Here is a 115,343-nt window from a genome sequence, read left to right as displayed (position 1 = left end):
AAAGTCACGATGTCTAAATCACAACAGATGCGGTAGGTCTTCTTATCAAGAGAATAGCGCTGCTTGAATTGCCAGTTGCCAATTGCGGGTTGGCCAAACGTCACGACACGTTTAATGCTCTTAGGGTATCTGTGATTCAGGTAATCAGCGAAAACGCAGCCAATCGCTCCACCGGAAGAGTGGCCGGTGATGGTAACTCGCTTGCCTTTTTCGATGAGTGGCGCGAGTGTTGTTTCTAAACGTTCGAAGACTGAAGCGCCGAGCGTATCGTCGTTTCTACTGGGTTGACTCTCTTGAAACAGAAGATGATAAAACCCCGCGTGGATACGGTAGTTGAGCCCAATGGATTTACAGCTTCTTGTCCATAACGCGAAGTTCAACAGCCAATCACTTAGGCTATGAGAGCCTTTAAGCACCACAATAACCTCGGTTTCCGCTTCACTCCACAGCACTCGGATCATGGTTTTACCAAATTGATTTTTGATGATTCGTTGTCCGTTTGGGTCAAAGCCATAGCGTGTCTGTTTGAACACTCTTGGGTAGGCGAGATTGCATAAAACGGCATACCTTTCATACTGGTATCTTTTAAGTGGTTTCAAACTTTATTCCAATCGTCCCTTTACTTCTTACCTTAGTGGGCAATTGTGAAATATCCATGAAAACTAAAACTAAGAGTTGAGCTTGAAAAGCTGTGTGCGCTTATTTTGTTCAAGAATAGTTCAAAGCGTCAGCGAACGAGACAGTAAAGTTTAGGTAACGGTTGACTCAATTTTTATAGGCGCTATAGTACGTCCCGTTCTCGCACAGAGAGTGTAAGAACACGGCAAGATTGTCATAGGAGATGGTTTTATACAAGCTCCCTAAGATAACAATAATGCTCAAAGGCGCCTTGGCAGAGTGGCTATGCAGCGGATTGCAAATCCGTGGACCTCGGTTCGACTCCGGGAGGCGCCTCCATTTCATTATCACATCAGATTGGTCAGCTATGCTGGCTTTTTTTATATCTAAATTTTGTGCTTCGAGCTGAACAAGTGTGAGATTAGGGTCAGCTTTTTTAATCAAAAGCACCTAAAATTACCTTGTTATCAACAAGCTTGCGAGAGTCCATGAGAAGTACCGACGATTACATCATCTTTTATCACTTAATTGAGCAAGGCTCTTTTAGTGGCGCTGCAAAACAGATGCAGTTGACTAAGTCGGTGGTGAGCAAGCGCATTGCTAAGTTAGAACAAGATCTCGGTGTGCAACTTCTCTATCGAACGACACGCAGTATTAAGCTTAGCGAAGCGGGCCAGTCGTTTTATGAACAAGCAAAACGCGTTTATCAAGCTGTTGCAACAGCAGAAGAATCGATCGTTGGCTTAGGTCAAAGCTTGTCTGGCAGTATCAAGATTACCGTACCGACCATCTCTGGTGAGCTCATTTTACCGGAGGTGATTGCTGAATTTAACGAACGTTACCCAGACATCAACATAGACATGGATCTCGACAATCGTTTTGTCGATATCGTTAACGATCGCTTCGACCTTGCTATTCGAACCGGTGTGCTGCCAGACTCAAGTCTGATTGCTCGTAAGCTGGTGGATGCGCACTGGGTCGTGTGTGCTTCTCCTAAGTATCTTGCCGTAAATGGCAAACCAGATTCCCCTCAAGAGTTGGTTAAACACAACTGTTTAGCGTACTCCTACCAAGAGACTGGGGCAAAAGAGTGGGCCTTTAAAGCGGGCGACGAACTTTACCAAGTCAAAGTTGATGGTAACCTGTGTACCAATAATTCATCGGCACTAAGAAATGTGGCTTTGTTAGGGCAAGGGATCATTTACGTACCTAGAGTCTTGATTCATGATGATTTAGAGCAGGGGCGTTTAATCCAACTTTTTCAAGGACAAACAGCCAAGTGCTTAGGCATTTATGCGGTTTACTCTTATACACGTCAGCAACCTGAAAAGGTGAAGCGTTTTATTGAACACCTGTACCATGGGTTTCAAAAGCGCAGCCATCAGTTTTAGGCTAAGTCTAAGCAAAGTTTCTAGTTCTTTTTCTGCTCGGTATCTCATGCTTGGCACCTCACTTCACATCTCGAATATTACTCGATATAAGCCACGCATTTGCAATAACTGGATGTGTGACGCAGCTGTTAATGTTTGGTTTTGATATTGTTTCCATAAAGAAACAATCTGTTTCTTGCTCAAATTTTGAAGTTTGTTTTAGTTAACTTAATGAAAATATTAGCTTTATTACAATTAAGCTTAATTTTGGATAGTGTTGGCGAGATCAGCAGCGTAGACGCTGTATAACAGGCTGCTTATAGTGGCTGGGCATAATAATTAGAGATATGGATATGAAACAAAAGCAGCTGATTGATCAATTCAAGGTAATCGTGGGTGATGACAATGTGTTAACCGACGATATCAAAACCAAGTATTACCGTTCGGGCTTTCGCTCTGGTGGTGGCTCTGCACTGGCCGTTGTCTTTCCAAATACCTTGGTAGAACAGTGGAAAGTTATTAAGCAATGTGTCGAAGCTAACTGCATCATCATTATGCAGGCTGCTAAAACCGGTTTAACAGAAGGTTCTGCACCTAGCGGTAACGATTATGATCGCGATGTTGTCGTTATCAATATCACTAAAATGAAACAGATCCACCTTCTTGATGGTGGCAAGCAAGCAGTTTGTCTACCGGGTGCGAGCTTACACTCCCTAGAAAAATCACTAAAAACGGTTAACCGCGCACCACACTCTGTTATCGGTTCTTCTTCTTTAGGTGCGACAGTGGTTGGCGGTATCGCGAACAACTCAGGTGGCGCTCTAGTGAAGCGTGGCCCTGCCTACACTGAGCTTGCGATATTCGCTCAAGTCGATAAAGACGGCAAACTTCATTTAGTTAACCATTTAGGCATTGATGGTCTTGGCGAGACGCCAGAAGAAATCTTGCAAAACATTCAAGACGGAAACTTCGACCCAAGTAAAGTGGTTCATGATGAGCGCATGGCTTCTGACAAAGAGTATGACGAGCGCGTAAGAGACGTGACCTCTGACATTCCTTCACGATTCAATGCGGATGATCGCCGACTGTTTGAAGCCAGCGGCTGTGCCGGTAAGCTTGGTGTTTTTGCAGTTCGTGTTGATAGCTACCCAGTACCTGACAAAGAGCAGGTCTTTTATCTTGGTACAAATGATCCGGCAAAACTCACTCAGCTACGCAAAGACTTTTTGACTCAGTTTGAGAACCTGCCTGAAATGGGCGAGTACATGCACCGTGATATTTTTAATATGGCGGAGAAGTACGGCAAAGATGTATTCCTATCCATCGACCATCTTGGTACGGACAACTTACCAAAGATGTTTGCTTTAAAAGCCAAGGTTGAAAATACCTTAGAACGAATCCCGTTTGTTAGTAAACATCTGCCAGATACGATTTTGTACTATGCAAGTAAATTGTTCCCGCAACATTTACCACAAAGGTTGCTAGATTATCGTGACAAATACGAGCACCACTTGATCTTAAAGATGAGTGATGGCGGTATTGATGAGGCTAAGAAATACCTTAAAGAGGTGTGGGCAGCAGAACCAGACCAAGATTACTTTGAGTGTACCGCAGAAGAAGGTAAGAAAGCGTACCTGAATCGTTTTGCAGCAGCAGGAGCGGCGATTCGTTACGAAACCATCCATCGAAATGAAGTAGAGGACATTGTCGCACTCGATATTGCGTTACGACGTAACGACGAGGAGTGGTTAGAAACACTGCCACAAGAGGTGACAGATAACCTTGTGATGCCTCTCTATTACGGTCACTTTATGTGTTTTGTCTTCCACCAAGATTACATCTTCAAAAAGGGAACAGACACAAAACGCATGAAGCGATTGATGTTAGAACACTTGAATAGCCGTGGCGCGAAATACCCAGCGGAGCACAACGTAGGGCACTTGTACGAAGCAGAAAACTCACTACAGAAGTTCTACCATCAGCTCGATCCAACCAATACCTTTAACCCAGGTATCGGTAAAATGGACAAGTATCGCCGTAATTGTAACTGCTGTGCCTAACGAGCTTTAACCGAAACATAATAAACAAAGCCACTTCAACGAGTGGCTTTGTTGTTTTATAGCGCCTGAGTTCGAGCATTTGGGCGTTTGAGAGTTTGAGTAAGGGTTTAAAGTGCTAATACTTCAAATACAAATGACTCAAAAGCTAAAGTTGATTGGAAGAGTAAGGCTTAAGCGTGTACCAGTTATGCTTGTCGGGGGTTTAATTAATGGTTGAGCGCGGTAAACAAGGTCGACAGCTTCGTTATCTAACGAAAGGGTACCCGAACTTTTAACCAACACGACGTCAATCACATTACCTTGGCGATCCATTGTAAATTTGATAACAGGCATGCCTTTCTTCTTCATGCGCTTCGCTTTTCTGGGGTAACGCTTTTCTCGCTCAAGATGCGCATGAAGTGCTTGCTGCCAATTAATTTTAGCCGCTTTTCCCGCTTCAGAAAGTTGTCCAACCCGAAGCGCACTCGCTTGCTGCTGGCTATTTTCAGCCATTAAATTAGGTTGAGATTTTGCTGTTTGCACGATTTGTTGTTGGTCTTTGAGATCATCACTGATCGGACGCGGTTTCTCAATCGGAACGGGTTTCACAATCGCCTTTTGGGGATCGGGGGTGACTTTAGGTTTCGTCTTTTTGACAACAGGAGGCTCTGGACGACTTTTAGGTGGTACAGGCGTTTTCGCAACCTGTTTTGGCTCCTCGGGTTTAGTTTTCGTCTCTTTTTCCGGCTTGGCCTCTTGGTTTATTGCTGATGAAAGCGCGTTTGCTTTCTCAACCTCAACGAACTTTGGCTGCTCTTTCACAGCTTTCGGTTTGACGATTGGTTGTATCTCTTCAACCGTTGCAGCTTGGATCATCTGATCTTGAGCTATCTCAGGTTGATTTTCGCCTATCTCCGTATCTTCTACTTGCATTTTTGCCATCGCAAGAGGAGCAACAATCGTAACCTTAATGGGGGCAGCTTGCGGAGGCGGAGCAAAATCGTACTCAGGTGTCCAAAGGTAATAAACAAGTGCAGATAAGTGAAGGGCAACACTCAATGCAAAACCGACGACAAACCAAGGTCGACGAGGCTTACGTGATCTGACCCTTAAGGTGGCAAAAATACTCATGCTTATTACCCCTGTGGCGTTTCTAAACCAACGAGCGCAATCTGGCTGTATCCGGCGCGTACAAGTGTGTTCATGACTTTCATGAGTTCGTCATAGGTAATGCTTTTGTCAGCTCTTAGATAAATTCTCTGATTCTGGTCCTCGATAAGTAGCGGAAGATCAAATGGTAGCTGTTCTAACGTTGAAGTCTTATCCTCACCTAATGTCAGCTCTAGCCCCTTACCAACGGTAAGGAACAAAGGTTCATCAGGTAAAGGTGTGGCTTCAGCAGAAGATGAAGGTAGATCGACGGGCACATTAACGGTAGCCAATGGTGCTGCTACCATCACAATGATGAGTAGAACTAGCATAACATCAACCAAAGGTGTCACGTTGATATCGTGGTTTTCCACCAGTTCATCGCTGTTTGAAGATGTTTGAAATCCCATATCACACCACCTGCTTTAATTGTGATGGCGTCTCTTCGTTAGTATCGCGGTCACAATCTCGGCTAACAAGTACCATGGTCGCAACAGACACGTCTGTTAGGAGTGCTTTGTAGTGTCCAATACGTCGAGAAAAATAGTTATACATCATCACCGCAGGAATAGCGGCAACCAAACCGATCGCTGTTGCGAGTAGTGCTTCAGCTATACCAGGGGCCACAACGACAAGCGTCGTACTTTTGGCTTTCGCGATGCCGATAAACGCATTCATAATTCCCCAAACTGTACCAAATAGGCCGACGAATGGGCTAACTGAACCTATGGTTGCCAAAATGCCCGTCAGTGACGTCATGTCTCGGGTTAACTCCGCTTGAACTCGCTCAAGTCTTAATTGAACGCGTTCTTTAATGCCGTTATGAGTCGCAGGGCCTTGACCGGACATATAGATTTCGTGCTGTGCAGCGGTCACTACGGAGACTTCTTGCCCTGTTTGTAGTGTAAGAGCGGATTCCGCATGCTGAAGAGTGTCTGCGGTCACTAAGGTTGCTAATAGTTGCTTAGTTCTTTTCGTAGCAAGAACGAGCTGTATCTGCTTAGTAATGAAGACTGCCCAGCTCAAAATGGAAGCGACTAATAAAGCGATCATAACCGACTTAACTACCCAATCTGTAGCATGGTACATTCCAATCGGCGAAAGATCGTGGGTGATCAATGGATTTGAAGGTGGGGCAATCTGTTGGTTTGAGACCACAGTATCGGAGATAGGTTGAATCGACGTATCACTCAAAGAATAATGGGAAAACGTCAGCATTAAAAACACTGACGCGATACGAAAAAAAAGCGTTGTCATTAGGTATCACTCACTAGGGATTGAATTAGGCTGGTGGAATAAATTTCCACGTTATCGCTACCTATACCGAATGAAATTAAAAAAACCGTAAAGAAATTTTAATTATTTTAAAAACGCCTAGTGAACTTGATAGTGATCTCATTTTGCTGGTAGGTGTAGAGCCAATCAACATTGCTTTTTATTCTTTTATGATTCCAAACCAATGAAGGGGTAACACCGAATAACTTGATATCTTTTAGCGAAGCAGAGATCGCGTAATTTTGCTCTTTATCTCTACGCGTTTCGCTCAGAATGCTATTGAAGCCTTGGTATTCACGATGTCTAAATGATCCAAAAAGTGTCAAATCAACCCAAGGAATCACATCTGAATTCAAGCCAATTTTACCGCCATAAAGCTCGTAAGCATGGACTTGTTCTTTGTTCTGTTTACCTGTCCAATCTATGCCACCGAATAACAATAGGTCATGATTAAATTGGTACCAATAAGTAAGATACGAAGCAAGCTGCCAGTCTGTTTGATAGCTGAGTACACTTGGGATGTAGTCTTGATAGTCGGCTTTGAACTCGAATTTAAGGGCACTGTTTTGGCTGGTTGTTCTAAGCCAGTCTAACTTGACTCCTGAGCTGAAATAAACAGAGCTATTCGCATAACGACTTAGTTCAAAAGAGGGGCCGATTGATACTTTGTTGAGGCGATCATGAAAACTGTATCCGAAGCCGATTCGAGAAGTATGTTCATTGTAATCACTATTGTTCCCGTAGTTGGTGCCATAAGTTAGGCCTTGTAAATGAATACCGTGGTGTCGAGACAAAGAGAAACGTTTATTGATACTCGCCTCAAAATCGATCCCATATGCTTTTTCTTTTTTAGGCGTGACACGGTCAAAGAGACACTGACCTGTGTTGGATGTCACTAGGCAGGTATAGGATTCAGAAGAGCTGTTTAAGTTATCATTAAAAGAACCGCCAATCGCCACAGACCCGTTCCAGCTGTCGCGAGCAACAAGCGCTTGGGTAAAGCTGTCGATGGTTCGAATCACACCAGCAGCTCTCGGATTTTGTGAGGGTATTTTTGATTTGATTTGATTGAACAGATTGAGCGCATCTCGGTTTTGGTTACTTTCAAACAAGACTCGTGCTAGCTCTAACTGCGCGGGCATAAAATTGGGTTGTAAGGCTAATGCGTCTTCGAATGCGAGTTGGGCGTGTTCCAGATCACCTTTAGCTCGAGAGATTGCGCCGTCAGCGTATTTCAGTAACAGCGGGTCAGGCTGTTCAAACTGTCGATAGATTTCCAGTAACTGGCTAGCTTGAACCCATTGACGATAACGAACAGCAAGATGAAGAGCTTTCGCGACTTGATTCACATCATTTGTGTCGATCTGGTATCCAGTTTGGGCTGGTTTTTGGGAGTTAGCTTCGCGCTGGTTCTCTTCTTCAAGTATTGCTTGTTCTTTGTTTTGAGCCGACAGGGCGTCTCGTTGTTCAATACGAAACTGCGTATCCGTGTCTTGAGACCAAGAAAGAGGTGAAGAAAAAACGCAAGACAATAGTAGGCAACGTATAAGTGGGGTGGTGTTGGAGTTCATGTGGTGCTCATTAAAAAGAAGCAGCCGAAGCTGCTTCTTAGCCATTGAAGGTGATTACTCTTTTGCACCGCCGAATGCAGTATCAAGATCAGAGTTGCCAGCAAAAGTCGCAATACCAGCAAGTGTTGCTGCATCTGCGCCAAAGAAGTGACCTTGAGAAATACCTTGAGTTGTCACACCTGCTTGGTTAGCTGTTGCCGTACCATTGAACGAAGCGCTTGCTGAATCAATCGTGCTATCCACATTGATAGATAGAGACGCATTAGCAATGTCGCCTGTTAGAGTTTGTTGAGCGAAATCAGCAGTAAACGTACCTGAAAGTTTGTTGCTACCGCTAAAGTGGTTAATACCAGTAATGTTGTACGTCGCGCTACCTGAAGTAGGCACAGTGGTACCAGTATTGTCGCCTACATAGTAAACAGTGCGGTTGTTATACGACTGATCTTGGTCCCCTTCATACCACTCGCCAAACCAAACGTCTTGGTTAGCCGCTTGCGCAAAGTTGTAGTGCGTTGAGCCAAAGTGTTTACTACCAGAAGTATGAACGCCATCGCGTGGTTTAGCGCTGAAAAAGCTGTTAGCTAGGCCATCGAAATCGACACGCTTGCCTGTTGAGCTGCCAATGCCGGCTTTACCTTTTGAGTGAAACAGTGGGACGTAAACTTCAGATTCACCAACCTGGCGTAGAGAGTCGTCGCTAATCGCGCCATCAAAACCTGCTTGTACAAGTGGGCTAAGGCCAATCATTGCAGCCGCAATCCATGAAAGTTGAACTGGTTTCATTTTGATTCCTTTTAAATTGAGTATGATAAGTAAAAAAGCAAACCCAACATCCGGTGCGCGCGACAGATGTCGTGCTTGCTTTCAACTATTACACCGTTATAGAAAGAGAAAACCGTAATAGAGAATCGAATTTTTTAATAAAATTTTATCGGCTCGTGAAATCGTAGTAACCGCCAACACGCTCTATATACGAGAAATCGTTGGGCCCATTTAAACTCCACGCAAAACCGAACAGAACTCGAGTGGTTTGGCCATGTGTTGGAGGAGCAAGCAAAGTCAGGGTTTCACGGGTTCCTGCTGGAATCACATAAACATCAGATTCGGCGATTTCACCGAAAGGGGTTCTTATGATGGGTTGTACGATGTCTTTTAGCTCGGATGCAGAAGTCACGGTAAGAGTGATGTCTTTTTCGACAGCTTCAAACGTATAGGACCCTAGCGTGTAGTACTCAGGTATTTGTCCAGTATCACTGGTTAGATCTATACTCTTATCTTCTTTGAATGGCAGAAGTAATGGGTCGGTTTCGTCTCTCAGAAAGACTTTTGCGTGTGGGCCATTTAACGAAGCCACATTCACGTACGTGGGTTTGTAGTCTAAATCGGTGAACTCGCCATCACTTACCTCGATATTGAAAGTATATTGTCCGCTCACATCGGCAACAAAGCTTGTGATTTCAGCATTAGGATCAGCGATAGTAGCGTTGCTCCCTTGTGGTTTCGACACAAAAAACCAATTAAAGGTGAGTGGATCGCCGTCTGGGTCAGTACTTTCACTGGCATCTAGAGGGATCGTCATACCTTCAATGGCTAACATGTGCTGGTTTGCATAAGCAATTGGAGGTCGGTTTTGATGGTTTTCAGTAAAGGTGACAGTCGTGGTTGCCTTGGTCGATAATAGGCCATCGGTGACGGTTAATTCCATCACATAGTCACCTGCCACATCAGCGGTTAAGTCGGGGTATTTGCCCTCATATTTACTGAGACTAGGCTGACTCCCGTCTGGCTGGTTGATAATTTTCCATTGACGATACAGTTCATCGCCGTCAGCATCCGTGGATGTGTCAAACAGCTTAACGGGTTGAGACAGGGAAGCGCTGTACGTTGGGGTAAGAGAGACCACCGGTGGCGAGTTGTCGTGGTCGGGTTTAGCTAGTATTTTTACTTGATTTGGGCGACTGTTGACTTGGCCATCGTTGACCACCAACGAGAGATAATACGTACCAATCTGATCCGCAACGAAAGTCGGTTTGATGGCCTCTAAACTAGAAAGTTGTGCTTCGCTTCCTGCGGGTTTTTCTGAGAATGACCACGAATAAGAGATGAGGTCGTTGTCATAATCAACACTGCGCGTGCCGTCTAAGTGTACGACTTGATTAACTTTAACTTGTTGATTGATGCCAGCGATAGCGATCGGAGTTTGATTATTCGGGTCGCTTGTCGGCGATGAATCAGAAGCGCTTCCATTACACGCCGTAATGAAAGCGAAAGAGAGAATTATTGGAAACTTGTAAGTATAGCCATGCATTGCAATACACCGTCGAGATTAGAATGTTAAGTCATCGTTTTTTGCCTTTCCTTGCTATACCGTTTAAGAAAGAGAAAACCGTAATCCAAAAATGAAAAAAAGCGCGAATGTTCGCGCTTTTTGTGCTTTTAGTTTGGAATCTCAAATCTTTAGCTTAGAAGACAGTGTTTTTAGTTGGGAAGCAGTGAACTTAGTTCGCATCAGTACTTAAGTCGTAAGCAACGCCCATGTAGTTTGTGAAATCACTATCAAGGATGAACGAATATACAACGTTGGTTCGCGCGCCCGTCGTCGGTTTTGCCCACATTGTCACGTAAGCCACATCCCCTGCATGTAGGACTTGATTTAGTTCTATCCCTGTCATTTTCGGTGCATAATCTTCACCTCTGAAGTCCATCTCAGTAATTTCACTGATTGTGTAGTCCTTACCAACCGCCTCTAAAGTATAAGTTCCCACTAGAACGTATTCAGGTGCATCACCTGTGATGGTTTTATCTAGGGTAATAGGCGTCGGTGTGTAAGGTAGGGCATGTACTGTTTTTTCATCTCCAAAGGTAAAGATAATTTCGCTGCTGCCTGTGGCACTTGCGCTTAAGCGAACCATATCGGCTTCACTGGTGAATTCACCGTCATTTACAGTCAGCGAGAAGAGGTAATCACCCACTAGGTCTGGTGTGAAATCAGGTTTCGCGACTGTAGAATCTGACAGCTCAGCTGTACTGTTTTCCGGTTTAGAAAGTAGTTTCCACGTGTATGTAATCGCATCTTCATTTCCGTCGTAGCTGCCGCTGCCATCTAAGGTTGCTGTTTCACTAATCTCTAAAGACTTTACGCCACCCGCATTAGCGACAGGAGCAACGTTTTCTGCTGAATATGACACAGTCACTTCTTGGCTAACGCTCTCGTAACCGTCGCTTACTGTTAATTTCAGTTTGTAGTCACCGGCTGTATTAGAAAGCAATACTGCTGTTGATGCTCTGCTGCCCGTGAGTTTCATTGTCGCACTATCCGGCGTTGATAAAAGCGCCCATTGATAAGTTAAAACATCGCCATCAAGGTCGACGGCGTTAGACGGAATTTCGATAGATTTGGTTAGAGCGACACTTGGTGGTGTCGCAATATCGATGATTGGCGCCACGTTTTGTGATGCGTCAGTGACTTCAATGGTTTGCTTTGTGGTACTTGAAGTGCCAGATACTGCACTTTCTAGTTCAAATGTGTAATCACCAACAACATCTGGAGTAAAATAAGGTGAAATGGCCTCGCTAGCGTTAAGTGCAGCGTCACTGCCATCAGGCTTGCTTGTGAGCTTCCATTCGAAAGTCATGTTTTCGTTGTAGGTATCTAAACCTTGGGTTGCATCTAAGCGCACACGCTTGCCTAATTTGGCATAAGATTTTTCTACAGTTGCGTTGTTTGAAGAGTCTGAACTGCTATCGCTGCTCCCACTACCGCATGCGATAAGCGCTGGCATAGCGGCAGCAAGTAAGGTCCATTTTAGTTTTGAAGTCATGTATTTTTTCCTAATCATGAGTGGCAAAGCTGTTTGAAATCAGCCATGCAAATGTCAATTTCATTGGGTATACCGAATCAAGATGAGAAACCCGTAAAGAAAAACGCCCCGAAAGGCGTTTTATTATGGTTTTGATTAATACGTTTGATTCCAAACGAGTCTAAAAGGCAATATCAGTGGTCTTTTTATTAAAATTTACCACTTAGTTTGAAGGTTAATGTCCGGCCTGGAGCGGGCATACCTGATACCGAACCTGTATCTAAGTAATAAACATCAGATAAATTGTTACCAATCAGTTCAGCACTCAGTTTCTTTGTGAAGGCATATTTGACGTAGGCATCATAAGTAATCACCTCAGTTCTTTTTATGATCTCATCTTCATGACTCGCTGAAACGTAGTTGGTACGTACGCCTGTTTCTAAGTCGGTATCAAAGAAACGAGTACCTAGTAAAATACTGCCTGTATATTCAGGTGCTGCATGGGCAGCAAGGAAGCTTCCTTCTGAAAATCCACCACGAACACAGGTTTCTTCGGATGGGGTATTGCCTAAAATTACATCCTTTATATAACCTTGAGCGGCTGAGTTTTTGTCACAAACCTCGTTTCGGAAGTTGTAAGCAATTGAGGCATCAGCAAAATAATCGTTGTTATCAAACTGCCCATTGATCTCAATACCGCTGGTTCGTTGGCTATCTAGGTTAGTGAAGTTATAACTGTCGCGGTCTCTATCTATCACATCGTCAATGGTTTGATCAAAATAGGTCAGCTTAAAGCTCGCATTATCGAAGTAGTGAATGTAGGCCGTCTCGTACAGTTTGGCACGCTCAGGTTGTAGTGGAGCACTTGCGACGGGGTTACTACTGAATCCACTGGTACTTTCAAATAAGCTTGGGAAACGTAAAGTCTCAGCATAACGTGTGTAAACTCGGCTGTTATCGCTGATTAACCATGTGACTGTGACAGAAGGCATCCAACCGCTACCGCTAGTTTTGTACTGGGTATTGTATTCTTCAGAAGTTTCAAGCGACTTGGCTTTACAACTGCCTTCGATGTAGTTTTCTTGTTGCATGGCAATACGACAAGCATTGTTCGCCAGATCGAGCTCGTTGTCGCTATTGGTTAACCAATTGGATGCGTGGTGCTCGATGAAAGTGGTTTGATTTTGCGCCGCTTCGGTTTGGGTTTGTAGCTTTTGTTGCAATATGGCATCGAAATTAGCGAGTTCAGCTTGTCGTTCGTCTAGCTGACTTTGGTATTCACTGGCTTGATCAGGGAACATAACGATCAAGTTTTGCAATCTATCTATCTCAGTATTGAGGTTTTGTTGAGTGAAAGTGACTCTTACCTCATGCTCTGCATTTGCTACATTTTGTGCGATCTCTTCCGGCGCATAGGTTTCTAGAGTTTGATACGTTAGTTGGTAGCCGTCTTTCTTGTACTCTTTAAGAGGACTAATGTCGCCAGAGTTTACTTGATGTTCGATGTAGTAATCTGTCGCATTGTAAGAGATGTAACGGACACCAGAATCTAACACGATGGATTCATGTGGGCGCCATTCAATCTTTACTGCGCCGTTGTATTCTTCTCTTTCACCGGCACGGACTGCACCACCATAGAAATCGACAAGGTTGGCTAGCCCTTCTTTAGGGTTCAATTCGTGCATCATGTAACTGCCGGACAATGTCATATCAATAGAGTCTGTCAGTAGCATCTTGTTATTGAAATCGAATCCGTACCTTTGCTCATCACGGTTAACGACGGATGTGTTTATGATGATGTCAGGCGTATCGCTTTTGTAGTTCACGAAGTTGGGGAAGCCATAACCAGTATTGCTGCGTGAATCTGTTTTTGTCAGCCATAAGTTGGTGCTTAGGTTTAGCAAATCATGTTCAGGGTTAGCTCTAAATTTCAGGGCGTAAGCTTGCATTTTTGCGTTCGCAAGCGGCCACTGAGCGAGTCCGTCGGAATTACGGTAGTCTGAACGACTCGCCAATATTTCACCATGAGTACTTTCCGTGTATCGGATACTGGCGTGCAGTTTGTAGTAATCACTGAAATTGATTGTGCCTTTTAACAGTGCTGATTCCATTTCAGCCGATGTGTTGGGTACTTCGTGGCCAGGGTAGTGGACCAGTGCCATGTGTTCAGGTCTTAAAAGTGGATTTCGCCCCGCGACTTGGTCACTGGAGTTATTATCAAATGGTTTCGAGTAGAAGTCAGCTTTGCTGGTACCTGAGTAGTAGTTGCCTCGATTTCGGTATGCGTATGCGGCTAACCAGTCAAATTTTGGTTCGATTCCAGCGAGTGCGAGGCGGTAGGCGACGTCTTCTCCATTGAAGGGATTATCTGTTTTGTTGTCTCTGGTTTGGAAACGAAGTTCTGGATCGTCGTACAGTGGAACACCACCTAGCTCGGCATAAGCAGGGACATCTTGCCAACGTTTTCCGGTATGCAGTCGCGCTTTGTTTGGCTCGATGGAGTTACTGCTGCTTTCGGCAACTAACTCAATACCAAATTGTTCGCCTTCTTCAACGATATCTTGCGGTTGCAAGGTGGTCACTTTTACGGCACCACCTGTTGAGGTATTGATCTCTGAGTTTAATTGAGCACCTTGATAGACGGTCATACTACCGATGAGGTTGGGGTCAATGTAGTTTCTGTTCGATGACCCACGATAGCCGTTATACACTGAAATACCTTGTTCAGTACCATCGATAACAACAGGTACACGACCAAAGCCTTGTACACCACGTACGTTAGGGTCGATACTGCCACCGCCATTTCGTGCTTCGCCACTGTGGGTGTTGGCGACACCGGTGAATAGATCCGCTGCGCTGGTCCCTTTGAAACGTTCGATTTCTTCTTTCCCAAGATAAGCAGTTGCGACGTCTTTGTCGTACACATCCATTTCGCCGTCTGTGTCTCTTTGATAGGCGTCATCAAAATGGGTGCGAACTTGTATAGCATCGAGTGTCATCGAGTCTGTAGTCGGTACGAGGTAGTAAACACCATCAGACTGTTTTTGTGCTTGCAGACCGGTATTAGTCAGCAGCATAGAAAGAGCTTGTTCGCTGTCGTATTGACCGACTAAACCTTGGCTGTAGAGCTCTGAAGAGAGTGACGAATCTAGATAAAACTCAATACCCGATTCAACGGCAAAGTGGTTGAGAGCACTGTCTAGGGTGCCTGCTGGAATATTATATTGATGGTCTTCTGCAGCGTGAGAAGTAAAAGGAAAACTCAATATAACGACACCGAGTTTTATCGTGGTAAGTTTGGAGAGTAGCGAGCGCTGCTTGGCATTTGGCACCGTAATTTCCTTATCGGGATTTCTAACTGACTGTCAGATACACCGAACAAGAATCAGAAATCCGTAATAAAATTTTATTTTGCTGTGATGGTGACCCAAAGAGGGGTTCGGTAGTGGATTCTTACTGGCAGTATCTGGCTGATATTGTGTAAGGTTTTATCAATATCTTTGGTCGAGAACACACCGGTAAGTTTGAGTGCTGCGGCACTGGCATCGACGTTGATGATGCCGCGTCGATAACGCCCTAATTCGTTAATGAAGGTTTTGAGCTGTGTCGCTTCCGCCATGATTTTATGTTCCAACCAAAGCATGTCTGAATCTTGGGTCTGGTTTGGCTGTGATACTGTGCGGCGATCGAAGTGGGCAGTTTGCCCTGCGAAAAGATGCGGTTTCCCCATCCCAAGCATAGGCTGAATTTCGACTTCACCTTCGTAAACAGAGACCTGAGTAGTGTCGGCATGCTCTCGGATACTGAATTGGGTTCCGATAGGCAGCACTAAACCCCGCGAAGTCGAGACTGTTAATGGGCTACGATGATGTGTATTGGTGATCATGACTTCGCCGCGTTCAATATGAATATCACGCTGATGATTATCAAAATCGACAAATAATTTGGAATCGGTGTTTAGCGCTAATTGTGTACCATCGAGCAGTGTCATTGAACGAATTTCGCCCGTTGCCGTTGAGTATTCGGTACCTGTTGGTGTTGGTCTGTAAATCGCCATGCCTGAACCTAGTGCGACGAACGAAAGTGCGCTTATGGACAAGAATTCGCGACGACTGACTCTCGGTGGCTTACGCGTTAAGACATGCTTGCTGATTTTTCCTTGAGGAATGGCACAAAACTTACTTTGTAGCAGTTCTAACTTTTGCCACGCCAAGGCATTATTTGGGTGGGCAAGCCTCCAACATTCGAACGAGTCGTGATCTTGTTGCGTGGCATCATCAGCCCAAAGACGTGCCATCCAAACCGATGCTTGTTCAATGGTTTCAGGTGGTAATTGTTGCATCTTAACCCTCGTTAAGCATGGCTACCATGCAACCTTGAAGGCCCTTAGCAACGTACTTTTCCACAGACGATACTGAAACTTCAAGTTCGAAGGCGATCTCTTTGTAGCTTTTGCCTTCGAGCTGTCTCATGAGTAGTGCTTGGCGAGCTTTGATTGGAAGTTTGTGGAGTAAGGTATCGATCTCAACAAGTGCTTCAACCACTATGGTGTGGTCTTCCGGAGAACTGGCGACGAGAGAAGGTTCTTGTTCAATGAGCTCTAAATAGGCACTTTCCACACGACGTTTTCGATAAAGATCAATCACCAACCCTTTAGCGATATGAGTCAGGTACTTTCTTGAATCTTTGTATTCAGGCAGCTTACCTCTGGTTAACAAGCGTAGATAAGTATCTTGAACCAGATCAGCCGTAGTGTCAGGGCATCCTAAGCGTCGTTTAATAAACACCGATAACCAGCTGTGATGCTCTTGGTACATTTGATCCACGCTGTGTGAGGTGTTGTTGCTCGCTACGGTCATTCCCTGATACTCCTAACTAATCTTAATGATAATTATTATCATTAGGGCAATGAATATATCAGAAATTTTCTAATGTGCTACATGTTTTTTATAAATTGGTTGAATTTGAGAGTTTATTCAAATCTATCTATTGAATGCATTTGTATGAGGTAATCGTTCTGCTTGTCTGTTTTCTATATGCTCTAAAGCAATTTCTATATGCTCTAAAGCAATTTCTATATATGAAATTATGTTAATAAAAGAATAAAAGTATGTTTTAGCCATACAAAGTCATACAAAGAGCTTACGTACCGTTACAAACGACACTTTTCACTAGTGATATATTTGCCATTTGAATAAATGCACTATTAGTCAATTCACGCTCTGGTAACATAATTATGAGAAATTTAACATTCAACCTTCGTATTCTGAGTTATCAACTTAAAAGTCTTTTTAAATCTAATAAAAAGCAATCGGATGTTCATTCCAAGTTGATTAAGTTGTATGCAAGAAAGGGTAGGTACGATAAAGCTATTTCTCATGCTGAGAGCATATACTATAAAGAATCTCATCATGATATTGGTTTTGTTTTAGCCAATCTATACGATTTGAATGGTAAATTAGATAAATCAGAAGAAATATTAAAATCAAATATTCCATTGGGTGATAACTTGATTGCAGGTATTAACTCTCTTAACGACAGTATTAACCATGATCAATTATTGCAATTTATCTTTAATTACTTGAATAACAAGAAGGTAAATGTATCTTTTATAAATGTTATAAACAAAGGTAAACGACTTAAGAATAAATCTAAGTCCGAGAAAAACCTTATCAATAATCAAGACATGTATGTAAAAGACAGGCCTTCTTGGTCACAAGGTTTGATTGCTCCTGAATATATTCAAAACTTGTATTGTGAAGGGAATGATTACATTTCAAAGGTTTATGAAACATCCGTTCCAGTTCTTAGATCAACGAAGGTAGTATTAAAAGAATTGGATAATGGTGTGTCTTCCGTAGAAAATGGGTGTAGAACGACTGTAAGTCAACCAGATGACGCAAAAAGTAGATTGTTAGTATTTGGCTCATCAACGACATATGGCATTGGTTGTAGTGACACTGACACAATCCCAAGTATCATACAAAGTATCTTGAATAATAAGAATGCCAATGTAAAAGTTGAAAATCATGGTGTGTTAGGAATGAACTTATTGCTAGCATTTAATAACTTGCTTCAAACTGAAATTAACCCGGGTGATACTGTCGTATTTTTTGACTTTGATGAGTTTAGAGACACATCTTGGGCGGGAATTAAAAATATAGATCTAAACAAAATCGACCGTAAAGATGATTTTTTCATTGATTTAACTAAGCATCAATGTCATTTCTCCCCACGTGGTAATAAAGTCATCAGTAATGTTATATGTAATGATTTTTTATTAGATAACATCGATAATAGTGTACCTGCCAACGAAGATGTGTACCTAGATGAGAAAGTAATTTCTGTACTCGATAACTTTAAATATTTCCTTTATAAGCAGACTGCAAAGACTTTCGAAAACTGCGAGATGAAAAGCTATTTATCTTTGCTGGAAAGCCATGTTCCTGATGCAGAGCTAAAAGTGGGTAGCGTAGCTGTAAACTGTAACCCTATTACTAAAGGTCACCTCCACTTGCTGGAACATGCTTCTCGTAGTGTTGATAAGTTATTTATTTTTGTCATTGAAGAAGACAAATCGTTCTTTAAGTTCGAAGATCGTCTTCATTTAGTCGCAGAGAGCACAAAGCACCTAGAGAATGTCACGGTGCTTCGAGGAGGTAAGTTTATCTGTACAGAGTTAACTTACCCAGATTACTTCGATAAAGACACCACAGAAGCTAAAGCAGACGCTTCAATGGAAGCATGGTTCTTCTGTGAGTACATAGCTAAAACGCTAAACATTACTAAGATTTTCTTGGGTGATGAGCCTAAGTGTATGATCACCAAACAGTACAATGAAAAAATGCAAGAGCTACTTCCAGAGTACGGTATTGAGGTTGATATTATCGATCGTATTGCAACGAATGGTGATGTTATCAGTGCTTCGAAAGTTCGTAAGCTATTAGAAATAGGGGATTTCGACGGCATTGCACAAATAGTTCCGGAACCAACGCTTCTATTTTTGCAAGATAACTATGGCAAATCTGCAGCTTAAGCCTGCCTAAGCTCAAAACTAAGAGTGTGGTTTGTCTAAATGACGCTCTTAGTTCTCTAAATGATGGTTGAACTTAATTGTTTGCTATACAACCAATTGCAAATCTGTGGACCTCGGTTTGACTCCGGGAGGCGCTTTCAAATTACATAAAATCAGCCAAGTGCTGGTTTTTTTGTATCTGAACAATTCTCTATACATTCTTCATTTGATGCCGTTATAGGCTCTTACAGAGTGGATATCGGAAACAAAAAAGCGAACCAAATGGCTCGCTTTTTTATTATCTAGACTATACGAAATTAGTCTTCGTAGTTCTCGATGCTTGGGCAAGAACAGATTAGGTTACGGTCGCCGTATACGTTGTCTACACGGTTCACAGTAGGCCAGTACTTCGCGTTCTTAGAAGCTTGAGATGGGAAGCAACCAAGTTCACGAGAGTATGGACGGTCCCATGTGTCGCTTGATAGATCCACTTGTGTATGCGGTGCATTAACTAGTGGGTTGTTATCTAGCGGCCATTCACCATTCTTAACTGCAGCCATTTCGTTGCGGATAGCGATCATTGCTTCACAGAAACGGTCTAGCTCTTCTAAGTCTTCTGACTCAGTTGGCTCAACCATTAGCGTGCCAGCAACTGGGAAAGACATAGTAGGCGCGTGGAAACCATAGTCCATTAGACGCTTAGCGATATCTTCTTCGCTGATGCCTGTCTCTTCTTTAAGTGGACGAATATCGATAATACATTCGTGCGCTACGCGGCCGTTAGTACCACGGTAAAGAACAGGGTAGTGAGGACGTAGTTTTTCCATCACGTAGTTCGCGTTCAAGATGGCAACTTTAGTCGCTTCAGTCAGACCTGGTTCACCCATCATTGCGATGTAAGCCCAAGAGATAGGTAGGATAGAAGCACTACCTAGATCCGCTGCTGATACCGCGTAGTCAGAACCTTGTACACCATTTTCGATGTGGCCTGGTAGGAAAGGTGCTAGGTGAGATTTAACACCGATTGGACCCATACCTGGACCGCCACCACCGTGTGGAATACAGAATGTTTTGTGTAGGTTCAAGTGAGATACGTCAGAGCCAATGAAGCCTGGAGACGTTAGACCAACTTGAGCGTTCATGTTCGCGCCGTCTAGGTAAACTTGACCGCCCGCAGCGTGTACTTGTTCACACACTTCCTTCACTTGCTCTTCGTATACACCGTGTGTAGAAGGGTAAGTGATCATGATGCTTGATAGGTTGTCTTTGTGTTTCTCGATTTTAGCTGCTAGGTCAGTCATGTCGATGTTGCCATCTTCATCACACTTAACAACCACTACCTTCATAGAAACCATAGATGCCGTTGCAGGGTTAGTACCGTGCGCAGAGCTAGGGATCAGACAAACGTTACGGTGACCTTCGCCACGGCTTGCATGGTAACGTTGAATCGCGATTAGACCTGCGTATTCACCAGATGCACCAGAGTTAGGCTGTAGAGAGAAATCGTCGTAACCAGTGATCTCACATAGCTTCTCTTTAAGATCTTTTGCTAGAGCTGTGTAACCAGCCGCTTGCTCTAAAGGAGCGAATGGGTGGATAGAGCCAAACTCAGGCCATGTTACAGGGATCATCTCTGCTGCAGCGTTCAGCTTCATCGTACAGCTGCCCAGTGGGATCATGCCGTGCGTTAGTGAGAAGTCTTTGTTCTCTAGCTGTTTTAGGTAACGCATCATTTGCGTTTCGCTGTGGTGCGTGTTGAATACTGGGTGCGTTAGGTACTCAGATTTACGACGACAGTTTTCTGGGATTGCAGCAAATTCATTAGCAGCAATGTCAGTAGACAGCGCGTTGATGTCTTCTTTCACGTCAAAGATAGCGAATAGTGCGCTGATATCATCGATCGTTGTTGTTTCATCTAGGCTGATACCAATCTTACCTGGAAGTAGACGAAGGTTGATGTCTGCCGCTTGAGCGCGTGCGTACAGTGCTTCAGTCTTCTCTTCGGAGTTAATTGTGATGGTATCGAAGAAGCTGTTGTTTGTTAGCTCGTAACCTGACTTAGTTAGACCCGCAGCTAGAATCGCTGTCATGTGGTGTGTACGACGAGCAATAGTACGTAGGCCTTCTGCACCGTGGTAAACCGCGTAGAAAGACGCCATGTTTGCAAGAAGTGCTTGAGCAGTACAGATGTTTGATGTCGCTTTCTCGCGGCGGATGTGTTGCTCACGAGTTTGCATTGCCATACGTAGTGCCTGGTTGCCGTTTGTATCGATAGAAACACCGATTACACGACCTGGCATAGTACGCTTGTGCTTGTCACGTGTTGCCATGAATGCAGCGTGTGGACCGCCGTAACCCATAGGAACACCGAAGCGTTGTGCGCTACCGATCACTACGTCTGCACCCATTTCGCCAGCTGGCTTAAGTAGAGCAGAAGCAAGTAGGTCTGTTGCAACAGTTACAAGCGTTTTGTTTGCTTGTGCTTTTGCGATGATGTCTGTTAGGTCGCGGACTTCACCAGTTGTACCTGGGTACTGCACAAGAGCACCGAATACGTCTTGTTCAGGAAGTGTTTCAAGTGCACCAACCATAACTTGGAAGCCAATGTACTCGGCACGAGTTTTTACAACTTCTAATGTTTGTGGGTGAACATCGTCAGCAACGAAGAACACTTTGCTCTTGCTCTTACCTGCACGCTTACACAGAGTCATGGCTTCGCCAGCTGCTGTCGCTTCATCAAGAAGTGATGCATTTGCGATTTCCATGCTGGTTAGGTCCATTACCATTTGTTGGTAATTAAGCAATGCTTCAAGACGACCTTGAGAAATTTCTGGTTGGTAAGGCGTGTAAGCCGTGTACCAGCCTGGGTTTTCCAAAACGTTACGTAGGATAACATTTGGAGTGAATGTGTTGTAGTAGCCTTGACCAATGAAAGTACGCTTAACTTGGTTTAGGTTAGCGATCTCTTTAAGCGAGCTCAGCATATCCATTTCGCTAAGTGGTGCAGCAAGCGTCATTGGCTTCTCTAGGCGAATTTGCGCAGGAACCGTTTCGTCGATCAGTGCATCAAGGCTAGATGAGTTGATCGCGTCCAGCATTTTTTGCTGGTCTGCTTTATTTGGACCGTTGTGGCGTGCAACGAACTCGTTTTGAGTACCCAAATCTTTAAGTAATTGGCTTTGAAGTAATTCAGTCATGATATCGTTCTACTTTCTCTATATAGGGACCGTGAGCAAGCCCCTAAAATTAAGCTGCTCCAAAGAGCAGCTTTATCGTATACGGGCTACCTAATTAATCTTCGTCGATTGAGTTTAGGTATTCTTCTGCATCTTTTAGGTTGTCTAGTTCAGACGCGTCAGCCATCTTCACTTTAACAATCCAACCACCTTCATAAGGTTCTTCGTTGATTAGCTCTGGGCTATCTTCTAGCTCTTCGTTGATTTCAACGATTTCACCAGTGATAGGAGCGTAGATGTCAGATGCTGCTTTTACAGACTCTACAAGAGAGAAGCTTTCACCTGCTTCCACTTCGTCTTCTGTTTCTGGTAGGTCAACGAATACAACGTCACCTAGCATCTCTTGAGCGTGCTCAGAAATACCGATAGTTACAGTACCGTCACCGTTGTCTTTAACCCACTCGTGGCTGTCTGCAAACTTAAGTGTATTGTCCATTGCTTGTTCTCCAAAAATTTATGAGGTGTTAATTTAAAAAATAAAAAGTGTTCGATTAACGGTAAAGCGGGAAGCGCTTGCACAGTTCTTTAACTTGCTTGCGAACGCGTTGCTCAACTTCAGCGTTACCTTCAGGGCTTTCAACAAGGCCGTCTAGTACATCGCCGATCCACTCACCGATGAGTTTGAATTCTTCAGCGCCAAAACCACGGCTGGTTCCAGCTGGTGTTCCTAAACGAATACCAGAAGTAATCATAGGCTTCTCTGTATCGAATGGGATACCGTTTTTGTTACATGTGATCCCTGCACGCTCTAATGCTTCTTCAGTTACGTTACCTTTCAAGCCCTTAGGACGAAGGTCAACCAGCATTAAGTGTGTGTCTGTCCCGCCTGTCACAATGTCACAACCGCGAGTTTGCAACACTTCAGCAAGAACTTTTGCGTTATTGATCACTGATTCGATATAAGTATTAAATTCTGGACCTAGAGCCTCACCAAATGCGACTGCTTTAGCAGCAATAACGTGCATTAGTGGACCACCTTGAAGACCTGGGAATACCGCAGAGTTAATTTTCTTGTTGATATCTTCGTGGTTAGTCAGAATCATACCGCCACGTGGGCCACGCAGTGTTTTATGCGTCGTTGTTGTTACGACGTGAGCGTGAGGAAGTGGGCTAGGGTGAGCACCTGTCGCGATAAGACCAGCAATGTGTGCCATATCTACCATTAACAGTGCGCCAACTTCGTCCGCGATTTCACGGAATTTAGCGAAGTCGATAGTACGAGGAATTGCACTACCACCAGCAATAATCATTTTTGGTTTGTGCTCAACAGCAAGCTCGCGTACTGCATCGTAATCGATTTCTAGCGTATCGCGGCTTACACCGTATTGAACCGCGTTGAACCATTTACCAGAAAGAGCAGGGCGTGCGCCGTGAGTTAAGTGGCCGCCTGCATCAAGAGACATGCCTAGGATAGTGTCACCTGGCTGTAGAAGAGCCAGTTTTACAGCGCCGTTAGCTTGTGCGCCAGAGTGAGGTTGAACGTTAGCGTATTCACAGTTAAACAGTTTCTTAGCGCGCTCAATCGCGATCGCTTCTACTGTATCTACGTGTTCACAACCACCGTAGTAACGACGACCAGGGTAACCTTCAGCGTATTTGTTGGTTAGGCAAGTGCCTTGTGCTTGCATAACTGCTTTAGAAACGATGTTCTCAGAAGCAATTAGCTCGATTTGTTCATTTTGACGTGCGTTTTCAGCTTGGATTCCAGCGAATACTGCGTCGTCAGTTGCCGATAGGTTAGTAGAGAAAAAACTGTCTAAGCTATGGTTTTGGTATGCGTTGTTCATTGTCGAGACCTTTCAATTAACTAATGGATATTGTTTTTATGTGTCCATTAGGTCTTGCGTTGGTTTCTGCATTGTAATCGTTTGCGTCAATATGGTGCTAAAGCCTTTGATATTGAGTGCAAGCGACCAAACGTAGGGTCAATGCAGTGCGAAATTGGTTCCCCTAAAAGTGGGGTAAAAACAGCTGCTTTAAATGTTAAATCTATCATTTATTGCAAGCTGAAGTAGCATCTCTTCATCTAACAAGTCGATAACATAACGCCGTTAAATCCAATTTTCAATAAAAATTTCCAATAGGAAACAGATTTTCTTGTTTTGCTACTGGGAGCACGCTTTATTTTCTTGCGTGGTCTTTAATCAACAAAGCGCTTCGTGCAACAATGAATTCCATAGACAGGATGCAGAAATAAAACGAGGGACCTATGTCAGAAGACATCTATGATGAGTACCCATCTTTGACACTGGCGAAAGAGACGCCAGACCAAAACATTGAGCCGCTAAGATTAGGGCAGCGCATTAAAGATATCCGTAGCAAATTGGGTATCACACTAGAAGAAGCGAGCCAAAGAACAGGCCTTGCGCGTTCTACGCTCAGTAAAATTGAAAACGAGCAGATATCTCCTACCTTCCAAGCAATGCAAAAGCTAGCGATGGGTTTGCAGATAGACATGCCGCAACTCTTTGAACCGCCTAGAAAAAAAGTTGCTACTGGTCGTCGTGATTTAACCAAAGCCGGGCAAGGTAAACCGCATCCAACTCCAACCTATGAACATGAGCTTCTGGCTACGGAATTATCTAACAAAAAGATGATGCCATTTAAGAGCCGAGTAAGAGCAAGAGCGTTTGAAGAGTATAACGATTGGGTACGCCATGATGGGGAAGAGTTCCTGATGGTGATCTCAGGCGACATCATGTTCTATTCAGAGTTCTATGAGCCTATCCCGATGAGTGAAGGAGACAGCATGTACTATGATGCAAATATGGGGCATATGCTGATCTCTACCAGTACAGAAGATGCTCTGATTCTGTGGGTGACTGCAAAATAAATGTAAAGTCTTTAAATTTCTTATAGTGAAAGCAAACGTTTGCTTCTGTGGTGAACGTCTTTAAATTAGCGTGATATAGATGGTAAAAGCATCAATATCACGCTTTTTTGTGTCTGCAATATTTGTTTTAAAATTGTTAAATGTCACATTTTGGACTGTTTTGATCTTGTTAAGGGTGTAAAACTGATTCAGGCTTGTTTACTATAGTGAACACGGTTTACTCATGTTGATTGATGTTTACTGAAGTGAATTCTTGGAAGGTGACCTAATTTGTCCATTTCGCTATCTTTTTAGGTTTTCTATATAGAGCACTCTTCTTATATAGAAAGACAACAGATAGAGGCCATACCGCCACCTCCTACTTTCTTACTGTTCTCATCTTTACTATTAGATAGAGAGCAACTCTACAAAGAGATATAAGCGGCAGCGTCGATGTTGGATACCTGCAACGCTTCATGGAGAATAAAATGACTCAAGAACAAGCAACTCAAGACCTGTTAAAAACACCTCTGCATGCACTGCACGTAGAAGTTGGTGCAAAGATGGTTCCTTTCGCTGGCTACGATATGCCAGTTCAATACCCACTAGGCGTTAAGAAAGAACACTTACACACACGTGATGCAGCAGGTCTGTTTGATGTTTCTCACATGGGCCAATTGCGTCTTCACGGTGAAAATGCAGCAGCGGCTCTAGAAACTCTAGTTCCAGTAGACATCATCGACCTACCTTCTGGTAAGCAACGTTATGCGTTCTTTACTAATGAGCAGGGCGGTATCATGGATGACTTGATGGTAGCCAACCTTGGCGACCACCTATTTGTTGTGGTAAATGCGGCTTGTAAAACACAGGACATCGACCACCTGACAGCACATCTTCCAAGCGATGTAGAGCTTGAAGTGATCGACGATCGTGCTCTACTGGCATTACAAGGCCCTAAGGCGGCAGAAGTTCTGGCTCGTTTCCAACCAAGCGTAGCTGAGATGCTGTTCATGGACGTGCAAAAAGTAGATATCGACGGTGTTGAGTGCATTGTAAGCCGCAGTGGTTACACGGGTGAAGATGGCTACGAAATCTCTGTACCAAACGACCACGCGGACGCACTAGCTCGTAAGTTAACTGCAGAAGCTGAAGTAGAGTGGATCGGTCTTGGCGCTCGTGACTCACTACGCCTAGAGTGTGGTCTATGTCTATACGGTCATGATTTAGATACAACAACGACACCGGTAGAAGCAAGCCTACTATGGGGTATCCAGAAAGTTCGTCGCACAGACGGTGAGCGTGCTGGTGGTTTCCCTGGTGCAGACATCATTCTAGATCAGATCGCAACCAAAGACGTTCAACGTAAGCGCGTTGGTCTTGTTGGTCAAACTAAAGCACCAGTTCGTGAAGGTGCAGAGCTGTTTGATGCCGAAGGCAACAAAATCGGTGTGGTAACAAGTGGTACCGCAGGCCCTAACGCAGGTAAGCCTGTTTCAATGGCCTATGTACGTACAGATCTTGCTGCAATTGGTACAGAAGTCTTTGCGGAAGTGCGCGGTAAGAAACTGGCAATGACAGTAGAGAAAATGCCGTTTGTACCTCAACGTTACTACCGTGGCTAATCGTTAATATTTTTTAACCGATTGTTTTTCGCATTCCCCTTATCAACTGCTATTCATATGGTGGATGGTAAGGGGTTTTGCTTTTTATATAACTTATTGATCATCTTGGGGACACATCACATTTGATCGATTGATTAGTTAATTTTTTATAATTTAAGCCGCTATACTGAAGATTAATCAATAAGAGTATCCTGAAGGTGTAGGAGAGCGGTAATGAAAAGCACACTATCGAAGAAGTGGAGATGGATAGGAGCACTTCCTTTGATTGGAAGTTTTGCAGTGTGCGCTGATACAGTCACAGCAACAAGTTCGAATGTAGATATCTCACCTTATATTGTTAATGGAACCAATGCTTCCACCTCAGATTTTCCCTCAATTGCTAGCCTGTTTATAGACAGTTTGGAATATGACGGCATTTACTTTACGGACCCGTATTGTGGGGCAACCATTTTAGACACTCAGCACATATTGACGGCTGCACACTGTATTTATGGTGATCAGCGAGCGCAATTGTTTACGGTTGTGGTCCCTCAGCTCCAAGATGTTAACCAGTACCCATATGGCTCAGCCGTGCGTCATCGTATCTCTGAGGTTTATTACCACAATGGTTTTGACAATAACCTGAGCCAGCTACTGCAGAATGATGTTGCTATTCTTAAATTAGCCGACCCTATGAATATTGATTCTATTAATGATGTCGTTAAGTTGCCCGAAAATGAGGACTACCGAAGTCAAGTAACAACGCCTGAGTTTGTCGCGATCGGACATGGAGATACTGTTTCTGGATTTGATAGCACCAAGCTTTTGCAACGTGTGGATTTGAACTTAATTACTAACCAAACATGCAGTGGCTTGTTTACGAATGGTGCGTCGTTAACTGATAATCAGGTTTGTTTTGATGGCGATTACAGCCCAATAACCCGACTAAACGGTGGTACTTGTCAAGGTGACTCTGGTGGACCAGTTTACTGGCGCGATGGTTCGGATTATGTACAAGTTGGCATAACGAGTTTCGGGCCGAGCCAATGTGGCTACACTGGTGGCGTAACCGCTGTGTTTACAGAGATCAATGATTTCAATGCATGGATTACGAGTGTCATCAATGGCAATGAAACCCCGAAAGCAACATCAACGGATTTAAAACGTACCGCTTACTTAAGTCAACACGGCAGTATTCAAACTGTCAGCAACTCTAGTGAGAGTAGTAGTGGTGGTGCGTTATCAACCTTATGGCTTGGAGTTCTTCTCGCACTGGGTTTGAGAAGAACTCGCTCTACTCGAGTCTTACAGGGTTCGCGTCGCTAACCCTGCCAACAACTCATCAATCTCTAAGATCGCTTTGTTTATGTGTAATACACCTAACTGAGCGATCTTTTTCTCTTCTGGTGTCAATGAATTAAAGCCTTTGTCCACTTCTGCTTTGGTTAAGCTGTGGCTGTGAAGTAATAACTCCTTATAAGTCAGTAGCCTAAATTGAACTGTGGTGATTTCTGCTACTGGGTTTCGTGTGTCTAGCAACTGTTCAATACAGGGAAATATAATTTTGAAGCGATTGGCAATGTCGTTTTTTGCATCGCTAGTATTTGCATTTTGCAATTTATTTGCTCTTCCCGAGAGTGGTTTAAGTTTGTTTATTAATTGCGCTAAATTTATAAACTAACACAAGTTATTTGAAATATAACGTTTTTTAGGCGGAGCATCATATGCTACTGGGCGTTTATGTAAATAGTTTATGCCCAATTTGGTCTGCTTTTTGCTGAAAATAGGACATAAGTGTCTTTTGAGGGCCGAGAGTATGTCAAATGAACCTATTGTGTTGGCAATTATTGAACGAAGAAAACGAGCCAACCTTTCACAAGAAAAACTCGCTTCGATGGCTGGGATGAGTTTGAAAACATATCAGCGGATTGAGAGAGGCGAAGCCGATATTAAAATGTCGCAATATCGCTCCCTGACGCGTTCACTCGCGATTTCAGATTTAGATGTGGTGATGGATACGTTAGAAGCTACTCAAACAACGGTTGACGATGTGGCTGCTGTTTCTCGGTTGTTAACTGGCGAGCAAAGAAAGCTGTTGATCAAGTTGATCTTATCGTTGACTAGAGGGGCGTAAACTTGAGAGCTAAGCCGGTACAAATGAGTTAAACGTTGGTTAACTCACTCGGCCACGCAGTTGTTTGGTGTTGCTGCGCTGTTTTTTCTTTTCTAAACGTCTCTTCTGAGAAGCTTTAGTGGGTTTGGTTGCACGTCTTGTCTTTGTTACCTTTGTTGCATCAAGGATCAAAGCTTTGAGCCTATTGAGTGCATCCTCTTTGTTCTGCTCCTGCGTTCTAAACTGTTGCGCTTTAATGATGATTACACCCTCAGAGGTAACACGGCTGTCCTTCAAAGCCAGTAGCCTCTCTTTGTAAAAATCAGGTAGGGTAGAGTGCTTGACATCAAAGCGAAGGTGGATTGCGCTAGACACCTTGTTCACATTTTGCCCGCCTGCACCTTGGGCGCGAATAGCGGTAAGTTGAATCTCCCAAGATTGTATAGAGACGTTATTCGATATTTGTAACATAACCATTGATAAACATAAAAAATGTTGGCTCATGATACTCGTAATTGGTTATGGTATCAGTAGTTTTATTTTAGAGTGACAAAGCGATGACGATTGATCTAACCAAGTATGACGGCTTAATTTTCGATATGGACGGTACTCTCATTGATACCATGCCAGCGCATATCCAAGCATGGCAGCAGACAGCCAATCACTTTGGTTTTGAATTTGAAGCATCTTGGCTACATAGCCTAGGTGGCATGCCGAGCTACAAAATAGCGGGTGAAGTAAACGCAAAATATGGTTTGAGCTTGGATCCGAAAGCAGTATCAGCGTTCAAGATGGATGCCTTTGCCAATATTGAAAATAAAGGTGATGTGATCTCTTGTACCCATGATTTACTGTTAGAGCATTATGGAGGAAAACGACTTGCGGTAGGTACGGGCAGTCAACGTAAAAGTGCAGAAACCTTACTTGCTAAAACCGATATTTTGCCAAAGTTAGATAGCTTGGTTACAGCGACTGACGTGGAGCGTCACAAACCAAACCCCGATACGTTTTTGGATGCGTGCAAAGGTATGGGGCTGTCACCAGATCAGTGCGTTGTGTTTGAAGATACAGATTTGGGAAAACAGGCGGCTCATGCAGCCAATATGGACTGCATCATGGTAGTTGAAGGTAAGCAGTTGATGTTTTGTCCAAGGCCGGATTAATACGGTTATGGTGGGATGAACTAAGCGGTATTCATAAACGAAAATGGCTCTTACTTCTACTCTCTAAAACGGAGAGTAAAAGTAAGAGCCATAATTATATCTAGTCATTTATGTGCTAAGCGATTTGCTCCATTTCACTATCCAGGAACAAGCAGATGTTGTTTCTTCCGTTTGCCTTTGCTTCATAGAGGGCTAAGTCTGCACATTTGTAGCTGAGTTTGGAGTCATGCGTTACGTTGGTTACGCCGCCACTGACTGTGACTTGATCATCAAGCTCGAGCGATATTGCAACTCTCAGGCGATTAAGCACACAGTAGGCTTCATTTGGTTTGGTATGGGGTAGGACAATGCCAAACTCTTCGCCACCAATGCGCGCAACAAAGTCGGTCTCACGACATTCTCTTTGTAACACGCCAGCCACGACCTGAATCACCTTGTCGCCATAGTCGTGTCCAAACTGATCATTGATGCGTTTGAAGTGGTCGATGTCGACAATTGCTAGACAAGACTGTTCAAACTCAGGGTAACGAGCGACACGGTTACACTCATCACGTAGCTCTTCATCAAATTTACGGCGATTCCAACAGCCAGCAAGTGCGTCTTTCTCACTTAAGTTACGCAGTTTGTTTTCAAGCTCTTTGCGCTTACTGATATCAACGAACGATGCAACATAGAATTGAATCACGTTGTTTGAATCTTTGATCGTCTGGATTCTTAGGATTTCTGTAATTAGGGAGCCATCTTTGCGACGGTTTATCACTTCGCCTTCCCACATGCCACGCTCATTGATGATCGCCCACATACGCATGTAGAACTCTTGGTTGTTTTTACCAGAAGCGAATATCGAAGGTTGTTTGCCTTTAACTTCTTCAAGCGTATAGCCACTCGCACGGGTGAACTCACGATTAACTTTAACAATACGATTATTACGATCCGTGATAACTAAGGCCGACATTCCGTTCATCGCCGCCTTAGCGAGTTGACTCTCGATGCTGTTCTTCTTGTGGTTAACGTTCCATGCAACGAAAACACCAGATACGATTGAGATGAGTATAGAGAGAGTCACTATCTGAATAATGATTGCTGTATATTCTTGCTGGTATTGTGCACTAAGTTGTTGGTTATCGACGTGCAATACCATATGAACAGGCCCTTCCAACTGTTCAATATTAGGGCTGATATCCGCGTAAAAATACCAATCTTTTCCATCAAAGTAACTGCCACTGCGCTGCTGTAGAATCTCATTCCATAGCTCTGGATGAGTAACTGCATAGGTATTATCGGCACGGGCATCGATGAGGTGACCAAATGCTTGGTCTGGTTCCGGCGACATCAATATATGGCCTGAACCATTAATTAGGATCGGCTGCGCCAGTGATGAGCCAAAGGTGTAATGAAGTCGGTCGTAAATCTCGACCATGTTCAGGTTAACAATGAAGTAGCCTACAATGCTGTCATCTACTGCGACGGGTGTCATGATTCGTAGGGCAGGAAGCAGGGGAGTCACTGGCTCACCGTTTTCATACTCTAGGTCAATACCAAAAGACGCAATCTCACCAACTTTAAGTTGCTGTAATGTGGTGAAATAGTCACGAGACGCCTTGTTTTGCAGCTGACTATCAGGGACAACGCGTGCCTCACCATCTTGATAATTGATACGTATTCTTTCATCACCCTTAAGATCTAGGTAACGAAGTTGCGAGTAGTACTTTTGACCATTGGCTAGCATCAGCCATAGATCTTGTAGAGCGTGGATGTTGTCGTTTGAAGGCGATTGTATGGCTCGTTTGAGTGTCGTTGATTCAGCAATGGTTGGAATGGTGTTAAAAACTTCACGTATGATCAAACCCAGCTCGTGAAAACTGTATTCGATTTGATTTTGGCTGGCCTGTTTTATGTTCGTGTCATATTGCGCTTTTATACGGTCAAATTCGGAGTTTATATATAGCGCGGGAACTATTCCTAGGGCTAGGACAGTACAGAGAAATTGGCCTGCGAGTTTTTTTATGCTTGCTTTCATTACAATCCCCAAAGAATCAGCGCAATACTATAGATTTAGTGGGGTTATTAATGTGATCTTTACCCAGAACTGATTAGGTAAATTTCCTAGTTGAGAGGTATGTGTGCAATTTGTTGCTTTTGCATGCAAATTGCAGCTTATCTTACATTCACCGTGACGATAACCTGCAATTTGCTGTTTTGAGCATCTATAAATGCTAACTTAAGCCTATGATTTCACCATTTTCATTAATGTCTAAAGACATAAACGCTGGCTTGTCAGGAAGCCCAGGCATGGTCATTACATTCCCACATAGTGCATAGACAAATCCTGCCCCTGCGCACAGCTTGAGCTCTCTCACAGGAACATCAAACCGAGTTGGTGCGCCTTTAATGTGTGCTTCCGTTGAAATCGACAATGGCGTTTTAGCGAGACATACCGAAAGGTGGTCAAAACCATGTTTTTTAAACTCTACCAGTTGCGATTTTGCTTTGTCAGACAAAGTTAAACTTGATGCGCCATAGCCAACTTCTGCAACAGCCATGAATTTCTCTTCGAGTGAATGTTCTGTCGTATAGAGAGGTTTGAACTGTGCCGGAGTTTTACAAGCGGCGACGACAGCCTTGGCTAAGTCAACTGCTCCTTCACCACCTTTACCGAAGGCTTCACTGACTGCCACCGAAACAGTTTCGTCGTATTCACTAATTAATGAGGCAAGTTGCTCAAGCTCTTGTGTTGAGTCTTGTGGGAATCGGTTAATGGCAACCACTACAGGAACGCCATATTTCTTAACGTTATTGATATGCCATTTAAGGTTTTCAAAGCCCGCGACAAGAGCATGTGTGTCGTCGTGGAAGATCGAGTCTGGGAGAGGAGTGCCCGGCCTCAAGTCGTATAGACCCGAATTAGCTTTTAGGCCTCTAAGCGTTGCTACAACCACTGCGCAGTCTGGTGACTGTTTGGCCGCAGTAGCTTTGATATTGCACGCCTTCTCAAAGCCCATATCAGAGCCAAAACCACCTTCAGTTACGACGTAATCTGCAAGTTTCAGTGCAATATTGTCTGCAATGATCGACGAGTTTCCGTGAGCAATGTTGGCAAAAGGGCCTGCGTGAATCAGGGTAGGTACGCCTTCTAACGTCTGCATCAATGTTGGCTCGATAGCGTCCTTCATGGTTACAGTCATTGCACCAGCGACTTGGAAGTCTTCAGCCGTCAGCGGCTCACCGTTTTGATTGTAAGCTAATACAATGCGTCCGATACGTTTACGTAGGTCTTGTAAGTCCTCTGCGAGCGCGAGAATTGCCATAAGCTCAGAAGCTGCAGAAATATCGAAGCCGTCTTCACGTTCAAAGCCATTAATGGTTTTACCTTCTTCGTTTTGACCGACGGTAATCATACGTAGTGCACGATCGTTATGATCGAGGACTCGTCGCCAAACAATGCGCTTAGGGTCAATATTGAGCGCTTTCAAACCAGAACGTTGCTCAAAGGCTTCCGCTCCTTCTCGCTGCTCATGATACAAACGAGCGTCGATCGCTGCCGATGCGAGGTTATGGGCCGCTGTAACAGAGTGAATATCTCCAGTTAGGTGTAGGTTCAATTGTTCCATTGGGGCTACCTGAGAGTAACCACCGCCGGCTGCGCCGCCTTTGACACCAAATACAGGCCCCATTGAAGGTTGACGGATACAAGCCATTGCTGACTGATTGATTGCTGCTAAGCCTTGGCTCAAACCGATTGTCGTCACAGTTTTCCCTTCACCGAGTGGTGTTGGTGTAATCGCAGTAACAAGGACCAGTTTACCTTTTGGTTTCTGTTCGAGACGCTTTAGGCTTTCTAGAGAGACTTTTGCTTTATGTAATCCGAGAGGTTGGAATTCGTCAGTGGTTAAGCCTGCACCGAGAGCAATATCACTGATGTTTTTAAGTGAAGCAGAGCGGCAAATTTCAATATCAGACAGCATATTAAATCCTTATGTTGAAACCGATAAGGTGGTACGAAAACGTTTGCGTGGCGATAATACTGTATAAATCGACCATGTAAAGGCTAACCACACGAATTATGTGCTGGAAGATAACAGATTTATCAGGTCATTGCGCGAGATCAAATCTCGCGATGCCAACTCATCACGGAAATTTACATAATTTTGTGTAATTGATTAGCTTGAAATAAAAAGGGTTGCATAATGCAACCCTTGTTAGAAAACGTCAGTTCTTACGACTAACGATCCCAGTATGCTTCTTCAAGGCTGTCTTCACGTTCAGGAAGAGCACGACCAAGACGAGGAGAGTGCTGAGTTAGAACTTCGTAGCTTACACGGTTTGCGTACTTACAGATCTGTGACAATGATGAGTAAGTCATGTAAGGCTGATCGTGTTTAGATGAGTTTGGCACATTCATGTGGTGGTGACTGTTTGCTGCCATATCATGAAGTAGTGCAGACAGTGCTGCGTCACCCGCGCCATTAGTGTTCTTAATCTCTAGTGGACCACCTAGGTAAGGCCCAATGTGAGAGTACACCTTAACAGGGTTATTACAGTCATCTTTACGCATTGCACGACTGAATTCGTACTTGTTAAATTCTGGGATGTTACCCGGAAGAAGCGGCAGTTCAGTTTCACGTTTTGCTGTTTCGTCCGTGTAACCAGCCATGTATAGGCCGACAGGACCTGCGGTACATAGAACTAAGTCTACCCACTCCAGTGCCTTATCAGCAGCAAGCAGAGGATCTTTCTCGCCAGTTAGCGCTTGGCCTTCCTCTTCATTCATAGCAACGATAGAGATATTCTCTTTAATGTAATCTTGCCACCATTCAGCGTTGCCTTCGATTACCCACTTAGTGCCTAGTGTTAGTACGACTGGCACATTGTTTTCTTTAGCAATCTCGATAGCGCGAGCGACTGCTTTTGGCATTGGATCTTCTGGTTTACCACGCATTAGGTATGAAGAAACAACCAGTGCAGAAGCCTTTTCAAATACATCTTCAGGAATGCTATCAGGACGCAGGTTATTCATTTCACCTTCGTTGATCGCGAATGTACGCTCTCCATCATCGGAAATAAGGGTGTAACAACGACCGATAGAGCCTTCTACAGTTTGTAGGTGGTTTAGGTTCATACGTGAAGAGGTACGGCATAGGTAACGGTACGCAAATGAGCCAACTTCGATATTACGCGACATAACACCTAAAAGTACTGATTTGCTGTCTGCTAACACTGAATAGTTGTGCAGAGTGTTACCAATGGTATCACCTGGATATTGGTGCGTGATTAGGCCGCTTTCTACGAGCTCTTCGTATAGGGCATCAGCTTTGCTCTCTTCTAGAACGAGAGAGTGACCTTTACTCAGATCGTATTTAGCCAGGAACTCATCTGAAACACGAGCTTCAATATCTACAATTGTTTGACCAACACCAACAATAATTGGGCGAAACAGTTTTGGTGTTTCCTTCATCTGGTTGATGAGTGGATCACGGGCGTGTGTAGGGAAGTAGTGCTTAGATTTGCGCTGTCCAGGAAATTTCATAAGAAAATTACAGTGAGAAAATTTTGCCGCATGATATCACAGATTTTTGTAATTTCTTTCATTTTTATTACATTCGGACTCACCTGCACATTGTATGTACAGGTGAGTGAACAAAACTAAACCAATGGCTTATTTTTGCTGCTCAGATAGTGTTGCTGGGTCAATATAAGCTTTAGTACCCCATAGTGGAACAGTCGAAAGGCTATGCTTGAAACTACCTTCGGTCTCTTTGGTTGTGTAAGAGAGGTACAGCAAGGTTTGGTTTTCTGCATCGTAGATGCGTCTTACCTTCATTGTCTTAAAGAAAATACTCTTTGATTGCTTGAAGACCACCTCGCCTGAGGCGCTCTTATCAATTTTTGCAATCATCTCGGGCGTAATGTCACCGGTTTGACGACAAGAGATTGAACTGTCACTTGGGTCTGCGAGAGAGAAGTCAGCCTCGATAGAAGCGATGTGGCAGGTGACGCCTGGGATCTTTTCATCGTCGAGATGGGAGATCTTAATATCTTTCAAAGTGAAGAAGCCAAGTGATACGTCACCCACTTCGTTATCTGAACAACCAGCCAACATGGTCATAATACCTAATGCGATTAGGGCTTTTTTCATAAGAAGTCCTTTTAATTTATAGAGTTCTAATTACTATAAGGAGTATTGAAAGCTTGAATACGAGTGTAGAGCTTTTCGCTCTATTCGAAAAGGCAGTATTGGGAGAACCTTAATTTATGAAGCATTTAAAGTACTTGTTGGTAGTTACGATGCTCTGTATGCTCTCTGCTTGTAGCTCGGCGCCTAAGGCGACCGTGTGCCTTCCAAATAATTGTGATATTTGGGGATACTAAAAGTAGGTAGTAAAAGAATGAATAATGAAATACCTGAAATTGCGCTAAAAAAGAATGCGTGGTTAGCAAGCCAAGTTGATGTGGCTTATCCTGCAAAAGAGAGTTTGCTTGGTCGAGATGTTTATCAAGCCAACCTAGTCAAGAAAAGCTATCAACTGCTTCCTTCAAATCAAGCTCCCTCCGATATCGAAGAAATTCATAAAGTCGATTTTCATAAGCTCACCGTCCTGTTTTCGCTTAATCAAGCCAGTGTCTATGAAAGTGAATTCGATAAAACTCATATCCTTGAGTTCTTGAGTCAAATTATCTTGTCTGATGAGCACCAACTTTATATTGGAACCTCTGGCCCTGATGTTGTAGCAAGTGCAATTGTTACTGTAGAGGGCGATGACGTACTAATTTCAGATATCGTTAACCAAGCGGGGCAGGACACAATCGGTTTTGCTCAACAACTGGTGTCTTTACTAGGTAGCTCTATCACTTCAAATACGAAACTTTGGGTGGAAAGCTGATAGAAAGAGTGGGGGCGGCGCTCCCACTTTAGCTAGCACACGTTAGAGCTCTACTACTTATCTAGCAAATTTCAACAATCCTCTGTCACAACCTAATAACCGATAAGCGTTCGTACTAATTCACTGATACACCATTAGCTTTGCTTCACATTAATGTCATGTCATGGTGTTTAAATTATCGACAAACTAACCCAATAAGACTGAGTTTTAACAAGCTTAGGGTGATAATCCCTGTAAGTAATTTATAAATAGGGTTATTAAGGTGATCTGTCGCATATTTCGCGAAGTTAATTAAGTAGTTTTGAACAAAATGCTACATCAGTCATGCCTGATAAAACTATATGCCTATAGGATGAAAGTCGAACTTTAGGTAAGTGGTGCAACGATGAGATTAGAGCAAACAAAATGTGTGATATTTGATTGTGATGGAACATTGATAGACAGCGAGAAACTGTGTTGCCAAGCGTTGGTTAACGTTTTCGAGCAGTTCAATGTCTCTTTATCACTTGAAGATTGTTACGCACATTTTCAGGGTGGCAAGCTGGCTGATATCTTAATGGATACACAGCAACGCCTAGGGCTCTCAATCTCTATCGACACATTAGAGCCTCTATATCGCACAGAGCTTGAAGCGCTTTTTCAGCGTTTCTTAAAGCCAATGAACGGTGCTATTGAGTTGATACAGTTTCTTAAAAGCCAAGGGGTTGAGTTCTGTATTGCTTCAAATGCGCCAAAAGAGCGAGTTGAATCCTCTTTGGCCATGACGGGGATGCTCGACGACTTCAAAGGTAAAATCTTTTCGGCATTCGATGCCAACAGTTGGAAACCAGAGCCTGATTTGATCATGTACACCGCAATGAACATGGGATTCTTACCTAATGAGTGTATCTACGTCGACGATACGATTAAAGGTATTGAAGCTGGAGTACGTGCTGGTATTCAATCTTTCCGTTTAAGGCCTAATCTACCTAGTACGTTAGTCAGAACACCAAAAGCTGACTCCGAGGAGTCAGGCGCTATTGATATCTATAGTCTTGAAGAGATATCTGCTTGGCTTAATGGCAAGCATTACTCAATTGATACACCATACTCTGGTGCTTTGGTGGGGTAGTATTGGGTTGGATCCGGACTATTTTTGTAAATTGTTTAGTATGGAACCCACAAGCAGCACAAGTAAATTTCTCTCCACAGTTTGAAAGCAGATATTCATCATGTTGGCAAAGTGGGCATGTGATGTCGTCGGTTGGTGCGTCTGTTTTATTCATTATGGTCACCTGCAGCAAGTCAAAAGCGATAACTTCGCTCTATTAGAGTACCTCCAAGCCCAATTTTTAAACAGGTTTCTTATTTAAGTTTTGTTCAATTGCGACTGAGCTCATGCTACTGATATTACATTAGATAACCATTATACAGTTTGCTATACTGGGATGCAGTACCATAAACTGGATTCTAATGTGAAACTTATCATTTTCTTTATTGCCCTTCTATTGACAGGATGTGGCCCTCAAAATTCTGACACGACTGAAAAACAAAGTCCGTCTATTCGCAGCGTGAAATTCACTACCGCTGTATTTCAATCTCATACTCAAACTCGTCAACTGAGCGGTATTGTACGCAGTGCTCAAACTTCACCATTGAGTTTCAAAGTCAATGGAACGGTTAGTCAGCTTTTAGTTTCGAAAGGGCAGCGTGTTGAAAAAGGACAAGTTCTGGCCCAGTTAGAGACAAGCGACCTGCTCTTGGCTGTGCGTAAAGCGCAAGCTGCGTTAGGTGCAGCTCGTGTAGCTAAACTGCAAGCGGAAGATAAGTACGAGCGATCTGCAAAACTTAACCTTAAAGGCTTTGTCTCTGAATCTGAGCTGATCGCTATTCGCGCAGACCTAGATGCCAAACAGCAGCAAGAGAACCTTGCACAGACCGATTTATCGAATGCGGAGCTTAACCTTAAACGAGCAAAGCTTTACGCCCCATTCTCTGGTCAAATTAGCCAAGTAAAGGTGGATGAGTTTACCAAGATCAGCGCTGGTCAGCAGATCATGGAGTTAGTGAATGACTTTGCTTATGAAGTGGATTTCTTGGTTCCAGAATCTTTGATCAAAGAAGTCACTTACGGCGATAAGGCGCTAGTTATGATTTCTGCGCTAAATAACGCACAGCTTGTTGGAACCGTCTCTGAAATTGGTGCTGTCGTTGAGCGTGGAAATGCTTATTCGGTAACGCTTCAACTCAATGATACTAATGCGGCATTGAGAAATGGTATGTCTGCGGATGTGGAGTTATCAATTGGTGGCGAGAGCCAAAACGTGGTGTTATTGCCTTTAGAAGCGTTTGACTTTAACGATCGTAGTCCAGATCTAAACGGCGACGATGCGGCTATCTACGTTGTTGATCCGGTAACAAACACTCTTGAAAAGCGATACGTCAAAACCAAACGTAATATCAATGCTCAGGTAGTTGTGCTCAATAACTTATCAGAGGGTGAAAAGATTGTTACAGCGGGGATCCCTTATCTATATGAAGGGCAGCAAGTGACCCTTTGGCAAGGCCTGTAGGGAGGGCGCAGTATGTACAAAATTACTGAACTCGCGCTTAAGCATAATCGGTTTACTCAAGTCTTTTTAGTGATGTTATTTGTGCTCGGTATCAGTACATTTAAAAATGCACCGAGTAAAGAAGACCCTGAAATTTTGATTCGTAGCGCTGTGGTAGTAGCGCAGTTTCCAGGTATGTCGCCAGACCGCATCGAGAAGTTCATAACAAAGCCCTTAGAGCGTGAGATTAAGCAGATTCCAGAAGTGAGCGAGATAAAGTCTTGGTCACGAACAGGTGTTGCTCAAATTACAGTGACGGTGCATGACAAATACTTCAACCTCCAACCGATATGGGACACGCTCCGAAATCGCATGGATAATATGAAGGGGAGTCTACCAGATGGCACAATTGGCCCAATGGTCAATGATGAGTTCGGACAGGTTTACTCTGCAACCATCGCGTTGTCTGGTAATGGCTTCGATCATCACGAGCTACGAAAAACAGCAGAAACGATCCAAGATAGATTAAGCAGTATCCAAACTGTTTCTCAAGTAGAACTTTATGGGGTCAATGAAGAGCGAATTTGGGTTAATGCCAAACACGGTGCGTTAACTAATGAAAAGTTCCAGTTCAGGCAGATCGTATCGGCACTACAAGCGCGTAATGTGGTACTTCCTGGAGGTGTGATCGAAACCGACACCATGCAGATTGAGATAGAGCCAACAGGTAATTTTAACTCTGTTGAAGAGATCTTAGAGCTGGATCTCAATGAACGAGAATCTGGAAATACCGTCTATTTGCGAGACTTAGCAGACGTTGAAGTCGGCTATGAAGACCCATTTAATACGCCAGTATATTTCAACGGGAAAAAAGCGGTTATCATCGCAGCAGCAATGGCTTCTGGTAGTCAAAGTGATGAATTTGGCACAAAAGTGAAAGAGTTTATCGCTCAGGTAGAGAGGGATTTACCTGTCGGTATGACGTTAGAGTTAGCGACTTTCCAACCAGATAAAGTTAACGCAGCAGTTAGCTCAGCAACCACGAACTTAATGCAAACTGTCGCTGTAGTATTGGCGGTGGTGATGGCGTTTTTAGGCCTAAGAATGGGGCTGATTATCGGCAGTATTGTCCCATTAACTATCCTACTTACGGTTATCGGTATGTCGATCTGGGGCGTTGAATTACAAAGAATGTCGATTGCCGCCATTATTATTTCTCTTGGTTTGCTGGTGGATAACGGCATTGTGATGGCTGAGTTCATCCAGAGTAAAATATCTCATGGTGTAGCGCGTGTAGACGCAGCCATTTCAGCTTCAAAAGCGATGGCGGTACCACTTCTAACTTCTTCATTAACGACGATTTTGGCGTTTATGCCGTTGCTACTAGCACAAGATGTGACTGGAGAGTACTTACGTTCACTGTCGCAAGTAATCACCATCGCATTATTGTCTTCATGGTTCTTGTGTTTGTTTGCAACTCCAGCTTTGTGTGTTTGGTTTATCAAGCCAAAGAATCAAGATTGTGAAAAAGGTGATAAAGAGCCAGAGCTATCCAAGCTTCAATTGGCTTATCGTCGATTTGTTAATGCTATTCTTAACTTTCGCCTGAGTACTCTGGCCGTGGTGATCGCGATATTTGCGGTCTCGATTTATAGCTTTCGTTACGTCACAGTCCAATTCATGCCGGGCTCTGAGCGGAATCAGTATCTGGTGTTTGTTGACTTACCTGCAGGTACCAAGGTGGAAGAGTCAGATAGAGTATCGAAACGTTTAGAAGAGTGGCTGCTTGATAAGAAGCAGAACCCAGATGTTGTGAATATGGTGCGTTATGTTGGCGATGGTGGACCACGTTTCTTCCTTGCCTTATCTCCGGTTGATCGGGCACCAAACCGCGTATTTATGGTGGTGAATACTACAGACTACACTGCAGCGCTGGATATGGTGCAGAAAACGAATCAATTCATCATGGAGCAGCTTCCTGAAGCGAGTGGACAGGCTAAGCGTATGTGGCTGGGTGGCAGCGAACTCGGATTGGTTGAGTATCAAGTCGTTGGTAAAGATATCGATGTGATACAGAGCGTTGCTAAGAAGATTGAACTAGCGCTGCGTCAAATACCAGGTGCAGTCGGTGTTGCTAACGATTGGGAGAACAATGTTCCAAAGCTAATCTTAGACATAGACCAAGCTCAAGCTATTCGCGCTGGCGTGAGCAGCCGAGATATTGCAACCAGTCTTGACAGTTATCTTCGTGGAAAAGAGGTGACCAGTTTTAGAAATGACGAAGATGTGATCCCAGTAATTGTTGGCGCGGCGGACACTGAAAAGACGCTCGAAAAGTTGTTCACGACGCAAATCGTGTCATCAACTAATGGCCAAGCTCTACCTTTGGTACAGTTTGCATCAATTGTCGCGATCAGCGAGCCAGCGGTGATTCGTCGCTTTGATCTAGAACGCACGGTCACTATCAGTGTTAAACATGAGAGCCTACAAGCCAGCGAACTCAATAAGCTGATGAAACCGACGCTCGACAGAATTGAGTTACCTCCGGGCTATAGAATCGCATTGGGGGGCGAGCTTAAAGGTGCGAGCAAAGCAAATGGCGCGTTGTTTGGTTATCTTCCTCAATGCTTCGCTGTGATGATTCTACTACTGCTACTGCAGTTTAATTCGATTCGTAGGCCATTGATCATCTTGCTCACGATCCCACTCTCTTTGATTGGAGCAATCTCTGGTCTGTTAATTACAGGGGCGTATTTCACGTTCCCAGCGATGCTCGGTATCTTCAGCTTGGCAGGTATTATCATCAATAATGGCATCGTACTTATCGACTGTATTGAACAGAACCGTAAATTGGGTGAGGGAGTACGAAGTGCAATCATATCAGCATGTATGACGCGTCTGAGACCAATTGTGATGACAACACTAACCACGATTCTTGGGCTAGTGCCTTTAGCACTGTCGGGAGGTGAATTTTGGTACTCAATGTCGATTGTGATGATCTTCGGTATGATCGTCGGGACGGTATTAACACTTGGAGTTGTACCAGTGCTTTATAGTTTATTCTTTAGAGAACCGGCAGAACAAGAAGAGAAGCTTGCTTCAGCTTAACGAGATGGCAAACAAAAAGAAGGACTCCGAGGAGTCCTTCTTTGGTTTTTTAGCTGCTAATCAAAGCCAAGCCTTAAGTGCGGTATTTCGCTAAAGTCTTAGATAGTGAAACAGAAGCACGAGTTAGATTCGAAACGCCATTAGAGGTGTTTTGAGCAACTTCTTTGATGACATCTGATTGGCTACGAATGTCATTCAGTTCAGCCGCAATGCTATTAGCTACGTTGCTTTGCTCATCGGCAGAAGAGGCGATTTGTGCGCTCATATCCATTAGGGCACGAGCCGAATCAGAGATTGAGTTTACATCGTCACCGATATTAGAAATCAACTGGCTACTTGTTTGTGCTTGGTCAACGGTTTGCTCAGTGATCTTCGCAATATTCTGGCTCTCTTGTTGTAGACGCTCAATCATCGCTTGGATTTCTACCGTTGCTGACTGAGTTCGGCTCGCAAGTGTACGAACTTCATCGGCAACAACTGCAAAACCACGGCCTTGTTCACCTGCACGTGCGGCTTCAATAGCTGCGTTCAGAGCGAGTAGGTTAGTTTGCTCTGAAATGGCATTGATGGTGGTGATCACCTCATTGATTTGGCTTGTGTTAACGTTAAGGCTCGTTACAGAAGATGAAGCCTGCTCAATCAATGATGACAGGGTAGTGATCTCTGCGATAGCTTGCTGAACTTTACCGTGGCTTTGGTTAATCGCTTGAGCATCATTTTCTGTTTGCTCGGTTGAACGTGCTGCGATGTTTGACACTTCGTTTGCGGAAGCAGTCATCTCATCCATTGCCGTTGCAACAGAATCAAGAGAAGCGTGTTGGCTGCTAATTTGAGTTTCACTGCGCTTTGCTTCTGCTTCGAACGAAGAAGAGGTTTCACTTAGCGTCGCTGCACTTTCATTGACGTTATTCACAAGCTCGCTCAAGGTGTCCATAGAACGGTCAAGTGCACAACCGATTGTACCGAATTCATCACGACCTGGGTGGAAACCAAGACGAGAGCTCAAGTCGCCATCACCAATCTTTTCTGTCGTTGAGTAAAGTACCCAAAGTGCGCCACCAATAAAGGTTGCCACCCAGTAGCAGAAAATGCCAAAAGGAACACACCATAAAAAACTGAGTAAGAAGGTATTCAGTGCGCTTTGCTTCTGATCGGCAACATCGGTTGCAGGTAGAGTAAGAGAGTAGTATTGGCCGTCTTTACCCTGTTGGGTAGCCGTTACAGAGCCGTTACTGTTGATTGATGTGTCTGTTGAAGTCGCTCTTGAAGAACGGGTTAACAGTGTTGACTCTGGGGAGTCAGAAACAGACAACATACCCTTGAGTTGTTGTTCAGCTGAAGTCTTTGCATTTTGTTCAATTTGACTGAGCTGATTGAGGTAGGTGTTCGTTGATAGACTGCCAAGGGCAACTAAGAAGATGAGGAAAATAACCCACATCTTGTCGTTGATCGACATTTTAATAAACAGTTTGTCTATCGTTCGAAACTGTACTTCTTTCATGATAACTCCACGATAATTCCTTTAACGAGGACTTTAAATAACCGCACGCAATAAATATGTGATCTGGGTCGACTGTTTATGAAATTAAATGATAATCAATTTCTATAATTGGGACCCAGATCAATCACTTTTGATAAATTAATCAATTTAGCCGAGTGAAGGCAACAAACCACCTGAAATCATAATTTGAATCGCGATGATGATCATACCCACTGTACCTGCAGTGATTAGTGCCAACTTGCCGCCTGCTACTTGGTAAGCCGTGGCGCTTGAGTCTTGAGATGATGGTTGTTGAGTGAAGCGCACTTTGTAGACCATTACTGTAGGTAAAAGGATTGCAAGCACTGCTAGGGCAATTGCTGCGTATCCTAGCGCCATAATGAAGCCTTGAGGGTAGAAAAGCGCAAAACCCAGTGGTGGAACAAAAGTTACTAACGCCGTTTTGATACGTTTACCTTGGCCCAGTTTGTCGTTTAGAGAGTCTCCCATAAACTCAAACAGACCTAAGCTTACGCCAATGAATGATGTTAAAAGTGCTAAGTCAGCAAAGACACCAACGATCATGCTTAAATTGGATTGCTGTACTGTTTGAGAAAGTGATACCAACAGCGCACCCAAGCTTGAATCATTCAGAAGTTGCTCTTGGCTAACAACACCTAGCGTTACACTCTGCCAAAACACGTAAATAATAAGAGGCAGTGCCGAACCCACAATCATGACCTTACGCAGTGAGCGTACGTCACCATCTAGGTAGCGAACGATAGAAGGGATGCTGCCGTGAAAGCCGAATGATGTGAACACAACAGGAATTGCTGCAACAATCAGACCTTGCTGTAGCGGCATGCTCAGTAAGTATTGAGAGGTTACGTTTGGCGCAAGAAAGCTAAGTACCAGCACCATCGCAACTAACTTTAAGCCAAATAGGACGCGATTAACCTTATCTACACTGTGAGTACCAATCGTTACCACCGTCGCAACGATGATAGTGAACAGCAGTGTAGTCAATTGACTACTGATCTCTAGCCCAGTTAACTGCATCACACGTTGGTTAAACTGAGCGCCACCGCCAGCAATGTACGCGGCACACAATGCATAGAATAGGAACATCACCGCAAAGCTTGCAATCCATTTCCCTTTATTACCAAGAATGTTATGCGCCAAGGTGTGAAGCGTCGCATCTGAGTCCGCAAACTGGTGTAGTTCAACCATAAGAAGAGCCGTGAATGCCATTAGTGCCCACAGGCCGAGCATTAAAACAAGTGAGGTTGAAAATCCGATACCAGCAGAAGCTAGAGGAAGGGCGAGCATGCCTGCACCAATAGTGGTGCCTGCGATGATCAAAGTACTACCGAAAACCTTTGATTTAGTCATTGTATATAATTCTTTACGTTATGTGGTTTTTACTTGGCTTATGTACTGAGTAAGTCGCCAATAGCCAGTAATAATAATGGATTAGCTGCATTTTGTGGGAGTTTTATAATGAATGCAAGGTTAAATGTAATTTTTTATATCCACTGTAAATAAATGTATACACTTGGGTTTTTCTAATCGACTTAAAGTACAAAGCAATCGTTTATCTATGATCTGATTCATAGTTTGGTGAAGAAAAGATTGAGTCGGTGGGACGTGACCAGTAATAGTGTGGGCGCGCGACCCAACTTCGGAGATATGGATCCTATAGCGCGAATGCCGATTTAGAACAGAAGTGTGCTGCTCAAAAAGAGCGCATTAAAAATTGTTGGGAAACACGGAGTGTCTTCATAAATCTGTCATATTTAACGCACAATATGGAGACACTTAGTTGTAAGGGCGAAAGCCTATGATAAGGAATAGAAGGGCACAATATGAGTGACCAATATTTTAATGACGAAAGTCTCGAGCTGTTAGATGCGATGGAAATTGGCATCGACCTTTCTGATTACGAACAGGCAGTTCAGCAATTAGCCGAAGAGATGTTTAGCTCGTCAAACTAACCTACGTCCTCATTAAAGTTAGCTAAGATTATGGAGTGCGTTTACTATGTCTCCAATCGGCTCTACTTTAATGAGGTTCAATGAACTTTCTTGCCCATCTTCATATCGCAAATCACTGTCGTAGTGACTTAGCAGGTAACCTGCTCGGTGACTTTGTGAAAGGGGATCCCTCAAAACACTATTCTCAACCCTTAGCTGATGGTATTCGACTGCATCGGTTTGTCGATAGCTACACCGATTCTCATGTGATCTCCAAGCAAGCGAAAACATTGTTCAGAAAAGAGACTCAACGCTTTGCTCCAATTGCGCTTGATGTCTTTTGGGATCACTGCTTAGCCACAAACTGGTCAACATACTCTAACTCTTCACTTAAACAATTCTGTAAGAATTCACATAGTAAGATAAGCCAAGACTCAGAGGCGCATTGGCCCGAGAATTTTCTTTTGGTCCATCAGAAAATGTCCCAACAACGCTGGTTAGAAAGCTACGAATCGATGGATTCAATTTCTATGGTATTAGAGAGAATGTCTTTACGAAGGCCAAGACTCGCAGTACTGAAGGAGTGCTTTGATGACCTCGCCGCTAACTATGATAAGTTGCAGTGTCACTTTTATGAGCTCTACCCAGACGTACTTGAGCGCTCTTGGCAGCATCGGCAACAGCAAATTGAAATGTTAGCAAAGAAAAATCAATGACAAAGGTAAACAGTTCCATTGGGGTTTGCTACAATCCGCGCCTATTTCCACTTTGAGCATCATTTTATGTCTGATACAAACCAAACTTTTGAACAATTGGGTCTTTCGGATCAGTTGCTGTCTACATTACAGACGCTAAATTTCACAACCCCGACAAGCGTGCAAGAGCAGGCGATCCCACTCGTGTTAGAAGGTAAAGATGTACTGGCTGGTGCTCAAACAGGTACGGGTAAAACCGCGGCGTTTGGTTTACCAATCATTCAACGTTTGTTGGCTAGTCAAGACAATGTGATTCCAAATCCTAAACTGGTGAGAGCTTTGGTATTAGTGCCGACGCGCGAACTCGCACAGCAAGTCTTCGACAACATTACCAGTTATGCTGAAGGCACTGGACTTAAAATTGTGGTTGCTTATGGCGGCACTAGTATGAAAGTTCAAACCGACAATCTAAAAGCGGGCGCGGATATTCTGATCGCAACGCCGGGACGTTTGATTGACCACATGTTCACTAAGAACATCATGTTAAGCCAAACCGAAGTTCTTGTGCTTGATGAAGCGGACCGTATGCTTGATATGGGCTTTATGCCAGACATCAAACGTATATTGAAACGCATGAATGATGTTCGTCAAACACTGTTCTTCTCTGCGACTTTTGACAACAAAATCAAATCTATTGCGCATCGTATGATGGAGTCTCCAAGTGAGATTCAAGTAACGCCAACCAATAGCACGGCTGAAACCGTAAAACAGATGGTTTACCCAGTAGATAAGAAGCGCAAAAGTGAACTATTGGCTTACTTGATCGGCTCTAAAAACTGGCAGCAGGTCCTAGTCTTCACTAAGACTAAGCAAGGTACTGATGCGTTAGTTAAAGAGTTGAAGTTAGACGGAATCAAAGCAGCTTCAATCAATGGTGATAAAAGCCAAGGTGCTCGCCAAAAGGCGCTGGATGACTTTAAGTCAGGTAAGGTCCGAGCTTTGATTGCAACCGATGTTGCGGCACGAGGTATTGACATCCAACAACTGGAACAAGTTGTAAACTACGATATGCCTTACAAGGCCGAAGATTATGTTCACCGCATAGGGCGTACAGGTCGAGCTGGCAATACAGGCCTGGCTATTTCTTTAATGAGTAGAGATGAAGAATACTTGCTTGAAGCGATTGAGCGTTTGCTTGATAAGCGCCTACCACAAGAGTGGCTACAGGGCTTTGAACCTAGCTTGATTGAAGAGGTTGAGCCAGAGCGTACAGGTCGTCGTGGTAAGAGCCGTTCATCTGAAAAACGCAAGATGAAAGCGAAGCTCAAGATTCACCAAAACCGCGGTAAAGCGCGCCGTTAAGGCTCGCGTCATGGCTTAGAAATACAAAAGGCGCTGTGGATACTATCCATAGCGCCTTTTCTGTATCTTTCGATTGAAGGTCGACTTACGTTGCTATGTATCTATAAAACGTGATTATCTATAAACCTAACTACTTGATTTATTGCTACTCGTGGTGCTCAGGGTTGCATTTCCACACACACGGTACGTCGTAAATCAGCTCTTCAAGCGTGTTCGGATTTAGAACCCATTCTTCGTCAACCTTGTAGGTGTTGATCATCTGTTTGTTAAACATCTGCCAATGGTTCATCAATGCTTCGTCAGGGGTAGCAACCATATCACCTTCATTCCATGTACTTTCCATAAATGGAGTTAGACACACGGCGGCGTTGGCATAGATGATCATCTGCCATTTAATTTCATAAATGTTGATAGGGTGCTCTGGGTAAGCAGCATTGTATTCATCTGCAAGCATGTTGATCTCTTGCTCGATGTCACCGACGTTATCAATGAAATAGTCAACAAGGTTGTCTTCTTGTCGTACTGAGTCTGAAATCAACTGCATCGGTCTTCGAGAGTGGATCATATTGGTGAACAGTCGCATAGAAAACAGATATAGGGTGACCTTTGGCGTTACGTCTTTTGGCAGCTCTTGCATGATCTTAGCGATGTAAGCTTGAAAATACGCATGCAAGCAATCGCTGATCGCGTGCCAAATCTTCTCTTTGCTCCCAAAGTGATGGCGGATCAAGCTGTGAGAAACGCCCGCCTTATCACTGATATTACGCAACGAAACGCGTTCGTAGCCTTGGTCGCAGAACAACTCCGCCGCAATGGTCATGATCTGAAAACGTGTTTCTTCAGCATCTTTGGCACTTCTACGGCCTTGCTTCTTTTCAGTCATTGTCATTTTTTCTGTCATTGTCATTTCGCAAATTAGGATGATGTTCTAATTCTACACTGTTTTTGTCGAAATAAAAAATACTGCACAGGTGGAAAGTAAAGCTTGTTAATTCCGTTAATTTAAATATACTGCACACCTGTGTAGTAAATCATAATAATTAAATGGAGCCGCTTAATGCAGTCCAAATCATCTTTCAGAGCCAAACCGGTAAAGACGCTAGGAGCTGTTGTAGCAGTCATCCTCCTAGCGAGCTCCTTGACCGGATGTAACAAAGTACAATCAGAAGAAAATGAACTGGTTATCAAGCCAGTGAAGTTATTGGAGATCCCGAAACAGACCAATATCGAGCTTGATAGCTACATCGCTAAAGTGGATGCAACCGACCGCGCAGCACTCTCTTTTCAAGTGGGTGGTCAGATCGACAACTTCGCAGTTCGCATGGGGCAAGATGTCAAAAAGGGCGAGACACTGGTTGTTTTAGACTCGACAGATTTCCAAATCGCACTCGATGCAGCGCAGGCAAAATACGATCTTGCAAATAGTCAGTACCAACAAGCTTCAGAACTTTATGCTAAGAAGTTGGTGAGTACCGATTACTACGACCAAGCAGTGAATAACTACACAGCTGCTGGTGTAGAACTTGAGCAAGCGAAAACCAACCTAGGTTATACAAAGCTAGTGGCGCCTTTTGATGGTGTTGTGTCTATGGTCTTTGGCAAGCAACATCAAGTTATCGGCGAGAAACAGCCAGTTCTCAATATTTTGAACCACGGTGCTATGGACGTTACTTTCTCGGTTCCTGTTGCCAAACTGGAAGATCGTAGCATTAACGATTTTGTTCAATCCAACATGTGGGTCGTGATGGACAGCCATCGCGGGATTCGCATTCCAACACGCTTCAAAGAGATTTCGACGCAACCGGACGAAGATACCAACAGCTACCAAGCGGTTGTATCAATTCAAAAGCCAGCTGAGTTGAATTTACTGTCTGGTATGACAGCTCAAGTTGAAGTTCAAAAATCCACCGATGAAAAAGGCATCGGTATTGTAGATTCAGCATGGGTAACCAAAGAAGAAACCCAAGGTGAACTCTGGCGTTACGACCCTGTATCCCAAATGATCTCAAAAGTGACCGTTGCGCTGAATGAAAATGGTCGCGTTGTCGGTGGCCTCATGGGCGGCGACTTAATTGTCGAAGCGGGCGTAGATGCATTGGTTGATGGACAGCAAGTAAAAGCGTGGACGCGTGAGGGCGGCATTTAATGAAATTCAATAAATTAGCGGTCGTTGTTGCTTCAACGCTGGCACTTGCTGCATGTAATAACGAAACCGTACACAGAGAGCAGCCAACACTAACGGTATCGACTTTTGAAGTGAAAGCACCTCTTAAAGAGCAATTCCGTAATTTCAACGGCCAAGTGATGGCTGCAGAATTGACACCATTGGCATTTCGCATTGCCGGTGAGATTGACCAAGTGCTCGTAGAAGCGGGCGACGTGGTTAAAAAAGGTCAGCTATTAGCGACAATTGATGGCGACACTTACCGTCAAGATGTAGTAGATGCACAGTCTCAATATGATCTTGCTAATAAGCAGCTAGAGCGTGGTAAAGAGATGTTTGCCAGCAAGATGCTTTCAAAGTCTGAATTTGATCAGCTAACGGCGAACTTTAAGCTTGCGTCTGCCAATTTGGCGTCGGCTAAACAAGCGCTGGGGTACACCGAGTTGCACGCACCGTTCACCGGTACTGTCTCTACCGTCGATAAAAAGCAATTTGAAAATACCACTCCGGGTGAAACACTGCTGAACCTCTATCAAAACGATAAGGTGTATGTGCGCATTCAAGTTTCAGACTCAATTTTGGCTGCGATTAGCCCAGACATGCGCTCTAGCAGTTATCGCCCGAATGCGACTTTTGGTGGCATTGAAGGCTCTTACCCTCTGACTTATTTAGAGCACACTAGTGAATTGCACCCGCAATCGAGAACTTACGAGTTTTGGATGTCGATGCCACAGCTTGAAACTCCAGTCATGCCAGGTACTAGCGTTACGGTGAACGTTGATATGGCTAAAGCGGGTTTGAGCGATGTGCAAGGTTATCAACTGCCTATGACCACCCTACAAGCAGGCTCGGAAGCCAATGAGTTTTATGTATGGAAACTCGAAGATGGCCAAGCCTATAAAAACCTAGTTGAGGTAGAAAAGATCAGTGGTCAAGGTGCGCTTATCGCACATGGTGTAGAGCAGGGTGACCAACTGATCAACTCTAACTTACGCAAGTTACGTGATGGAATGAAATTGTCAGGAAAAGCAGAATGAACATCGCAGAATATTCAATAAAAAACAAAGTTATTAGCTGGCTGTTTCTGGTTATTTTAGCTATCGGTGGTGTGAGCTCTTTTAGCAACCTTTCACGTTTAGAAGACCCAGCATTTACGATTAAAGATGCAATGATCATCTCTACCTATCCGGGCGCAAGCTCTATGGAAGTAGAGGAGGAGCTGACCTATCCGCTAGAGAAAGAGATTCGACAGCTTCCTTATATCGATAAGATTACGTCTACCTCTTCAGATGGCATGTCGCAGATCATGGTCAGCATGAAAATGGACTACGGTCCTGATGAACTGCCTCAGATCTGGGATGAAATGCGTCGTAAGATCAACGATCTACAGCCAACTCTTCCAAGTGGTGTACAGTCTGTTCAGATCATTGATGACTTCGGTGATGTATTTGGCGTAATGCTAATGCTGACTGGTGATGGCTACGACTACGTTGAGCTAAAACAGTATGCCGATTATCTGACCCGTGAGTTAGAGCTAGTTGATGGTGTTGGTAAAGTCAGCATTGCTGGTGATCAGCAGGAACAACTTTTTGTTGAGATGTCTTTGGAGCGTTTAGCTGCACTTAACTTGGACATGACGACAGTGACTTCTCTGCTTGCTCAACAGAACAGTGTGGTTTCTTCTGGTGAGGTGATGCTCAATGGCCAAAGCCTTGCAATTAAACCAAACGGAACGCTAAGCACAGTTGAAGAGTTAGAAAACTTGATCATCCACGGACGTGACACGGGTAACCTGATTCGTCTGAAAGATGTATCGACGGTAACACGAGGTATCGCGGAGAAACCGGGTAATGTGCTGACGTATAACGGCAAGCCTGCTATCAACATCGGTATTGCGTTCTCTTCTGGCGTAAACGTGGTTGAGATTGGTCAAGCGCTAGATGCAGAACTTGAACGTCTTGAGTCGATCAAACCAGCGGGCATTGAGCTGAACTATTTCTACAACCAAGCGCAAGAAGTTGATAAGTCCGTTTCAGATTTCATCATCAGTTTGGTAGAAGCGGTAGCTATTGTAATCGTTGTTCTACTGTTTGCGATGGGCTTACGTAGCGGCTTAATTATCGGCCTAGTACTTCTGCTGACGGTGTTTGGTACATTTATTTTGATGGACTACAACGAGGTAGAGCTGCACCGAATCTCATTGGGTGCTTTGATTATCGCGCTAGGTATGCTGGTGGATAATGCCATTGTTGTGGTTGAAGGTATCTTGGTTGGACTTAAGAAGGGTAAAAGTAAGCTACAAGCCGCGAAAGACATTGTGACTCAAACGCAATGGCCTCTGTTAGGCGCCACCATTATTGCAATTACAGCGTTTGCTCCTATCGGTCTATCGAAAGATGCAACCGGTGAATTCATGGGTTCGTTGTTCTGGGTATTGTGTTTCTCACTTTTCCTAAGCTGGATCACCGCTCTAACACTGACACCGTTCCTAGCCGATTTAATGCTCAAGGAAGAAGACAAAACAGGTACAGACGAAGACCCATACAAAGGTATCTTGTTTGTCGTATTTGGCGCGATGCTAAAGTTTGCACTGAGATTCCGTTGGTTGACCGTTGCGAGCATGGTCGGCCTATTGGCTGTATCGATCGTTGGCTTCGGCATGGTGAAGCAACAGTTCTTCCCTGCGTCGAATACACCAATGTTCTACGTTGATATGTGGATGCCAGAAGGGACTGATATCCGTGAAACCATTAAGCAAACAGAGAAAGTAGAGAGCTACATTCGCAAGCTGGACAATGTTGAGTTTGTGACTACAACGGCGGGTCAAGGTATGCAGCGTTTTGCCCTGACTTACCAACCAGAAAAGAGTTATGAAGCCTACGCTCAACTGCAAGTAAGAACGACTGATCGTGACACCATGTTCGCGACACTTGAAAAGCTTGATGAAAAGCTGGCGATTGAGTTTGAACAGCCAACGTTCCAGTTCAAGTTGATTGAGTTTGGTCCATCACCTGCATCTAAAATCGAGGCGCGTGTTATTGGCCCAGACCCAGATGTATTGCGCACTATTGCGACTGACGTAGAAAATATCCTGCTTGCAGATCCAGGTGCTCGCAACGTACGCCACGACTGGCGCGAGCGTACCAAAGAGTTGGTGCCTCTATTTAATGAATCTAAGGCGCGTCGCTTAGGCATCTCAAAGGCAGACTTGTCTCATACACTGCAAATGGCGTTTGGTGGATACAACATCGGATTGCTGCGTGATGGTACACACATGCTGCCTATCGTTGCACGTTTACCTGAAGAAGAGCGTTTTGATTTTGAGTCACTAAACAACGTGAAGATCTGGAGCCCGTCACTACAGACTTACATCCCAGTTGAACAAGTGATTGATGGTGTAGAACTGCAATGGTCGGAGCCTCTGATTCAACGTAAGAACCGTAAGCGTACGTTAACAGTGTTGGCTGACCATGACGTATTAGGCGATGAAACACCGGCAAGCTTATTTGCTCGAGTACAACCGAAAATTGAAGCACTGCCACTTCCTTCAGGTTACAGCATCGAGTGGGGCGGTGAATACGAATCCTCTAAGGATGCGCAAGAGTCGCTCTTTGGTTCACTGCCAATGGGTTACCTATTGATGTTCATTATCACTATGCTGCTGTTTAATTCGGTACGTAAACCTTTGGTTATCTGGTTTACAGTGCCACTGTCGATCATCGGTGTATCAATTGGTCTGTTGAGTACCAACATGCCATTTAGCTTCACAGCATTCTTGGGCTTACTCAGCTTGAGTGGCATGATCTTGAAGAACGGGATTGTTCTACTAGACCAAATCAACAGTGAATTAGAGACAGGAAAAGACCCATACCTAGCGGTAGTAGACAGTGCCATCAGCCGTGTACGTCCAGTATCTATGGCGGCATTGACCACTATTTTAGGCATGATTCCACTAGTCTTTGATGCATTCTTTGGCTCGATGGCGATCACCATCATGGCGGGCTTAGGCTTTGCCACGGTACTGACTTTGATTGTCGTACCTGTGATGTTTGCCATCTTATTCAGAATCAAACCGTCCACTGCGGGATATTAAGGATTGATATAAACGATTCGTTTTAGCCTAGCCCAGCCTGAAATAGGTTGGGCTTTTTTGATCTTGTTAGATTAGATAAGTGGGTAGTGAGATAAAGAAGGTATGGGGTTGAACTTAGATTGCGATTTGAACATCCAACTCAATTGGTGTCGGCATAGCTAAAAAGTAGCCCTGATACATATCAAATCCTACTGTTTGCATTAGCTCTAGCTGTTGTTGAGTCTCAATACCTTCGATTACGGTCTGCGCATTGATTGATTTGGCTAGCGCTAGAACATCATGAATAGGCTTTGCATTACCTTGTTCAAACTCCAGCATCAATGAACGGTCAACCTTAATAATATGCGGGGTAATGTGACGGACTCTTCCTTCATTTGAGGCTTGAGTGCCGTAGTCGTCAACGGCAACCTTGAAACCATTCTCTGCAAGAGAACCTGCTGCTTCTTTAAGCCTCTCCTCGCTGTCTGCGGTCAGTTCAACTAGCTCCATTACAATCTGTTCGGGCGACAGGTTAAGTTCAACTAAGCGTTTGGCCAGCAGACTATCACTGACATTGGAGTTAGCAAACAACTCACCAACATTGGGTAGCACATTAAGGAAAAGCTGAAGGTGACGAGACGTGGACTGCGCAAAGTTACGAACGTGAATGACGCGGCTCAAGCGCTCTACATTGATTTTGTCGTCAATGGATGTTTCATCAGAGTGTAAGTAGTGATCTGGTCTGATAGTTTGCTCGTCTTGATCAGTAATTCGAACTAATGCTTCAACACCGATTTGCTCCATTTTTGCGTTGAAAATGGGCTGATAAACACTTCTTAAAGTAAGGTTTTGGTAATTAGCAATAAACTGCATCCGATCATCAACAGAGATGCATTTAACGAATTCACTACGGTCAGATAAAATCATACTTAATTAAAGATAATCCATTAAAGGGATAAATAATTCCTTGTGTCACAATATTGACATGCGTGGATAAATTGTCAATTAATAAAAGAAGCATTAACGCGATCCATATATAAATAAAAACAATTTAACATTATAAATTGCGGAGAATTATATTTATTCGGTTGAATTATGAATTGCATCTGTGTGATTTGCTGAGTAAATACTAGTCAGTTAATGTGTTATGCATCGCAATGCTTGAGTTAGGTTTAATATATTTCGAGCGCATATCGTGATACCAATCAAAATACCATTTCCCTGTTGATTTCTGACTCAATATCAAACTTTTAGAAATAGATTGAAATAGCCCATACTAAAGTGTTAGTTATTCCGAGAAAATAAAATTGAAATAAATCAACGATATATTTACTAGAGATAAACGAACAAACTAATAGTTTTAATAGTGACTGGTGTATTTCTTTGCTTTATGAGCTTAGATGAGTATTAAATTCTGAAGTTACAACTAAACCCATTGCATAACCGCGTAGAGTTGAATGTACTTGCGTACTAATTGTTGATTGTTTGAGCGTTTTAGCGGATGCCCAAATTTGATGAAGCAAGGGGTTATACCAAAGTTGATGTTCAAATCTGAAGCGAACTGTGAATCACTTTCTTGCAAGGTTATGCCTTGTTGGCTGTACTCGGTAATTTCGTCCGGCAATTCACCCATCCACCAATGCAACAGTTCGCGACTGTGCTTGCTGCGACTTATCCAATGGTCAGAAACAATGATGAGTAGGTCATTGGGTTGGATTGCGTAACCGTATTCGCCGAGCCAATGATGAACATCGACCAGAAGTTTCTTACGACAAGTTTTACCAGCACTCACCATATGGTGACTGATGACCCATACCGTACCAATTTCAGACGATATACGAAAATGTCGTGCCGTTTCATTAAGTGGCAGCATATCGAGTGGGTGAATCATACTCTCGTGATCAAAACTAAGTAGTGTGTGCTGCATTCGTCGTGCAAATGCCTTACCAATATGGTGCTCACTGATTCCTTGATTGTGAACGGTAGGGTAGTGATGTTCGCACAACTTCAGGCAATCCTCTTGGAAGAGGTTGATGCTCTGTATCACGAGATCTAATAACAATGAATGTCCTTATACATGGCTACAATGTTGATAACTGAATAGTAAGGTAATGACTGTGTAATTTGCCAACAACAATGGCTCAGTTCTTGATCGCTTTATCAAAATTAAGCTGTGTGTCGATTTTTATGTTGTAAGCGTGCTAATGGCGTTTAACATTTATAAATAACAATATTTAGAAAGACTTACGAGGAAGTGATGACCATAGAGTTAGACAGAAAACAAAAGACTGAAATGACCGAAGTACTGCAACGCTACTTGCAAGATGAGCTCGATGTCGAGATAGGCCAATTTGACGCGGACTTTCTTGTTGATTTTATCAGCAAAAAATTTGGTGCTGTCTATTACAACAAGGGAATCGAGGACGCGCAAAAGGTGATGGAGCGTAAGATGCTCGACATTAGCGATGAACTTTACGAGATAGAGCAGGTCGTTGAGTTATAAGTAAAATCATCTTGTTCAAATTATTCGAACATGTTGTTTGAGTTTTAGTTATGTCATTTATGTAAAGCTAGGTAAATAATATGTTTCAACAACACAGAGTAATGTACGCTCTTCATACTATACCAACTGCAACCTTTTGGAATGAAACATGAGTAATAATGTAAAGAACTACAATCCAATAGCTAGACTGTTGCACTGGGTTTCAGCACTGACAATTTTTGGATTATTCGGTGTTGGCCTGTGGATGGTTGACCTCTCTTACTACAGCGAGTGGTATAAAACGGCGCCTGATTGGCATCGTTCAATCGGTATTATTTTGGCTGCTGTGACCCTATTCAGATTGATCTGGAAAACAGTGACAGCGTCACCAAGTGTTGAAGGTAAAAGTTATGAAGTGGTGGCGGCGAAGGCTGCACACGGCTTCATGTATCTAAATCTGTTGGCTCTATTTGTGTCTGGCTACTTGATCTCAACATCAGATGGTCGTGGCATAGATGTTTTCAACTGGTTCACTGTTCCAAGTATGGGAGAGTTATTTGCTAACCAATCCGACTTGGCAGGAACCGTACACTACTATGCAGCTTGGGTACTGATTGTATTGGCATCAGTTCACGCACTGGCTGCGATTAAACACCACATTATCGACAAAGACGATACGCTACGAAAAATGATAGGAGCATCAAAATGAAAAAATCAATTATCGCTACAGGACTAGCCTTTGCTATGGCAATGCCTTTCGCTGCGAACGCTGCTGATTACGTGATTGATACAAAAGGCGCACACGCGTCTGTTAACTTCAAAGTGAGCCACCTTGGTTACAGCTTTATTAAAGGACGTTTCAACACATTTTCTGGTGACTTCTCATTTGATGAAAGCAACGTAGAAGCGTCTAAAGTGAACGTTGTGGTTGATACTACAAGCCTTGACTCAAACCACGCTGAGCGTGACAAGCACATCCGTAGCGGTGACTTTATCGATGCAGGTAAATTCTCTGAAGCGACATTCAACAGCACAAAAGTGGTTGATAACGGTGATGGTAAACTGGCTGTAATGGGTGACCTAACTCTGCACGGTGTGACTAAACCAATCACGATCGATGCTGAGTTCATCGGCGCTGGTCAAGACCCATGGGGTGGCGAACGTGCAGGTTTCATCGGTACAACTCGTCTAGAGCTTGCTGACTTTGATATTAAAGTCATGGGCGCTTCTAGCTACGTTGACATGGAACTTCACGTAGAAGGTATTAAGAAGTAAGTCGAATAGACTAACCTCTGTCTCATACATACAGAAAGGCGCAAAGCAGATGCTTCGCGCCTTTTTCGTTATTAAGCCATGAGTCTTTTTGATTGGTGTTTTCTTGCGTATTGAATAGGGTTATCCAAACGGTATCACTTCAATCGAGACATTTTTTCTAGCCACACGCTGTTATCCCGTGTTTCGTCTATCCGAGGTTATGCCGTTTCTAGTTCTGTCTCTTTTACTACGTTTAGGCGGTCACCATAGATAGGGCGAAGCGCTTGCATCACTTCAGCGCGAGTTAGAACACCCACCATCGTGCCGTTTTCAAGAACTGGAAGCATGTGTGGTTGGCTCACTTTCATCGCTTTCGCACGCTCTTCTAAAGAAAGTGTGGTAAAGCGAGTTGCAATGCCCATGCTAGATGTTGGGTATAGCTGCTCTTTGTCGATGCAAAGGAATTCCGCAACGTCCACAAGCTTGTCATTGGCGTCAATCGCTACTACATCGCGGCTCATTAAATCGACAACCTTCTGACCAGCGGTTGGGATGTAGTCTTGGCACCAAAGGTCGACCATTACGTCATGAATTGAGAATACACCCACTAAGCGACCTTCTAAATCACATACTGGCGCGCTTACTTGCTGTGCGTCTAGCAGAGTGTCGATAGCAACAGCAGTTGGCATTTCAACAGATAGAGTCGTCGGGTTCGTGTTCATGATTGTTTTGATGATTGTGTTCGTGTTCATAGTAGTTTCCTTAACTGACGTAATTTGAGTTGCTTGTGTTATTGCTGTTATTTTTGCCGCTTTAAGCTGCGGTCTGCGGTAGATGCTCCAATTCGCTAAGCCTACGAGAACAGAGCCACCAACGATGTTGCCGAGTGTCACTGGTAGTAAGTTTGCAGTGACGAATTGCATGACATTGAGGTCGGCATACTGAGTAGATGTCATGCCTATTTGTGTCCAAAAGCTTTCTGGTGCGAAGTTTTGAATCACAATACCCAGTGGCACCATAAACATGTTTGCCACGCAGTGCTCAAAGCCTGTACTAACGAACATGGCAACGGGTAGTACTGTCATCATCGCTTTTGTCATTGCATTAGCAGAGCTAAAGGTTAGCCAAATCGCTAAACAAACCAGTAGGTTACACAGCACACCTAATGCAAATGCTTGAATCGGAATGTGGTGGAGTTTGTGTTGCGCGATATTGAGCGCATTCAGTCCCCATTGGCCGCCGTCGAGTTGATAAAGCCCTGCGGCACTTACAAGAGCGAGTAGGAACATCGCACCAATAAAGTTACCTACATACACTTTCCCCCAAATCGACAGCATCTTGCCAAAGGTGATCTGCTTGTTTGCCCAGGAGATGCTAGATAACACCGAGCTGGTAAACAGTTCACCGCCACAGATGACGATTAAGATAAGCCCCATACTGAAGGCAAGACCGCCAGCTAAGCGGCTCAAACCCCAACCGGCGTCGGCACTGCCAGTGGTAACTGTGATATAGAATAGAAAAGCGAGTCCGATGAATGCGCCAGCCATAATCGCAAGACTCATTGTCATGCTGCTGGTTTTATTCGCTTTACTGAGTGCAAATTTCTCCGCTTCAGCCATCATTTCTGTTGGCGAAAACAGTTGGTGATTATCAGAAGTGCTGGTCGCCATACCCCCTCCTTGAACAATCCGTCATAAGTGATTCCTAGTGTTAATACCTAAGTGAATGGTGAATATCGCAGCCACTAAACCGTTGCTGCCCATTCAGATTACGAGTGCTGGGGGTACAGGTAAAATTGATAATATTTAAAAACCACATCAGAAATATTGATATAGAAAAATGACAGGGTACAATGAAACCGATTGCTCAAAGGCTTTATAAAAAAAGAGCGTCGGAATACAGATAATTACAAGAAATTAAGGAAGAAATTTGCGTTATTCATTAAAGCAGCTTGCCGTCTTTGACGCCGTTGCAGATTCCGGGAGTGTAAGCCAAGCGGCGGATAAGCTTGCACTGACTCAGTCGGCTACCAGTATGTCACTCGCTCAACTTGAAAAGATGCTAGGCAGGCCCTTGTTTGAACGACAGGGGAAGCAAATGGCATTAACCCATTGGGGTATGTGGTTGAGACCAAAAGCAAAACGCCTTCTTCAAGATGCACAACAGATAGAAATGGGCTTCTATGAGCAGCATCTTCTTAGTGGTGAACTACGTCTTGGCGCTAGCCAAACCCCTGCGGAACACTTGGTTCCAGACCTCATCAGTATTATTGATAACGACTTTCCAGAGATGCGTATATCACTTGGCGTGCAAAGTACTCAGTCGGTTATTGAAGGCGTTCTTGATTATCAATATGACTTGGGTGTTATCGAAGGGCGCTGTGATGACAACCGAATTCACCAAGAAGTGTGGTGTACAGACCATCTCACCGTTGTTGCCTCGGCACATCACCCATTTGCCAAGCGTGAAAGAGTGAGTTTGGCTCAACTTGAGCAAGCGAAATGGGTACTTCGAGAACATGGATCAGGTACTCGCAAAGTTTTTGATAGCTCTATTCATCATTTAATTGCCGATTTAGACGTTTGGCGAGAGTACGAGCACGTACCTGTGTTGAGAAGTTTGGTGGCAAATGGACCTTACCTAACTTGTTTACCATATCTTGATGTTGAGCGCTTTATCGAATCGGGTCAGTTAGTTACTTTGAATGTGCCTGAATTAGAAATGGAGAGAACGCTCTCATTTATCTGGCGTGCAGATATGGCCGAAAACCCGTTAGCTGAGTGCATTAAGCGTGAAGGAAAACGCATGATGAAGAGTCGTCCTTCCGTTCTATAACCACTTTTCTGCTCTTTTCTTAATACCGGTATCTGTTGAATAAGCGATATCGGTCTCCATCTACTGATAAAGCGTAACTTTCATACATTATAATTGTGACCTAGATCGTCTGTTTTCTTTGTTAGTTACCATACTATGCTTACTTGATTTCTAGTGAGGCTGAACATTTTAGTGCTAAACGGGCGCTGTGAGTTCAGAAATAGTATGAGTACATTAGTCGCGATTTCGTTAACAACAGGTATTTTGTCAGGTCTTTGGGGCTGGATTGCTATCTCTTTTGGTTTGCTCTCATGGGCTGGCTTTTTAGGGTGCACCAGTTATTTCGCATCACCTACCGATGGTGTGAAAGGGCTGCTGAGCAGCTTACTCACTAACATGACAGGCGTATTCTGGGCAATGGTTATCATTCATGGCTCTACTTTTGCTGGTTTAGAGATCCTAGGCTACGTAATCACTGCTATTGTCGCTTTCTTCATGTGTATTCAAGCAAAACAGACCTGGTTAGCTTACATTCCAGGGACCTTTATCGGTTCTTGTGCAACGTTTGCCGCTGCCGGTGATTGGCAACTAGTTGTGCCTTCACTACTGCTAGGTGGTGTGTTTGGTTACTTGATGAAGACGAGTGGCGTATGGCTTCACGAAAAATCATCTCAATCTTCTCCAAAGGCAGAACAGCACGCCAACCGCGTTGAAGCGTAAGTTATTGAAAAAGTAATTGTAGGTTTCAATGGTGTTGTCGGATTGGATATGTCCCTGTGAAAGATAACCCCCAATTAATTTGTATAGACTTTTTATACAGGCACACCACTTGGTGTGCCTTTTTTCTTTTTGAGACGGAAGAAGAGTGAAATTGTAAGAGCTATGTGTTGCCGTTGGCCATGGTAATGACTCGTTTAAGTGTCCAGCGAAGCAGTAGAGGAATGCACTCAAGACCGCGATTTTCACAGTGTGAGACAATAGCAAGCGCCAGGTCAGGCTTTGCGTGCTTCTTCAACACTCGAGCCAGGACTTTCTTTGGCGGAATAGGGTGATCGTAAGGGATCTTCACCATATCTCTAAAGAAGCTTTCAAAGCCATTCATATAAAGGTAGTGTTCGATGTCCTTCTCTGGTAACTCTGTGAGTCGGTGCCGAGGTTGGTCATTATCAAGTTTCGCGAGTACAGTCGCAGCGTATTTCTTACCAGCCGCATCACCATCCGTCACGACATGCCAATCTATACCAAACTCTTTAGCTACCTTAATCAGCGCTTTTAACCCAGATTGGGCGAATTCAATAATCTGCACACCTTCTGCCGCTAAGTTATAGCCGCATTGATTCGCTAACTCATTGAACAACCAGACTTCCGTCTCCCCCTCCACTAGCAGCCAACAACGAGCGAACAAGGCTCCCGAACGATGAAAACGAATATGGAAACCAATACGGCGTAGTTCGTCTTTACTAAAGTGAGAGATGTTCAATTGATTGGCGATGGTTTTGTCTGATTGACGCACTAGACGGCGAATAGAGTGCAAAGGCACCGCTGCTAATAACTCGCCACTGTTAGTCGTCAGGATTTTCTGCATCGGCAGTTTTTGTAACAAGCTCCAGGCTCTCGCAAGGTGCGTTGGGTGCAAACGACCCTCAGGATCCTCTAAGATCAAAAGTGGCCGTGCACAGCGTCTTAAGTCATTTGGCCCTTTGGCATGAAGATAAGCATTAAGTAAGCCCATAAACAGCAAACGTGTCTGTTTATTGTTGGTCTCTTCAACGAGTTCATGAATGCTCTTGTCGTTGATTCCCGTTGAATACATAAGTCCATCGCGTTGTTTGCGAGGGTTTTTACGTGAAACGCTCTTAAAAGAGAAATAGTGCTCAATTAGGCTCTGCATCGAATCTAAACTGCTGCGCATTTCACCTTTATTGACATGGCCTGGTATCGCCATGAGTCGACGACATGTGTTATCAATACGCTTTTCAATCCGAGTCTGGTGGCCGTTACCATTTCCATTGCCATTAAACGGACGATCAAAATGACGAGCATCTCGAAGGCGAATAACAGGATGGAGAGTCATGAGTTCTTGAGCCAGCTTCTCTGAATGGTGCAGTTTAAGTGGATTTCCGTCTAAATCGAGAAACGCATAGTGAGTCGTGGTTTCATACTGCTCTAGCGTTGCGCTGATTCGATAATAGATTCGATAAGTACCATGTTCATCTTGAACCCATATTGGCTTGAGTTTGCGATAACGCCCAGCATTCAACTCTGATTTATCATTTGCTTTTAGGGATAGCACAATCTGCAGGTGTTGCGATTGCGGGTGCGAGACGGAATAGTCTACATGAAAGTCTGTCATTTCGAATTGATAAGGCACGCCATCGGCGGGGAGTACAACAGACAAAGCATCAAGCAGTGAAGATTTACCCCATGTATTTTCACCGATTAACGTTGTGAGCTCATCGAATGCCAGTGACATCCGTTTGATACCTCTGAATCCAGAAATCTCGATTCGTTCTAATTGCATAGGCTTACTCCTAACAAAAGATCTGCTAATGCTTTGAAAGCAAACAGATATCTATAATCATAATCGATCTTTTTGTGCTAGGTGTATTCTGTTGTCACAAAACAGAGTCTAAAGTTTAAACGAACCGAATGTGATTATTGATCTATCACGCGTATTTTTTTGCAGTGCTGTTTCATAAAATTCACGATTCTGTCATGATTCCCGACCTAGTATGAAGGGAAGAAGAGAGAGAACATATGACAAAAAAGAATAAGCCAGCGAAACTGGTATTGGCGCATATTAATGACACCCACTCATACTTTGAACCAACGTCATTACAACTATCACTAAAAGTGAATGAGCAAATCATAGAGCCTTATGTAAGCGCTGGTGGTTTTGCTCGCATCGCAACTCGATTCAAGCAGCTAAAAGAAGATGCCACTCGACAGGGCAAAGATACGCTGTTTCTCCACGCTGGGGACTGCTTCCAAGGGACGTTGTACTTTTCTTTGTTTAAGGGAAAAGCTAATGCGGACTTGTTGAATGCACTCAACATCGATGCAATGACACTAGGAAATCACGAACTCGATATGGGCAATGAACCTGTTGCCGAGTTTGCTAAACGCATTCAATTTCCTTTGTTGGCGGGTAACTGGAATTTATCGAATGAGGATATCAAGAAAACTCATACGTTAGCTGACAATAGCCAAGTCAAAGCATTCCTTCCTGATACGCGTAGCGCGAGCTACATCGTAAAAGAGTTTGATGGCGAGCCAGTCGCTATCTTCGGCCTTAGCATCGACCAAATGGGGTTGATTGCGAACCCAGATATCGACACACCGTTTGAGAACGCCATAGCTACGGCTAGAGCCACCATCGAGCAAATTCAGCAAGAAGGTATCAATAAGATCATTTTACTCAGTCACTTAGGTTATGAGGGTGATTTGGAAATGGCGAGTCAGGTAGATGGTATTGGACTTATTGTTGGAGGGCATAGCCACAGGTTACAGGGTGACTTTTCCGATATTGGATTGATTAAAGATGACGAGTATGGCGTAAAAATCAATGATACCTACGTCGTTCAAGCTGGCTTCCACTCTATGTCTTTAGGCCATTGTGAGATTGAATTTGATGAGTCTGGAAAAGTAGTGTGCTTCAATGGTCGAAATGAACTGCTTCTTGGCCGCCGTCTGTTTATCGATGCAAAACTCAGTGAAGTAGGTCAGGGGGGGGCTCACGACCTCGCTTGTGAGTACTTGAACAATCATCCTCATATCTCTGTATGTAAAAAAGACCAAGATATTCAGTTTATCTTAACCGACAAGTACCTTCCGCGAGTACGCCAGCTACAACAGCAAATTATCGCGACAGCAACGGATAAGCTACGTCATGTCCGGGTGCCTGATGCAAAAGGGCCAAGTGAGCTAGCGCCGCTTGTCGCTCAATCCTTCCACTATGCAATGAATCAACGTGGTTTGGATGTAGACTTTGCAATTCACAATGCTGGTGGTGTGCGTAATTCTTTAAACGCTGGTGATGTATCAGTCGCAGATATTGCCGGAAAGCTACTACCGTTTGCCGTACCGATAGGAACGTATCAAATAAATGGTGAAACCATTGCCGCTATGTTGGAAGGTGCAATTAATAATGCGCTTGATAATGGCGTCGTTGGCACAGGTTCAGGCAGTTTTCCTTATACCCATAATCTAAGATTTTGTTACCACGCAGAAGCACCGATAGGGCATCGAGTTCATCATCTAGAAATCTTTCGTGATGGTGATTGGCAACCCGTTGAGCGTCAACAGATGTATCGTGGCTCGTCATCTGCCTATACCATGAAAGGCAAAGAGGGTTACAACGCTGTGCTGAATATGCAAGGAGAAGGCACTGTGACTACGTTATCCATGGCTGACTGCTTTATTGAGTTTTTAAAAGCAAACCCAGAGGCGTTGAACCATAAACGCGAACAAAACTGTTTGGTTTGTTATAAACAGGCACAGTAATACTAAATTGGTATCTTTTTTGCTTTATGTTTGTCAGTTGCTCTATTTGGCAGGAGACGGAACATGTGGAAAAAAGACTGGTTGGATGCGGTAGCAGTAGTAGGTTGGGTGTCGGTATGGTCGGCGCTTGTTTACTTTGTACCTATTGCAGGGTTGTAACAACGAACGCCAAAGATTATTGAGATCTATGGCTGATACCTGCGATTAACAACAGTAATAGACAAAAGGGGCTTTTTGCCTCTTTTTGTTTTTTTAATGCAAATTTATATAGACGAAACACAAATTCGGGAATATTATCCACGCGTTTGGGGAGTAGTTAGCGCAAGTTTACGTATCGTCATCTCGTTAGACCAAGAGTCTATCCGGTACGTAAAGGTGAAATCCCATATTTCACTTCAACGAGACCAACGCAATCACAATCGAGTTCCATTTTGGATCTTGATCTGTTTTGTTTGCGGAAGGTCTTTAATCAGTTCTTCCGCCCGGAGGAATAATGAACTCAACTCAATCTCTATTATCAACTCAGCAAGACGTACTATCCACTTCACCTGATGTGATGACTTACGTAGGATTCTTCTTACTCACCTTGGTGTTAGTGTCTGTCGATATTTATCAGACCCGTGGTGGTAATGTGACCATCAAAAAGGCGACAGTGTGGAGTATTTTTTGGTTCTTGTTGGCGTTTCTGTTCGCGGGCTCTATCTACCTGTTTTGGGAGTTTTACGCGCCTCATAGCGACTACACTGCAGAGAAAGCGACCGTATCATTCATCACAGGCTATCTGTTAGAGAAGTCACTCAGCGTTGATAACCTGTTCGTTTTCGCAATGATCTTTGGTCAGTACCAGGTTCCGGAGCATTTGCGTCCTAGAGCGTTACTGTGGGGTGTGATTGGTGCACTTGTACTTCGTGCTGTCATGATCGCATTGGGCGCTCAGCTACTAGCACAATACCACTGGGTACTTTATGTCTTTGCAGCATTCCTTATCGCTACTGGTGTCAAACTGGCGCTGGACAAAGGTGAAGAGGAGAGCGTTAACACGCTACCTGAGAAGCTACTGCGTAAAGTGATGCCGGTGACAGAAGAGTTCCATGGCGCTTCATTGATTGTGAAACAAGGCGTTAAGTGGATGATCACTCCGATGATGCTAGTTATTGGTGCAATTGCAGTCATGGATGTAATGTTCGCACTAGACTCTATCCCTGCAATCTTCGCAGTGACACAAGAACCGTTTTTGGTTTTGGCGGCTAACGTATTTGCGTTATTAGGTCTTCGCTCGCTGTACTTTGTACTACAAGGCATGATGGATAAGTTCATCTACCTCAAACCAGCACTGGCGTTCATCATGGTGTTTATTGGTATCAAGATGCTGCTGGTGGAAAGCGAATATGCGATTCCGACTTACTGGTCATTGGGTGTTTTGATCACCACCATGACAATCGCGGTTATAGCATCTATCTATGGAAATAAGTCAGACATAGAACAGACAAATTAAAGTCAAAATAACTTATCTAAATAGTGGTTATTTTCTCGAGACCAAGCGAGCAAAGAATTTATTTATGTAAATTTTTTGTGACCTTGGCCTCTTTGTTTAGAGTCTAATTTGTACTAAATTCAACTTTTAAGCGTAATTTTGAATTTAAATTCACTTTGTGTGAGTGCGTATTCTATACGGTTGTTAATGGTTTGTTTTATTAGAAAAACTTATCCGAACTTCTAGTTTTTGTCATTTTTTAACCTGCAAATAATCGCCTATTATTCACACCAACAAGACGAAACACTTAAAAAATTTATAGAGAGGCAATCATGGCTCAAGCAATGCAAATGAATACTATCGCTGTTCCAAACTCTATGGATAAGAAGACCTACGCGGTTAACTTCAAAGGACTGATTGCACACATCATCGATATCCTGTTCGTTGATAACACTCCTCGCAGCTACTACGCAAGCGACCTGTCTGGTCACATGCAAAAAGATATCGGTATCTACCGTTAATCTTGCGAGATAAGAATTGATGGAAGCCAGCTCATGTAGCTGGCTTTTTTGTGTCTGAAAGGAAATTAATGGCGACTCGGTCTTATCTATAACTTGGTGCACTTAATGCACGTGAGATAAGAAAGATCAGGAAAGGAGTCGTTATGAGTCGTATCTGCAAAAGTCATTGGCTTGGTATACCGCTTGCGCTGTGTTCAACGCCTATTCTTGCTGAAAGTTGGGAGCATAAAGGCCAACCTGCTCAAATTATCGAGTTATTCACATCAGAAGGCTGCTCGAGTTGTCCTCCGGCTGATGAGTATCTGAGTAAGCTCGAAACCCACCCTGAACTCTGGCAAGAGGTAATCCCACTTGCATACCATGTCGACTATTGGAACTATCTAGGTTGGAGTGACAAATTCGCTAGCCAAGCTTTTAGTCAAAAACAGCGTTTGTATAAAGCTTATGGAGTTGTAAGCAGCGTTTATACACCCGGCTTCGTGGTCGATGGTAAAGAGTGGCGTGGTTACTTTAATTGGCTTGATCGCACATTGCCTTCGATGCAGCAAACCGATAAGCCCGCTTTGAGCCTAAACCGCTCGGATAATACCTTTAAAGTAAACTACGAAGGGGATGGCGACTATATTGCTCATATCGTCCTACTTGCGATGAACCAAGTAACTCAAGTGAAAGCGGGTGAGAATCGTGGCAGAGAGCTCGAACATGACTTCGTGGTGGTTTATAACGGCTTTCAACGTGGTGAGTCCAGTTGGGAGTTTGATATAGATTTTAGTCCACTTGTCGTTAAGCCGGATGCGGTAGCGGTATGGCTCACCAAGCCCAACACCTATCAACCGGAACAAACTGTCGCCGGATGGTTTAATCAATGATGAGTTGGTAGAGTTCAAAGCCCCGCTTAATAAGATTTACCTGATAGCTCGCTTTAGTTGAGCTTGGATTTAGGAAATTACTAGGAAATCAGTACGGAAAGAGGCTTAAATGCGCTAGTATAGCGCGCTCTATTTTATCATTGAGTCTCTTCCATTAATGACTGATACCACGACACCAACCAACTTTTCTGAACTTGGTTTAATCTCGCCACTTGTTTCTCGCTTAACTGAGCTTGAGTACCAACAACCAACACCTATTCAAGCACAAGTGATTCCGAGTGTATTACAAGGCCGTGACCTTATTGCGGGCGCAAATACGGGTTCAGGCAAAACTGCAGCTTTTGCATTGCCGCTATTACAACAGGTTTACCATGAAAGCCCGGTAAGCCGTGGTAAAGGAAACCATGTTTCAGGACTAATCTTGGTTCCAACCCGAGAATTGGCAAAGCAAGTATCAGACAGCGTAAAGTCATACGCTGTGCATTTTAATGGTGCGATTAAAACGGTTTGTGTATTTGGTGGTGTATCAGTAAATCGCCAGATGCAAGCCCTACGTGGTGGTGCTGATATTCTTGTTGCGACACCGGGTCGACTACTTGATTTGGTCTCTAGCAACGCAGTTAAATTGGATCGTGTAAAAACGCTGATCCTCGATGAAGCTGACCGAATGCTGAGTTTAGGTTTTACGGAAGAGCTAGACGCTATTCGTAAGTTGTTACCTACTAAAAAACAGACTTTGCTTTTCTCTGCTACGTTCCCAGAACAAGTACAAGCGCTGACTGAAGAACTACTTAACGAACCGCTTGAGGTTCAACTACAAAGCGCGAATGCAAGCACGCTTGTTCAGCGTGTATTTGAAGTCGAGAAGGGACGTAAGACCGCTTTACTTGCGCATTTGATCAAAGAGAACCAATGGCGACAAGCTCTAATTTTTGTCAACTCAAAAAATGGCTGTGAGCACCTAGCGGATAAACTGTACAAGCGCGGTATCATTGCGGAAGTATTCCATGGTGATAAAGGTCAGGGCTCCCGTACTCGTATTCTAGAAGACTTTAAGCTGGGTGAAATCGACGTACTTATCGCGACTGATATTGCGGCTCGTGGTCTGGACATTGAAAAGCTACCAGTTGTGATTAACTTCGATCTGCCGCGTAGCCCATCAGACTATATGCACCGTATCGGCCGAAGTGGTCGTGCAGGAGAGGTTGGTTTGGCGCTGTCTTTGATCGACCATGAAGACTACCACCACTTCAAGATCATTGAGAAGAAGAACAAGATTCGTCTTGAGCGAGAGCAAGTAGAAGGCTTTGAAGTGGATGAAGAAGCTGTTGCAGAACTGATCGCAGCACTTAAACCAGTCGCGCCACCAGTGGGAACGGGTAAGAAGAAAAAGAAGAAAAAAGCGGCACAAAACAAAGATGTGTGGCTGAAAAATAGCTAGGTTTTGATACTAAAAAGGCGCTCGATGAGCGCCTTTTTGAGTTTTTGGCAGAAGCGATTACTTCTTACGGCAGAACTCAGCGATCACGTACATAGACTGACCACCGTTTGTTTTACCAGAAACCAGTTTAGGGTCGTCACCAACGCTGATACCGCGGATAACTGTACCTTGCTTGATTACTTGGTTAGTCCCTTTAACTGGCAGGTCCTTGATTACTGTTACGTCGTCACCTTTTTTCAGTTCAACGCCGTTGCAATCAAGAGGCTTATCATCAGCAGACATGCCGATTTGAGCCCAAACAGATGTTTCTTCTTCCATGTACATCATGTCTAGTGCGTCTTGCGCCCAGCTTTCTGTGTTTAGACGCGTTAGTTGGCGCCATGCTGTTACTTGTACAGGTGGCTCTTGGCTCCACATGCTGTCTGTTAGACAACGCCAGTGGTTGATGTCTTTAGGATCGTCAATCTCACCAAGACACTTGTCACATACCATGATGCCGTGGTCTACCGTAACGTGGCTGTGTGGTGGTACTGCGTATGCAGTAAGAGAAGAATCAGAACCACATAGTTCACATTTAGATTGGCAGCGTTCTAGCATAGTTGCTTCAGAAGACATAATGGACTCACATTTATTAGGTGTTAATTTACGGGGCTATTATCCACTTTATTTAATAGAATGAAAGGCCTCGTACGGTATTCTGTCTTGATTAATTTTAGCTGAGATCAATCGAAGTGCTTTAATTCTATATGCAAACGATTTTCTGAAAGACGAAGTAGGAGAGTACCAAATAAAAATGCCAGCGGTTAGGCTGGCATTTTGGGGTTTTAATTAAGGATGATTAAGGGTTCTTACTCGCATCTAGTAGACTTGCATCCACGTTTAAGTTACTCAGCGCATTCCCGTTTGTAAGAGTGAATTGAACGATTTGAGAGGTCATCTCAGTATTTGCCGCAGAATCACTCGCGTTTTGCGGAGTTATCACGGTTGAATGCTCTGCTTTGGAGTTCTCATCAAAATACGAAGCAACTTGAGTGCCTGAGGCATCGAGAGCCGTATTAACTAAGCCCAGCTTTTTGAATAGCGGTTCTGTTCCGGCAGAAAATCCAGAAACCAAATTAGGGATAGTTTGATCTTCGTGTGCTTGTATACCCAAAATTGGTCCAGTTGTTGAGGACGCAATATTGATAGGATCAACGTTATCTAGCACGGTTTGAGCTGCATATGTGAATGATGTTAACGTTCCATCAATCTTTGCTTTGACTGCTTTCTGAGTATCTGTTGCACTGTCTAAGCTAAGTTCATCGTAATATGCTGTGAAACAATCGCCACCACCTGTATTTTCTGGAATACACTCTGTTACGTATTGCGTTTGATATTCTGTAACGCTAGACAATGAAACAGTATGTTTGATCTCTGGAGAAAAAGAACCAGAGTTCAATAAGAAAGGAGCGATACCTCCGCCTGGGTTGGCTAGTGTTGCACTTGTGTAGCTAAATAAAGAATCGATATTGGTATCTAATTGAGTGTTACCAATGGTGTATGAACTAATACCAGTGATTGCACCAATTGAATGACCAAATAGCGATACATTCGTCTTATCTAGATTGCTGAATGCAGCATCTGAAGCTGTGTTAAGAGCAAAACGAACACCCAAACCGTCAATTGCACTTTGACGAATGTTATCACGCGCAACCGGTAGATATTCTAGGTTCATATATACCGTTGGAGTCGTAGGTGTTGTTACAACGTCGGCGCTTAGAGCTCGTTGGCCATGAAGTGGTTGGTCAATTGCTATAATTGCATAGGGTTTATAAGGAGCTGTTCCCGTTAATGCACCGCCAATGTGCTGCATTGCAAAAGCATATGAGCTTTCTTTGATGTTCGTTATGCCGTGTTGGTATTGCAGTATCGGCAAGTTGCTATCAATAGCTAAACCTTCTGGTACAAACATCATGAAAGGTACAGATTTAACCGCGCGAATTTGTGGCACGGCACTGTACTTTGTCATTATACGAGCGCTATCGAGTTGCTGCCCATTCGCTAGCTCTAGTTTTTCGCCAATAAGTAGTTTTTGGTAGTTTGGATCGTACAACTGTGTCGCAGGATCGGTAATACCGAGAACCGCTAATTGAGTTGCTATCGCAACTTTATCCTCGTCGCTACCGGAGCTAAGAGTACTCAGTATAGTAAGTACACTTGGCATAGCGCTTCGCCATGGAGACTTCTTCCATGAATCATCTGTAAGAGAGTCGGATAGAAAGTACGGCAGCTCGACAGTGCCTCTATATACTTGGATCGAGGCATTTGCCGGACTAGCGTATAGGGTATTGTATGCAGTGGCTAACTGGGTTGCAGTTGCGTCACCAAATGCACTTTTGAAGACAGCGTCATTTTGAACTGCCGTAGCAAAGTCTTGCGCGGCTCCCGAAACATTAAACGTATAAAGGCTGTTTAAATCAGCTTCTGCAATGTTGTTAGGGTTAGCTAAATTTTTCCATACATCAGAAGGTGATACCGTCGGAGAAAGAGTTTGTGCAATAGCCGCCTTCGTGCCGTTCATTACGTTACCAGCGGAAGCTGTCGTAAACCAAGATGAATATATAATTTCATCGGTACTTGCCACGCTACCATGACCTGCAAACAAAGCTTCGACTTGATGGATAATCTTCTGAGGCAAATCTAGTGAACCGGCTTGATCAATATCAGTTGTTTTCAGAGAAGCATAGGATTTAGATGTACCGAGAGGTTCATCTTGGCTATCAACGATCGAGTCGGTCAGGGCATAAATATAATCTGAGTTTGGATCGAGCCCATTTAGTGGGAGAACCTGTATTGTTTTCAAGTCTGTTGAAACAACAAGGTAGTCAACTCCTGCAGTTAATGGTGTAAAGTTACTCATAACACCACTTGCAAGGTCGACATCAACCTTAGCTACTTTTACACCGCTGTTAAGATGGGGACTGAAAGGGGTTGTGCCCATCATCTGAACATCATTTTTAAGTGTACGCCCGCTAGGCAAGTTGGTGTTGATTGTGAATGGCATGATGGTACTCCAACCATCAGCTTCTCCCATCGCAACTACTGGATCATTTAGCAAACCCGTTGAGTTTGCATCCAACGGAATATTCAACGTATGGTCATTCGTATCGAACAGGAAAAATGAAGGCAGAGGGATATCTGCGTCGCTGCCAAGAAGTGTAAAACTGACTGTTGAGCTGCGCGCTAATGATTGTTCAATTGCGTCTGAGTAGATAGAACCAGAGCTTTCAGTATTGTCCCCACAGCCTGCCAGAAGTAGCGCAGAGCAAACGAGAGATAAAGTAAATTTGTTATTCATATAATTATTCCCGGGGATTAGTTGAATGCATAATTGAGTTGGATGGCAGAAAGGTAAGCTACACCTTCAGCGTCAAATGTCAGCTTGTCTCCGGCTGCGTCAGTTTCTGTGAACGAACCACTTTTACTTTGTACTAAAGCAAATGCTGCATCGACGGTCATATTCTCTGAAACAGAATAAGTTATACCTGCTGAGTACCAATAACGATCACTGTCAGGAATACTTAGTGTTGCTTCACCAGCTTGTTCGTCATAAGCAAGACCTGCTCTCAACGTCCAATCACTATTCAATGTGTATGTTGCACCAACAGACCATCTTTGATTATCGTCATAATGTTCAGTTTTAAGGAAACACACATTATTTGCACAATCAGGGCTTGTGGCTTTTAACTCTTCAAACTTGCTCCATTTAGTCATTTGCCACCCATAATGGACAGCCCAGCTATCATTCAGCTGGTGGAATGCGGATAGTTCGATGATGTCAGGTAGTTCAATTTCTAGGCGGCCTGTCGTTTTTCCTGGTTGGCCGTTAGACATGCGCAATCCTGTGTAATCTGTAAACTCGCCGTCGTCGAAATCTAGATTAACTGAAGAACGGTAGCCAAAGCCGAAACGGTTGTTTTCATTCAATTCGTAAAGAGCACCTACATTCCAGCCGACACCGAATGTTTCTCCTGTCATTGAAATAAGTTTGTCACTTGCAGAACCACCAACTGGCAGGCTCCCTTTGTGTCTGTTTAACTCAGCTTCTGCATAGACAAAATTAATACCTGCGCCCACGCTAAAGCTTTCATTTACCCTATAAGCGATGTTTGGGTTTAGGTTTACCGAAATTAGAGACGTGTCGCCAGCTAGATCACCGGCATAAATGTCGTCTGGGTAGTCAGTGGCAACGCCATATGTTGTGAACATGCCAATACCCCAAGCCCAGCTATCGTTGATAGGACTGATGTAGTATGCAGCGGGTACGATTTGTAAAGGAGCGACGTCAGATGACTCTTGATTGAAATCGGTATCGTTGATCTTGGTTTGAGTAACATTAACTTCCGGATCAACGATAGACACTGCGCCTGAAAATTGTGCTTTATCAAAAAGGGTCATGGCGGCAGGGTTACGTGCTAATACGCTGGCGTTATCTGCCACGGCACCTTCGCCTGAAAATGAACGTCCCAAACCTGATGCTGAGTGTTCTGCAACTTGGAATCCGGCAGCTAAAGAGTTACAAGCGACCAGCACTGACAGTGAAACGAGAGAGCGTTGTACTGTTTTCATTTAAACCCTCCTAGGGCATTTATTTCTTTCTTATTACGTGAAAACAAACATGAGCGACCATGCTAAATGTTAAGCATATGTTAAGGTTATGTTTTACGAAAAGTCAAAGGAAGAACAAATATTTTGTGAAGTTATATTTATTAGATGCGGGACTCTAACATTGATTATATAAATACTATCAATGCATTATCCAAGGTAAGAGGTGTGACCAGAGTGTTTTTGAGCATTAACTGAACGATAAGAAAGAAATTGTATATTTTTTAACATATCTGAATCTGTTTACCGGAATCGCTGAACTGGGCATAATACGCACCACTTGTTTAATCATTAATTTTGGATAACAAATTGCAGTTACTCGCAGTAGATTTCCTCGGGAAAACGCTTCGTCTAGAAGGCTCGATGGCCGGTTGGCAACAGTTGTTTTGGAATAACACCTTGGTCTCTCAACTTGATGCAACATCAGAAGCGGAAGATTCACGTACGCATCAATTTCAGCTTCAAGCCGGTGAGCAAGTTCTGACTTGCCAGTTGGATGTTAAAGTCCAATGGCAACCGTTTGATATGGAATATCGCGCTACGGTGAATGATGAGGTGGTTAGCCAAGGCGCTCGCAATACCAAAGACATTGAACAGCAAGTACCAGAAATTGCACCTAAGGCAGAAAAGCGTTTTAGTCTGATTGGTTTAGTTTCTCTAGGTATGAAAGCCCTAAAGAGCGCCAAGTTGATCAAAGTGGTTTTGGCTTCCGCAAGTTTAGCGGCGTACTCTTGGCTTTTCTCAATTCAATTTGCCTTGGCATTAATAGCGTGCCTTATGTTTCATGAATACGGCCATATTCGTGCGATGAAATACTTTGGTATGAAAACAAAAGGAATCTACCTGATCCCATTTTTAGGTGGTCTCGCGTTGTCTGATGAGAAGATCAACACGCGTTGGCAAGATGTGGTTATCTCCATTATGGGGCCGTTCTTTGGTCTGATTTTATCCCTGATTTTTACGGTGTTGTATTGGGTGACAGGAGAGATGTTCTTCGCGGGTCTCGCCGTGTTCAATGCTCTACTCAACTTATTCAACCTGCTACCAATCTTGCCTCTCGATGGCGGCCACGTGCTTAAAAGCATCAGCTTTTCGATGAACAGTATATTGGGCATTATTTTGTGTGCTGCTGCAGCCGTTGGTGGTGTGATACTGAGCTATCAACTTAACTTAACCTTGTTTGGGTTCTTGTTGATTATGGGGAGTATAGAAATTTTGATTGAATGGCGAGGGCGTCATCACAGTCATTTACTACCGCTTGATCGCTATGGTCAGATCATTTCAGCGGTTTGGTATGTGGGGTTGGTAAGTGGGCTAATTGGTGTTATTTGGTATTTTGCATCAACAGGCGATCAACTACTGAGTTTACCGTTGCAAATTCTAGGTACCTAATCGCGTAAACTGCTTGCCTTAGTACTCCAATAGAAAAGCCCTAGGTTGCAAAACTTAGGGCTTTTGCGTTATTTCAAAGCTCGTTTTTAGACCTTACAGTTTGGTCTCTGCACATTAGATTGAGGTAAAGTGGTGATTGTCGCACGGAGATCTTGAATACGAGTGCTGTGCGAAGGGTGAGTAGAGAGTAACTCTGGAGGTTGGTTTCCGCCCGACGCCTTAGCCATGTTCTGCCATAAATTCACACTTTGGTTGGGATCGAAGCCAGCATCTGCCATGTATCTCAAACCCACAATGTCAGCTTCTGACTCTTGGGTTCGTCCGTAAGGAAGAATCACACCGTATTGAACTCCTAAACCGAGCGCTGCCATAGTCATCCCTTGATATTGAGCGTATTCGGAAGCACCAAGGGCGGCACTGGTTATCGACAACCCTGTGTTGGCAAGTTGTGTTTGAGAAAGACGTTCATTACTATGGTCGGCGATGACGTGTGCGATCTCATGGCCAATCACTGTTGCGAGTTGATCCTGATTAACAGCAACCTTTAATAGACCTGTGTATACGCCGATTTTTCCCCCTGGAAGAGCGAATGCGTTAACTTGGTCACTTTCGAAAACAACGACTTCCCACTCGTCAAAGCCTTGTTTAGGAATATGTTTGGTGATGCTGTTGGTCACGCACTGAACGTAAGCGTTTGTTTTGGCATCTTGACTGATTTTTTGCTGTTGCTTCATCTGCTCAAATGATTGAGCACCGAGTTGCGACATATCTTGGTCTGAGAACAGCAAGATCTGGTTTCGCCCTGTAGGAGAAGAGCTACATGCTGTGATACCAGCAAGAGTAAGAAGTGAAGCGAACTTCATCCATGACGTCATACATTATCCTCTGTGTATTGCCGTTTTTATGCATGTTAACATCAACTTGCGTGATAGCTAATAGCTGAGCGATAACAATCACGACTTACCCATAATTATAACAATGAATAGGAACATGATATGTCTATCTGGAAAAAGCCCATAGACCTCGACATCATCAACGCGACATCTAAGAATACCTTAATCGAGCACCTCAATATCGTATACACAGAGGTGAACGACAAATCTTTGGTTGCTACCATGCCCGTTTGTCATTTTACTCATCAGCCGCTTGGTATGCTTCACGGGGGCGCATCGGTTGTTTTAGCTGAAACTTTGGGTTCTTTGGCCGCGAATTTCTGTGTATCAGATGGGTATTTCTGTGTTGGATTAGATATCAATGCCAACCACGTGCGTTCAATGCGTGAAGGTCATGTAATTGGTAAGGCAGAGCCGATTCACTTAGGCGCTTCGACTCAGGTTTGGCAGATTAATATTACCGATGAGCGTGAGCGTTTGGTCTGCTCTAGTCGCTTAACCATTGCAGTGAAAAAACACAAACGTTAGTCACTTAAGTTAATTAGAGTATTTATGGTTATTACATTCAGTGGTGGAAAGATCATTGCCACACCTCATGAGCTAGTTGTTCGATTAGACGGAGAGCACCGCGTTACATTGCAAGCGCAAGTTGATGCGATTCAATTGATCGGAAAAGGGGCAAATGTCGTCTCTGCCAATGGATCGGAGTGTAAGTGGTCGATTAAGTTAGACGATGAACAGCAGTTAAGAGATATCGCAAATGAAATTGGCTGCGATATTCTTTAAGTATCTTCAATATTTCTTGATAACTCACTGATAAGACATTTAAGGGGCTCTCAATTGAGCTCCTTTTTAATACATAACGTTTAAGACAATACCTTGTAAATTCATTAGGTATTTGTTGATTTCAGTTACTAAAATAAGGAAACTGAAACCAATTCTAATTAGTTGATATTTCCTCTTTATGAGCAGCCCAAGATTACGAGTCCAGTTTGAAACCTTGTTTGAGTACTTTGACGGTAAAGACTCAGAAGTCCAATTAGATGACATTACCGACGTACTTTGTTGTACGCGTCGTAATGCGCGTATGGTTCTGAACAAGCTCGAAGAAGAGAACTGGATTGAGTGGCAACCTGCTGCGGGTAGGGGAAAACAGTCCAAGCTGATCTTCAAACAGAACAGAAACGATGTGAGTGAAACCCTTGCTCGTCGTTATCTTGAAGACGGGAAAATCGGACAAGCACTGAATGTGCTAGATAGAGATGCGGCCAAGCTCACCCAAGTGATACAGAACTATTTAGGTGTGCAATATCAAGAAGGCGAGCAGGTGATTCGTCTACCGTATTATCGCCCTCTGTCGATGCTTAACCCTGCGAAATCTATGCGTCGTTCAGAGCAACACATTGCGCGTCAGGTGTTCAGCGGTTTAACAAGGCTGGATGATAACGACCAGCTTCAACCGGACCTAGCTCATTCGTGGCAGAAGGTTCAAGACGACCATTGGCGTTTCTTCATCCGTCCGGGTGTTCGTTTTCATAATGGAGAGTTGCTTCAAACCAGCCATATCGTTGAGACACTCGATTCCTTAGAGAGCTTAAACATGTTCTCGCATATCAAGCGCGTGGAATCTCCCGCTAACTGTGTGGTTGATGTCTACCTGACTCGTCCAGATAAGTATTTTCCTCTAGCTCTGACCGAGTCGATTGCCAAAGTCACCTTGCCCGTAAGTTTGCGTGGCGATGATTATGATATTCGTCCGATTGGTACCGGACCTTATCGCGTTGAAAAGAACGATGATCAACAATTGATCCTTCATGCCTTTGATGGATATTTTGGGTTCCGACCACTGATAGATAGAGTGGAAGTCTGGGTAGTCGATGAAGCTTACTCTTCAATGGTCTATCCAAGCCTCTCAAAGCCTGTGATGGCTGATCGCGGTGATAGTGATGAGGTTGAGTTGGATCCAGGCTGCACGTATTTATTGCTTAACCGTCAGAAGGGCATTGCTAAAAATCCACTCTGGGCGGAGTTTCTTTCTAACGCGTTAAATGCTGCTGACCTGTTTACTCATATTCCCAAAGAGACAGTCATTGATCTTGGCGTCCTACACGCATATGGGCTCAAGCCGGGTTGGTACGATGTAAAACTCGCTCCTCCTGTTTGTCCGCAGTCTTCAACAAAGCCAGTAATTAAGATTGCCTTTCAGCGCCAACATCCGATGTTTCCAACATTGGCACACGCTATTGAAGCCGTGCTAAAACAATATGGTGTTGGAGTTGAGCTGTTTGGTTACGACATGGATCCGCCACACGCAGATGATGTCGATATTTGGATTAACCCGATGGGAATCGCCAACAATCGCGATGATGCACTGGTTGGTTGGCTAATGGATTATAGCTTTATTGAAGAGTCGAGCCCGTTGGATGAATTTGATCAGTGGTGCACCATGGTTGAACAGTGGCGTGCCGGTGAATATGAAACATTCCCAGCTCGTCAGCTTGGCAAGAAACTGGTTCATAGCAATCAATTGATCCCCATGTTTCACTGCTGGTTAGGTGTGAACAAAGATCAGTGCGGAACCTTACAAAATGCCAAGTGTAATGCGTTAGGTTGGTTCGATTTTAGTCAGGTTTGGAATAAGCCGGACCTTAGTTAAAGGCACATTATGTCTACTGTTTTTCTAACGCTCGTTACACTCATTGCTTTTGCAGCGAACTCCGTACTGTGTCGATGGGCGCTTGCGGACAATAGTATCGATCCTTTGAGCTTCTCCTTGATTCGTATTGTCTCCGGTGCAATCACCTTAATACTCATTTACTGGGCTGTGAATCGCTCAAAACAGCAACTTGCTGGTGGAGAACATAATCAGTCATCGAAATGGAAGGGCAATCCAATTTCAATTGGCGCTTTGCTCGTCTATATGTTTGGTTTTTCTTATGCGTATGTCGCGCTCGGAGCTGGTTTAGGCGCCTTAATCTTGTTTGTGATGGTTCAATTGACGATGGTGGTGGCGCACTTGATTCAAGCGAGAGGCATGTCGTTACTAGAGTGGGTTGGTTGTGCGATTGCAATTAGCGGTTTAGTTATACTGCTTTGGCCTGATAACCAACAACACGCTTTGGACTTTAAAGCGGCACTGCTTATGATGTTGGCAGGCATAGGTTGGGGGTGTTATACCTTGGCTGGGCGTAAAGTGAATGATCCGCTGCACGCTACCATGATCAACTTTAGCTATGCAGGGCTAGCATCTCTTGTGCTGCTTATCCTTGTTTCATTCAATGAAGTAATGTCTGACTCGATGTTTATGGATAGCTCTGGCGTCACTTATGCTCTATTGTCTGGTGTTTTTGCTTCTGCAATGGGCTACACGCTCTGGTATCAAATGGTGAAAAAACTCAATACATTGACGGCATCGGTGGCGCAGTTAAGCGTGCCCATCATTGCGACTCTCGGTGGTGTTGTATTTTTATCCGAACCTATCACACTGCAGTTTGTTGTTGCATCTGGCATTATCTTTGTCGGCATCGCGGCAGTCATCTTTGCTCCTAAAAACAGTTAATCCCAATCATTTATGGCTAAACCTAACAAGAAACAACCAAGCAAAACGGTTCAGATATTCTGTGCTAAGTGTAAGACGCAACTCTTCAAGTACCGAAAAGGTGGCAAAGGAGCGTTGGTAAAATGCTTTAAAGAGAGAATCGTTGAAGACTACACAACGACGCCATGCCATTGTCCTGGCTGTCAGATTGAATTCGCCAGAGATACGTTAGTGAGAGGAACGCCTGCGTTTAAGATGATAGGCGGAAAGGTCACTATGAAGTAAGAGATAGAAAGCACAAAGGAGCACTATGTAGTGCTCCTTTGTTTTAGTTTGAATTATCAAAGCCTGTTTGATGACGTCTATGCTTTTGGTTTACTTATTCGGCCTTGTAGCTTCATGATTATCAGCGCAACGATAGCGCCTGATGTGTCACACAGCATGTCTTTTTGAGCGTCCCAAATGTCACCTTGCGAGCCTAAAAATGCGATGCCTTCATCGCCACCAGCCAATTCCGCGTACCACCACTCAATGATTTCATAACCGGCTGCCACACTCATGATCGCAAATAGCGAGAACCAAACTGCAATAATCGGTGACGATAGCTTCTTGCGAATCAGGTATTCAGCTAGCGGGTAGGCGTATAGCCCTATAGAGAAGTGAGCAACACGGTCGAAGTTATTACGCTCAGATCCGATCAATGTATTAAACCAATCAAAAGGTACTTCTGCGAAGGTGTATTTGGCACCGATCGTATGAAGAGCTAACCAGATAAACATCAAAACATATGCAGTGTTTGAGAAGGTTAGCTTGCGTGAAAACCACCAGATACCCGCCAAAATGCCAATGGCTGGAATAATCTCTGCTATCCAGACTGCTCTTGATGAGGGCTCAATTGCAGAAAATAGAAAAACGGCTAGATAGGCTGCAGACAGTATTAAGAGGGAGCGATTACGGCTCAGAGCAGTGGGCAAAGGTTCAGTCGTGGTGGTCATAAGTGGTCCTCGTCAATAATTGAGTATGTTGTCATAATATTGAACACTGTACAATTGATTTTCACTTTACAAAATATGTTGAAAAAGTGGGTTAACGCCCAGTATCTAGACAAACGATTGCTAGAGTTTCACAAAAGTTTGATTTACGACAAAGCGCCCCCTAAAATCCCCGTTCACTACATACATAACTAGAAAGAAAGCCATGAAACTGGAAACTGTCGATTATCTTGCTGACGATGCAGCAGAGCAATTTGTTCGCTCACTACGTGAAACCGGCTTCGGTGTTCTAAAGAACCACCCGATCCCTAAAGAACTCGTAGAATCTATCTATGAAAATTGGTACCAATTCTTCATGACAGAAGAGAAGAACGATTTTCAGTTTAATGTTGATACACAAGACGGATACTTTCCACCTTCTGTCTCAGAAGTCGCTAAAGGACACAGCGTTAAAGACATTAAAGAGTATTTTCACGTTTACCCTTGGGGTCAAATCCCTGAGCAGTTAAAAGAGCAGATCTTAGATTACTATGCGCGCGCAAACGCATTTGCTCAAGAGCTATTGGGTTGGGTTGAAGCTCACGCTCCAAAAGAAGTACAAGAGAAGTTCTCTGTAGCACTATCTGAAATGATTAACGGTAGCGAGCAGACTCTGCTTCGTGTTCTACATTACCCACCAATGCAGGGGGATGAAGAGCCAGGCGCAATCCGCGCTGCTGCTCATGAAGACATCAACCTACTAACGGTTCTTCCTGCTGCGAACGAGCCTGGTTTACAAGTGAAAACTAAAGACGACCAATGGCTAGACGTGCCTTGTGATTTCGGTAACCTGATCATTAATATCGGTGACATGCTTCAAGAAGCATCAGGTGGTTACTTCCCATCGACAACGCACCGTGTAATTAACCCAACAGGTGAGCGCCAAGAGAAGTCTCGTATTTCATTGCCTCTTTTCCTACACCCTAAACCAGAAGTGGTGTTGTCTGAGAAGTACACAGCGAATGAATACCTAATGGAACGTCTACGCGAGCTAGGTGTTATCTAAGCAAGCCTGATTCCATAACAAGTTTAAAGCCAGCATTTCGCTGGCTTTTTTGTATTTCAATGACGGCTAACTTTTTGACTAGCAGTTCAATTTCAAAGAGTTATTGATTGAGTATTATTGGGCTCAATCGTTGAAACTTTTGGTTAAAGTCTCGACAAATCAGCAATGATGGCTTTCAATGTATATATGAACCAATCTGCATTATAAAACTGGCTCCATACTATGTTAGAACAACAAGACGTGAGTGCACCTTTTCAGACTCACATGGAAAATCCATTGCTTTGGCCGATCATGGAGGTACTGAAGAAGCAACCTCGGGGCTGGAAGGTTCATACGCTTGCGACGCATCTTAACGATCTCGGTTTAGTTCCTATCTTGGACCCGAAACCAGAAAAGGATCTGTTTAAGAAGAACTTCTTAATCATGAACGCTTTGTATCAATTACAAGAGACTTTGTTCCCTGAGAGCTGGTTACAGGTACAGGCGATGGATATTGAACTGATGCATGGCCGCTATTACGCCAATGGACATGCAATCGATCCAGAAGATCCTTTACGAGATTATTACGTGCATTGGGAAAATTACGAAGCCGATGAAGGTGAGGTGAAAAGACTATTGAATGAGTTTTGGACTCGCTATCGTAAGTTTGTCGGTGGAGAAGATATTGGAGACATGGACAGAGGCAAAGCGCTCTCGTTGTTTGAATTACCAATGGATGCGTCACCAGCTGAAATTCGCAAGCGATGGAGAAAACTCGCATTACGTTGGCACCCTGATAGAGAAGATGGGAATAGCGAGCAGTTTCGAGTCTTGTGTGAAGCGTGGAATGTCCTGAGACATTAATCGTCAATAGCTTATAGATAAAAAAATAGTGCGTTCAACGCACTATTTTTTATTGAGCTTAGTGATTAAAAATCACTGAATCGGTCTGCCAGTTAGCGAATTAATTAGATGGCTTGAACTGAGACTTACGCATACGGTTCAAAGCAGCCATGATATCGAGAGTTCTTGGCTTCGCTAGATCACCGTAGTTCGGCATGTTCGCGTGCCAGTCTTTATCCAGCATAGCGTTAAACTCTTTCGCTGGGTTGTTTGACCAACCTGGCAACTGTGCAAACTGGAACCATGCCCAACCAATCGCGTTAACTTCTGATGCAGACTCTAGTTGTTCAAGTGCTGATAAATCGGTGAACTCTTTACCAAAGCGCAGCGAATCTTTGCCTTTCGCGTTCACTCGGAATTTGCCATCAGACAGAATATTCATCAGGGATGCACGGTTTAGTGAGCGTGGTACGAACATTTCAAGTGCGGTTTCACACTCGTTGTGACGTTGGGTAGGGTGTTGCGCAATCACTTCTTTCGCTTTTTCAGTCACATTTACTGCTTGGTAGTCATGCATTTGGATAACCGTGTCTGCAACGTCCAGATAATCACCAGAACCACCCATAACAACAATGGTAGAAACGTTCATTTCATTACGCAGCTGACCAATACGATCAACAAGTGGCGTAATTGGCTCGTCACCTTTCGCAACTAACGCCTGCATACGCTCATCGCGGATCATAAAGTTGGTTGCAGAGGTATCTTCATCGATCAATAGCGTTTGTACGCCTGCTTCAATAGACTCTTGTAACCATGCTGCTTGAGATGTTGAACCAGAAGCATCTTGAGTCGTAAAGTCTGAAGTGTCTTTCTGCATCGGTAGGTGGTTGATGTAGTTCGATAGGTTCAAGCTATGAACACAACGACCATCTTCTGCACGAATCTTCATTGTATCTAGCGCGGTAACAATACCTTCACGACCATCGCCTGGAATGTGATTGTAGATAGAGCGCTCAACGGCATTAAGTAGTGTTGATTTACCGTGGAAGCCACCACCCACAATCAGAGTAATACCTTTAGGAATACCTAGGCCTTTTACTTCACCACGATTAGGTGTCTTTAGTGTCACAGACAGAGATTCAGGAGCCTCAAACGCGACAGCATCTTTCATTGGTAGGTCACAGTTACCTGCAATACGTGGCAAAACACTACCGTTGGAAACGAAAGCTGCTAGGTTATGTTCATCAAGCTGCGAGCGAAGTGCTTCTTGATCTTCGATGGTTTGGCAGTGTTCAATCAGCGCGTCAAAGTCTAGTTCACGTTCTAGTGTTGCACGGCGAATAAACTTAGGCAGATAGAACGTAATAATGTTGTTTGCTTTCTTCGCTAGAATACTGCGACCATCAGCTGGCAGGTTAATGCGGAAACGGATTTCGATACCGTGCTCAGTGAACAGTACCGCTGTGCTATCAAGGACCGTTTGACCAGTCAACGCGATCGAAATGCTTGATTCTTGCTTAGCAAATTCAGCAAAGCTACGCGCAATAAAGTCACGTGCGGCGATTTGATATACGTGTGATTTGTCTTTCAGCCACTCTAAACCCGTCAGCGACCAAGCGCGCGTAGCGCGAAAGCGAGAAGGGGACGCATACGGGTCACCTTGAATGTGATCGATGTGAAGTTCAAAGTCAGCAAAGTCGTATTGACCCTTGATTTGTTGATATGCACGGTAGTTTTGTTTTTCGAGCTTTTTGAGCTTTGCAGTCAACTGATCCATAACGAGAAATGCCTTAATTGGAGAAAGATACAAATAGAAAGGCGGCGATTATAAAAATCACCACCTATAGAGTAAAGGGAAAGTCGGAGTAAATTGCAAAGTATCGGTAATTTACGTCACTAATCTTCCCATGTGAGCGTGGATTGGTGAGTAAATGATCCAATTAGGCGTATCGACTGCTGTTTGGGTAGTTTTGGTCAGCTAAGTTATGCTCGAACTCTTGGCATGTCATTGGCCTACCGTAGAGATATCCCTGTCCGATATCGCAACCTTCTTGAATGATGAACTGCTCTTGTTCTTCGTTCTCTATACCTTCAATCGCTACTTGGAGGTCGAGCTTTTTGGCAATTTGAACAATAGAGCGAACGATTTCAGTATCGTCTTCTGAGTTATGCATTTGGTCGATAAAGCTTTTATCTACTTTGATAGCATCAAATGGGAACTTCTTGAGATATCCAAAGGATGCGTAGCCGGTACCAAAGTCATCAAGTGACAATGTCACACCTAGGTCATGCAATGATTCTAATGTATTCTTAGCAATAACCTCATCGGCAATTAAACCACTCTCAGTCACTTCTAGCTCAAGGAATCGAGCAGGTAGGTGATAGGTTTCAAGCAGGTGGACGATTTGCTCATAGAACTGAACGTTCTTTAATTGTACCGCCGAAACATTTATCGCCATCTTAAAGTCGTCAACATACTCAGACCACTCTTTGGCTTTTTCTATGGCCGAGCGAAGCACAAAGTTTCCGACTTCAAAGATCAACCCGTTTTGCTCTGCCATATGAATAAGGGTTTCATTGGAAATATCACCAAGAACAGGGTGACGCCAGCGAAGAAGTGCTTCAGCTCCAACCCACTTATGTGTCATTGGTGACACTTTCGGTTGGAAGAAGAGCATAAGGTCGTCATTGCGCACCGCTTGAAGCAGATAACCCTCAATCTTATTAAGGTGGATTTGATCGTCGTTGTACGCTTGCGAATAAAAGCAGTACTTTTGTCCTGAGTCTTTACAGGCCAACATGGCTGCAGAGGCCTTTTTGACGGCTGTTTCAGCGTTGTCTTCACTCTCGGTGATAGATAAGCCGATAAACGCGTGTAGATGAATTTTGTCTCTGCCTATGGAAAACTCGGAGTGCCCAACTTGAACCAGTTGTTCGCAAAGTGTGTCTAGATGCGAATGTAACCCTTCTGTCGTGTATGCGAGGGCTAAGTCCACCGAGGTGGGCCTTCCTGTCAGAACTTCGATACCTTCAATCGTCGATAGCTTGCGTCGATACTCGACTAACACATCATCGAAAGCTTGATAGCCATAACGAGCTTGAATTCGTCTACCGTTGGTAAACCCTATATGTACAACAGCAAAAGGTTGGTTGTTTAACTTGAGCTCATTGGACATACGCAGGTTTAATCGAGATTCGAATGCATTACGGTTAAGAAAGCCTGTGCCTAGGTCGTGATTCTTTTGGTAATTGATCTTCTGCTCTGCGGCTTTGCGTTTGTCGATCTCAAGGTTAAGTGAGTAGTTGAGGCTGGCCAGATCTTGGGTTCGCGTATGGACTCTAGATTTTAGCTCTTTATTCAACTTAGAGAGTTTGGCATTTTGATAGAGCGTCTGGAGCTGCGACTCGATGGATAGTTTAAAGCTCTCAAGTAGCTGGATGTAAGTTGGTGTGTAGTGGTTCTCTTTGCTATCGAGAATACAGATGGTACCGAACACCTCGCCATTGGGCCAAAGCAGAGGGATACCACAATACGAGATCATCCCCAGTTCGACATCAGGATTATTTTTCCATGCAGGATCTTTAGTCGCATCCGGAACAACCAAACGCCTGTTCGACTTCATTACCGTCTCGCAGTAAAGACCGTGCCCTAACTCTTCAGAGTCTCCAACTTTGTATGGATTGCCATTGGACTTACTGGTTGAAAAAACTTCAATTGAGGAGGGGTGTACTCGCATGATTAGCGCTGCGGGTACGTGCGTTATGTTCGCCAGTAAGTCTACGATGTTTTGCCATCCGACCTTCATGTCACTGGGAATATCTAAATCGAGCGTTTTGATCTTTTTCATAAGACTCCATGTCATTGTCACCAGACGAACCACTTCCTGTGGTCTCGTCTCCCTGTCGATGTTATATGCACCTAGAGATGTAATGAAACTGTTAATTTGAGTATAGGTAGGTTACATAAAAAAGCCTCAGCAATTTGCTAGAGGCTTTCAAAACTGAATCTAAGTCTCATACCTGAGAAACAAAGACATTATGGCTTGAGATTTACAAAATCTTCTGTTTTTAAAGGCTGAGTGTAATCAATTCCTGAGTACTCAAAACCGTTGAGTTGCATGAACTCTTGTTTGAAACCTGCGTAATCACCAATTTGGGCAAAGTTGGTTTCGTTCATTGCTTGAAGAAGCTCTGAAACATGAGATTGAGTTTCTGGCTCTAACTCCCAGTCATCCATTCGAATCAAACGCTCACCATCGAGTGGAACCTTATCTTGACCATAGAGCTTAGTGCTGAATAGGCGTTGCATTTGCTGGATACACGTCTCATGCGTGCCTTTCTCTTTCATTACCTGATAAAGCGCCAGTAGATAAGGACTTAAACCCGGGATGAAGACACTTGCTTTGGTGACTAGTGCTTTACAAACAGTCGCGTATGCGCCCCCGCTAAAGTTCGCCATTTCGAGGTTAAGCGCATGGCTCGCTTGATGAAGGTCGATCTTCGCACGACCTAAAGTGCCATCAAGGTAAATAGGGTGTGTTACTTCTGGGCCCACATAAGAGAAGGCGATGGTTTTACATCCTTCTGCAATGGATTCGGAGTTAATCAGTTCATCGACCCATTGGCTCCAATCTTCACCACCCATGACTTTGAGCGTGCTTTCAGCTTCTTCTTCCGTCGCAGCTTCCAGTGTGGTGGTGTTCCAGCTGTCATCTTCAAGAGAAATTGTGTTTCCTGTGACGCTTTGGCCGATTGGCTTAATAGCAGAGCGCCAGAACTCGTCAGTATTAGCTTTAGGGCGTACACCAGCAGCAAGGCTGTAGATGATTAAATCAACTTCGCCTTCGAAGTACGTTTCAATGGCTTCAACGACTTGTGAGCGAGTTTCTTTGGAGAATGCATCGCCAACGATGTTTATCGCTTTGCGACCTTCACGTTTGGCTTCCTGCTTAAAATAGATATTGTTGTACCAGCCGGCGCTGCCTAAGGATTTCTCATTAGGACCACGTTCAAAAGATACACCGATCGTGTCGGCCTGCGATCCGCCAAAGGTGAGAGCGATTCTGGCGGCAAGGCCGAAGCCTGAAGATGCCCCAATAATCAATACACGCTTAGGTCCATTTTTGATCTGCGGGGCACTTTTTACGAATTCAATTTGTTGTTTGACTGCTTGTTGGCAGCCAAGAGGGTGCGCATTTTTGGCAACGACACCCTTTATAACGGGTTTTATTATCATAAATAACCTTACACTTAACGCTGTTATGAACTCACGTTAACGTAAAGCTATGTAAAAAAGATTGAGCTAGACCATTAAAAGCTAAAGATACTGGTATAATTTCTCGGCAACAAAGTCCGCAATCCAAGGTTGTGCTTCAGGTTTAGGGTGCAGTCCGTCGTTCATCATCCATTCAGGCTTCAGAATGATATGCTCTAGGAAGAACGGTAGTAGAGGCACTTTTTGCTGATCAGATAACGAGGTAAATACGTACTCAAACTGTTCGTTGTAACGCTTGCCATAATTTGGCGGAATACGTATCTGCATCATGACAGGCTCTGCACCAGAAGCTCGAATCTGTTCGATGATCTTTACAAGGTTTTGTTCGATCACCTTAGGTGGAAAGCCGCGAAGACCGTCGTTGGCACCCAGTTCGATGAGCACTGTGTCTGGAGTGTGTTCAGTCAATAATTGCGGTAAACGAGACAAGCCATTACCTGTGGTATCACCAGAAATACTGCCATTAATAACAGTGACTTCTTTATCGTATTCAGATAGAGCGTCAGGGAGTAAGGTAGGCCAGCTCTGTTTGATGTCCATGTTGTAGCCAGCACTTAAACTGTCACCAAGTACTAAGATTGTTTGGTTCTGCGCAAGTGTTGCTGTGGAAAAAAGTATAAAAATCAAAAAGGAAATTAGTCGAGTCATGCATACATCCATAATAAAAGCTGAATCTGTTTCGAAGACAGTGTCTACTAATCAAGAACAATTGACAATCTTAGAGAAGGTTGACATCGATATTGTTGAAGGAGAAACCGTCGCTATTGTTGGTACGTCTGGCGCGGGTAAATCGACTTTAATGACACTGCTTGCGGGGCTCGATGTTCCTAGTTCTGGTGAAATCCACCTTCTTAACAAACCTCTTTCTCAACTTGACGATGAGCAACGCGCTCAAATTCGCAGTGAATCGGTTGGATTTGTTTTCCAAAGCTTTCTACTGATTCCGAGCTTGTCTGCTCTACAGAACGTTACTTTGCCATGCTTACTAAAAGGCGAAGAAGAAGATATTCAACGTGCGACTGAGCTTTTAGAGTCTGTTGGGCTTAAAGACCGTGTCGATCATCTGCCATCACAGCTTTCTGGTGGTGAGCAACAACGCGTGGCACTTGCTCGCGCCTTTATGATTAAACCTAAAATTTTGTTTGCTGATGAGCCAACAGGGAACCTAGACCAACAGACAGCGGCAAAGATTGTGGAGCTACTGTTTGAGCTTAACGCTTCTCACGGCACAACCTTAGTTCTGGTGACTCACGACCCTAAACTTGCACAACGCTGCCAGCGCACCCTAAAAATGCACCTTGGTCAAATTACGGAGGTGTAGGGTGAGTCATTCAAAAGGACTGAACAAACGACTTTTTAGTTGGAGCATTGAAGAGATACGTCATGGCCAATTGTGGCCTGTTTCTATTGCTCTGACTTTAATCATCGCGTGCGTCTTCGCTCTGTCTGCATTAGCCGAACGAATGGAACAGGTTATCGTAAAACAGGGGAAAGATGCACTGACCGCTGACAGTGTATTTATTTCTGCAAACCCACTTCCTGAACCACTTCTTGAGTTGGTCGCGGACAAAAACCTCGACAAGAGTGAACTCACTCGCTTCTCTACGATGGCTTTCAGTGATAATGGCATGCAGCTGGTCACGGTAAAAGCGGTCGAGAGTAACTACCCATTGCGCGGTGAGATGCTTCTGGAAAGCGCAGATGCGCAGCAAACCAACGTTAAGCCAGGTGAATTGTGGCTTGATGAACGAATTTTCTCTCAGCTAGAAGTTAATATCGGTGACAATGTCACAATTGGCGATGCCGACTTGACGATTACAGGGCGTATTACTCAAGAGCCGGGATTGAGCTTTAATCCTTTCCAACAAATGCCCGCTGTGCTTATTCATAATAGTGATATCGACGCAACGGGTGCGATTCAACCAGGCAGTCGTGTCAGTTTCCGTTTGTTCTTAAATGGTGAGGATAGTGATCTTCAAGCGATTCAAGACTCTGTCGAACTCACACCAAGTGACCGCTGGCGTAATCAAGACAGCGCGAGTCGCACCAATGAAATGTTCGACAAAACGACTCAATACCTATCTTTGACTGTTGCGATTGTTGTTATCATGGCGGCAACCACATTGGTTCTCACTTGTCAGCACTACGTAGCAAGCCGACAAAAGACAATTGCTATGCTTAAGAGCTTAGGGGCAAGTAAACAGTGGGTTATCCATTGGCTATCGATTCAAGTTTTGATGTTGATGGTTATTGGTGTTGTCTTTGGTATTGCGATTGGTATCGGACTCGAGTTTTTGCTGCGTATACCTTTGGGAGACTTGCTTCCAAATCCATTACCAAGCTACGGCTATCAACCAATATTGCTGTCTGTGCTAACCAGCGTACTCATTGGTGTTCCGGCTTTGGGTATTCCTCTACTAGGGCTAGTCAATACATCTGCTATTAGTGTTATTCAATCTAGTCACCAGGGTCAGAATAGCAATAAGCGTTATCTATTGTTGTTAGTACCAGTTGTACCAATGCTGCTAATGTATGGCAATAACCTATTAGTTTGGATTGTACTGGGCGGTATCGTCGCGCTGTTTGCGGTGCTTGCACTGGTAAGCATTCTAGTTTTGAGACTGATTGGTAAACTCCGTGTTTCGACTGCTATGCGCTTAGCGATAAGCCGCATCAATCGCACGCCTGTTGCAACGGGTATTCAGTTTGGCGCTCTCTCGTTATCTTTGATGCTGCTCTCTATCATCTGGCTAGTGCGCAGTGATTTGCTTTCTGATTGGCAACAGACGCTCCCTGAGAACGCTCCAAACGCGTTTGCGCTTAATATCGCAGATTATGAGAAAGAGGCTTATCTCGAAGCGATTGATGCAAACAACGTAGAGCGTACACAAGCTTTTCCGATAATCCGTGGTCGTCTAACGACGATTAATGGCGTTGAAGCGGGTGAGTACAGTGAAAACGCGGGAGACACTGATGCGCTAAGCCGCGAAATCAACTTTACTTGGGGCGAATCTCTCCCTGAATACAACGAAGTGGTTGCTGGGCAATGGACTTCGGAGAGTGGTGTTTCTGTTGAATCGGAGGTAGCTGATCAACTAGGTCTTAAAATTGGTGACGAGCTTTCATTTACGATTAACAGTCAACGTTTTGATGCCAAGGTAAATACTATCCGTGAAGTAGAGTGGCGTGAAATGAAGCCAAATTTCTACTTTATCTTTACACCGGACGTCCTGAGTTCAATCCCATCGACTTGGTTAGTAAGCTTTAGATTGCAAGAACAACACGATGAAATGTTGAGTCAGCTCTCTCGTAATCATCCAACAGTTAGCTTGATGGATATTCGTAAGATGGGAAGCAAGATCCAAGAGTTGCTCAAGCAGATCGTATGGTCGATCACTGTATTAGCGGGCCTTGGCGTTGTAGCAGGATTGCTTCTGATCTTCACGTTACTGCGTTTGAGCTTATCTCAGCGTCAACAAGAGATTCGCTTGTACCGAACGTTAGGTGCTAGCAAAAGTCGCATTCTTAACACGATTTGGTGTGAATACGGCATCATGGCACTTGTCGCTGGCAGTATTGCGGCACTGGGTGCTGAGTTAAGCGTGGCGAGTTTAATGACCTTTGGCTTTGAATTACCCGTGACGTTGCATCCTGTTCTATGGATTGTGTTACCAGTGATTACCTTTATTACATTAGCTGCGGTGGTCAATAGTCTGATTAAGCGACTTCTTGCGCCTATGAAGAAGGACTTTAACTAGCTCTACAGTTCTTTTGGTTCGAATTCTCGTTCTGTTCAAAGGGACTACGGCATTCGATACCTATAAATAATTGGTTTCGAAGTGATCTTTGGTATTGAAGCTAACGTTATGGGTAAGCCAAAACAAAAAAGAGTGCGTTCAAACGTTTTCGGTTGTGCGCACTTTTGTTGTTTTTGGAACGGTCATTAGTAAGGTTACCCACAGGGCAAAGTAAAGAGGGGATAAATTACCCGAGTAGAGGGCTGTTTATACCTGTTCATAGGCTGTAATAATAAATTCATCTTTGCAGTTATTTCTCTTTAGTCCCTGTAAACAAAGGGTTTGCGCAACAGAATTGCATCTTATCAACAGTTATCCACAAAATCGGTGGATAACTTTAGGGATAAGTTAATTAAGATGTCACATGAGTTATCTTCGAGCCTTTGTGCTGCCGTACTTAGGCCAGTTTTGGCGTGTTTTATCTTGCTCTTTTTTTCATTCACACATATTGAGTCAAGCAATAAATTTTGTTTTTTTAGTTTGACTTCTGATGATGACAAACTAAGACCTTGATAAAAATGTGATTTAATTCACCGTCAATCCTACGTAGAATACAAAGTAGTTAATTTTAGGCTTTAGAGTCCAATGAACCAGAACAAAATGGATAAAAAACAACCGTCTATAGCTATAGTAGGTGGTGGTATTGCAGGTGCAACCAGTGCAATTCATTTCAGCGAGCTTGGATATGAGGTTACCTTGTTGGAGAAAGGGCCAAGCTTGGTGAATGGGCCTCCGATTTGTCATCTGCACGCTGGTGGAAATTTATATCGTGATATTTCTCAAGATCAATGTCTTCAACTTCTCGCTCAATCTATCGATACTGTTCGTCTATTTCCCCACACGCTCAATATTCGCCCAACTGTTATTGCGGTACCTCATAGTGACGGTGGTCAGCCTGAAGAGTTGTTACCACGCTTGAAAGTCATTAAGTCTGCGTATCAAGCTTTAGTTGAAGAGGATGTCAGCAATCAAGTTCTCGGCAACCCTGACGAGTACTACAAGCTGTATAACAAAGAAGAGTTAGTCGTTTTATCAACTAAAAAACAACCGAAAAATCCAAGTACATTGGATGAGTGGTGTATTCCATTCGCAAAGCATACTGATCTAGATACGCTGAAGTACCCAGTAGCTATGGTTCAGGAATATGGATTGAGCGTGTTCCGCTTATCAGCAATGGCTCAGTTGTCTTTAGAAAAGCAGAACAATTGCAATATTCTCACCAACAGCAGATTAATATCGGTCACTCAGATAAAAGATGAGTGGGAGCTATGCTATTCAGATCAACAGGGGAATAAGCAAAAGTTTACTGCTCAGTATCTGATTAATGCGAGTGGATTTGAAACTGGTGTTGTCGATGATTATGTTGGCTCCAAACAAGAACGTCTTGTCGAATTTAAGGCTGCGTATGTAACGGATTGGGCTGACTGTCGTGAACACAATGAAGAGTGGCCTGAAGTGATATTCCACGGGCCACGAGGCACACCGCAAGGCATGGCGCAATTAACGCCTTATGCTGATGGTGTATTTCAGTTACACGGCATGACAGAAGGTATTACGCTATTTGAAGGTGGGCTGGTTTCTTCCTCTGCAGAATCTTCTCAACCTCAACTTCCCCAGAAGTTATTGAAGAAGATTGTATCGGGGTGGACGGAAGAACAGTTAGAGCAACGAACACAAGCCGCGATATCACATATGGCTCAATTTATCCCTAGCTTCAAATCGGCGAAGGTTGGTGGAAAGCCTCTGTTTGGAGCTCAACAGATCCCTGGTACCGACCCAAGTTTGCGCGCTTCTGATGTCTCTTTCTGCGGTGAGAAATACGCAAGACTAGAGGTTGTAAAAGCATCCTCAACTCTGGAAGCGGCTCAGAAGATCAATAGCCGTTGGTTTGAAGGCGAAGCGCAGCAAACAACCATTGAAGGCGCACATCCAGTGACAATGTCACTTAATATTGATGACGTTGAGGCAAAAGCGGTTACTCTTACTCAAGATCGAGGCTATCCTGCAGCCCTAGCGATTGTTACTGGTGAGAATCGATTAATTTAGGCTCGCTGACGTTTGTCGATAAGTCATAGAAATAGAAAGGGGGGACGCTTACTTGAGCGTCCCCCTTTGTTTTATAGTGAATTGAACTAACACAGGGCTTTATATAGTGTGGTGACTTAATATCCAAAGAACCTAGCCCATTGGCACCAAACATCTTGTAGCCCTGAGCGGTCACCTTCAACAAATGTGACCTGTTGTCCTGGCTTTGCTTGAGCCAGTCTTGGTAAATCGATGCGTGCAACGCAACCTAGTTTTGGATAACCACCAATTGTCTGCCTATCGTTGAGAAGAATAATAGGCTGCCCATCTTTTGGTATTTGAATCGCACCTAAAGCAATGCCTTCAGACAGCATAGTTATAGCCGGTGATTCAACAGGCTCACCATTTAATCGGTAACCCATACGATTGGAGTTTTGGCTGACCGTGAAAGAGGTGTTGTAGAACGTTGACTTTGCATTCTCTGAGAACAGGTTTGATTGGTACCCTTCAATAACTCGTAGTTTGAGGGGGAGGTTGTAATCTGGTGTGTAACGGAACGTCACACTGAGAGGTTTAAAATCCGCTGGGATAGGGTGTTTTTCAAAATGAATCTGTTGATTTTCTTGGCAAGCTTGCCCATCTTGAGTTGGTCCTCCAACTTTCTCGCGCATTACGGTCGAAGCACTGGTTAGGCTTATAGGTGCTTCAAAACCACCTCTTACAGCTAAGTAGGCTCTAAGCCCATTTGTCGGTAATCCAAACGAAAGCACTTGTCCTTTACGAGCTATAAAGGTCGACCAATTCGCTATTGGAACGCCGTCGAGCTTAGCCTGTAGATCTCCACCCGTGATGGCCAATAGACACTCTTGATTCACTTCAACTGCACATTGTCCTAAGGTAATTTCGAGTGCTGGGCAGTTAATTGGGTTTTGGAGCAAGTGGTTTGCCCAACTGTACGCGTAATCATCAACGGGTCCACCCTGTGTAAGCCCGAGATGTGAAAGACCATAACGTCCAAAGTCTTGAATTAGCGAGAGCGGCCCAGGTTTTAATATTGTTATGGAAGCTTTAGTCATTCAAGCATCCTCCAAGATCAAGAAAATCCTGTCTACTAATCGCTTCAAACTTCACTTGGTCGCCTACGTTAAAAAAGGATGCCTCATTCAAATGTTCTACGGAAACTTTGCTATTGAACAGTTGTAAAGGAGAGCGACCAATAAGATTCCAACCACCTGGGGATTGATCTGGGTAGACCGCCGTCTTACTATCGGCGATTCCAACACTGCCTTTCGGAACTGAGAGACGCGGCGTTTCGTGTCTTGGCATAGAAAGTTCTGGTGCGACGTCGGAAAGAAAAGCAAACCCGGGCATAAAGCCGACGGCACTGACTTGATAGATGGTATTGGTATGAAGTTCAACAAGTTGATCTAGTGATATCCCTTGTTGCTCAAAGCGAGCGAGATCGAGCGCGGTTTCTTTGCTGTAGTAGGTGGGTATGGTCAATATTGCTTTTGATTGGTCGCTCGAAAGACTAGATATATCAATATCTGAAATCAGCTGTTTGAGTCGACCAATAAACTCCAACTCTTGAACCCTGTATGGGAGATAGTCTACAAGAATGGTGCTATAGGCAGGTGTAACGTTCATTAAGTATGGCGTGAATGCTTGCCTTATACGCTGAGCGACAGCGGCGATAAAGATAGGAGTGTCTATCGCGGTTGGGTCAATGAGATTTTGTTGTGATTTTGTTAGTGATCGCGTTTCGCCATTAAGATCAAGCGTGATCATTATGCTGCACTCAGCAATGGGTTCGATCGCTACATTAAATGTTGGTTTCTTCATAAGCCTCCGTATTCACTGAAGAAGGGTAAAGAGATTTATTGGTGCTATCTAATTGCATTGATGTCTTGGCTGATTCGTTTAATCAAAGCGATGGATTGAGGGTTATCACCATGGACGCATATTGTGTCAGCTTCAATTTCAAGTCGCTCACCTTCTATAGTGGTTACTGAGCCGTAGTTTACTATCTGCATGACTTGGTTATAAATATCATCTTGGTGTGTGTAAACTGAACCAGACAAGGAGCGCGGGGCTAGCTGTCCATTATTGAGATAGGCACGATCCGCAAAGGCTTCTAGTAAAAGCGGAAGGTCGTAATTATCTGCAATATCGAGGAATTTCTGATTGTTGGCGGTAGAGAGAATCATAAGTGGGATTCCAAAACCTGAAACGGCCTCTGAAACCGCATTGAAGATTTGTGTATTCGCCATCATGTCGTTGTACAGAGCGCCGTGGGGCTTTACGTAATGCAGTTTACTTCCATGATGTTGGCAAAGGGCTTTTAACGCCCCGACTTGATAACAGACTAATTCAGTGATCTCTTTCATCGAGTGAGGAATAGAGCGACGGCCAAAACCTACCAAATCCTGATAACCGGGGTGGGCACCCACCTTAGTATTGTAATGGTTCGCAAGTTTAATGGTTTTTGACATGACGTGTGGATCTGAAGCGTGGAAGCCACACGCTACATTGGCCATATCTACCCATTCCATGACGGCTTGATCGTCACCCATTGTCCAACTGCCATAGCTTTCGCCCATGTCGCAGTTCAGTAGTACTTTTGTTGTCACAGACAGACTATCCTTAATTTTTGGTGCACTTAGACGTTCCACTAAATCGCTGATTTAAACAGTGATCATATTCAAATTTCTATTAACGTAACGTGTCTACATTAATTTAGAAATAATCTCTAATTCCTTAAATGCTCTTGATGGAAAGAGCAAATATTAGCAAGGGAGTTGCTTTCTATGCTCTAAACTTAACCATACAAGCATTGGCTTTAGTTTTACCTACATCTTATGGATAACTTGTTGTAACATAAGGCCAATATCACATACATATAAAAACAGGGCTTAAAATGAACGTTTTAGTAACCGGCGGTATGGGCTACATCGGCAGCCATACAAGTATTCAGATGATCAAAGCAGGGATGACGCCATTCATCTTTGATAATTTATATAATAGTAAGCCAAGCGTTCTTGAACGTATCGAAAAAGTTTCTGGTGTTAAACCAGTTTTTGTTGAAGGCGACATTCGCGATAAAGCTCTGTTAATCGACACACTTAAGCAGAATAACATTGAAGCCGTTATTCACTTTGCGGGCCTTAAAGCTGTTGGCGAATCAGTAGAGAAGCCACTTGAATACTATGACAACAATGTAAACGGAACGCTGGTGCTCGTAGATGCGATGCGCGAAGCGAATGTAAAAACACTAGTCTTCAGTTCTTCAGCGACAGTATACGGCGACCCTGCTAGTGTGCCTATTACCGAAGATTTCCCAACAAGTGCAACGAACCCTTATGGCCGCAGTAAGCTAATGGTTGAAGAGTGTTTAACAGATTTCCAAAAGGCCAACCCTGATTGGAGCATTACTTTATTGCGTTACTTTAACCCTGTGGGTTCACACCCAAGCGGTGAATTGGGTGAAGACCCTCAAGGGATTCCAAATAATCTAATGCCATTTGTTTCTCAAGTTGCTGTGGGCCGTCGTGAATTTCTATCTGTTTTTGGCAGTGATTACCCAACAAAAGACGGCACTGGCGTACGTGATTACATCCACGTGATGGACCTTTCTGATGGTCACATCGCTGCATTAGAAAAAGTGGGCAAAAAGGATGGTCTTCACATTTATAACTTAGGAACAGGTAACGGTTCTAGTGTTCTAGAAATGGTAAAAGCGTTTGAAGAGGCAAGTGGCAAGGAAGTTCCATATAAACTTGTTGAACGTCGCCCAGGTGACATTGCTGAGTGCTGGGCTGACCCTGCTAAAGCTGAGCAAGAACTGGAATGGAAAGCGACACGTACGCTATCTGAAATGACAGCAGACACGTGGCGTTGGCAGTCTAATAATCCTAACGGTTTTCCTGGTTAATTTAATAAAATCAGGTCGATTTATTTGCCAAAAAGGTGCCTTAGGGCGCCTTTTTTGATCTGAATCGGAATAAAAGTAAATTTGTGGTTAAAAAGTATCTTTACGCATTCATTGTGTTACTATACGCGCAAAATATATCTTTAATGTTAATTTTGTTTGGAGTTAATCATGGAATTAGGCCTAATCGTTACTTTCATCATCGCTGCAGCTGTTATGGTTAAGAAAGAAATGGCAGAAAAGTAATTTCACTTTCCCTTTTTATTACAATTTTAAGTGAAATATAGAAAAGCCAGCAGATATGCTGGCTTTTTTGTACTTTAAGCTTGGTAAAGCTTATTAGAATTCGTAGTTTGCAGAGATACCCCAGTTTCGACCTGGTTGAGATTTGAAGTCTTTGCTGAACTGTGAATCATGAGCGCTTCCAGATAGATCGCTGTATAACCAGTACTTCTTATCAAGAGCATTAAACAAACCGGCACGAAGAGTTAAGTCCGTGATTGGACGGTAGTATGCCGTTACGTCAACAAGAGTGTAGCCAGCTGCATCTCTGTTATCTTCGCTATGCCACTCGTCTTTTGCTGCAACCATTTTCACGTTTAACGCTGTACCGAAAGTTTCTCTTTCAAGTCCTAAACCAACTGTACCTGTTAGTGGTGCTACAGAATCAATTGATTTACCTGTCGTTTTATCTTCTCCGTCTGCATAAGCAACAGCTAGGCGAGTATAAGTTCCGAATGGTGCGTCGATTAAGCTATCTAAGTTGATGGTAGAAGATAGCTCAGCACCGTAGATTGTCACTTCGTCTAAGTTCTCTTTAGTGAGGACATCTTTACCACCTTGTTCACCGGTCTTAGTCTGGTTAATGAAGTCAGTGTAGTCAGTGTAGAAAGTAGATAGTTCAAAGCGAGCATGCTCGTTTTTACCACGAAGACCTAACTCGTAAGAAAGACTCTTCTCAGCTTTCAGATTCGGGTTAGCTTCGATAATTGCGCCTTGATCGTAGAAATAGTACAAGTCGTAAACTGTCGGAGCTTTGAAACCTTGACCAATCTGACCAAATACAGCCAAATTGTCATTGATGTGATAAACAGAGCCTAGTTTAGCTGTAAATGCATCATTTTCGTTCTTGTCATATTCAGTTGTAAAGCCTTCATCCGTTGATGGGTCTGCAACGAAAGAGTCATAACGTAAACCAGCAGTTAGAATTAAACGATCTTCCATAAGGAATGCTTGGTCTTGAACAAAGGCACCCCATTGAGTGATTTTCGCGTCTGGTATACCTGTGCTACCTGGAGTGACAGTACCTTGGTCGAATTTATAGTCGGTATTTTTCAGTTCGAAATCATTTTTTAGGTAACTAAAGCCGTAAGTCAATTCATGATCAGAACCGTTGATGTTAACTAACTTAGACAGTTGTGTATCAAACTGCATAGTTACGTCTGAAGCATCACGTTCGCGCATACGTCTACCATTAAAAGGCGTGGTATCGTAGTTTTTACTTAATGAGCTAGAATCTTGGTAGCTTACTGACCAGTCTAGAGAATCGGCAATCGAAGTATTGATCTCAACCTGCTGCTCTACAGTTGCGCGGAATCTTTTGTTGGTATCTTCGTTGAAGTTATCGGTGTATGTGAACCCTGGCATGATTGTATAGCCATTGTAGTTGAGTTCATCTTCATCATATTGGCGGTTGTAATTCTCAATAGTCACGCCGAGTCTATTGGACTCAGAAATATTATAGAATGCTTTGCCTAGGAAGTTACTTAGCTCAGTATCTGCTGGGTTAGCTGCACCGCGGTCTGGGCCTTCAATGTCAGATCCTGAAGAGTGTGTTTGCGTTTCGCTACCTTGCGCATATGTCGCCATTAGTAAGGTTTCTAGCTTACCTTTACGCATCGCCCAAGATAAAGTGTTTTTGAATTGTTCGTCAGCAGATGTGTAACTAGATTTAATTCCGAAGCGATGCTCATCACCGTCAGTACGCAACATGTCTTCAGGATTCTTCGTTCGAAGCATTACAGCACCGCCGATTGCATCAGAACCATAAAGGGTAGAAGCTGGGCCTTTATTTACTTCAATAACTTGTAACGTATCAATTTCGATAGCATTTGAATACTTTCTCTGCTCAGTCGCGCCTGGGTTGTATGGTGTAGGCTGTTGCACACCATCGACCATCATCTTAACTCGGTCGCCCTCAACACCACGGATGTTAAAGCCTGAAATACCGAATCGACCACTACCATTTGCATCTACGCCAGGTGTGTATTGAAGAGCTTGTTTTACGTCTGAAGACATCTGATTATCAATATCTTTTGATGAAACAGTTTCAATAGAGCTAGAAACGTCTTCTTTGTTTTGTTCGGTACGAGTTGCAGAAACAACGACTTCATCAAAAAGTGAGTATTCTTCAGCATGAAGAGCGGGGGATACAGCTAAAATAATGGAAGCTGACAATAGTGACTTTTTATACATTTATTTGAAACCTTAAATCCATAATAGGTTGCTTGGGCGTATGCCATCCTATTGGATCTAAATGAGAATTACTATTGTTATCATTGTTATTTGTGTCAATTAAAGTATTTACACAGTAAATGTGAAGATATAAAATTCCTTTTAAAACATGTAATTAGATGTGTTATTGAATTTATCAATAGTTCAGTTTGATTTTAAATTTTGTGATGTAAATCACTCAGTGTGAAGAGGTGTAATTTGCAGAGTCCAATCACTTTAGAGGCATTACACATTTTAGATGCAATCAGCCGTCGTGGTAGTTTTGCCGCTGCCGCTAACGAGCTTGATAGGGCACCTTCGTCTTTAAGCTATCAAATTCAAAAGCTTGAACAAGATTTAGATATCATGATCTTTGACCGTTCTGGCCACCGAGCTAACTTTACGGAAGCGGGGCAGCTGATTTTAGAGCAAGGTAGAATCATCTTAGGTGCGACAGAAAGGTTGGTTAATGAAGCTAGTATCTTAGCTAATGGTTGGGAGCTCGACCTGACTATTGCATTTGACGGTATTCTACCGGTATCGAACTTTTTCCCACTCATTGATGAACTGGGTAAGATCAGCAAGACCCGCGTGAAACTGCAAGAGGAGATTCTGGCAGGATGTTGGGAGTCTTTGATAGATGATCGAGCAGATTTGTTGATTTGCCCTAAGATGGAAGCGGTACCTAATGACATGAAAAGTGAAGTCATTGGTAAACTCGAGATGATGTGGGTAGCGTCGACCGATCACTACGTACACAAGCGTGCTGGTGAGTTCGACCAGCAGGCTAGAGAAAGTTACAGGGTAATAGCGATTGCTGATACCGCTCGTGACAAACCTGCCATCAGCGTAAATATCCTTGAGCGCCAACCTAGAATGACGGTAACCAACTTTGCTGCAAAGGTAGAAGCGGTTACCTCGGGCTTAGGGATAGGGACATTACCGACAGTTGTTGCTCAACCTCTGATTGAGAGTGGTGCAATTAAACAAATTGCCGGCACGGAGAAGCAAAGTATTGATATTGTCATCGCATGGCGCCGTAACAAGATGGGGGATGCCAAGTCTTGGTGCATTCAACATTTGAAAAAGACTTGGCCTATTAAGTGATCACGTTGAGAGTCACGTTATGCGACTCTCAATATCTACTATGGCTGAAGGGGTAACACCATATCAGCCGTCCCATCTTCAAAGCTGATGTCTAGTTTGAATCCCATCTTCTGCGCAAGCATCAGCATGCCGCGGTTAGTTGGCATCGTCATTCCAGAGATCTGCTTGGTCTGTTTCGACTGGCAATAATCGATAATCTTCTTCATCAACACTTTGCCTAAGCCGACACCTTTTAAGTCTGACCGTATCAGTATCGCAAACTCGGCGTCGGTGTTTTCTGGATTGATTAATGCTCGAGAAACGCCGATGATTGATGGTTGACCTTGTTCTTCTTTGAGAACGACAAAAGCAATCTCTCTATCAAAATCGATTTGAGTGAGGTTAGCCAGAGCTTCATGATTAAACTCTCCCACATCACTGAAGAAACGTTTATAGAGGTCTTCCTTTGATACTCTACTTATGAAGTCAGCGTGTATTGGCTCATCTTCCGGTAGGATTGGTCTGAGAAGAGCCGTCGAACCATCTTTTAACGTAATAGTTTCTTCAAGTTCTACAGGGTAAGGGCGAATCGCTAACCTTTCCTGCGCATCACCTTCATAACGCTCTAGCGTGATATCTGCATCAAGAATGGTAAATTTATCCCCATTTGCTAGTACTGGATGAATATCCAGCTCCTTTATTTCAGGGCAATCGACCACCATTTGTGATATTCGAACTAAGAGCTCAGATAACCCTTCAATATCGATAGGGTTAGGGAGTTTCTGCAAACGAATCTTTTCGCTCTTAATGGCGCGGATAATCAAATAGCGAGCAAGCGTCATGTTGAGTGGTGGAAAAGCTGCTGCCGCGTCTAACGATTCATCCCACTCAGAACCACCTTGCCCTAATAGAATGATTGGCCCAAATGTTTCATCAGTTGTTACTTTAATCCTAAGCTCTTGGCCACCCGCAAGCTTTGCCATACCTTGGATCAGTAATCCGTGGACGTTTGCGGTTGGGTAGGAGAGCTGAGTACGATCGAGAATAGCTTGTGCGGCATTAGCTACTTCACTGCTATTTCTAAGGTTCAGCATTACACCTTGGACATCTGATTTGTGCGGGATGTCTGGTGAGCGAAGTTTAACAGCGACTGGATAGCCAATTGTTTCTGCAATATGTACCGCTTCACTCGGGTCAGATGCGATCCACGTCGGCAATACATCCAAATTGAAGTGTTTAAAATATTGGCTATTTTGGTGGGTATCAAGAACTACTGTTTTTTTATCCAGTAGTTGCGTATTTATCCAATTTTTCGCATCAGCGAGATCATCAATGTGAACTTTTTCTGCAGTTGTTGGGGTTTCCATTAACTGTCTTTGGTTACGCCTGTATTCGACCAAGTGCATGAAAGCGACAATTGAGCTCTCGGGAGTGCGATAGGTTGGGATTCCTGCGTCGGTAAAGAGCTTTCTTGCAGGCTTGGCTGTGAGTTCACCAGACCAATTTGTCAATATATTGAAGTGCTTATGTCTTGGGTGTCGTTTGATAGCTTCAATGACCTTTTCAGCAGTCCGCGCTGAATGCGCAATAGCAGAAGGGCTATGCATTATCAAAATAGCATCAGCTTCATCACCATCGAGGAGTGTATTGATAGTGTCAATGTAACGCTGTTCACCAGCATCACCCACTATGTCAATTGGATTGCTGTGAGACCAACTGTCAGGCAATCTTTGATTGAGTTTTTGATACGTATTTTCTGACAGTTCGGCAAGTTTACCGCCTCGTTCAAACAGGGTATCAACGGCCATTATTGCAGGACCTCCACCGTTGGTAACGATGGCAAGGCGTTCACCTCTGAGTGGTACAGAGTGTGTTAATGTTTCTACTGCGGCGAACAACTCGTGCATGTTCTTTACACGCAACATACCGCTACGTCGAATCGCTGAATCATAAATGATATCGAGAGTATCGGTGCCACGAGTGTGAGCCATTGCTGCTGCACGACCACGTTCAGTTCTACCGCCTTTTAATACTAGGATTCTTCGGTTACGTGAAGCTGCTCGCGCGGCTGAAATAAAGCGGCGCGCATCTTTAATTGTATCTATATAGAGAAGGATGGCCTCTGTATGAGAATCTGTACTGAGATAATCAAGTAACTCGGAGAAATCGATTTCGCTGCCGTTACCAATAGAAATAAAGGCGGAAAAGCCGATTTCCTTGTCGTTTGCCCAATCTAAAATTGTGGTGCACACCGCTGCGGATTGTGAAACGAAAGCAATCTTTCCAGGGAGAGCCGATACTGGGGAAAACGAAGCATTGAGGTTTATCCAAGGGAGTATAATCCCCAAGCTGTTAGGCCCTAACACTCGAATGTTATTCTCTTTAGCAATATTCAAACACTCGGACTCAATCGTTACGCCGTCGGGTGTGATTTGGTGCATATCAGACGAAAGAACGATCACCGAACGAATTCCTTTGTCTGCGATGTCTTTGAAAAGCTGAATATTGCGTGATGCGTGTGTACAGAGAATAGCTAAATCTGGTGTAATCGGGAGTTGTGACACATTTTTATAGGAAAGAACACCAGCGACCGAATCGTATTTGGGAGTGACTGGCATTACTGCACCTTTAAAGTCTCCATGGAGTAGGTTGTTCATTACTATGTAGCCGGCTCTAGACTCTCGTTTTGATGCTCCAATGACAGCAATTGAACGAGGTTTCAGTAACGAGTCGAGTGGGTTCATAATACTTCCTTCAGATAAACACACCATCATCCTAGCGTACTTTTCCTAACCAGGTTGATGGGAATTTCACCGAAATTAGATCATGTATGCGATATGCGATTAAGTTTGTGAAATAGGTCACCCGTAAATTGTGTATAATATTAAAGTTAACTTGATTCTATACCGAGCTATCGGCATGATTTATAGTAGTTATTTATTAAGGACGTTGAGCTTTCCATGAAAAAAATTGCAATTGCGACTCTGCCACTTCTGTTGGCTGCGTGTGTATCTGAGAACTACATTACGGATGTGACTTCAGAAAGTTATCAAGAAGAGTACAAAACTGCGCAAGTTGAAGCTCCGGTCGTATCAAAATCAGACCAAATGGGCTCAGGCGTTAGCGAAGAAAACGTAACTGTTAACGTTGTTAAAACTGAACCTGTTAAACAAGAAGTTACTCAGACAACAACTGTAAAACCAGTGGCTACAGTAAAAGGTCCTTCCAAGAAGCAGCAAATGAACCAACGTTTTGGTTACACCGTTCAAGTTGTTGCTGTAGGCAGCCAAAACAAAGTGGACTCTTTTGTAAATCAATTGCCAACAACGTCTCAACCAGTTTGGGAAAACTACAAAGTTGTTAATGGTACCAAATGGTTCACGGTACTTTACGGTGACTACGCGACTAAAGCTGAAGCTAAGCAAGCTATCGCAACGCTTCCAAAGACTTTCCAAAACTTGAAGCCATTTGTTAAAAGCATCGACGAGATCAAGAACTCAGCATATCCAACACTGAATAAGCTGAACTAATCATTTTAAGAGGGAGCCAATGGCTCCTTCTTTTTCTTTTATCGTTGTATTCGTGCAATAGTTAGACGCTTAAGCTTGATATCAACACTTTCACCTTCAAAATACTGAAACTCGCTCTCTATTTGTTTATCATTGAACGAAAGTAAACCGAGTTCTCAAGGACCGAATTAAACAATGAACACCACAAATATTCTTCTACTATGCGGCGGCGGCTCATCAGAGCATGAAGTATCGTTAGTATCAGCTGGCTATCTTTTCGAACAACTCAATAGCATTGAAGATTTCAATGTTGTACGTGTCGAAATCAAAAGTGAAGGGTGGTGTCTTGATTCGGGTGAGTTGGTCTACCTAGATATCAATAACCAAATGCTTTGTGGCGATAAAGATCAAATGAAGATCGATTTTATTGCACCTTGTATTCACGGCTTCCCTGGTGAAACTGGTGATATCCAATCTCTGTTTGAGATGGCGAAGATACCGTATTTAGGCTGTGGTTCAGAAGCAAGCAATAATAGCTTCAATAAAATCACGTCTAAGTTATGGTATGACGCTTTAGGTATTCCTAACACGCCATATCTTTTCCTTTCAGATAATAACGAACAAAGCCACACAGCTGCGAAAGAAGCGTTCGAAAAGTGGGGCAAAGTGTTTGTTAAAGCGGCAAGACAAGGCTCTTCGGTGGGTTGTTACCAAGTGACCGAAAGCGAGCAGCTTGAGGAAGCCGTAAACAAAGCATTTACCTTCTCAGATCAAGTATTAGTTGAGAAAGCAGTTGTACCTCGTGAACTAGAAGTTGCAGCTTATGAGATCGATGGTGAGCTACACATCAGTAAACCAGGTGAAGTCATTGCTCCTAACGGTGCGTTTTACACATATGAAGAGAAATATGGTGCCGATAGTCACTCAACGACGGAAGTTGAAGCGACGAACTTAACTGAAGAGCAGTTGAAGCAGATTGATAACGATGCTCGAAAAGTATTCACTCAGATGAAGCTTCGTCACTTGTCTCGAATCGATTTCTTCCTAACAGAAGATAATGAGATATACCTAAATGAGGTGAATACCTTCCCTGGAATGACTCCTATTTCAATGTTCCCGAAAATGGTTGAGCATAATGGTCACACATTTAGTTCATTCCTTGAAAACTGTGTGCGCACGAGCCTGAAATAGAGCACTAACTCTCCGTGTCGGTATCATTGCTGCCACGGAATAATTTCTTTAAAGACAATTTTCCCTTCTTCGGATTTAGCCAACTGACCTAAGTATTGCGCCGGCATAACGGGGCTCATCCAGCGTCCAAAATCTTGAATATCTCTGATCGTCATTCCTTGTTTCGCCAATTCTTGTGTTGCACCCACGCGGATAGAGTTACCAGAAAAGCTCAAACTTCCGGTTAGTCCAAGCAGATCACTTGCGCGCCTTACGATTCTATAGATCGAAGAATCATCTAACGGTTGGTTGTGAATATGACCGTGTCGATCTATGGAGCGAAACAAAGGTTGCTCATCGAAAGGCTCACTCATTTCAATCCAACGCTGTAGGTGGCCAGAAGCTACTTCTGAGAGTTGATATGTTGAGTCTGCCACATGGACGCAATGACCATTATCTCTGGCTGAGATATGGCTGGCTTTTAAGTTCTTGAGCTCTGAGCGTTTTAAAGCACATTCAAACATCACGTTATAAATCGAAACATCGCGGATATCTTTAAGAGGTGCATTGGGTTTGGCTAAGTAGTTGTTGAGCTGGTTTAAATGATGATAAGTCATCGCATTAGTTTGTTTCGCATCGCCTGATTTCGATATCTGCAATTGAACTAAGGTAAATCTTACCTGTTTGTGTTTTATTGGGTTAGGGAACCCTAAAATTGTGTGCAGAAGGGATAGCGTTGCAGTGTAACGTTTTAATGAAGAAAACTTACGCTCGTGAGCTTCCGTTTCGAGGAATCGACGAATCGCTGTGACGGAAGCAGGCAAGGTATTAATATGATGTTTAAGGCAAAATGCTAAATAGCGGTTCCAGTCCGATAGAATTCCTAGCATAGAATTTAGAGAATATTGATTGTCGGTCAACTCATCTATAACATCTAGCGAAGCCTCGTTATTGAGTTTCTTAACAAAGAAATTAACTTGTGAAGGGTCGGTCAAAACCGGAACTTTTTTTCTCAAATTACCGTACCTGGTCAGGTGTTTTTGTCATATTATGCTTGATATCATTAATAGTACACTTATGATTAGTGTAGTGAAAACAGAAAGATGATTCATAGATATGGCTAATTCGATTTATCGAGGAGTTCATCTGCAATCAACAGATGCGACGAATACTATTTGGCGTGCAAAATTAAAAAACCACGCAATTCAAGGTAACTTGACCGCTTTGAAGAAGAGCATCGATTGGTGGATTGACACTGCATCTATCATTGATCCAAAAGAGTTCACTTCATTAAACAAACCTCGAGCAGGTTCAGGTGGCCAAGCGGAAAACTTTAATGGCTATCAAATCAAGAACGATACAGGCGAACCTAATGCTTGGTACTGTATGTTTAACGGTCGCCTTATTAAGGGATCGAAAACGGCAATACAGCGCCATATCGAAGCTTACTTGGTAGCAAAGCAAAAAGCACAGCAACAACAAAAGAAGTAAAAGACTATGAGCTTAGTGTATTCCACAGAAACGGGTCGTATTAAACCTGAGGAAGAAAAAGTCGAGCGCCCCAAGGGTGACGGTATTGTTCGAATTCAACGTGAAACTAAAGGTCGTAAAGGCAAAGGCGTTTCTGTTGTAACAGGTTTAGACTTAGATGACGCGCCACTTAAATTAATGGCTGCGGAACTTAAAAAAGTTTGCGGTTGTGGCGGCTCTGTAAAAGACGGCAACATTGAAATTCAGGGTGACGCTCGAGACAAGATCAAAGCACATCTTGAAAAGAAAGGTCTCAAAGTTAAATTGGCCGGTGGTTAAGCTGGCTAATATTAAAGTTAAGAATCGAAGATTATTATCATTAGATATTAGCTATTTTATGGTAAATAAGCGTTTTGGTTAAATAACTTCAATATCAAGTACCGAGAGTGCGCATACGATTAGGCAGGGTATCTTAATGGAGCTCTGCCTTATTAATTGCAAATCCAATTTAACATAAGATAGATAATACGCACTGATTTTGTAAGAGCAGTATAGTAATGTCCGGTTTGAGCAACTTTAAAATGTCCTCCTAAGCTTAAAGTGTTGCTTGGCTTTGAGGACCTAAACTGATGTTAATCGCTATGGGTGATCACGAGATAAATCGATTTAAAGTTCTAACGGATATACAAGAAAAACGCTTATGACAAGTCGACGCTGCAGACATTTTAAATCTCTCGACTCGACATGTCAGACGGCTGTTGAACCAGTTAGCAACTTATGGTCTAAAAGCTTGGCACATGCAACCCGCGGTCGCCCAAGCAACCGACGCTATGATGATAACTTTCGAGCTGAAGTATTAAAGATTGTACGTGAACAATACTTCGATTTTTCACCTACGTTTGCGCTAGAAAAACTCTCTGATCATCACAATCTGATTGTTTCCAAAGAAACTCTCCGACAATGGATGATTGCTGGCGGACTATGGACTCCATACTCTAGACGTAAGCCCAGAATTTATCAGCCTCGCTATCGCCGTGATTGTCTCGGTGAGCTCATCCAAATCGACGGTTCACACCATGATTGGTTTGAAGGCCGCAGCGACAAATGTTGCCTTTTAGTCTTTATCGAAGAACCTGATTACCAATCCCTGTTCACATGAGTCAATTGTGAACCCACAATATACGCCAATGGTGATTCTAGCTGTCTGATTATCCGATCGTGACATAGAGAAGCACTTTAAAATAGAGTTCTGACTTACAAAAATAACCGCTATTAAGTTACGTTGTGACTAAATGCGCCCAAACCAAATAGTTGTTGTTTATCTATGTCAAATGTGTGTCAGAGTTACGTGTGTACAGTATCAGTGATCTCCCTAGCCTTTTAGTATCGTTCGCTTCTCGAAATCGTATCAATATCAATTACTTGATAGAAGAATTCCTACAGATTTGATTAATGAACGAAAGAACATTTAGACAGCTTAATGTGTTCCTAGCTGTAACATGTCTCGCAATCAATGCATTTTCTCTATTCTCATTCCACATAGGTATGGATAAAAACTTTACCATTACGCCTGAACGTTTCGAGCCCAAAGTGAATACCGATCAAGACCATGGTGGTGGTACGCGCGGTCATGTTACCCAAGAAAATGGTTCAATAACGTTACACTGCAACTTTAAAAGAGATTATCGTTCGCCTTTCTGTGAGGTTGAGTTTGTTATATCAGCAGACGGACAAGGCGTAGATCTTTCCAAATATGACTCTGTAACAATCAATATGGATTATAAAGGTCAAGAGAATCCCCGCTTTAGGTTTTACACGAGAAATCATAATGATGCATACAGTGCTACTGGAGACCCTATATCCAATAAGTTTAACCGATTCGACTTTTCGCTTAATGACAAAGAAAATATTGATTTAAAGTATTTCAACGTACCTTTATGGTGGGTTGACTTCTACAACCATCCAATTACCAAAAGTGGTGTTGATATCACCAATACAGTATCGGTAGAACTTGGATTAGGTTCGAGTACTTTAGAGGGCCTACATCAGTTAACTATATACAACATAGTTTTTCATGGAAAAGTCATTTCACACTTAACGCTCATCAGAGTTTTGATCGGCATATGGGTAGCATTCGCAATCTATTACGTAGCGGGTTCGATGTATCTAATACATCGTTGTCGCAAGATTTCTGATGCCAAAGCAATCCAGCTCAAGCGCGAGATCGCCGAGCTTCGAGTTAAAGCAACAACCGACTCACTCACAGGAGCAAGAAATCGTACTCAAGCCTTGGACAGCTTTTACCACTTCGAAAGGCTTATACAACAAGGCAAGGCTATCCACGTCGCGCTATTCGATTTAGACCATTTCAAATTGGTCATGGCCATGACATTGGTGACAATGTTGACGAGAGTTCTCCGACCTATCGGAACAAGTCTTCAATGAGAACTATTTAATGTATCGCTGGGGTGGTGAAGAGTTCTTACTGGTATGCTTAGAGCAAGATGCGTCACAGTGTAACGACAAGATATCTGAGTTTATGGAAGCCATGGCTCGTAATCTTTGGCCAAAATCATTAGAGATCACTGCGTCTATTGGCTTAACTCAATTGGAGCGAAAGGAATCGATACGTACCGCGATCAAGCGTGCTGATACAGCTCTCTACCAAGCAAAGAACCAAGGTCGCAATAGAGTTGTCTACCTTTAACCGTTCAGTCCATCAAAGCGTTATATAACCTAAATCTCACAACTATTACTTTCTAAGTTCACGTAACACTAATCTATCACTTGATTCAAAGTCAGAATAATTGCCACACCGAAAATCCGTTTAATATCAATAAAAACAGCCACTTAACAAATAACCGCCTTCAAAGAAAAACCGAAACCAACCGGCGTCATATAAATTGACACCCAAGCTTGAAGCGGGAATGCGCATGGGTAACCTTATGTAATACGCACCGTAATTTTATTACACATCTGATCGCGTTAAGTTTTCTGTAGAATTTGATACTAAGCTAAGATGCTGACTTTATTATTGTTTCTGTTATGGAGAGGAAGTTTTGTCGTTTACTTTGAGGCTGAGAGAGCGTAGATATTGAAAAGAATGATTTAGTTATAGTGCGCTAATAAGTAAAAAAGAAGGGCTTAATGCCCTACTCTTTAGTTTCTGATTCATCACGAATTTGTTGAGCCACGATCTTGATGGCTTCTGCTGTACTAACACCTTGAGTCATTAGTTCTTGAATTCTTTCTACAGCGGCTTGCTGTTCTGCGTGTGTCAGTGTTGGCAAATCGTTTAGCATGTTCAGCTCCTTTTACTTAGGAGCTGAACTATATAGAGACAATTAGTAACTGGCAAGGAAATTGATCGAAGCACCCATAGCGTTTTCATTAGTGTAGTTTGCACTGATATCTAACTGGAATAGGTTCAAAGGAGAGATCCCTACACCTGCCGTTATTGTGCCTTCTGAATCAGAGTAAGCAAGGTTCTTATAGTACCCTCCTCTCAATTTCAATTGGCGTAAGATATCTACCTCAGTACCTACTCGAATCATCTGCTCGTTGTCATCAAAGCTCGTGAATTTTTCGGCCTCGTTGATGTCGTAGTCGACACTTAGCGTGAAGTAATCAGCAACAATACCAGCACCTACTGTATATACAGGGCCAAGTTTGTACGAATGGTTTGACGTAATGTCTCTTGTCGTACCGTCGGTTGCTCTAAGTTGCTGGGTTATTGATTTAGTTTCTATATCACGGTCGATAATATTTGTCGCTGAGAAACCTACTCGAAATGGTCCGTAAAACCATAAAGCACCTGCGTCGATATTAAATGTTGTTTCAGCGGTTTCATTTTCACGAACATCGCCAAGATCATAACTAGACGCAGTTGCAATATAGTTATAAGTATAGATTCGTTGTAGCTTAGGAGACACACCAAACGAAAAATGCTGGCCTAGAAATGTTTGATACTTTGCTAATGAAATACCAGCTTCTGCTATACCGATAGATACGGCTTTAACCGCGGTTAATTCTGCATTAGTTACCGCACTAGCATTAGCTGTATAGGTATCAGGGGTTACAAAAGACTCTGTATACGCTTTAGCAAATGCATTAGCGGCAATGTATTGATTTGGTAATGCAAATGCGACGACACCCCCGATATCGAATTTTAGCTTATCACCTGTTAACGCATCGATATCGGCATTCGTTACTGACCCGTCACTAATTCTATCTGCTAAATTATCGACGTCATCAACCAGGTTATTTGGGTCGTTGTAATTAACACCAAAACTTGGCGTGATCATACCTAAGTCATCGTTACGACGATAAATAGCAACTAAAGCGGGGTTATAAAATGGGGCTGTTAAGAAGTTAGCTGATACAACACCAACGCCACCCATAGCGTCTCCGCGCGCTTCGATGGCATAGTTTGCTGCAGTAGCAGGAAGGCTAGCTAAGGCTATTGACGTTGCGAGTAGTTTTGTCGTTTTGTTCATGCTGATAGTTCTTTGTTAAGTCCTTTACATTGTTATCGGCATGATTGTAATTTACTTTAACTCCTCCTCGCTAGAAATATCATACGTTTTACTTATCGTTTGTGTCTGTTCGATGGTTATATCACCTTGCCAACGCGCGTGTGCCATTGAAACGGCCAGAACGTAGCGATCACTTGGAATATCTTCACCCTTTAGTTGCATTGGATAATCTGACTCATAGCTCTTACCCCAAACACGCTCATAGCGTTCATTGACGTAATCATAAAGCCCAACTTCCAAGCGCGGCAACGGACAATACGGATTTAAAAGCTCTTTCTTATCAATACGCCACGAGTCTTTAGATGCCCAACGTACTTGCTGTTTGAGCTTTACTTCACCAAAAATAACCCAAGTACTCCAAGTTGCTCCATCTTCAACTTTTACGCTTAGACGATAAAGGCCGGATTGAACGGGTGACGACAAGTTATAGCGCTTGTTGTACAAATACGCGTCACTATTCTCAACCTTTTTAGCACTCTTAGTCATCTGGCTATCGGATGACAGAGTTTTATCAACCCACTTGTCTAGCGATATGTTTTGAATGTTTTCAGTAGACTCTAAGTCGATGACTAAGCGAAACGTATCTCTGCCAGGGCTTTGAATCATGTGTCGCTTTATTACGACTGAACTTATCCAATCAGGCAAAGTATTCTTGGTTAACGTCTTACCACAATCTTTGTTCAGCGCCTGATTGAATAGTTCATTAAGGTGCTGTTCTCGCACCTTAGAAGTATTGCTTTGCCACACTTCCACCAATGAATCGAACATCAACGTCAAATCATCATTTAAAATATGCTTATGGACCTGTGTTAATGCATTACTACCAGTAAACCACTCGGTTGCCGAGCTAGAGAAACTGGTCATTGCCATCAGTAGTAGTGGAAGTGCTTTTCGTTTCATTATTACGCTTTCATTTTGTAGCCAACGCCACGTAGTGTTTCAATTTCTAAACCAGGCAGTTTTTGACGTAGCTGAAGTACGTGCGTATCAACAGTTCGAGTCGTTGGGAAGTGGTTGTAACCCCACACATGATCAAGTAGTTCATCACGCGTGAAAACACGCCCCAGATTGCTCGCTAAAAACAGAAGCAAATCAAACTCAGTACGAGTTAATGTTACTTCTTGATCTTTAAAGAAGACTTCACGTGTTGCTTTATCGATGACTAAGTCTTGAGCAACAACTTTAGAGCTATCCTGCTCTTCTGCATCCGGTAAACGAAGTTGCGCGCGAATACGTGCAAATAGTTCAGCCTCTGCAAATGGTTTTGTTAGGTAGTCATTCGCACCAGAATCTAAACCTGCAACTTTGTCTTTTACTGTAACAAGTGCCGTTAACAGAATAACTGGGATATCTTTCTTCTTTTTCCAACCAGGTAGAGAATCCACTGAATCGCCATCTGGAAGTTGACGGTCGAGGATTACAAGATCAGCCTGTTCCCAGTACCCTTCAACTTCAGAGATGAGTTCTGCATGCAAACATTCATATCCAGCTTGCTCTAGGCTAACTAGAAGACCATCAGCTAAGTTTTTATCATCTTCAACGAGAAGCAATGTCTGTTTCACAAGGTATCTCCAAAATAAATGTTGTCGGGGGCCCGATGAGAGTCATGTGTCCACCCATTTTCCCAACCATAGATTCAACTATCGTTAGGCCTAAACCAAGACCGCTCTTACTTACAAACGGTTTGCGTAACTGCCCCCAGTCTTTGCGGGTCAAGTCTCCATTATCTATCACTTTGAATGTCAGCTTCTTGTCAGAAGTCGTGAGATCAAGCGTAACTGGTGGAACTCCGTACTTAACCGCATTTCTGATCAAGTTATCGATACAAGTTCCTAACCAATAAACGTTTACTTTCGCAGCGATGTCTTGGTTAATGACAAGTTTGATATCAGGACCAAACTCCTCTTCAATTTTAAATTCCAACCACTCTTGTACGCTTGGTACCCATTCTGTAGCGAGAGGTTGATTGTCAGACTGTAAGTAGTCTTTACTTGCTTCGGCAAGTTGCCTTAATCGGCGAGTGTCTTCGCAAAGGCGCCTGAATTCGTCATAAACCGTTTCAGGAAGGTGTTCAAACTCTCTCCTAAAACCTTCCACCGTCAATGACAGGCTGGCGATAGGCGTTCTAAGTTCGTGTGTTAGGATCTGCAGTACTAACATACGACTCTTCATCTCTTGTTTGCGTACGTTCCAACGATAGATAGACCAGCCAATCACCAACAAGATATTTGCAACCACTAGAACAATCATCGCGATTTGAAGTAGCTCTGAGTGATCTTCGATCTCCCAACAAATATTGCCTCGCTGAACGAAACAGCTATTGTCTTCATCTGACAGGCGATATGAAAGTCCGGCTAGCTGCGCATTCTCAGTCCAGATTGGTTCTTGATACAAATAGTATCGGTCACCGCGTTTAAGCCATAGTTCATCGAGCTCTACAAACATGCTCGCACCAGCTAGTAATGCAGTAATCGCTTCGCTGTTCATGTGTTTTAGGCGAGTCAGAAGCTCATCATGAGCTTCATTTGGTCGCTCTTGAATGTGCATAAAGCGCTTTAGCGATTCAAACTTTTCTGGGTACTGTTCTACGTAACGTGCTGCGTATGAACCGCCACCAGGGTGAATCAAACCACTACGACTGAACCAGCGATCCGATAACACTGTCCCTTTACACATGGCTCGTGTAAACACTAAAGGCTCGGTAATTAAAGGGCTAAGCGGTAGTTTTCCACTACACGTTTTCGATAATTGATATAGCCTTTGAATATCCTTCAGCGGGTACTTTGCCGTTTGCGGTAGCATAGCTGATGGCATGATTAAGCTAGTTGGGTAGTCGGCTTGCAGTACACGAATGTCGTAGGATTCGACCGCCGTTTCATGATCAAACAACTTAGTAAAATGATCGATACGCTCAGGCAACGAGTCAGCGAAAGCAGTTGCTGAAACGAAAAAGCTTAATGTAATAAATGATAATGTTTGTTTAATCGTCACAAGCCAAGCGCTAATTCATACAGATAAATCAAATATATACCATTCGCTATCAAAGATAAATTTTTACCTTAGCAATCCGATAACTGTCATCAATTATGCGGCAATAATTTATATGAATGTAAGAGCAGTAATCAAAAAAAGGGACTCAATCGAGTCCCTTGCCATTTAACGGTTTCTTATAAGTGCTCTAGAATGCTTAGACAGCTTTCTTTTGCATCACCAAACAACATTTGAGTGTTGTCTTTAAAGAACAGTGGGTTCTGTACACCCGCGTAACCGGTATTCATAGAACGCTTGAACACAACAACATTTTGCGCATTCCAAACCTCTAATACCGGCATGCCTGCGATTG

The 115,343-nt window shown here is 43.5% G+C and carries 95 protein-coding genes, 1 tRNA gene and 1 pseudogene (2 of these 97 only partly in view); 48 read left to right on the top strand and 49 right to left on the bottom strand.

Features of this window, described 5'->3' with window-relative positions; genetic code table 11:
• Positions 1–599, bottom strand: the 5' portion of a protein-coding gene (locus KI743_RS02660) for a lipase (protein ID WP_285464735.1). Its footprint begins 190 nt before the window's first position; the window shows 599 of its 789 coding nt (coding positions 1–599); the start codon lies at positions 597–599; its stop codon lies off the left edge, out of view.
• A gap of 284 nt (positions 600–883) precedes the next feature.
• On the opposite strand from KI743_RS02660, the gene KI743_RS02655 reads away from it, so the two are divergent.
• The 3 genes from KI743_RS02655 to dld all read left to right on the top strand — a co-directional run bounded on the left by KI743_RS02655 (position 884) and on the right by dld (position 4,048).
• Positions 884–957 (top strand) — tRNA-Cys (locus KI743_RS02655).
• 149 nt (positions 958–1,106) lie between these two features.
• Positions 1,107–2,009 carry a LysR family transcriptional regulator gene (locus KI743_RS02650; RefSeq protein ID WP_285464733.1) on the top strand — a complete coding sequence of 301 codons (903 nt, stop codon included), beginning with the start codon at positions 1,107–1,109 and terminating at the stop codon, positions 2,007–2,009.
• Positions 2,010–2,341: 332 nt separating this feature from the next.
• The gene (gene dld / locus KI743_RS02645) at positions 2,342–4,048 is read left to right on the top strand and encodes a D-lactate dehydrogenase (RefSeq protein WP_285464731.1); all 1,707 of its coding nucleotides are present in this window, start codon (positions 2,342–2,344) and stop codon (positions 4,046–4,048) included.
• 138 nt (positions 4,049–4,186) lie between these two features.
• Here the strand turns inward: dld and KI743_RS02640 are convergent, their stop codons facing one another.
• From KI743_RS02640 to KI743_RS02595, 10 genes are all read right to left on the bottom strand, one after another.
• Positions 4,187–5,158 carry an energy transducer TonB gene (locus KI743_RS02640; protein WP_285464729.1) on the bottom strand — a complete coding sequence of 324 codons (972 nt, stop codon included), beginning with the start codon at positions 5,156–5,158 and terminating at the stop codon, positions 4,187–4,189.
• A gap of 5 nt (positions 5,159–5,163) precedes the next feature.
• Positions 5,164–5,586, bottom strand: coding sequence for a biopolymer transporter ExbD (locus tag KI743_RS02635; protein ID WP_285464728.1), 423 nt, complete (start codon positions 5,584–5,586; stop codon positions 5,164–5,166).
• 1 nt (position 5,587) lies between these two features.
• On the bottom strand, positions 5,588–6,433 hold the full coding sequence (gene exbB / locus KI743_RS02630; protein ID WP_285464726.1) for a tonB-system energizer ExbB: 846 nt from the start codon (positions 6,431–6,433) through the stop codon (positions 5,588–5,590).
• A 107-nt stretch (positions 6,434–6,540) separates the two neighbouring features.
• Positions 6,541–8,022, bottom strand: a complete 1,482-nt coding sequence (locus KI743_RS02625; protein WP_285464724.1) for a surface lipoprotein assembly modifier — start codon at positions 8,020–8,022, stop codon at positions 6,541–6,543.
• Between the two features lie 54 nt (positions 8,023–8,076).
• Positions 8,077–8,805 carry a Slam-dependent surface lipoprotein gene (locus KI743_RS02620; protein WP_285464723.1) on the bottom strand — a complete coding sequence of 243 codons (729 nt, stop codon included), beginning with the start codon at positions 8,803–8,805 and terminating at the stop codon, positions 8,077–8,079.
• Between the two features lie 145 nt (positions 8,806–8,950).
• A complete protein-coding gene (locus tag KI743_RS02615) occupies positions 8,951–10,330 on the bottom strand; it encodes a PKD domain-containing protein (RefSeq protein ID WP_285464721.1) in 1,380 nt (459 codons plus the stop codon).
• A 190-nt stretch (positions 10,331–10,520) separates the two neighbouring features.
• Positions 10,521–11,843, bottom strand: a complete 1,323-nt coding sequence (locus KI743_RS02610; protein WP_285464720.1) for an REJ domain-containing protein — start codon at positions 11,841–11,843, stop codon at positions 10,521–10,523.
• A gap of 188 nt (positions 11,844–12,031) precedes the next feature.
• Entirely contained in the window at positions 12,032–15,154 is a 3,123-nt protein-coding gene (locus KI743_RS02605) for a TonB-dependent receptor domain-containing protein (protein WP_285464718.1), read from the bottom strand.
• Between the two features lie 74 nt (positions 15,155–15,228).
• Positions 15,229–16,164 (bottom strand): FecR domain-containing protein, encoded by a 936-nt coding sequence (locus tag KI743_RS02600; protein ID WP_285464716.1) that lies wholly within the window; start codon positions 16,162–16,164, stop codon positions 15,229–15,231.
• A 1-nt stretch (position 16,165) separates the two neighbouring features.
• Positions 16,166–16,681, bottom strand: coding sequence for a sigma-70 family RNA polymerase sigma factor (locus KI743_RS02595; RefSeq protein WP_285464714.1), 516 nt, complete (start codon positions 16,679–16,681; stop codon positions 16,166–16,168).
• Positions 16,682–17,058: 377 nt separating this feature from the next.
• Here KI743_RS02595 and KI743_RS02590 point away from each other — a divergent pair, with 377 nt between their 5' ends.
• Positions 17,059–18,858 (top strand): citrate lyase ligase, encoded by a 1,800-nt coding sequence (locus KI743_RS02590; RefSeq protein WP_285464712.1) that lies wholly within the window; start codon positions 17,059–17,061, stop codon positions 18,856–18,858.
• Positions 18,859–19,154: 296 nt separating this feature from the next.
• Here the strand turns inward: KI743_RS02590 and gcvP are convergent, their stop codons facing one another.
• The 3 genes from gcvP to KI743_RS02575 all read right to left on the bottom strand — a co-directional run bounded on the left by gcvP (position 19,155) and on the right by KI743_RS02575 (position 23,860).
• The gene (gcvP, locus tag KI743_RS02585; RefSeq protein WP_285464710.1) at positions 19,155–22,034 is read right to left on the bottom strand and encodes an aminomethyl-transferring glycine dehydrogenase; all 2,880 of its coding nucleotides are present in this window, start codon (positions 22,032–22,034) and stop codon (positions 19,155–19,157) included.
• A gap of 94 nt (positions 22,035–22,128) precedes the next feature.
• The gene (gcvH, locus tag KI743_RS02580) at positions 22,129–22,509 is read right to left on the bottom strand and encodes a glycine cleavage system protein GcvH (protein ID WP_032552610.1); all 381 of its coding nucleotides are present in this window, start codon (positions 22,507–22,509) and stop codon (positions 22,129–22,131) included.
• 55 nt (positions 22,510–22,564) lie between these two features.
• Positions 22,565–23,860 carry a serine hydroxymethyltransferase gene (locus KI743_RS02575; RefSeq protein ID WP_032552609.1) on the bottom strand — a complete coding sequence of 432 codons (1,296 nt, stop codon included), beginning with the start codon at positions 23,858–23,860 and terminating at the stop codon, positions 22,565–22,567.
• A gap of 422 nt (positions 23,861–24,282) precedes the next feature.
• Between KI743_RS02575 and KI743_RS02570 the strand changes: the two genes are divergently transcribed.
• The 3 genes from KI743_RS02570 to KI743_RS02560 all read left to right on the top strand — a co-directional run bounded on the left by KI743_RS02570 (position 24,283) and on the right by KI743_RS02560 (position 27,812).
• Positions 24,283–24,906: a helix-turn-helix domain-containing protein gene (locus tag KI743_RS02570; protein WP_032552608.1), complete on the top strand. Its 624-nt coding sequence runs from the start codon at positions 24,283–24,285 to the stop codon at positions 24,904–24,906.
• A gap of 467 nt (positions 24,907–25,373) precedes the next feature.
• Positions 25,374–26,507, top strand: a complete 1,134-nt coding sequence (gene gcvT, locus KI743_RS02565; RefSeq protein ID WP_150869640.1) for a glycine cleavage system aminomethyltransferase GcvT — start codon at positions 25,374–25,376, stop codon at positions 26,505–26,507.
• A gap of 213 nt (positions 26,508–26,720) precedes the next feature.
• A complete protein-coding gene (locus tag KI743_RS02560; RefSeq protein WP_285464708.1) occupies positions 26,721–27,812 on the top strand; it encodes a trypsin-like serine protease in 1,092 nt (363 codons plus the stop codon).
• Here KI743_RS02560 and KI743_RS02555 read toward each other — a convergent pair.
• The gene (locus KI743_RS02555; protein ID WP_285464706.1) at positions 27,792–28,103 is read right to left on the bottom strand and encodes a hypothetical protein; all 312 of its coding nucleotides are present in this window, start codon (positions 28,101–28,103) and stop codon (positions 27,792–27,794) included. The two genes, KI743_RS02560 and KI743_RS02555, sit on opposite strands and share 21 nt — an antisense overlap.
• Positions 28,104–28,302: 199 nt before the next feature.
• Here KI743_RS02555 and KI743_RS02550 point away from each other — a divergent pair, with 199 nt between their 5' ends.
• The gene (locus tag KI743_RS02550) at positions 28,303–28,620 is read left to right on the top strand and encodes a helix-turn-helix transcriptional regulator (RefSeq protein ID WP_032552943.1); all 318 of its coding nucleotides are present in this window, start codon (positions 28,303–28,305) and stop codon (positions 28,618–28,620) included.
• Positions 28,621–28,659: 39 nt separating this feature from the next.
• Here KI743_RS02550 and arfB read toward each other — a convergent pair whose 3' ends face one another.
• Positions 28,660–29,070 (bottom strand): alternative ribosome rescue aminoacyl-tRNA hydrolase ArfB, encoded by a 411-nt coding sequence (gene arfB / locus KI743_RS02545; protein ID WP_150869726.1) that lies wholly within the window; start codon positions 29,068–29,070, stop codon positions 28,660–28,662.
• 86 nt (positions 29,071–29,156) lie between these two features.
• On the opposite strand from arfB, the gene KI743_RS02540 reads away from it, so the two are divergent.
• Complete coding sequence (locus KI743_RS02540) at positions 29,157–29,762, top strand: beta-phosphoglucomutase family hydrolase (protein WP_285464704.1); 606 nt, start codon at positions 29,157–29,159, stop codon at positions 29,760–29,762.
• A 115-nt stretch (positions 29,763–29,877) separates the two neighbouring features.
• Here the strand turns inward: KI743_RS02540 and KI743_RS02535 are convergent, their stop codons facing one another.
• The 4 genes from KI743_RS02535 to KI743_RS02520 form a co-directional block, all read right to left on the bottom strand.
• Positions 29,878–31,782, bottom strand: a complete 1,905-nt coding sequence (locus KI743_RS02535) for a sensor domain-containing diguanylate cyclase (RefSeq protein ID WP_285464703.1) — start codon at positions 31,780–31,782, stop codon at positions 29,878–29,880.
• Between the two features lie 196 nt (positions 31,783–31,978).
• A complete protein-coding gene (locus KI743_RS02530; protein WP_285464702.1) occupies positions 31,979–33,727 on the bottom strand; it encodes a formate--tetrahydrofolate ligase in 1,749 nt (582 codons plus the stop codon).
• Between the two features lie 257 nt (positions 33,728–33,984).
• Positions 33,985–35,289: an inosine/guanosine kinase gene (locus KI743_RS02525; RefSeq protein WP_150869634.1), complete on the bottom strand. Its 1,305-nt coding sequence runs from the start codon at positions 35,287–35,289 to the stop codon at positions 33,985–33,987.
• Between the two features lie 129 nt (positions 35,290–35,418).
• Positions 35,419–35,898 (bottom strand): CreA family protein, encoded by a 480-nt coding sequence (locus tag KI743_RS02520; protein ID WP_032552600.1) that lies wholly within the window; start codon positions 35,896–35,898, stop codon positions 35,419–35,421.
• A gap of 250 nt (positions 35,899–36,148) precedes the next feature.
• Here KI743_RS02520 and KI743_RS02515 point away from each other — a divergent pair, with 250 nt between their 5' ends.
• Together KI743_RS02515 and KI743_RS02510 are read left to right on the top strand one after the other, a co-directional pair.
• A complete protein-coding gene (locus tag KI743_RS02515) occupies positions 36,149–36,643 on the top strand; it encodes a hypothetical protein (RefSeq protein ID WP_285464699.1) in 495 nt (164 codons plus the stop codon).
• Between the two features lie 385 nt (positions 36,644–37,028).
• Entirely contained in the window at positions 37,029–37,754 is a 726-nt protein-coding gene (locus KI743_RS02510) for an HAD-IA family hydrolase (RefSeq protein ID WP_285464697.1), read from the top strand.
• Here KI743_RS02510 and KI743_RS24610 read toward each other — a convergent pair.
• The gene (locus tag KI743_RS24610; RefSeq protein WP_152470627.1) at positions 37,699–37,908 is read right to left on the bottom strand and encodes a hypothetical protein; all 210 of its coding nucleotides are present in this window, start codon (positions 37,906–37,908) and stop codon (positions 37,699–37,701) included. The genes KI743_RS02510 and KI743_RS24610 overlap by 56 nt on opposite strands.
• Before the next feature lie 189 nt (positions 37,909–38,097).
• Here KI743_RS24610 and KI743_RS02505 point away from each other — a divergent pair, with 189 nt between their 5' ends.
• Positions 38,098–39,195, top strand: a complete 1,098-nt coding sequence (locus tag KI743_RS02505; RefSeq protein WP_285464695.1) for an efflux RND transporter periplasmic adaptor subunit — start codon at positions 38,098–38,100, stop codon at positions 39,193–39,195.
• A gap of 12 nt (positions 39,196–39,207) precedes the next feature.
• Positions 39,208–42,282 carry an efflux RND transporter permease subunit gene (locus tag KI743_RS02500; protein ID WP_285464693.1) on the top strand — a complete coding sequence of 1,025 codons (3,075 nt, stop codon included), beginning with the start codon at positions 39,208–39,210 and terminating at the stop codon, positions 42,280–42,282.
• A gap of 73 nt (positions 42,283–42,355) precedes the next feature.
• On the opposite strand, the gene KI743_RS02495 is transcribed toward KI743_RS02500, so the two are convergent.
• Positions 42,356–43,783, bottom strand: a complete 1,428-nt coding sequence (locus KI743_RS02495; RefSeq protein WP_285464691.1) for a methyl-accepting chemotaxis protein — start codon at positions 43,781–43,783, stop codon at positions 42,356–42,358.
• Between the two features lie 147 nt (positions 43,784–43,930).
• Positions 43,931–45,154 carry an aromatic amino acid transport family protein gene (locus tag KI743_RS02490; protein ID WP_150869627.1) on the bottom strand — a complete coding sequence of 408 codons (1,224 nt, stop codon included), beginning with the start codon at positions 45,152–45,154 and terminating at the stop codon, positions 43,931–43,933.
• A 473-nt stretch (positions 45,155–45,627) separates the two neighbouring features.
• On the opposite strand from KI743_RS02490, the gene KI743_RS02485 reads away from it, so the two are divergent.
• From KI743_RS02485 to KI743_RS02475, 3 genes are all read left to right on the top strand, one after another.
• Positions 45,628–45,756, top strand: coding sequence for a hypothetical protein (locus KI743_RS02485; RefSeq protein WP_255231879.1), 129 nt, complete (start codon positions 45,628–45,630; stop codon positions 45,754–45,756).
• A gap of 80 nt (positions 45,757–45,836) precedes the next feature.
• Positions 45,837–46,451 (top strand): ACP phosphodiesterase, encoded by a 615-nt coding sequence (locus KI743_RS02480; RefSeq protein ID WP_285464688.1) that lies wholly within the window; start codon positions 45,837–45,839, stop codon positions 46,449–46,451.
• A 66-nt stretch (positions 46,452–46,517) separates the two neighbouring features.
• Positions 46,518–47,792, top strand: a complete 1,275-nt coding sequence (locus tag KI743_RS02475; protein ID WP_285464686.1) for a DEAD/DEAH box helicase — start codon at positions 46,518–46,520, stop codon at positions 47,790–47,792.
• 145 nt (positions 47,793–47,937) lie between these two features.
• On the opposite strand, the gene KI743_RS02470 is transcribed toward KI743_RS02475, so the two are convergent.
• Entirely contained in the window at positions 47,938–48,681 is a 744-nt protein-coding gene (locus KI743_RS02470; RefSeq protein WP_032552940.1) for a TetR/AcrR family transcriptional regulator, read from the bottom strand.
• A 168-nt stretch (positions 48,682–48,849) separates the two neighbouring features.
• Here KI743_RS02470 and KI743_RS02465 point away from each other — a divergent pair, with 168 nt between their 5' ends.
• From KI743_RS02465 to KI743_RS02455, 3 genes are read left to right on the top strand one after another with little or no spacing between them, the layout of a single operon-like run.
• Entirely contained in the window at positions 48,850–49,938 is a 1,089-nt protein-coding gene (locus tag KI743_RS02465) for an efflux RND transporter periplasmic adaptor subunit (RefSeq protein WP_285464684.1), read from the top strand.
• A complete protein-coding gene (locus KI743_RS02460; RefSeq protein WP_285464682.1) occupies positions 49,938–50,993 on the top strand; it encodes an efflux RND transporter periplasmic adaptor subunit in 1,056 nt (351 codons plus the stop codon). Before KI743_RS02465 ends, KI743_RS02460 begins: the two co-directional genes overlap by 1 nt.
• Entirely contained in the window at positions 50,990–54,049 is a 3,060-nt protein-coding gene (locus tag KI743_RS02455; protein WP_285464680.1) for an efflux RND transporter permease subunit, read from the top strand. Before KI743_RS02460 ends, KI743_RS02455 begins: the two co-directional genes overlap by 4 nt.
• A 114-nt stretch (positions 54,050–54,163) precedes the next feature.
• Here the strand turns inward: KI743_RS02455 and KI743_RS02450 are convergent, their stop codons facing one another.
• Both KI743_RS02450 and KI743_RS02445 read right to left on the bottom strand, forming a co-directional pair.
• Entirely contained in the window at positions 54,164–54,901 is a 738-nt protein-coding gene (locus tag KI743_RS02450; RefSeq protein WP_084181917.1) for an EAL domain-containing protein, read from the bottom strand.
• 553 nt (positions 54,902–55,454) lie between these two features.
• Positions 55,455–56,090, bottom strand: coding sequence for a hypothetical protein (locus KI743_RS02445; RefSeq protein ID WP_032552588.1), 636 nt, complete (start codon positions 56,088–56,090; stop codon positions 55,455–55,457).
• A gap of 195 nt (positions 56,091–56,285) precedes the next feature.
• Here KI743_RS02445 and KI743_RS02440 point away from each other — a divergent pair, with 195 nt between their 5' ends.
• From KI743_RS02440 to KI743_RS02430, 3 genes are all read left to right on the top strand, one after another.
• The gene (locus KI743_RS02440; RefSeq protein WP_285464677.1) at positions 56,286–56,531 is read left to right on the top strand and encodes a DUF2164 domain-containing protein; all 246 of its coding nucleotides are present in this window, start codon (positions 56,286–56,288) and stop codon (positions 56,529–56,531) included.
• Positions 56,532–56,679: 148 nt separating this feature from the next.
• Positions 56,680–57,219, top strand: coding sequence for a cytochrome b (locus KI743_RS02435; protein ID WP_032552586.1), 540 nt, complete (start codon positions 56,680–56,682; stop codon positions 57,217–57,219).
• On the top strand, positions 57,216–57,785 hold the full coding sequence (locus tag KI743_RS02430; RefSeq protein ID WP_150869620.1) for a YceI family protein: 570 nt from the start codon (positions 57,216–57,218) through the stop codon (positions 57,783–57,785). The genes KI743_RS02435 and KI743_RS02430 overlap by 4 nt, the downstream gene beginning before the upstream one ends.
• 197 nt (positions 57,786–57,982) lie before the next feature.
• On the opposite strand, the gene focA is transcribed toward KI743_RS02430, so the two are convergent.
• Positions 57,983–59,434 carry a formate transporter FocA gene (gene focA / locus KI743_RS02425; RefSeq protein WP_285464675.1) on the bottom strand — a complete coding sequence of 484 codons (1,452 nt, stop codon included), beginning with the start codon at positions 59,432–59,434 and terminating at the stop codon, positions 57,983–57,985.
• Positions 59,435–59,693: 259 nt separating this feature from the next.
• Here focA and KI743_RS02420 point away from each other — a divergent pair, with 259 nt between their 5' ends.
• Together KI743_RS02420 and KI743_RS02415 are read left to right on the top strand one after the other, a co-directional pair.
• Entirely contained in the window at positions 59,694–60,599 is a 906-nt protein-coding gene (locus KI743_RS02420) for a LysR substrate-binding domain-containing protein (RefSeq protein WP_150869618.1), read from the top strand.
• A 204-nt stretch (positions 60,600–60,803) separates the two neighbouring features.
• Positions 60,804–61,298, top strand: a complete 495-nt coding sequence (locus tag KI743_RS02415; RefSeq protein WP_032552582.1) for a DUF1097 domain-containing protein — start codon at positions 60,804–60,806, stop codon at positions 61,296–61,298.
• Between the two features lie 160 nt (positions 61,299–61,458).
• On the opposite strand, the gene KI743_RS02410 is transcribed toward KI743_RS02415, so the two are convergent.
• A complete protein-coding gene (locus KI743_RS02410) occupies positions 61,459–63,099 on the bottom strand; it encodes an ATP-dependent endonuclease (RefSeq protein WP_285464673.1) in 1,641 nt (546 codons plus the stop codon).
• Between the two features lie 236 nt (positions 63,100–63,335).
• Between KI743_RS02410 and KI743_RS02405 the strand changes: the two genes are divergently transcribed.
• From KI743_RS02405 to KI743_RS02385, 5 genes are all read left to right on the top strand, one after another.
• Positions 63,336–65,081 carry a bifunctional UDP-sugar hydrolase/5'-nucleotidase gene (locus tag KI743_RS02405; protein WP_285464672.1) on the top strand — a complete coding sequence of 582 codons (1,746 nt, stop codon included), beginning with the start codon at positions 63,336–63,338 and terminating at the stop codon, positions 65,079–65,081.
• A gap of 493 nt (positions 65,082–65,574) precedes the next feature.
• Complete coding sequence (locus KI743_RS02400; protein WP_285464671.1) at positions 65,575–66,576, top strand: TerC/Alx family metal homeostasis membrane protein; 1,002 nt, start codon at positions 65,575–65,577, stop codon at positions 66,574–66,576.
• A 311-nt stretch (positions 66,577–66,887) separates the two neighbouring features.
• Positions 66,888–67,076: a hypothetical protein gene (locus tag KI743_RS02395; protein ID WP_032552577.1), complete on the top strand. Its 189-nt coding sequence runs from the start codon at positions 66,888–66,890 to the stop codon at positions 67,074–67,076.
• Positions 67,077–67,219: 143 nt separating this feature from the next.
• Positions 67,220–67,945 (top strand): DUF1223 domain-containing protein, encoded by a 726-nt coding sequence (locus KI743_RS02390; RefSeq protein WP_285464670.1) that lies wholly within the window; start codon positions 67,220–67,222, stop codon positions 67,943–67,945.
• Positions 67,946–68,102: 157 nt separating this feature from the next.
• Complete coding sequence (locus KI743_RS02385) at positions 68,103–69,386, top strand: DEAD/DEAH box helicase (RefSeq protein ID WP_285464669.1); 1,284 nt, start codon at positions 68,103–68,105, stop codon at positions 69,384–69,386.
• Positions 69,387–69,443: 57 nt separating this feature from the next.
• Here the strand turns inward: KI743_RS02385 and KI743_RS02380 are convergent, their stop codons facing one another.
• From KI743_RS02380 to KI743_RS02370, 3 genes are all read right to left on the bottom strand, one after another.
• Positions 69,444–70,001 carry a PhnA domain-containing protein gene (locus tag KI743_RS02380; protein WP_032552574.1) on the bottom strand — a complete coding sequence of 186 codons (558 nt, stop codon included), beginning with the start codon at positions 69,999–70,001 and terminating at the stop codon, positions 69,444–69,446.
• A 223-nt stretch (positions 70,002–70,224) separates the two neighbouring features.
• Complete coding sequence (locus tag KI743_RS02375; RefSeq protein WP_285464667.1) at positions 70,225–72,723, bottom strand: VolA/Pla-1 family phospholipase; 2,499 nt, start codon at positions 72,721–72,723, stop codon at positions 70,225–70,227.
• A 17-nt stretch (positions 72,724–72,740) separates the two neighbouring features.
• Positions 72,741–73,994, bottom strand: coding sequence for a porin (locus tag KI743_RS02370; protein WP_285464666.1), 1,254 nt, complete (start codon positions 73,992–73,994; stop codon positions 72,741–72,743).
• 345 nt (positions 73,995–74,339) lie between these two features.
• On the opposite strand from KI743_RS02370, the gene KI743_RS02365 reads away from it, so the two are divergent.
• Positions 74,340–75,422 carry a site-2 protease family protein gene (locus KI743_RS02365; protein ID WP_285464665.1) on the top strand — a complete coding sequence of 361 codons (1,083 nt, stop codon included), beginning with the start codon at positions 74,340–74,342 and terminating at the stop codon, positions 75,420–75,422.
• 86 nt (positions 75,423–75,508) lie between these two features.
• Here the strand turns inward: KI743_RS02365 and KI743_RS02360 are convergent, their stop codons facing one another.
• Positions 75,509–76,297 (bottom strand): M48 family metallopeptidase, encoded by a 789-nt coding sequence (locus KI743_RS02360; RefSeq protein WP_150896423.1) that lies wholly within the window; start codon positions 76,295–76,297, stop codon positions 75,509–75,511.
• 120 nt (positions 76,298–76,417) lie between these two features.
• Here KI743_RS02360 and KI743_RS02355 point away from each other — a divergent pair, with 120 nt between their 5' ends.
• From KI743_RS02355 to KI743_RS02335, 5 genes are all read left to right on the top strand, one after another.
• Positions 76,418–76,843: a hotdog fold thioesterase gene (locus tag KI743_RS02355; protein ID WP_285464664.1), complete on the top strand. Its 426-nt coding sequence runs from the start codon at positions 76,418–76,420 to the stop codon at positions 76,841–76,843.
• A 24-nt stretch (positions 76,844–76,867) separates the two neighbouring features.
• Positions 76,868–77,101 (top strand): DUF3389 domain-containing protein, encoded by a 234-nt coding sequence (locus tag KI743_RS02350; RefSeq protein WP_032552568.1) that lies wholly within the window; start codon positions 76,868–76,870, stop codon positions 77,099–77,101.
• A gap of 178 nt (positions 77,102–77,279) precedes the next feature.
• Positions 77,280–78,971 carry an SgrR family transcriptional regulator gene (locus KI743_RS02345; RefSeq protein ID WP_285464663.1) on the top strand — a complete coding sequence of 564 codons (1,692 nt, stop codon included), beginning with the start codon at positions 77,280–77,282 and terminating at the stop codon, positions 78,969–78,971.
• Positions 78,972–78,980: 9 nt separating this feature from the next.
• Entirely contained in the window at positions 78,981–79,874 is an 894-nt protein-coding gene (locus KI743_RS02340) for a DMT family transporter (protein WP_285464662.1), read from the top strand.
• 12 nt (positions 79,875–79,886) lie between these two features.
• The gene (locus KI743_RS02335; protein WP_084181904.1) at positions 79,887–80,138 is read left to right on the top strand and encodes a hypothetical protein; all 252 of its coding nucleotides are present in this window, start codon (positions 79,887–79,889) and stop codon (positions 80,136–80,138) included.
• Between the two features lie 77 nt (positions 80,139–80,215).
• Here the strand turns inward: KI743_RS02335 and KI743_RS02330 are convergent, their stop codons facing one another.
• Positions 80,216–80,848 (bottom strand): DUF2238 domain-containing protein, encoded by a 633-nt coding sequence (locus KI743_RS02330; RefSeq protein ID WP_285464661.1) that lies wholly within the window; start codon positions 80,846–80,848, stop codon positions 80,216–80,218.
• A gap of 202 nt (positions 80,849–81,050) precedes the next feature.
• On the opposite strand from KI743_RS02330, the gene KI743_RS02325 reads away from it, so the two are divergent.
• Both KI743_RS02325 and KI743_RS02320 read left to right on the top strand, forming a co-directional pair.
• Positions 81,051–81,890: an isopenicillin N synthase family oxygenase gene (locus tag KI743_RS02325; protein WP_032552564.1), complete on the top strand. Its 840-nt coding sequence runs from the start codon at positions 81,051–81,053 to the stop codon at positions 81,888–81,890.
• A 222-nt stretch (positions 81,891–82,112) separates the two neighbouring features.
• On the top strand, positions 82,113–82,733 hold the full coding sequence (locus KI743_RS02320) for a DNA-J related domain-containing protein (RefSeq protein WP_285464660.1): 621 nt from the start codon (positions 82,113–82,115) through the stop codon (positions 82,731–82,733).
• 100 nt (positions 82,734–82,833) lie between these two features.
• Here KI743_RS02320 and KI743_RS02315 read toward each other — a convergent pair whose 3' ends face one another.
• From KI743_RS02315 to KI743_RS02300, 4 genes are all read right to left on the bottom strand, one after another.
• Complete coding sequence (locus KI743_RS02315) at positions 82,834–84,489, bottom strand: ABC-ATPase domain-containing protein (RefSeq protein ID WP_285464659.1); 1,656 nt, start codon at positions 84,487–84,489, stop codon at positions 82,834–82,836.
• Between the two features lie 163 nt (positions 84,490–84,652).
• Positions 84,653–86,560, bottom strand: a complete 1,908-nt coding sequence (locus KI743_RS02310) for a GGDEF and EAL domain-containing protein (RefSeq protein ID WP_285464656.1) — start codon at positions 86,558–86,560, stop codon at positions 84,653–84,655.
• 188 nt (positions 86,561–86,748) lie between these two features.
• Positions 86,749–87,948, bottom strand: a complete 1,200-nt coding sequence (gene fabV, locus KI743_RS02305; protein ID WP_285464655.1) for an enoyl-ACP reductase FabV — start codon at positions 87,946–87,948, stop codon at positions 86,749–86,751.
• An 81-nt stretch (positions 87,949–88,029) separates the two neighbouring features.
• Entirely contained in the window at positions 88,030–88,635 is a 606-nt protein-coding gene (locus KI743_RS02300) for an arylesterase (RefSeq protein ID WP_285464654.1), read from the bottom strand.
• On the opposite strand from KI743_RS02300, the gene KI743_RS02295 reads away from it, so the two are divergent.
• The 3 genes from KI743_RS02295 (at position 88,634) to KI743_RS02285 (ending at position 93,830) form a co-directional block, all read left to right on the top strand.
• Positions 88,634–89,308, top strand: coding sequence for an ABC transporter ATP-binding protein (locus KI743_RS02295; protein ID WP_150869600.1), 675 nt, complete (start codon positions 88,634–88,636; stop codon positions 89,306–89,308). The genes KI743_RS02300 and KI743_RS02295 overlap by 2 nt on opposite strands.
• A 1-nt stretch (position 89,309) precedes the next feature.
• Positions 89,310–91,745: an ABC transporter permease gene (locus tag KI743_RS02290; RefSeq protein ID WP_285464653.1), complete on the top strand. Its 2,436-nt coding sequence runs from the start codon at positions 89,310–89,312 to the stop codon at positions 91,743–91,745.
• Between the two features lie 624 nt (positions 91,746–92,369).
• The gene (locus tag KI743_RS02285; protein ID WP_285464651.1) at positions 92,370–93,830 is read left to right on the top strand and encodes an FAD-dependent oxidoreductase; all 1,461 of its coding nucleotides are present in this window, start codon (positions 92,370–92,372) and stop codon (positions 93,828–93,830) included.
• A 116-nt stretch (positions 93,831–93,946) separates the two neighbouring features.
• On the opposite strand, the gene KI743_RS02280 is transcribed toward KI743_RS02285, so the two are convergent.
• From KI743_RS02280 to KI743_RS02270, 3 genes are read right to left on the bottom strand one after another with little or no spacing between them, the layout of a single operon-like run.
• Entirely contained in the window at positions 93,947–94,885 is a 939-nt protein-coding gene (locus KI743_RS02280; protein ID WP_285464649.1) for a biotin-dependent carboxyltransferase family protein, read from the bottom strand.
• Positions 94,878–95,651 (bottom strand): allophanate hydrolase subunit 1, encoded by a 774-nt coding sequence (locus KI743_RS02275; protein WP_285464647.1) that lies wholly within the window; start codon positions 95,649–95,651, stop codon positions 94,878–94,880. The genes KI743_RS02280 and KI743_RS02275 overlap by 8 nt, the downstream gene beginning before the upstream one ends.
• A gap of 44 nt (positions 95,652–95,695) precedes the next feature.
• Positions 95,696–96,439 carry a 5-oxoprolinase subunit PxpA gene (locus KI743_RS02270; protein WP_285464645.1) on the bottom strand — a complete coding sequence of 248 codons (744 nt, stop codon included), beginning with the start codon at positions 96,437–96,439 and terminating at the stop codon, positions 95,696–95,698.
• A 287-nt stretch (positions 96,440–96,726) separates the two neighbouring features.
• Here KI743_RS02270 and galE point away from each other — a divergent pair, with 287 nt between their 5' ends.
• Positions 96,727–97,740 carry a UDP-glucose 4-epimerase GalE gene (gene galE / locus KI743_RS02265; RefSeq protein WP_150896407.1) on the top strand — a complete coding sequence of 338 codons (1,014 nt, stop codon included), beginning with the start codon at positions 96,727–96,729 and terminating at the stop codon, positions 97,738–97,740.
• Positions 97,741–98,076: 336 nt separating this feature from the next.
• Here the strand turns inward: galE and KI743_RS02260 are convergent, their stop codons facing one another.
• A complete protein-coding gene (locus KI743_RS02260; protein WP_285464643.1) occupies positions 98,077–100,212 on the bottom strand; it encodes a TonB-dependent hemoglobin/transferrin/lactoferrin family receptor in 2,136 nt (711 codons plus the stop codon).
• Positions 100,213–100,449: 237 nt separating this feature from the next.
• Between KI743_RS02260 and KI743_RS02255 the strand changes: the two genes are divergently transcribed.
• The gene (locus tag KI743_RS02255; RefSeq protein WP_285464642.1) at positions 100,450–101,337 is read left to right on the top strand and encodes a LysR family transcriptional regulator; all 888 of its coding nucleotides are present in this window, start codon (positions 100,450–100,452) and stop codon (positions 101,335–101,337) included.
• Positions 101,338–101,375: 38 nt separating this feature from the next.
• Here the strand turns inward: KI743_RS02255 and KI743_RS02250 are convergent, their stop codons facing one another.
• Positions 101,376–104,060: a bifunctional acetate--CoA ligase family protein/GNAT family N-acetyltransferase gene (locus KI743_RS02250; RefSeq protein WP_285464641.1), complete on the bottom strand. Its 2,685-nt coding sequence runs from the start codon at positions 104,058–104,060 to the stop codon at positions 101,376–101,378.
• A gap of 216 nt (positions 104,061–104,276) precedes the next feature.
• On the opposite strand from KI743_RS02250, the gene KI743_RS02245 reads away from it, so the two are divergent.
• Complete coding sequence (locus KI743_RS02245) at positions 104,277–104,846, top strand: SPOR domain-containing protein (RefSeq protein ID WP_285464640.1); 570 nt, start codon at positions 104,277–104,279, stop codon at positions 104,844–104,846.
• A gap of 174 nt (positions 104,847–105,020) precedes the next feature.
• Positions 105,021–106,016, top strand: a complete 996-nt coding sequence (locus tag KI743_RS02240) for a D-alanine--D-alanine ligase (RefSeq protein WP_285464639.1) — start codon at positions 105,021–105,023, stop codon at positions 106,014–106,016.
• Positions 106,017–106,039: 23 nt separating this feature from the next.
• Here KI743_RS02240 and KI743_RS02235 read toward each other — a convergent pair whose 3' ends face one another.
• Positions 106,040–107,011 carry a tyrosine-type recombinase/integrase gene (locus KI743_RS02235; protein ID WP_285464638.1) on the bottom strand — a complete coding sequence of 324 codons (972 nt, stop codon included), beginning with the start codon at positions 107,009–107,011 and terminating at the stop codon, positions 106,040–106,042.
• A gap of 100 nt (positions 107,012–107,111) precedes the next feature.
• On the opposite strand from KI743_RS02235, the gene KI743_RS02230 reads away from it, so the two are divergent.
• The 4 genes and pseudogenes from KI743_RS02230 (at position 107,112) to KI743_RS02215 (ending at position 110,172) form a co-directional block, all read left to right on the top strand.
• Complete coding sequence (locus tag KI743_RS02230; protein ID WP_152470588.1) at positions 107,112–107,486, top strand: DUF3319 domain-containing protein; 375 nt, start codon at positions 107,112–107,114, stop codon at positions 107,484–107,486.
• A gap of 6 nt (positions 107,487–107,492) precedes the next feature.
• Positions 107,493–107,804: a stress response translation initiation inhibitor YciH gene (yciH, locus tag KI743_RS02225; RefSeq protein WP_032552543.1), complete on the top strand. Its 312-nt coding sequence runs from the start codon at positions 107,493–107,495 to the stop codon at positions 107,802–107,804.
• 451 nt (positions 107,805–108,255) lie between these two features.
• Complete coding sequence (locus KI743_RS02220; protein ID WP_285464637.1) at positions 108,256–108,624, top strand: hypothetical protein; 369 nt, start codon at positions 108,256–108,258, stop codon at positions 108,622–108,624.
• Between the two features lie 293 nt (positions 108,625–108,917).
• Positions 108,918–110,172 (top strand): annotated as a pseudogene (locus tag KI743_RS02215) (GGDEF domain-containing protein).
• 445 nt (positions 110,173–110,617) lie between these two features.
• Here KI743_RS02215 and KI743_RS02205 read toward each other — a convergent pair.
• From KI743_RS02205 to pntB, 6 genes are all read right to left on the bottom strand, one after another.
• Positions 110,618–110,767 carry a YoaH family protein gene (locus tag KI743_RS02205; RefSeq protein ID WP_285464632.1) on the bottom strand — a complete coding sequence of 50 codons (150 nt, stop codon included), beginning with the start codon at positions 110,765–110,767 and terminating at the stop codon, positions 110,618–110,620.
• A 42-nt stretch (positions 110,768–110,809) separates the two neighbouring features.
• Positions 110,810–111,961, bottom strand: a complete 1,152-nt coding sequence (locus tag KI743_RS02200) for a conjugal transfer protein TraF (protein ID WP_285464631.1) — start codon at positions 111,959–111,961, stop codon at positions 110,810–110,812.
• Between the two features lie 51 nt (positions 111,962–112,012).
• A complete protein-coding gene (locus KI743_RS02195; RefSeq protein ID WP_285464629.1) occupies positions 112,013–112,900 on the bottom strand; it encodes a DUF2861 family protein in 888 nt (295 codons plus the stop codon).
• Positions 112,901–112,902: 2 nt separating this feature from the next.
• On the bottom strand, positions 112,903–113,562 hold the full coding sequence (gene vxrB / locus KI743_RS02190; RefSeq protein ID WP_032552526.1) for a response regulator transcription factor VxrB: 660 nt from the start codon (positions 113,560–113,562) through the stop codon (positions 112,903–112,905).
• A complete protein-coding gene (gene vxrA, locus KI743_RS02185) occupies positions 113,537–115,006 on the bottom strand; it encodes a sensor histidine kinase VxrA (protein ID WP_373417789.1) in 1,470 nt (489 codons plus the stop codon). Before vxrA ends, vxrB begins: the two co-directional genes overlap by 26 nt.
• A gap of 161 nt (positions 115,007–115,167) precedes the next feature.
• A protein-coding gene (gene pntB, locus KI743_RS02180; RefSeq protein WP_285464627.1) for a Re/Si-specific NAD(P)(+) transhydrogenase subunit beta crosses the window boundary here: on the bottom strand, positions 115,168–115,343 show its final stretch. It continues 1,204 nt past the right edge of the window; only the last 176 of its 1,380 coding nucleotides appear in the window; its start codon lies off the right edge, out of view; its stop codon occupies positions 115,168–115,170.

The organism is Vibrio sp. D420a (genome assembly GCF_030248625.1).
GTDB classification, from domain to species: Bacteria; Pseudomonadota; Gammaproteobacteria; order Enterobacterales; family Vibrionaceae; genus Vibrio; species Vibrio fortis_A.
The sequence above is the reverse complement of the archived record's forward strand: the minus strand, read 5'-3'. Positions and strand labels throughout refer to the sequence as shown.

Bases quoted from the DNA above. Each gene is read 5' to 3' on its own strand.
- KI743_RS02530 (WP_285464702.1), bottom strand. From the start codon at position 33,727: ATGCTGTCTGATATTGAAATTTGCCGCTCTGCTTCACTTAAAAACATC.
- KI743_RS02380 (WP_032552574.1), bottom strand. From the start codon at position 70,001: ATGTCTTCTGAAGCAACTATGCTAGAACGCTGCCAATCTAAATGTGAA.
- KI743_RS02450 (WP_084181917.1), bottom strand. From the start codon at position 54,901: ATGCAGTTTATTGCTAATTACCAAAACCTTACTTTAAGAAGTGTTTAT.
- gcvP (WP_285464710.1), bottom strand. From the start codon at position 22,034: ATGACTGAATTACTTCAAAGCCAATTACTTAAAGATTTGGGTACTCAA.
- KI743_RS02625 (WP_285464724.1), bottom strand. From the start codon at position 8,022: ATGAACTCCAACACCACCCCACTTATACGTTGCCTACTATTGTCTTGC.
- exbB (WP_285464726.1), bottom strand. From the start codon at position 6,433: ATGACAACGCTTTTTTTTCGTATCGCGTCAGTGTTTTTAATGCTGACG.
- KI743_RS02570 (WP_032552608.1), top strand. From the start codon at position 24,283: ATGTCAGAAGACATCTATGATGAGTACCCATCTTTGACACTGGCGAAA.
- KI743_RS02395 (WP_032552577.1), top strand. From the start codon at position 66,888: ATGGCTCAAGCAATGCAAATGAATACTATCGCTGTTCCAAACTCTATG.
- KI743_RS02200 (WP_285464631.1), bottom strand. From the start codon at position 111,961: ATGAACAAAACGACAAAACTACTCGCAACGTCAATAGCCTTAGCTAGC.
- KI743_RS02485 (WP_255231879.1), top strand. From the start codon at position 45,628: ATGAGTGACCAATATTTTAATGACGAAAGTCTCGAGCTGTTAGATGCG.
- KI743_RS02560 (WP_285464708.1), top strand. From the start codon at position 26,721: ATGAAAAGCACACTATCGAAGAAGTGGAGATGGATAGGAGCACTTCCT.
- KI743_RS02510 (WP_285464697.1), top strand. From the start codon at position 37,029: ATGAGATTAGAGCAAACAAAATGTGTGATATTTGATTGTGATGGAACA.
- KI743_RS02230 (WP_152470588.1), top strand. From the start codon at position 107,112: ATGGCTAATTCGATTTATCGAGGAGTTCATCTGCAATCAACAGATGCG.
- KI743_RS02195 (WP_285464629.1), bottom strand. From the start codon at position 112,900: ATGAAACGAAAAGCACTTCCACTACTACTGATGGCAATGACCAGTTTC.
- KI743_RS02385 (WP_285464669.1), top strand. From the start codon at position 68,103: ATGACTGATACCACGACACCAACCAACTTTTCTGAACTTGGTTTAATC.
- KI743_RS02575 (WP_032552609.1), bottom strand. From the start codon at position 23,860: ATGAACAACGCATACCAAAACCATAGCTTAGACAGTTTTTTCTCTACT.
- KI743_RS02435 (WP_032552586.1), top strand. From the start codon at position 56,680: ATGAGTAATAATGTAAAGAACTACAATCCAATAGCTAGACTGTTGCAC.
- KI743_RS02350 (WP_032552568.1), top strand. From the start codon at position 76,868: ATGGTTATTACATTCAGTGGTGGAAAGATCATTGCCACACCTCATGAG.
- KI743_RS02370 (WP_285464666.1), bottom strand. From the start codon at position 73,994: ATGAAAACAGTACAACGCTCTCTCGTTTCACTGTCAGTGCTGGTCGCT.
- KI743_RS24610 (WP_152470627.1), bottom strand. From the start codon at position 37,908: ATGAATAAAACAGACGCACCAACCGACGACATCACATGCCCACTTTGC.
- KI743_RS02335 (WP_084181904.1), top strand. From the start codon at position 79,887: ATGGCTAAACCTAACAAGAAACAACCAAGCAAAACGGTTCAGATATTC.
- KI743_RS02635 (WP_285464728.1), bottom strand. From the start codon at position 5,586: ATGGGATTTCAAACATCTTCAAACAGCGATGAACTGGTGGAAAACCAC.
- KI743_RS02260 (WP_285464643.1), bottom strand. From the start codon at position 100,212: ATGTATAAAAAGTCACTATTGTCAGCTTCCATTATTTTAGCTGTATCC.
- KI743_RS02480 (WP_285464688.1), top strand. From the start codon at position 45,837: ATGAACTTTCTTGCCCATCTTCATATCGCAAATCACTGTCGTAGTGAC.
- KI743_RS02400 (WP_285464671.1), top strand. From the start codon at position 65,575: ATGAACTCAACTCAATCTCTATTATCAACTCAGCAAGACGTACTATCC.
- KI743_RS02430 (WP_150869620.1), top strand. From the start codon at position 57,216: ATGAAAAAATCAATTATCGCTACAGGACTAGCCTTTGCTATGGCAATG.
- KI743_RS02250 (WP_285464641.1), bottom strand. From the start codon at position 104,060: ATGAACCCACTCGACTCGTTACTGAAACCTCGTTCAATTGCTGTCATT.
- KI743_RS02300 (WP_285464654.1), bottom strand. From the start codon at position 88,635: ATGACTCGACTAATTTCCTTTTTGATTTTTATACTTTTTTCCACAGCA.
- yciH (WP_032552543.1), top strand. From the start codon at position 107,493: ATGAGCTTAGTGTATTCCACAGAAACGGGTCGTATTAAACCTGAGGAA.
- KI743_RS02275 (WP_285464647.1), bottom strand. From the start codon at position 95,651: ATGAAGAAACCAACATTTAATGTAGCGATCGAACCCATTGCTGAGTGC.
- KI743_RS02405 (WP_285464672.1), top strand. From the start codon at position 63,336: ATGACAAAAAAGAATAAGCCAGCGAAACTGGTATTGGCGCATATTAAT.
- KI743_RS02310 (WP_285464656.1), bottom strand. From the start codon at position 86,560: ATGAAAAAGATCAAAACGCTCGATTTAGATATTCCCAGTGACATGAAG.
- KI743_RS02415 (WP_032552582.1), top strand. From the start codon at position 60,804: ATGAGTACATTAGTCGCGATTTCGTTAACAACAGGTATTTTGTCAGGT.
- KI743_RS02540 (WP_285464704.1), top strand. From the start codon at position 29,157: ATGACGATTGATCTAACCAAGTATGACGGCTTAATTTTCGATATGGAC.
- KI743_RS02615 (WP_285464721.1), bottom strand. From the start codon at position 10,330: ATGCATGGCTATACTTACAAGTTTCCAATAATTCTCTCTTTCGCTTTC.
- KI743_RS02295 (WP_150869600.1), top strand. From the start codon at position 88,634: ATGCATACATCCATAATAAAAGCTGAATCTGTTTCGAAGACAGTGTCT.
- arfB (WP_150869726.1), bottom strand. From the start codon at position 29,070: ATGTTACAAATATCGAATAACGTCTCTATACAATCTTGGGAGATTCAA.
- KI743_RS02475 (WP_285464686.1), top strand. From the start codon at position 46,518: ATGTCTGATACAAACCAAACTTTTGAACAATTGGGTCTTTCGGATCAG.
- KI743_RS02550 (WP_032552943.1), top strand. From the start codon at position 28,303: ATGTCAAATGAACCTATTGTGTTGGCAATTATTGAACGAAGAAAACGA.
- KI743_RS02325 (WP_032552564.1), top strand. From the start codon at position 81,051: ATGAAACTGGAAACTGTCGATTATCTTGCTGACGATGCAGCAGAGCAA.
- KI743_RS02520 (WP_032552600.1), bottom strand. From the start codon at position 35,898: ATGAAAAAAGCCCTAATCGCATTAGGTATTATGACCATGTTGGCTGGT.
- KI743_RS02455 (WP_285464680.1), top strand. From the start codon at position 50,990: ATGAACATCGCAGAATATTCAATAAAAAACAAAGTTATTAGCTGGCTG.
- KI743_RS02440 (WP_285464677.1), top strand. From the start codon at position 56,286: ATGACCATAGAGTTAGACAGAAAACAAAAGACTGAAATGACCGAAGTA.
- KI743_RS02495 (WP_285464691.1), bottom strand. From the start codon at position 43,783: ATGAAAGAAGTACAGTTTCGAACGATAGACAAACTGTTTATTAAAATG.
- KI743_RS02205 (WP_285464632.1), bottom strand. From the start codon at position 110,767: ATGCTAAACGATTTGCCAACACTGACACACGCAGAACAGCAAGCCGCT.
- KI743_RS02315 (WP_285464659.1), bottom strand. From the start codon at position 84,489: ATGGATCAGTTGACTGCAAAGCTCAAAAAGCTCGAAAAACAAAACTAC.
- KI743_RS02460 (WP_285464682.1), top strand. From the start codon at position 49,938: ATGAAATTCAATAAATTAGCGGTCGTTGTTGCTTCAACGCTGGCACTT.
- KI743_RS02345 (WP_285464663.1), top strand. From the start codon at position 77,280: ATGAGCAGCCCAAGATTACGAGTCCAGTTTGAAACCTTGTTTGAGTAC.
- KI743_RS02355 (WP_285464664.1), top strand. From the start codon at position 76,418: ATGTCTATCTGGAAAAAGCCCATAGACCTCGACATCATCAACGCGACA.
- KI743_RS02390 (WP_285464670.1), top strand. From the start codon at position 67,220: ATGAGTCGTATCTGCAAAAGTCATTGGCTTGGTATACCGCTTGCGCTG.
- KI743_RS02330 (WP_285464661.1), bottom strand. From the start codon at position 80,848: ATGACCACCACGACTGAACCTTTGCCCACTGCTCTGAGCCGTAATCGC.
- KI743_RS02465 (WP_285464684.1), top strand. From the start codon at position 48,850: ATGCAGTCCAAATCATCTTTCAGAGCCAAACCGGTAAAGACGCTAGGA.
- fabV (WP_285464655.1), bottom strand. From the start codon at position 87,948: ATGATAATAAAACCCGTTATAAAGGGTGTCGTTGCCAAAAATGCGCAC.
- KI743_RS02595 (WP_285464714.1), bottom strand. From the start codon at position 16,681: ATGACCGTAGCGAGCAACAACACCTCACACAGCGTGGATCAAATGTAC.
- KI743_RS02280 (WP_285464649.1), bottom strand. From the start codon at position 94,885: ATGACTAAAGCTTCCATAACAATATTAAAACCTGGGCCGCTCTCGCTA.
- KI743_RS02470 (WP_032552940.1), bottom strand. From the start codon at position 48,681: ATGACAATGACTGAAAAGAAGCAAGGCCGTAGAAGTGCCAAAGATGCT.
- focA (WP_285464675.1), bottom strand. From the start codon at position 59,434: ATGGCGACCAGCACTTCTGATAATCACCAACTGTTTTCGCCAACAGAA.
- KI743_RS02610 (WP_285464720.1), bottom strand. From the start codon at position 11,843: ATGACTTCAAAACTAAAATGGACCTTACTTGCTGCCGCTATGCCAGCG.
- KI743_RS02320 (WP_285464660.1), top strand. From the start codon at position 82,113: ATGTTAGAACAACAAGACGTGAGTGCACCTTTTCAGACTCACATGGAA.
- KI743_RS02600 (WP_285464716.1), bottom strand. From the start codon at position 16,164: ATGCAACAATTACCACCTGAAACCATTGAACAAGCATCGGTTTGGATG.
- KI743_RS02620 (WP_285464723.1), bottom strand. From the start codon at position 8,805: ATGAAACCAGTTCAACTTTCATGGATTGCGGCTGCAATGATTGGCCTT.
- KI743_RS02490 (WP_150869627.1), bottom strand. From the start codon at position 45,154: ATGACTAAATCAAAGGTTTTCGGTAGTACTTTGATCATCGCAGGCACC.
- KI743_RS02535 (WP_285464703.1), bottom strand. From the start codon at position 31,782: ATGAAAGCAAGCATAAAAAAACTCGCAGGCCAATTTCTCTGTACTGTC.
- KI743_RS02375 (WP_285464667.1), bottom strand. From the start codon at position 72,723: ATGAATAACAAATTTACTTTATCTCTCGTTTGCTCTGCGCTACTTCTG.
- gcvT (WP_150869640.1), top strand. From the start codon at position 25,374: ATGACTCAAGAACAAGCAACTCAAGACCTGTTAAAAACACCTCTGCAT.
- galE (WP_150896407.1), top strand. From the start codon at position 96,727: ATGAACGTTTTAGTAACCGGCGGTATGGGCTACATCGGCAGCCATACA.
- KI743_RS02640 (WP_285464729.1), bottom strand. From the start codon at position 5,158: ATGAGTATTTTTGCCACCTTAAGGGTCAGATCACGTAAGCCTCGTCGA.
- gcvH (WP_032552610.1), bottom strand. From the start codon at position 22,509: ATGGACAATACACTTAAGTTTGCAGACAGCCACGAGTGGGTTAAAGAC.
- KI743_RS02590 (WP_285464712.1), top strand. From the start codon at position 17,059: ATGAGAAATTTAACATTCAACCTTCGTATTCTGAGTTATCAACTTAAA.
- KI743_RS02240 (WP_285464639.1), top strand. From the start codon at position 105,021: ATGAACACCACAAATATTCTTCTACTATGCGGCGGCGGCTCATCAGAG.
- KI743_RS02340 (WP_285464662.1), top strand. From the start codon at position 78,981: ATGTCTACTGTTTTTCTAACGCTCGTTACACTCATTGCTTTTGCAGCG.
- KI743_RS02650 (WP_285464733.1), top strand. From the start codon at position 1,107: ATGAGAAGTACCGACGATTACATCATCTTTTATCACTTAATTGAGCAA.
- KI743_RS02410 (WP_285464673.1), bottom strand. From the start codon at position 63,099: ATGCAATTAGAACGAATCGAGATTTCTGGATTCAGAGGTATCAAACGG.
- KI743_RS02245 (WP_285464640.1), top strand. From the start codon at position 104,277: ATGAAAAAAATTGCAATTGCGACTCTGCCACTTCTGTTGGCTGCGTGT.
- KI743_RS02515 (WP_285464699.1), top strand. From the start codon at position 36,149: ATGAATAATGAAATACCTGAAATTGCGCTAAAAAAGAATGCGTGGTTA.
- KI743_RS02525 (WP_150869634.1), bottom strand. From the start codon at position 35,289: ATGAAATTTCCTGGACAGCGCAAATCTAAGCACTACTTCCCTACACAC.
- dld (WP_285464731.1), top strand. From the start codon at position 2,342: ATGAAACAAAAGCAGCTGATTGATCAATTCAAGGTAATCGTGGGTGAT.
- KI743_RS02500 (WP_285464693.1), top strand. From the start codon at position 39,208: ATGTACAAAATTACTGAACTCGCGCTTAAGCATAATCGGTTTACTCAA.
- KI743_RS02285 (WP_285464651.1), top strand. From the start codon at position 92,370: ATGAACCAGAACAAAATGGATAAAAAACAACCGTCTATAGCTATAGTA.
- KI743_RS02360 (WP_150896423.1), bottom strand. From the start codon at position 76,297: ATGACGTCATGGATGAAGTTCGCTTCACTTCTTACTCTTGCTGGTATC.